We start from the raw sequence: 115343 nt of genomic DNA, 5'->3' as shown, positions 1-115343 counted from the left end.
GCCGCACCGACTCCACGCCCTCACCCACGCTGTCCACAGTGCCCGCGGCCTCATGCCCCAGCAGGAACGGGAACTCGTCGTTGATCCCGCCCTCGCGGTAGGTCAGGTCCGTGTGGCAGACCCCGCACGCCGCGATGTCGACGACGACCTCACCGGGACCCGGATCGGGAATCACGATGTCGGTGAGCTCGACCGGGGCTTGCTGGGAACGGGCGATCACACCGCGCACCTGCTGTGGCATCTGGGCTGGTTCCTTCATCACTCGGCGAAAAGGCATGCGCCGCGACGCATATCTCCCGCGACGCTAACTCCCCGCCAGGGTTCGCCTGACCTGTTCGTCGGGCTAGGAAAACCTGGTCTTCCGGACAGCCGGGCTGGTGGTTAGGCTCACCGGAATGCGCGACACCGAGGCGTTGCGGACCGTGATCGACGGCCCGTTGCACGAGATCGCCGGCCGGTTCTCCAGGTTCCTGGCCGATCGCTGGCCGCACGCCGCACTGGTCATCTTCACGCGGGAATGCACCGGCCGTCCACGCAAGGTCGCCGGGGCCACCGAGATGATCAACAAGGTCACCATCGGCGAACTCGAAGCGCTGAAGGCCTCGCTCGAACCCGGCAGGCCGGTGAGCACGACGGCGACGATCGCCGGGGCCGTCCGGTCGGTCTGGGTGGTACTGGACCGGGCGGGCACCCTGCTCGTGCTGGTTCCGCACGCCGCGCGGAAACGTCTGCCGGACCCCGACGCGCTGGCCGCGTTCTTCGGCATCGTCGCGACCTCGATCCGGCAGCAGGTGGCACAGGCCAGCCCCGACTACCTCGCCGAATCCCGTGCCGCGTCGAGTGAACGCGCCCGCACGATCGCGGAAATGGCCGCGGCGCAGGAAACCGCGCTGGTCACCATACTCACCACGCTGCGCTCCACCGGGCTCGACGACCGCCGCGCCCGGCTCGCCGCGACCGAATCCGCCTCGGCCGCACTCGTGGCCCTGCGTTCGGCGCAGAAGTCCGATCTGGCGCTGTCCGAGGAGCTCCCGGCGGCGGCGTTCGCCCAGTGCCGCAAGGAGATCCGGCAGATGCTTCGGCACCACGACGCGGACATCGAGTTCGTGGCCCCGGCCAAGGACGCGCGAGCGCTCCCGGGCGAAGTCGCCTATGCCGCCCGCGCCATGACCCGGACCGTCGTACTCGCTTTCGCCGCCCAGCCGGAGCTGTCGCGGCTGCGCGTCGGCTGGACCTGCGACGGCGCCTGCCTGCGAGTGGATGTGCGCGACCACGATTCCGGGCGGCTGGACGTGGCCGCGTTGCGCCGGCAGCTCGACGGGCGGGCTCGCACGCTCGGCGCGTCGGTCGACCTCGACGCGGTACGCGACTGGGGCAGTCGCGCGGCCATCGAGCTGCCGCTCGACCCGCCCGAGGACCGCACGGACGAATCGCGCCTGGCCACCCTCAACCGCCGTGAGCTCGAAGTGCTGCGCCTGGTCACGCAGGGCAAACGTAACAAGGCGATCGCGGCCGAACTCGGCGTCACCGAAAGCACCGTCAAGTTCCACGTGGCCGGAGTGCTGAAGAAACTGGACGTCACCTCCCGCGGCGAGGCCGCGGCGCTGGCCCAGGCCGCCGGTGTCTCCCCGGTGGCCTGAGCCGGCCCGCGTGTCCACAGTGGTCATTCTGCCGGGCTGACCAGGATCTTGACGTTCTCCTCCTTGTTGCCGATCAGTTCGTCGAAGCCACGCGTCACGATGTCGTCCAGCCCGATGCGGCCCGTGATGAACTGGTACGGGTCCACCTTGCCGTCGGCGATCATGGCGATCGTGGCCGGGTGATCGCCGGCGTAGGCGAGGCTGCCGAGCACGTTGACCTCGCGGAACACCAGGTCGTTGAGCGCCACCGAGGCCTCGTGACCCCAGATCGCGACGTTGACGCAGGTGCCGCCCGCCCTGGTGGACCGGATCGCGGCCTTGAGCACCGCGTCGATCCCGGCGCATTCGAACGTCACGTCCGCGCCGCGGCCCTTGGTCAGTTCCGCGACCGCCGCCGGAACGTCCACGGTGGACGGATCGAGCACCTCGTCGGCGCCCGCGACGTGTGCCTTGGCCTTGCGCACCTCCGCCGGTTCGACGACGAAGATCTGCTCGACCCCGGCCGCCCGCAGCGCGGCGGTGGTGACCAGTCCGATGGGGCCCGCGCCGAAGACCGTCGCGGTGTGGCCCGGCTCGGCGCCGGACAGCCGGACCGCGTGATAGGCCACGGCCAGCGGTTCGACCAGCGCGCCGATGTCGGTGCCGAGAGCGCCGAGCGGATGGATCCACCGCCGCTGGGCGACCACGAACCGCGAGAAACCGCCGCCACCACCGGAGAGCCCGACGAACCCCAGCGACTGGCACACGTTGTAGCGGCCCTGGTCGCAGGCGTCGCACCGGCCGCACACGATGTAGGGCTCGACGACGACCCGGTCACCGACCCGCAGATCGGTCACGCCCTCGCCCAGTTCTCGCACGACGCCGGCGAATTCGTGGCCCAGCGGGATCGGGATCGATTCGCCGGTCAGCGGATGCGGGGCGTCGGTGGTCGACGCGAAGATCGGGCCTTCGAGGTACTCGTGCAGGTCGGTGCCGCAGATGCCGCACCATTCGACCTCCACCTTGACCGTGCCGGGGCGCGTCGCCGGTTCCGGGATGTCGTCGATCCGGATGTCGCCACGGCCGTGGAAACGAGCTGCCTTCATGGTGAGCCTCCTCGCTCAGGAAAGGTGGTGCACCTCTTGCAGGCCGTAGACCGGAGTGGGAATCCCTTCGTAGCGGGCCTTCAGCTGCAGCGCCAGGTACAGCGAGTAGTGCCGCGACTGGTGGAGGTTGCCGCCGTGGAACCACAAACCGGGCTGTTGCGTGGGTTTCCACATGTTGCGCTGTTCGCCCTCCCACGGCCCGGGATCCTTGGTCGTGTCCGAGCCCAGGCCCCAGCACTTGCCGACCCGGTCGGCCATCTCCTGGCCGCACAGGTCCGCGACCCAGCCGTTCATCGAGCCGTAGCCGGTGGCGTAGACGACGAGATCGGCTGCGAGTTCGGTGCCGTCGGAGAGCATGACGGTGTCGCGGGTGAGATGGCCGACCTGTCCGTGCGCGAGCTTGATCCGGGCGTCGGCGACGAGTTCGGCCGCGCCGACGTCGATGTAGTAGCCCGACCCCCGGCGCAGGTACTTCATGAACAGGCCCGACCCGTCATCGCCCCAGTCGTGCTCGAAACCGGCTTTCTCCAGGCGTTCGTAGAAGTCCGCGTCGCGTTCGCGGATCTTCTCGTAGACCGGGATCTGGAACTCGTGCATGATCCGGTACGGCAGCGAGGCGAACACCATGTCGGCCTTCTCCGTCGTCATGCCGGCCCGCACCGCGCGCTCGGAGTACAGATCACCGAGGCCCAGGTCCATCAGCGAATCTGACTTGACGATGTGCGTCGAGGAGCGCTGCACCATCGTCACGTCGGCGCCGTGCTCCCACAACGCCGCGCAGATGTCGTGTGCGGAGTTGTTCGAACCGACCACGACGGCCTTCTTGCCCGCGTACGCGTCCGGGCCGGGGTGCTGCGAAGAATGGTGCTGCTCGCCCTCGAACTCGTCCATCCCGGGGAACGAGGGCAGATTGGGCTTGCCCGACATGCCGGTCGCGAACACGACATGGCGCGGCGTGAGCACGACCTGCTCGCCGTCCCGGTTCACGCCGACCTGCCAGTGCCCGGTCTTCTCGTCGTAGGAAGCGGAGGTGACCTCGGAGCGGGTCCAGTACGGCACGTCCATCACGCGCGTGTACATCTCCAGCCAGTCCGCGATCTTGTCCTTGGGTGCGAACACCGGCCAGTTGTCCGGGAAGGGCAGGTAGGGCAGGTGGTCGTACCAGACCGGGTCGTGCAGGCACAGGCTCTTGTACCGCTTGCGCCACGAGTCGCCGGCCCGCTCGTTGCGTTCCAGCACCAGTGCGGGCACGCCGAGCTGGCGCAGCCGGGCGCCGAGCGCGATCCCGCCCTGGCCGCCGCCGATGACGACCACGAACGGCTGCCGCTCGTAGCCCAGTTGTGCCTGCTCCAGTTCGCGTTCCTCGGCCCAGGACCTGCGGTCGGTGACCGCGCCGTGCCGTGCGCCCTTCGGCCGCAGGTCGCCCCTCGGTTCCGGGAAGTCCTTGAGCTCGCGCAGGCTGGTCAGCAGCGTCCAGGCGCCCTCGTCCTTCAACCGGAGATGACCCTTGGCCAGGTCGGTCGCGGTCTCGAACTCGATCCACGCCTCGACCACGCCATCGGCCTCGGCCGGCGGCTCGGTGGTGCGGAATCCGGACGCGCCGGTGTGCTCCAGGCATGCGGTGAGCAGGTGCTCGATCCCGTCGCGGCCCTCGACGGTCTTGATGTTCCAGGTGAAGGCGATCAGGTCACGCCAGAAGCTGTCGACGGTGAACAGCGCGGCCGCGCCCGAGGTGTCACGGGCGGCGAGTGCGGACTCGAACCGGGCGAGCCAGTCGTCGACGCGCGATTGTGGCGAGCGCTCCAGTGCAGGCGAATCCAGCGTCTGGGTCATCGAAACTCCTTGCGGACGATCGTGCTGTAGCGCCGATCACACTCCTGGCCGGGGCGTGCGGACAAGGGTTGCAGCGAGTTGCACGCGGCCGTGACCTTGGCCTTCGCTTCGGCGGGCACTTATGCTGGACCGGCTGACGCGACGGTGCGGGAGGTGATGCGGGTGCGCAGTGCTGTGCCGCCCGGCGCGCACCTGCCCGGCTACGCTCGTGAACTGGTCCGGATGCACGAAGCGGTCCTGGGCGGCGGCCGCCCGCCGGTGCGGCCTCGCGCCGTCGTTTCCCAGTCCTGGTCCCGGATGCTGCGGCTCGGCCTGACCGCGGACCGGGTCAACCGCGCGATTCCCTTGCCGAGGACGAGATCGAGCGCCGCAGGCACGAATCGCCACTGCGCGGCGTTGTCGACGACCTCGGCCGGATCATCGGCGCCACCTCCGACGCCGCGCACATGCTGCTCGTGGTGACCGACGCCGACGGGATCATCCTCTGGCGGGCCGGTGCCGCCGCGGTCCGGCGCCACGCCGACGACCTCGGGTTCACCGAGGGCGCGGACTGGGCCGAGACGAAGGTCGGCACGAACGCGATCGGGACGGCACTGGCCGAGGCCGCGCCCGTCGAACTGCTCGCGGGCGAGCACTTCGAACAAGGGCAGCACCCGTGGTACTGCAGCGCGTCACCGGTGCACGACCCGCGCACCGGTGAACTGCTGGGCATCATCGACGTCAGCGGTCCCGCGCTGACGCTGCACCCGGCGATCTGCGCACTGGTCGAGACGGGATGCCGGCTCGCCGAGGCCGAGATCTGGCGCTCGCACCAGCAGCGGCTGGACGCGCTGCGGCAGACCGCCGAACCACTGCTGGCCGGGAACCAGGGCCCGGCTCTCGTCGTCGACGATCACGGCTGGGTCGCCCACGGTTCGGGCGTCGCCGCCGGGAAGCGGATCGCCGCACCGCGACCGGGGCAGGCCATCGCGGTGCCCGGTCTCGGCGCCTGCCTGCCGGAACGGCTGGCGGGCGGCTGGCTGGTGCGCCCGGCCGAGCGCGGCCGCACCCTGCGGCTGGACCTCGAACTGTCCGCGACGCCACTGCTTCGCGTCCGCGCCGGCGAAACAGGCTGGCGCCGCACGATCACCCGGCGGCACGCGGAAATCCTGACGTTGCTGCACACCGCGGGCCCGGCCGGTCTCACCGCGGAAGCCTTGAGCCGCTCCCTGTTCGGCGACGCCGAGCACATCGTCACCGTGCGCGCCGAAGTATCCCGGCTGCGCAAACTACTCGGCGCGATCGTGACGACGAGGCCCTACCGTCTCGCCGAAGGGCTGGAGCTGACAGTCCACTATGGAGGCTGAGCCTCGACCGGCACGTCCGCTGAGGTCGCGGAGCGGGCGATGCCGACGGCAGCGTGCGCGGCCTCGCGTGCATGCGCCGCGGCTTCCCGGAAATGCTCGGCCTTCTCGGGCTGAGCGGCCGCGGCTTTCTCGCACGCGGCGGCTCTGGTCACCTCGGCGTCGGCCAGGCGGGCCGCGGCCTCGGCCAGCCGGGTCCGCAGCCCCGTCAGCTGTATCGGCGTGTCCGGGTCGGTGGTGAGCCCGGCTGCCAGGAACTGTGCCCTCGTCGCCTGGACCTCGCGCTGGATCTCCGCGTCCTGACGATCGTTGCGTGCGCTGGACCGGCGCAGGGCGGCCTCGCTGCGGTCGAGGTTCGCCGCGCTGGCGGCCAGCAGCGCCCTGCCTCGATCGATCGCGGCCATGACTCGTTCCTGTGTGGACGCGGTCTCCATCCCAGCGGAGCGCGCGCGCTGATCCAGGCGCTGCTCCAATTCATTGAGCTGCTGTTCCCGTTGGTCGGCGGCCCGCTCGCGTGCGTCGGCGAGTTCTTCGCGTTGGTCGGCGGCGCGTTCCCGTGCGTCGGCGAGCGTCTCGCGTTGATCGGCGGCGCGCTCGCGTGCGTCGGCGAGTGCTTCGCGCTCGTCGGCGGCCCGCTCGCGCTTCTCCGCCGCGGCTTCCCGCTGTTCCAGCAGCGTCTGCTGCTCGCACAACTGGGTCTCGCGTTCCTCAACGGCCAGTTCGCGCTGGTCGAGCCATTCCAGGTGGTCCTGGCGATTGCCGGAGTGATCGGCCGTCACGACAGCGATGGTGAGCCGGGGCGGCCGCCGGTGGATAGGGAGGAAAGTCCTCACCGCGGCGCGAGGCCCTTTCCCGGGCCTCCAACGTGTGTCCTTCGGCCCTGGTCGCGGCGTGCCGGTGGTCGTACGACGGGGCCATGACTTCTTTCGCACCTGCCGATATCCGTATGACCGTCGAGGGAACCGTGTCGCGTGGCACGGCCGACTATGCCCGGGACAAGATCGGTGCGCTGCTTCATCTCGCGCCTGGCCCGGTGCTGTCGGTGCGGGTCAGGGTGACGCGGCACGGCGACCCGGCGGTCCCGCATCCGGTGGTGGCGCAGGGCAACATCGACGTCAACGGGCGGCTGGTCCGCGCCCAGGCGGAGGGCGAGAACTCGTGGGAGGCTGTCGACCGGCTCGAAGAGCGGTTGCGGCACCGCTTGGAGCGGGTCGCTCTGCATTGGGAGGCCCGCCGCGGCGGAATGCCTTCGGTCCAGCCGCATGAGTGGCGGCACGAGTCCGAGCCCACCCGCCGTCCCCGGTGGTATCCGCGGCCGGAGGACGAGCGTGAGATCGTGCGGCACAAGTCCTACACGCTGCCGAAGTGCACGATCGACGATGCCGCACGCGAAATGGGTTTGCTGGACTACGACTTCCACCTGTTCACCGAGGCCGGCTCGGGGCAGGACAGCGTGCTGTACCGGGCGGGGGAGACCGGGTACCGGCTGGCGCAGCTGAGGCCACCAGGGCCGCACGAGCTCGCTCCGTTCCAGCTTCCGCTGACCATCAGCGCCCAGCCGGCGCCGGTGCTGTCGACCGGCGAGGCCGTGACCCGGCTCAACCTGATGGGACTGCCGTTCCTGTTCTTCCTCGACGGGGACCGCGGCCGGGGCGCGGTGCTCTACCACCGCTACGACGGGCATTACGGGCTCATCGCCCCCGCCGGCGAACGAGCGTGACCGGAGTGCTCGCGATGGCCGACGAAACCGCGATCCGCGTCGACGGACTGACCAAGGCATACGGCACAACCATGGCCCTGCGCGAGGTCGGGTTCGCCATCGAGCTGGGCGAGGTGTTCGGCTACCTCGGACCCAACGGCGCCGGGAAGACGACCACCCTGCGCCTGCTGATGGGGATGATCCGGGCCACGGCCGGGACCGCCGAGGTGCTCGGCATGGATTCCTGGCGCCGGTCCGTGCCGGTGCACCGGGCGGTCGGTTACGTGGCGGGCGACCCGCGGTTGTACGACCGGCTGACCGGTGCCCAGCACGTGGCCTACTTCGGGCACCTCCGGGGCGACCCGGGCGAGAAGCGGGCGGCCGCGCTGGCCGACCGGCTCGACCTCGATCTGGACCGTCCCGCGCGGGCGTTGTCGAAGGGGAACCGGCAGAAGCTCGCCGTGGTGCTGGCACTGATGTCGGCACCACGTGTGCTCGTGCTCGACGAGCCGAGTAGCGGGCTGGATCCGTTGGTGCAGCAGGAATTCCACGCCCTGCTGCGGGAACACACGGCCGCGGGTGGCGCCGTGCTGTTGTCCTCGCACGTCCTCGCCGAGGTGCAGCGGGTGGCCGACCGGATCGGGGTACTGCGGGCGGGAAGGCTCGTCGCGGTCGACCGGGTCGACGAACTGCGGGCGAAATCCTTGCACCACATCCGCGCCCGCTTCGCCGACGACGTCCCGGCCGCCACGTTCGCCGCCATGCCGGGCGTGCGCGACGTCGCCGTCGTCGGCCACGTCCTCACCTGCAGCGCGCCCGAGCCCGCCCTCGACACGCTCGTGAAGGCGATCGCCCAGCACCGGCTGGTGGACTTCGAGTGCGTTGAGGCCGACCTCGAAGAGACGTTTTTGACCTACTACGGACCCGGGGCCGGCGATGCTGCGTAACATCCTGCTCAAGACCCTGCACGACCAGCGACGCGGGCTGCTCGCGTGGTCGGTGAGCCTGATTCTGCTCGTGGCCATGTACGTGGCGCTGTGGCCCAGCATCCGGGACCAGCCGTCGATGGGCCAGTTCCTGCAGAACATGCCCGAGGCGTTGCGCGCGCTGTTCGCCGCGTCCGGCGCCGACATGTCCACGCCGGCCGGTTACGTGCAGGTCGAACTGCTCTCGTTCATGGGGCCGATGCTGTTGCTGATCTACGCGATCACGACGGGCGCGGCCGGTATCGCGGGGGAGGAGGACCGGCACACCCTGGAGTTGCTCATGGCGAACCCGGTCAGCCGGGCCCGGGTCGCGCTGGAGAAGTTCGGAGCGCTCGTCGTGGGTACGGTGCTGCTCGGTCTGGTCACCGGTCTGGCACTGGTGCTCGAAGGCCGCCTGGCCGGTCTCACCCTGCCCGTCGGCAATGTCACGGCCGCGATGCTGCACATGACGTTGCTGGCACTGGTCTTCGGCGCGCTGGCCGCCGCGATCGGCGGCCTGACCGGGCACGGCGGAGCCAGCCGCGCGATCCCGGCGGTGCTCGCCGTCGTCGCGTACGTGCTCAACGGCCTGGCGCCGGCGGTGTCCTGGCTCAAGCCCGCGCAGAAGATCTCGCCGTTCTTCCAGTACATCGGACACGACCCGCTCCGGCACGGCATCTCCGCGAGCGCCGTCCTGGTCGCCGTGCTCACCATCGGAGTACTCGCCGCCGTGGCCGTGATGGGGTTCCGCCGCCGCGATCTGGCCGCCTGACACGATTTTCCATAGTTAAAACGAGTCAGGTAGGCATATAGTCGAGGTGGAGGTGGTCGTCGTGGCCGTCACTGACCCGGCTGAACCGATGCGCGAGATCCTGCATCACCACGCGGTCCTGCGCCGAGGACTCGAACAACGAGTCGGCGCGCTGTGTGCGACCGCGGAGCGAGATGCGCCGTATGACGAGACCCTGACGGCGCTGCGGGGGTATCTGGCGACCGAGATCATGCCGCACGCCGAGGCGGAGGAGCGGACCTTGTACGCGGCCGCGGTCACGCAGGCGCGGGGCAGCGAACTCGTGCGCGGCTTGACTGCCGAGCACCGCGAGCTGGCCGGGCTGGCCGACCGGCTCGGGACGGGCGGCGGTGGCGAGACGGTCGCCGCGGTCGCGGAAAGTATCGCGACCTTGTTCGCGAGCCATGTCGCCAAGGAAAACGACCTGCTGCTGCCCGCGCTCACGGATTCGGGCGCGGACCTCGCATCCCTGCTCGCGGAGATGTCCCGGTGGACGGCAGGTGCGGGAGGAAACCGCGAATGACCTACGTGATCGCGGAGCCGTGCGTGGACGTGATGGACCGGGCCTGCGTGGACGAGTGTCCCGTGGACTGCATCTACGTCGGCGAACGCTCCTTGTACATCCATCCCGACGAATGCGTGGACTGTGGCGCCTGTGAGCCGGTGTGCCCGGTCGAGGCGATCTACTACGAGGACGATCTGCCCGAACGGTGGAGCGTGTACGCGGCCGACAACGACCGGTTCTTCAGCGAGACGCTGCCCGGTCGCGAGGAGCCGTTGGGCAGCCCCGGTGGCGCGGCCAAGGTCGGCGACCTGGGGGTGGACACGCCGTTGGTGGCCGGCCTGCCGCGTTCCGGATAGTTTCTACTAGCTTGTTCGGCTAAAATGGGCGGTATGAGCGAGCAGGCATTGACCGATCCGGAGGCGCGGCCGGTGCTGGGCGAGAGCCGGGCCCGGGTGCTGGACGTGCTGCGCGCGGCGGGTGACCCGGTGGGCGTGCAGGATATCGCCGAACAGGTCGGGCTGCATCCGAACACGGCGCGCTTCCATCTGGACGGGCTCGTGGACGCGGGGCTCGCCGAGCGGCGCACCGAGGAGCGCAGTCAGCCAGGCCGGCCTCGCACGGTCTACGCCGCCACCGCGGCCGACGCGCCGGCGGGACAGCGCAGTTACCGGCTGCTGGCCGAGATGCTCACCAGCCTGGTCGCCGACACCATGCCCGAACCCGGGAAAGCGGCCGAAACGGCGGGCGAGGCGTGGGGCCGCTACCTGGCGGAGCGCCCGGCTCCTTCGCAACGAGTGGATGCCGCGGAGGCGGTGCGCCGGTTGTCGACGGTGCTGGCCGACGCGGGTTTCGCACCGGACGAGGTCGCCGACGCGGACCGGCCGGTGATCCGGTTGCGGCACTGCCCGTTCCGCGAGGTGGCCGAGCAGCACCGGGATGTGGTGTGCTCACTGCATCTGGGGCTGATGCGCGGCGTGCTCGACGAGGTCCGCGCCCCGCTGAAGGCGGACCGGCTGGAACCGTTCGTCGAGCCGTCGCTGTGCTTGGCGCATCTGGCGCCCGCCTCGGCTCGCGCGCGCGGACGCCGCGCCCGGTGAGTCCCGCGTGGTCGCGGGCTACGCGGGAGTTGACGCGGGCATCGGGGACCGGCCGATGCGGATGTGCCACTGTTCGGGCCCGGATTCCAGGTATTCCCAGGTGAACTCGTCCGGGTGGGTGGCGCTGAACTCGCGGCGTAACGGTTTCGGGTCGTGGTTGTTGACCAGAACGAACGACTCTCCCGGGTCCAGGCGCGCGTAGCGGCGGAAGATCCGCGGGTGGCGCTGGCCGTGCGGGATCGGGCGCACGTCCAGCACGTCCGGAGTGGCCGGTTCGTCGCCGGAGAGCAGGGTGTTCAGATCCTCGGCGAGGCCGGGCAGGTCCGCGCCGGGCAACTCGGCCAGTGCGGGTAGCAGCGTGTTCCGGTCGAGGTCGACCACCGCTGCCAGCACGGCGCCCAGTGCGCGTGCCGGGGCGATGGCCTGGTCGGCATTGTCCGCCGCGGCCAGTTCGGCGAGGTGCTGGTGTGCCGCGTCGCGCAGGCGGCGCAACGCGCGGATCAGCAGCCGGGTCGCCGGCGCGCCGGCCGCGGTCGCGTAGAGGACCCGGTCGGTCGCGGCGAAGTACGGCCGCACCCGGCTGGCGGCGAAGTCCACCAGGCCGGTGTGCGCCTCCTGCCGGACGTCGCCTTCGAGCGCCAGATCGGTGACCAGCGCGGCCTTGGCCTGATAAGCCAGCAGCAACCGGTCGGCGTCACCGCGCAGGGCGATGCTCGCCCGGACGGCGGGGTCGGTACTCGTGCCGCTGATGTACACATCGGATGCTGAGTTCACAGGAGTCCCAAACAATCTTGTTATTTACAATGAAGAGTAGTGTTTTCTACCGTGGCCGGTCAAGCCGCAGGGCGCGCTTTCCGGCGCGTAGCCAGCGGCCACCGGCGGCGAGCATGGCCACGAACACGACGACCCACACGGCCAGCGCCACCCATGCCTCGCCGCCGCCCAGCGCCGCCAGCCACCGGATGCCGGTCGCGCGGCCGAGTTGCTCGCCGGCCACGCCGTACATCCCGATCGGAAACACCATGCTCCACAGGCCGGTCTCGTAACGCAGGGACACCCGGCGCACGAGATGCCGCCACACGCCCAGGGCCACCAGCAGCGGAATCAGCCAGCTGCAGAACGACCACAGCACCAGCGAGACGTCCGCGAGCAGAGAATGCGACAGAAGCGTGCCGGGCAGGGCGAGCAGCCGGGCGCCGGCCAGGATCGTGATCGCCGCGGCCCCCATGAACACCCAGTACGGCGGCACGAGTTCGGCCGCCGCGACCGGTCGCACCAGCAGCCGCGCCAACCCGATAGCGGCGAGCAGCAGGTACAGCACCAGCCCGATCGCCCAGCACACCACCGCCGTCGCCGCCAGCACCGTGGCCGGGCCGGCCGGTGCGAGCGTCGCGGCGGCCACGGCGATGGACTGGGTACCGACCACCCAGATGAACCAGGTGCCGTTGACCTGATCGAGGGTCGGATGCCGCCGTGGGTCGGCGATCAGGCCCAGCGGCACGCCGTAGCCGAGCAGCAGCCAGCCGAGCACGCCCGCGGCCAGCAGTGCGATCGCCGGCCAGCGCCATCCGCCCATCGCCAGTCGCGTGGCCAGTACGTTCGACGCCGCCACGAACGTGAGGAACGCGAAGCCCCGGGGGCTGACCACGTCGGCCAGCATGCGCCGCGGCCAGCGCAGCAGCCGCCATCCGGACGCGACCACCAGCCCCGCGTAACCGGCGATCGCGGCCACGAGCAGAACGTCCGACGTGACCGGCAGACGGTCGCCGTGCAGCGCGGTGGACACGATGCCGGTGGCCATGACGAACGCGAAGACCCCGGGATTGAGATCGCGCGTCACCTGCCGCCATCCCGCCCGTCGCGGCCGGGATGTGTGCTCGCTCCGCCGATCCATGGCGGTGGCGCGGACTGTCAGTCCGGCCGGCGCCGTCCGTGGTGCTCATGGGCGTCCAGCCACTCGGCCAGCACGGCCGCCTGGCTGTGCTCGACGTCCCTCGTCGCGGTCAACAGAGTCAGATCCTGGCGGCGGGCGAGCGTGCGCAAGTGCCGGGCCAGCTCCTGGCGCTTCGGATCCCGGAGTTCCGCGAGATACCGGCGCCGGAATTCGGGAAATCGCTCGGGGTCGTGGCCGTACCAGCGACGCAACTCCGTGGACGGCGCCACCTCGCGCAGCCACTCGTCCAGGTGGGCGTCCTCCTTGCGGACCCCACGGGGCCAGACGCGGTCCACCAGCACCCGCATCCCGTCCGAGCGGGCGGGCCGGTCGTAAATCCGGCGACAGGCGATGTGCGTGTCCATGGCGTGCTCCTTCCCAGAGCCGGCAGGGAACTCCTACACCCCGAGTTTATCCAATCTTGCTTGTAGAAAATGGGTCCGAATGGCGCAGCGGCCACTTCCAGTGTCTCTCGGCGGAAGGCGGCAGTCCACGCGGAGTCCTCCGCTTCAGCCGGCCAGCAGCACGCCGAGGAACAGCGCGGCCAATGCGCTGACGCCGGTAAGCGCGCCGAACACCGCCAGCCCGGCGGTGCTGCGGGCGCGGGCGTGCAGGAACGCGGTGAGCCCGGAGATGGCGACGACCGCCAGCTTGGCGATCAGCGTGTCGCGGTAGTGGCCGGTGTCCTTGTCCGCCTCGGCCACGATGTTCCACACGCCGGTGCCGACCAGAACGGCGAAGGCGGGCCAGGCCACCTGGTTGAACCGCCGGGCCGCGGTCGCGGTGACCTGGGCGCCGAGCCCGCGCAGCGCGGGCACCAGGGCGGCCAGGGTGAGCTGCCCGCCGACCCAGATCGTGGCGGCCAGCACGTGCAGGAATAGGCGCACGGTTGTCCAGGACACTGCGAGCATCAGTGTTGATCACCTTTCCAAAGGCTCGGCTGTGCGGGACTTCGGTCCCTGCCGAGATCGCCGGTGGCACCGTACCCTAGTCTTGTTTCTACAAAGTCATTGGTAAAAACTGGGTGGTTGAGCGGGTTGAGTGACGGAGAACCGGCGCCCGGATATCGGCGGCTGCCGCTGACCGAAGTCCCGAGTGCGTCACCCCGGCGCCGGCGGCATGCCGTGGCGGCCGGCCTGATCGCGGGTTACCTCGTGGCCGCCGTGGGTGTGATAGCCGCGCACGGTCTGGTCGCCATGCCGGAATGGCTGGCGTTGCATCTGCTGGTGCTGGGCGCGGCCAGCAGCGCGGTTCTGGTCTATAGCCGGCACTTCGCGCAGGCACTGCTGCATGCCCGGCCCGGACCGGAGTGGCCGGCCGGCGCTCGACTTGCCGTGTTCAACGTGGGCGCGATCGCGGTCCTGACCGGAATGTCGCTGGGGTGGAGCGGGCTCGCGGTGACCGGGGCGGGGCTGGTGGTCGTCGCGGTGCTCGCGCACACCGTGAGCCTGGTGCGCATGGCGCGGGCCGCGAGCCTGTCCGGACGGCTGCGGATCGTGGTCTGGTACTACGTCGCCGCCGGCACCTGCCTGCTCGTCGGCGGCACTCTCGGCGGGCTGCTGGCCGGCCACGCGATGCGGTCGCTCGGCTGGGAGCAAGCGGTGCGGTTGGCGCACGCGCACCTGAACCTGCTGGGCTGGCTCGGCCTGGTCGTGGTCGGCACCCTGTTCATGCTCTGGCCGGCGGTGCTGCGCACCCGCATGGCGGACAGCGCACCGCCTACCGCCCGCCGAGTCCTGGTGATTCTCGTGGCCGGTCTCACCGTCGCGGTCACCGGTGCGGTGCTGACCGGATGGGCACCCGGCTGGCACTGGCTGGCCGCCCTCGGCATGACCGGCTACCTCGGCGGCATCGGCTACGCGTTGGTTCCCGCCGTCGGTGAGATGCGCGTCAAGCCACCCCGCTCGTCCGCGCCGGTGGCGCTGCTGGCCGGCAATGGGTGGCTGCTCGCCGCCGTGACCATCGACATCCTCGGCCTCGCTCTCGGGGGCACCACCGCCGACGATCTGCTCGGCCGGCTGCTGGTGCCGATGCTGGGCATCGGGGTGGTCGCGCAGATCCTGACCGGCGCCCTGACGTTCCTCATCCCGGTCACGGTCGGCGGCGGGCCGGCAGGCAACCGGCGGCTGACCGAGGTGCTGCAGTACGCCTGGCTACCCCGCGCCGTGCTCGGCAATCTCGGCACACTGCTGCTTGCCCTTCCGATCGTGGGCGCCCCGCGGGTCTTGGCCTGGGTGCTGGTGGTGATCGGCTTCGGCTCGTTCCCCGCCCTCGTCGTCGCGGCCCTGGTGACCGCACACCGGCCCGCCGCCAAGAACGATGACCGGGCGCGTCGGCTGGCCGGCCACGAGGTTCTTGCCATCGGGTGCGTGGCCGCCGTGCTGGCGGTGCTGAGCCTGGTCGCCACCGGCACCTGGCCCGGCCGGTCCGCCGACACGCCGCCGGGCACGGCGACGACCGCGGCGTCCGGCGTGCCGGTGCCGGTCAGCCTGGACGAGTTCGCGATCACTCCCGGTGCGATCACCGTCGCCCCCGGCACGGATCTGGTGCTGACCGTGCGCAACACCGGCCGGACGAGCCACGACCTCGAACTCGACGGGCAACACCGCACCGGCCTGCTGGCCCCGGGCCAGCAGCAGACCGTGGATTTCGGCGTCGTCACCCACGACGAGCAGGCGTGGTGCGGCGTGCCTGGCCACCGCGAAGCCGGCATGGTGCTCACCATCCGCACTACCACATCCACGGACGGGTCCGCGACCGGACAGCAAGGCCCGGCCATGGCCGGCATGGGAATGAACGCCGCCCCGGCGCCGGACTGGCGGCCCTACGACCCGGCCCTGCAGCCGGCCCCCGGCGGATCGGCCCACGACGTGACGCTGCGGATCGACCAGACCACCGTCGAGATCGCCCCCGGCGTGCGGCAACAGGTGTGGACCTACAACGGAACGGTGCCCGGCCCGGTGCTGCACGGCCGCGTCGGCGACCTGTTCACCGTGCACGTGATCAACAACGGAGACATGCCGCACTCCATCGACTTCCACGCCAGCCAGGTCGACCCCGGCGCCGCCATGCGCGCCATCCCGCCGGGCGGCGAACTGACCTACTCCTTCCGCGCCGACCACGCCGGAATCTGGCTCTACCACTGCGAAACCGCACCGATGATCCAGCACCTGGCGATGGGCATGTACGGCGCGGTGATCATCGACCCACCCACCCTGGACCCGGTCGCCGCATCCGAAGTGTTGACCCAATCCGAGTTCTATCTCGGTCAGAACGGTGGTGTGCCCGCCATGTCAGCACTGCTCGCCGCGAACCCGGATCTGGTGGTGTTCAACGGATACGCCGACCAGTACCGCGACGCGCCGATCCACGTCCGGGCCGGGCAGCGGATCCGGCTGTGGGTGCTGGACGCCGGTCCCAGCGAGCCCAGTGCCTTCCACGTCGTCGGTGCCCAGTTCGACACCGTGTTCAAAGAGGGCGCCTACCAACTGCTGCCCGGCAACGCCGCGAACGGCGCAGCCCAGGAACTGGATGTGCAACCAGGGGAGGGCGGTTTCGTCGAACTCACCCTCGCCCAGCCCGGCACCTACACCTTCACCACGCACCGGCTGGCCGACGCGCAGCGCGGCGCCATGGGCAGCATCATCGCCGAACCATGAACGCCGGAAGCAGGGCCCGTCGCCGGCAGCTCTGGTTAGCCAGCACGACCGCGGCGCCGCACACTGAGGAGGTGCGCAACGCCGACCAGTACGAGCAGCGGTAAGGAATCGACAACGGTGGGACGTCGGATCGCGTTGGGAGTGCCGGCGGCGGGTAAGCCGCCGGGACCGGCGGCGTTGCCGCTGGGCAGGCATCCGCGTGATCTGGTCGCCGTGGTCGCCGGGATAGCGGTGCTCGTGTTGTGCTCACTCGTGGTGCGGGCGCACGCCGTGAATCCGGTCGAAGCCGCCATCTACCAGCAATTGGAGCGGATCCCGCCGGCTTCGATCGGGGTCTGGCGGGTGCTCGACTGGGTCGGTGGCTGGGCGGGTGTCGTGGCGGTCTCGGCGGTGGCGCTCTACACCAAGCGGATCCGGCTGGGCCTGCACTGTGCCGCCGCCGGTGCGGTCGGCTGGGCGCTGGCCAAGGTCGCCGACCTCCTCATCGGCAGCAGGCAGGTGTCCCCGGCGTTGCTGGGGCCCGGTGTCCGGCCGCCGCCGGGGGACGGCTTCCCGTTTCCCGCGACGCATGCCGTGATGGCCGCCGCGGTGGTGGCGGTGGCCGCGCCGTACATCAAATCCGGCTACCGCCGTGCCGGGTGGGTGATCGTGGTGCTCACCGGTGTCGCGGGCGTGTACCTCGGGCACAACCTCCCGGTCGACGTGTTCGCCGGGGTCTTCCTCGGCTGGGGCATCGGCGGGGCGTTCCATCTGGTGCTGGGCGCGCCGGGCCGCCGGACGTCGGCCACGGTGGTGTTCCAGGCACTCGAACAAGCCGGCCTCGAACCGGCCGCGGTGACGCCGATCCGGGCACACGGACGCGGACCGCTGGAGTTCGTGGTCACCACCACGGATTCGCCCGACAGGCTGCGGGTGGAGGTCGTGCGGCGCCTGCGGCGGCGCGCCGGTCTGTGGTACCGGCTGCGGCGGCTGCTCGCCTCACTGGAGGTGGAGGACGAGCCGCCGCTGTCGAGCACCTATCACGAGGCCGAACACGAAGCTCTGGTGACGATGCTCGCCGAGCGCGGCGGGGTACCGACCCCACCCATGGTCCTGGCCTGCCGGGCACCCGACGGGTCGGCGTTGCTGGTGCGCCGCCACATCGACGGCCGCAGGCTGACCCGGCTGGCGCCGGGGGAGATCTCCGAGCCTTTGCTCGAGGCGTTGTGGGGGCACATCGCGAACCTCGGCGACGCCCGGATCGCCCATCACGACCTGCGAGCCAAGAACGTGCTCGTGGACGGCGACGGCAGGCCGTGGCTGCTGAACCTGACCCTGAGCAAGGCCGGTGCCACGAGGGCCAGGACGGATCAGGACATCGCCGAAGCGCTGGTGTCGATCGCGTCGCTCGTGGGAGTCGAACGGGCGGTGGCCAGCGCCGTCAAGGCACTGCCCCCGGACCGGCTCGAGCCGGCGCTGAACTACCTTCAGACACTCGCGCTGCCGCGGCGGATCCGCCGGCAGTTACGCAGCCAGCGCGAGACACTGACCGATCTTCGCGAGACGCTCGCCGACCAGATCGACCGGCCGCTGCCGACCTTCCGTTCTCCCGTCCGGCCGAGCCGGGTGATCGGCCTGCTGCTGGTCGGCGCGGCGATATACACGCTGCTGCCGCAGGTGGCGACCCTGCGCAGCGTGCTCGACCTGGTCGCGCAGGCCGGTTGGGGCTGGCTGGCCGCGACCGTGGGCACCGGGCTGCTGGCGATCGTGCTGTCCGCCGTGTCGATGGTCGGCGCGAGCGCGACCGCCCTGCCGTTCTGGCGCACCACCGGAGTGCAGTTCGCGGCCGCGTTCACCGGCCGCACCACGCCCGGCGGGGTGGGCTTCTTCGGCATCAACCTCGCCTTCATGGAGCGCCTGGGCATCCGGCGCGCGCAGGCGGTCGGGGTCTCGATGCTCAACGTCGCGGCGACCGGGGTGATCGGCGGGCTCTGGTCGGTGGCCGGGGCGTTCGCGCTCGGCAGCGCGGGAATGCTCACCAAGGTCAGGATCCCGTTCGGCTGGCCGGTCATCGCGAGCGCCGCCGCCGTGATCGTGGCCGGCGCCGCGGTGCTCGGCTCACCGTGGGGGCGGCGCAGGGTCGTCCAGCCCGCGCTGCGGGTGCTGCGCGAGCTCCTGGCGACGATGCGGCAACCCGTCCGCGCCCTGCAGCTGTGGGGCGGGGCCGCCGCCTACCTGGCCGTGTCCGGGCTCGGGCTGGTCACCAGCCTGGCCGCGTTCCACTCCACGGTGCCCGTCTTCGCGGTGGTCACCGCGTTCGTGATCGGCCACACCTTCGGCCACATCATTCCGACCCCCGGCGGCCTCGGCGCGGTCGAGTCGTTGACGGTCGGCAGCCTTGTCGCGGTCGGCGTCGGACCGGCCGGCGCCGTGGCCGCCGTGCTGGTGTCGCGGGTGCTCACCTACTGGCTCCCGGTCCTGCCGGGCATCGCGGTGTTCCGGTATCTCCAGCACCGCCGGATCGTGTGAGCGGCCGATGTCGTCGCGCAGCCGTCTCAGCTGGTGCTGATTCGTGCCCGGAGGGCGCGGACGCGCGCGCGGAACTCCTCCGATCTGACCGACGCGGCCTGCGACGTCACTTCGATCTCGGTGGCTTCGGTGTGGGACATCGCCCCGGCTGTGACGCGCATCGTCGCCTTGGTGGTCTCGACCAGCGGGCGGGGTGCGGAAGCTGCCCGCTCCGCCATGTGCTTCGCCGCCCGCACGAGGTCCTCGTCGTTGTCGTAACGCCGCCAGACGAGTCCGGCGCGCTCGGCGTCGGCCGCGTCGAGGACTTCGCTGAACAGGGTCAGTGCCTTGGCGCCCTGGAGACCCAGTGCGCGCTGCACCATCCAGGTGTAGCCACCACCGGGATGCAGCCCGAGCTGCATGAAGCGGGCGTCGAATCGGGCGCCGGGGCCGGCGAGCCGGAGGTCGCAGGCAAGGGCGAGGTTCAGCCCGGCCCCGACGGCAGCTCCGTTGACAGCGGCGATCGTGGGTAGCGTGCAGTTCGCCACCGCGAGAAAGCCGGCGTAAACGTCGTGCAGCCGCGGGAGATCGGCACCCTCCAGTTCGGACAGATCGCCGCCCGCGCAGAAGGCCGGCGGATCGCCGGTGATCACGACCGCACCGACCCTCGTGTCCGCGGTCACGGCGTCAATGGCCGCGACGAGCTTCGCGGAGAGGTCGAGGTTCATCGCGTTGCGGCGCGCCGGATTCGACACGGTCAGCAGTGCGGCGCCGTTCTCGACGCTCGTGCGTACTTCACTGGTCATGAGCCGGTCCAGACGGGTGCGCGTTTCTCTGCGAACGCCCGGGCGCCCTCGGCGGCGTCGGCCGAGTTGCGCACGAGATCGGTGTGCGGTCGCTGGCGGTCGAAGGCTTCGGCGGCCGTCCAGTCGGCCGAGGCGTTCACCAGCAGCTTGGAAGTCCGCACCGCGAGCGGGGCGTTCGACGCGATTTCGCGGGCCAGTGCGAGTGCCTCGTCCAGTGCCCGCCCCGGCTCGGCCAGCCGGTTGACGAGCCCGAACCGGTGCAGTTCGGCGGCCGGGACGGCAACGCCGCGCAGCACCATTTCCATCGCGACGTTGCGCGGGAGCCGATGGGGCAGGCGCAGCACACCGCCGGCCGCGGCGACGAGCCCGCGCTTGACCTCGGGCAGGCCGAACTCGGCGTTTTCGGCCGCGACGATGACGTCGCACGCCAAGGCGATCTCTAACCCACCGCCCAGGGCACGGCCCTCGACCGCGGCGATCAGCGGCGTGGCCGGGGGACGCTCGACGATGCCGAAGCCGCCCCGGCCGTGCGTGACGGGCCGCTCGCCGGTCGCGCTGAACGCCTTGAGGTCCATGCCCGCACAGAACACGGCACCGGCGCCGGTGAGCACACCGACTCGCGCATCGGGCCGCGCGTCCAGTTCGTCCAGTGCGGCGGCGATGGCTTCGGCGGCCGGTTTGTCGATGGCGTTGCGGACCTGCGGGCGGTTCAGGGTGATGACTCCGACGCCATCGGCCACTTCGAAGCGGACGGCGCTCACCGCGGGGCCATCCGGATCGCGCCGTCGAGACGGACGGTCTCGCCGTTGAGCATGCCGTTGTCGATAATGGACAAGGCGAGTTTGGCGTACTCGTCGGGCTGTCCCAGCCGGCTCGGGTGCGGAACCGTCGCGGCGAGCGAGGAGCGGACGTCCTCGGACAGGCGGGCGAGCAGCGGCGTGTCGAAGGTGCCGGGGGCGATCGTGCACACGCGAATGTTCTTGCCCGCCAGGTCGCGTGCGGCCACGATGGTCATACCGACGATCCCGGCTTTGGCCGAGGCATAAGGAATCTGCCCGATCTGTCCTTCGAACGCCGCCACCGACGCGGTCAGGACGCACACCCCGCGGTCGCCGTCGAGCGGCTCGTTGGCCGCCATCCGGGCCGCGGCGAGCCGCAGTACGTTGAACGTGCCGATGAGGTTGATCCCGACGACCTCGGTGTAGATCTCCAGAGAGCCCGGCTGCCCGTCACGTCCGACGAGCCGTACGGCTCCGCCACGCCCGGCGCAGTGCACCAGCACGCGGAGCGGTGCTGCCTCGCACGCGGCGTCGAACACCGCGTTCATCTCGGCCTCGCTGCGCACGTCGGCGGGGACGAAGCGTGCCCGCTCGCCGAGTTCTGCCGCCACGCCCTCGCCGTTCGACGTCGGCAGGTCGGCGATGACGACCGAGCCCGCTCCGCCGTCGAGCAGCCGGCGGACGGTCGCGAGCCCCAGCCCCGACGCGCCTCCCGTCACCACAGCGGAAACACCGTTGATGTCCACTCAGTACTCCTTCGTATCCGGTCGCGGGCTCAGAGCCGCTCGATGATCGTCGCGTTGGCCATGCCGCCCGCCTCGCACATCGTCTGGAGGCCGTAACGCCCGCCGGTGGCTGCCAGGCCGTTGACCATCGTGGTCAGCAGGCGGGCGCCGGACGCGCCGAGCGGGTGGCCGAGCGCGATGGCGCCGCCGCGGGGGTTGAGCTTGGCGGGATCGGCGCCGAATTCGCGGGCCCAGGCCAGAGGCACGGGCGCGAAGGCTTCGTTGACCTCGTAGTGGTCGATATCGTCCAGCCCAAGACCGGAGCGTTCGAGGACCTTCGCGGTGGCCGGGATGGGGCCGGTCAGCATGGTGATCGGGTCGTCGCCGGCGAGCCCGAAGGAGTGGAAACGGGCGCGGGGTGTCAGGCCCAGCCGCGCGGCCTTGTCCTCGGACATGATCAGGACCGCGGCGGCGCCATCGGTGAGCTGGGAGGAGTTGCCCGGCGTGATGTGCCAGTTCGCCTCGGGGAACCGGGCGGCCATCTCGTCGGTCCGGAACGCGGGCTTGAGCGCGCCGAGCTTCTCCGCCGTGGTCCCCGGGCGGGGCGTTTCGTCCCGCTCCACCAGCGACCCGTCCGGAAGGCTGATCGGCACGATCTCGGAGCCGAAGTCGGCCGACGTGGCCCGGCTGTGCGAAGCGGCGGAGAACTCGTCGAGCACGTCGCGATCGAGTTTCCAGCGTGCGGCGATCAGCTCGGCGGACACGCCCTGCGGGACGAGGCCGGGGGCGTAGCGGGCGGAGACCGACGGGCCGAACGGGTCCTGGCCGATCCGGGCGGTGAACATGGGGATGCGGCTCATCGACTCGACCCCGGCCGCGACGACCACGTCGTACGCCCCGGCGATGATCGCCTGGGCACCGAAGTCGGCTGCTTGCTGGCTGGACCCGCACGCCCGGTGCACCGTTACCGACGGCACGCTCTCCGGGAGACCGGCCGCGAGCCAGGCGAACCGGCCGACCGGGCCGGACTGCTCGCCGACCTGGCTCACACAGCCGGTGATCACGTCGTCCACGATCGCGGGGTCGATCCCGGTCCGGTCCACGAGTTGCGCGAGCACCTGGGCGAGCAGTTCGACCGGGTGCAGCGACGAGAGCGCGCCGCCCGGGTTGCCGTCGCGGGGCGCCTTGCCCTTGGCCATCGGCGAACGCACCGCATCCACGATGACAGCACTACGAGTCATGATCCTCCTTCTCAAGGATGTGGGGCCGGTCAGGCGATCGCGGTGAGGCCAGGCCACAGCCCCTGCGGGCCGGCGAGCGCGGTCCCGAGGACGCGCGACCACGCGAGCTCGCCGCCCGCTTCGTCGCGCCACGCCCACAATCGCCGGGTCAGGTGGTGCAGGCGGTGTTCCTGGGTGAAGCCGATCGCGCCATGCACTTGATGCGCGTACCTGGCCACGATTTCGACAGCCGATCCGGCGCGCACCTTCGCCGCTGCCGCGGCGAGGACGAACGAGGGCGTGCCCAGGGCGTCGACGGCCGCGTCGGTCAGTGCGGTCGAAGCGCTCACCTCGGCGGCCATCCGCGCGATTTCGGTCTGCACCGCCTGGAACTTCCCGATCGGACGTCCGAACTGGACACGCTCTCCCGCGTAGCCGACGGTCCAGGCCAGCACCTGCCGCATAGCGGCCGACAGCTGCACCGCCCGTGCGAGGGCGAATCGTGCCCGGACCACATCCGCCGCGGCGGGCGCGAGGCCTGCCGCGCTCATCTCGACGCCGTCGAACTCGACGAAACCGAGCGGCTCACCGGCGAGGTTCCGCCGCACCGATCGCGGCCGGGGCAGGTCGGCAACGCCGAGGGCGGTGCCGCCGTTCGTCGTGGCCAGCACGACCGCGCGCCGCGCCACCGTCCCCCACGGGACGTCCGCGGCGGTCCCGGTGAGGCGGAGGGTGCCGGAACCGGTTGCGGTAAGCGTGTCACCGCAGACGATGGTCAGCGGTTCCGTCATGTCCGGCAGTGGAACACCGGCGTCCACAAGGGACGGTCCGGCGACGAGCAACGACTCCGCGGCCGGTACCGCGGCGGCTCCCTCGGCCAAGGTCGCGACCACGGCCACGGCGTCCGCCGGTGAGCCCCCGGATCCTCCTTGGGCTTCCGGTAGCCCGACGCCCGTCATCCCCGTCCCGGCCAGGGTCTGCCACAGGGCTGCATTCCAGGGGCGATCCGGGGACAGGTCGAAGGGCTCGTGTGCGGTGAGAATGTCCCGCACGGTGTCGACGACGAGGTCCTGGTCCGTCACGATTTCACTCCTTGCCCCCGCGTGCTCGCCGTCTTCACCGCAGGCCCAGACCCCGGGCGACGATCCCGCGCAGGATCTCCGTCGTGCCGCCGCGCAGGGTATAGCCCGGGGCGTGCAGTTGCGCTCCTGCCAGCGCGCGGCTCAGCGGGTCCGGGCCGTCGAGGGACGGCACGACTTCGGCGACCCGGCGTATCTCGTCGATGACATCGCCTTCGAAGGTCGTGCCCGCATCCTTCACCAGTGCCGCCGGCACGTCCGGCAGCTCGCCGCGGTCCAGCGCCGCGGCGATGCGCAGCGACAGCTGGCGCAGGGCGAGCAGCCGCGAAGACAACCGGCCCAGCGTGGCCAGGTGTGCGGGATCCCCCGTTTCCCTGGCATGGCGTGCGAACTCGGTCAGCACCAGGAAGGTGGACAGCCACCGCTCGGGCCCGGAACGTTCGAACGCGAGCTCCGCCGTGACCTGCCGCCAGCCCTGTCCTTCCGTGCCGAGCAGCCGCCCGGCGGGCACGACGACATTGTCGAACACCACTTCGTTGAAGTGGTGCCCACCGTCGAGGATCCGGATCGGGTTGATCGTCAGTCCCGGGCTGGTGAGGTCGACGACGAGCTGCGAGAGGCCCTCGTGGCGTCCTCGGGGTCCGTCGCCGGGCGGTGAGGTGCGTGCCAGGACGATGGCGTAATGCGCGTGGTGGGCGTTCGAGGTCCAGATCTTCGCCCCGTTGAGCACCCAGTCACCGTCGGCGTCGCGGTCGGCGCGGGTCCGGATCGACGCGAGGTCCGATCCCGAGTCCGGTTCGGACATCCCGATGACGAAGTAGCACTCGCCGGCGGCGATCCGGGGGAGCAGTGTCGCGCGCTGTTCTTCCGTGCCGTAGCGAAGGATCGCGGGAGCGGACTGCCGGTCGGCGATCCAGTGCGCCGCCACCGGTGCGCCCGCGGCCAGCAGTTCCTCGGTCACGGCGTAACGCTCCATGGCGGAGCGCTCCTGACCGCCGTACTTCACGGGCCATGTCATCCCGAGCCAGCCGCGCCGTCCGAGCTCACGGGAGAAGCCGGGGTCGACGCCACTCAGCCACGAGTCCACTCGCGGAGTGAACGAACCAGCGGCGATCTCCGCCTCCAGGAATGCCCGTATCTCGGCGCGAACCGACTCGGCTGCGTGCGAGAGGGTGGCCGGGGGCAGGCTCAGTGAGGTGTTCATCGGCCCCTTCTCCGCGGTCGTCGCCGCTGGGTCAGCGGCACGCGGATGCTAACCGCGGAATTTCTCTCAGCAAAATAAATTTCAACTGAATAAAATTTGTCTTCAGCTCAGTCAAATGATCTTCCACCTGCTAGAAATCCGGGTTAGCGTTCGCTCGCCAACACAGCGAAGTGCAGGAGGCCCTATGAAAGCCCTGCTGTGGACCGGTGCCCGGCTCGACACGGTGGGCGACATCGAGGTGCGTGAGCCGCTCGCCGGCGAGGTGGCGGTCCGCATCGAGGCCGCCGGTCTCTGTCACAGCGACCTCAAAGGCGTCGACGGTGACATCGAGCAGCCGGTGCCCGTCGTCCTCGGTCACGAAGCGGCCGGAGTCATCGTAGCCCGCGGTCCGGGAGTCACCGCCCGAATCGGACAGAAGGTCGTGCTTTCGCCGCTGCGGACCTGCGGGCGGTGCGCGGCATGCCGCGCGGGCCGCCCAACCCTCTGCCGGGGCACGAGCGAGCCGATGCAGACGGTGTTCAGCCGGGCCGGCGAGAAGGTCCACCAGTTCGTTCGCATCGGCGCCTTCGCACGCCGGACCGTCGTGACCGAAGCTCAGGTGATTCCCGTTCCCGACGCTCTCCCGGACACCATCGCGGCGCTGCTCGGCTGCGCCGTGATCACCGGGTTCGGTGCGGTCTGGGAACGGGCCAGGGTGCAGCGCGGCGAGTCGGTACTGGTCATCGGCGCCGGCGGAATCGGGCTGAACGTGATCCAGGCGGCGAAGGTCGCGGGAGCGGATTCGGTCGTGGTCTGCGATACCAACCCCCGCAAGGAATCCATCGCCCGCAGGCTGGGTGCGACGGACTTCCGGGTGGGCGAGGTCGCCGCCATCGCCACCGCGGTGGCGCCGAACGGTTTCGACGCCGTGTTCGAGTGCGTGGGCCGGCCGGAACTGCTGGCGGCGGGTATCGACGCGCTGGCATGGGGCGGCCGGGCGGTGATGGTGGGGCTGCCGCCCGAGGGCACGAACATCACCTTCGCGATGCGGCGGCTGTTCCAGGACAAGGCGGTGCTGGGCTGCCGGATGGGTTCGGTCGACCCGCACCGCTTCATCCCGGATCTCGCTCGCCGGTACCTGGCCGGCGAGATCGATCTCGATCCGCTCGTCACCGACGTGGTCCCGCTGAGCCAGGGCGCGCGGCTGGTGGAGCGACTGCGGGCGGGAGAACTCGATCGCGGTGTATTCGACCTGGCAGCCGGCGAGCCAACGGGAGACGGGTCGTGACCGGCGCGGCGGTCATGTCCGCCACAGCGATGATCGGCGGCGACCCGTACCCGGCGGGCAAGTCCTACGAGGTGCTCGACCCCGCCACCGGCGAGGTACTCGGAACCGCCGCGGACTGCCTCGCCACGGACGCGGACGTCGCGGCCCGCGCGGCGGCCGAGGCATTCCCCGCTTGGTCCGCGCTCGGCCTCGACAAGCGCCGGGCGGTCCTCGCGGCGGCGGCGCGCTCGCTCGCGCAGCGCCGTGCCGAGCTGATCGAGCTCGCGGTACGTGACACCGGCGCGCTCGTCGACGTCGCGACCGCCACACAGGTCGGGGCGGCGATCACCCGGCTCGAGCAGTGGGCCGCGATGCCCGAGAGCTCGCTCGATGTCCCGTCGCCTCCGCCTGGTTCCGGACTGACGAGCACGGTCCGGCGGGTTCCGGTGGGCGTGGTGGCCTGCATCAGCCCGTACAACTTCCCGCTGCTGGCCATGGTCGGCAAGATCGTGCCCGCCCTGTTCGCCGGCAACAGCGTCGTGATGAAACCCGCCCCGCAGGACCCGTTGCTGGTCGTCGCGCTGGCCGAGGCGCTTCGCGACGGCCTCGCCGAGGTCGGCGCGCCCGCCGGGGCGGTCAACCTGCTCACCGGCGAATCGGCCGCGGTCGGCTCCGCACTGGTCAACAACCCCGCCGTCGGCGCGGTCAGCTTCACCGGCAGCACCGCGGTCGGGATCCAGATCCACCGGGACGCCTCCGACGCCATGAAACCGCTCCTGCTCGAGCTCGGCGGTAAGGGAGCCGTGGTGGTGCGGGCCGACGCGGACCCCGGCGTCGTGGCCGCGTCGATCACCCGGACCTGGACTGTCCAATCAGGACAGGTGTGTCTCACGCCGGCCCGGATCATCGCCGACACCGCCGTGCACGACGCGGTCGTCGCACGGCTGCGCGAGCGCCTTGCCGGGCTCCGGATTGGGGATCCGCACGATCCCGCGACGACGGTCGGCCCGGTCATCTCCGCCGTCCAGCGAGCCAAAATCGACGACCTGGTGCGGACGGCCTCGGCCGAGGGATGCACCGTCGAGCGGCGGGAAGACCTGCCCGCCAGGGGTTTCTTCGCGGCGCCGACCCTCGTGACCGGGTGCGACCCGGAAAACACGATCATGCGTGAAGAGGTCTTCGGCCCGGTCCTCAGCGTGATGCGCAGCAACGGTGACGACGAAGCCGTCGCGGCCGCCAACAGCACCCGCTACGCCCTGACCGACTACGTCTTCTCGGCCGATGTCGGCGCGGCCCGCTCGATCGCCCGCCGGCTGCGCGCGGCACAGGTCGGCATCAACACGACGCGGCGCCACGGTGCCGCTCCGTTCGGGGGCAACCACGCGAGCGGTATCGGCCGTTCGGGTGGCGTGTGGTCGCTGGATCACTGCACGACGATCCAAGCCCACACCGAGCCGGAAACGGAGGCGGGAAATGCTTGAGGTTCGCAACCTCACCGTCCACTTCGGAGGCGTCAAGGCCCTCGACGGTGCGATGCTGACCGCGCCCCGCGGCTCGGTCAGCGCGCTGATCGGACCCAACGGCGCGGGCAAGACGACCTTCTTCAACTGCGTCACCGGCCTGTACCGGACGGGGGCGGGATCCGTTGCGTGGGAGGGAAAAGACCTCACCGGCCTGCAGCCGCACCACGTCGCGGCGGAAGGGCTGAGCCGGACGTTCCAGAACCTGGCCCTGTTCACCTCGCTCACCGTGCGGCAGAACGTGCTCGCCGGGACCCACCGGCTCGGCAAGGCCGGTTTCCCGCGCGGTGTGCTGCGTCTTCCCAGCACCCGCCGCGAGGAAAAGGAACTGGGGCACATCGCCGACGCCGCGATCGACGAAGTCGGTCTGTCCGCGTTCCGCGACGAGCCGGTCGGCGGCCTGCCCTACGGCACGCTCAAGCGGGTCGAGCTCGCCCGCGCGCTCGCCTCGGACCCTGTTCTCCTGCTGCTCGACGAACCGGCGGGCGGGTTGTCGCACTCCGAGGTCGATGAGCTGCGCGAGCTGATCCTGGCCATTCGCGAGCGGCGCGAGCTGACGGTGCTGCTGGTGGAGCACCACATGGGGTTCGTCATGAGCATGTGCGACCACATCACGGTGATGAACTTCGGCCGCACCATCGCCGAGGGCAGCCCCGCCGCCGTCCAGAGCGACCCGGCGGTCGTCGAGGCCTACCTGGGAGCGCCGGCATGAGTCTGCTCGAAGTACGCGGCCTGAACGCCGGTTACGGACCGGTCCGGGTGTTGCACGATGTCAGCCTTGAGATCGAACGCGGCTCGGTCGTCACGGTTCTGGGACCCAACGGCACCGGGAAGACGACGCTGCTGCGGGCGCTGTCGGGCATGCTGTCGGGCACCCGGGGCGAAATCGTCTTCGACGGCACGTCCCTGCTCGGCAGGAAGACCGAGCGGATCGCCAGCCTCGGCCTGTCCCACGTGCCGCAGGGCCGGGGCACGTTCCCCGACCTCACGGTCGCCGAAAATCTCGCAGTGGGGGCACTTCTGAGCCCGCGTGGCGGCGCGAGCAAAGCGGACATCGCCCGTATCTACGAGCTGTTCCCGCCGCTCGCCCGGCGCGAGAAATCCCAGGCCGGGCTCCTCTCCGGTGGTGAACAGCAGATGCTCGCACTCGCGCGGGCACTGCTGGGCAAGCCGAAGCTGATGCTGCTCGACGAGCCCTCGATGGGGCTGGCGCCGCTCGTGGTGCGGCAGATCTTCGAGGTGCTGCGGGTCGTCGTGGCCGAAGAAGGACTGACCTGCCTGCTCGTCGAGCAGAACGCCCAGATCGCACTGTCCATGGCGGACTACGCGTACGTGCTGACCGTAGGTGAGATCACCGCCGAAGGGCCGGCGAGCGAACTCGCCGGCGACGAGACCATCCGCAAGTCTTACCTGGCGCTGTAGGAGAACCGCTGATGCAGCAGCTCATCCAGACACTGTTGGACGGCGCGGCCAACGGTTTGATCTACGGCAGCCTCGCGCTCGCCCTGGTACTCATCCACCGCGCCACCCAGATGCCCAACTTCGCCCAGGGCGAGATGGCGATGCTCGCCACCTACGTGGCCTGGCAGCTGATGACTGCCGGCCTGCCGTGGGGGCTGGCGGTGCTCGTGACCCTGGTGTGCTGCCTCGTCGGGGGTTATGGTCTGCAACGCGGCCTGATCCGGTGGGTCGAGCGCTCACCGCATCTGACCCAGATGATGGTCACGCTGGGCCTGCTGATGGTCCTCAACGCCGTCGCGTCCCTGGTCTGGGGCGGCCTCGCGAAGTCCGTCGACAGCCCGCTGCCCGCGCGACCGGTGGCGCTGGGCAGCGTGATCACGTCCTGGCGGGTGATCGGGCTGGTCGGCGCGGTCGCGGTGATGCTCGTCCTGTTGTTCGTGCTGTTCAACCGGACCCGGCTCGGCCTTCGCCTGCGGGCCGCGGCGCAGAATCCCGAATCGGCGCGGCTGGCGGGCATCAACGTCGGCCGGGCCTACGGCATCGGCTGGGGGCTGTCCGCCGTGGTCGGTGGCGTGGTCGGAATCATGGTCGCGCCGCAAACCGGGCTCGAGCCGAACTTCATGTTCCCCGTCCTGCTCTACGCGTTCGCCGCGGCGACGGTCGGCGGATTCGACTCGCCGGTCGGCGCGATCGTCGGCGGCCTGCTGGTCGGCGTCATCGAGGCGGTGACGGCGACGTATGTGTCCTTCATCGGCACCGAACTCTCCCTGACCGTCGCCTTCGTGGTCATCGTCGTGGTCCTGCTGGTGCGCCCGCACGGGCTGTTCGGCAAGAAGGAGGTGGCCCGGGTATGAAGCGCTACCAGTCCCCGCTGCTGAGCACCCTCGTCTTCGTCGTTCTGGCCGTTCTCACGTTCAACGTGCAGGACTACGCGCTGAGCCAGCTGACGCAGGTGGCCCTCACGGTCGTCGCCCTGCTCGGGCTGAACCTGCTGATCGGTTACAACGGCCAGACCTCGCTGGGCCACGGGGCTTTCTACGCGATCGGCGCCTACACCACCGCGATGCTGGTCAGCAAAGCCGGGATGCCACATCTGTGGACGATTCCGATCGCGGCCCTCGTCAGCTTCGGCGTGGGAATCGTGCTGGGGATCCCGGCGGTGCGGCTGCGGGGCTTCAGCCTGGCGCTGGTCACCCTGGCGCTGGCCATCGCGTTGCCCCAGCTGCTCAAGCACTTCCCGGAACTCACCGGCGGGCAGCTGGGCATCGCGGTACCGCGGCCGGACGGGGTCGGTGGGCTGACCACCGACCAGTGGGTCTACCTCGTCACGATCGTCGTCGCGTTCGCGGTGTTCCTCGGCGTCCGTAACCTCACCAAGAGCCGCACGGGTCTGGCCATGATCTCGGCCCGTGACAACGAAGCGGCAGCGAGCGCCATGGGTGTACCGGTCGCGCGGACCCGCGTGATCACGTTCGCGCTCAGCGCCGGGCTGACCGGACTCGCCGGTTCGCTCAGCGTCCTGCTCACCGGCTACGTCAGCCCGGACAGTTTCGGGCTGTTCCTCTCGATCAACCTGGTCGCCGCGATCGTGCTCGGCGGCCTCGGCACGGTGGGCGGCGCCCTGATCGGGGCGGTCTACCTGACCTACATGCCGTTGTACGCCACCACCATTTCGCAGGCGGCGCCCGGCATCGTCAACGGCGTCATCATCGTGCTGTTCATGCTCTTCCTCCCCGACGGCGTGGTCGGGTTCCTCCGCTCGTCCGTCCGCCGGTTCCGGCGGAAACCTTCCCGGGCCCGCACCGCGCCACCTGTGTCCACGTCCGCGTCACCCCGTGCGGCGATTCCCGAGAAGGAGACCACCCCATGAGAAAACTGTTCCAGGGCGCGGCTTTCGCCGTCGCCGCCGCGCTCGTGCTGACCGGATGCGGCCGAGGAGGCTCCGAGGGCGGAGCCACCCCCGGCATCACCGATACGACGGTCAAGCTCGGTGCCTTCACCCCGCTGTCCGGTCCCGGAACCGTGGCCAGCTCCGCGACCAAGGGCAGCGCGGCCTACTTCGCCTACCTGAACGCGGAGAAAGGCGGCGTGACCTTCGGCGACGGCAAGACCCGCAAGATCGACTACACCATGCTCGACAGTCAGAACAGTCCGGCCACGGCGTTGCAGCTGACCCGCCAGCTCGTCGAGCAGGACAAGGTGTTCGCGCTCTACGGCAGCAACGGCACGTCGGCCAACCTCGCGGTCCGGGACTATCTCAACCAGCAGAAGGTCCCGCAGTTGTTCCTCGTCGGCGGTGCGAGCGCGTTCGGTACCGAGCACGCGAAATACCCGTGGACGATGCCATGGCAGCTGGACTACGCCTCGCAGGGCAAGGCGATGGCCAAGTACCTGCTGAGCCAGAAGCCCAACGCGAAGATCGCCGTGCTGTACCAGAACGACGACTACGGCAAGGACTACTACGCCGGGTTCAAGGAGGGGCTCGGGGACAAGGCGTCGCAGGTCGTCGCGGACGCCAGCTATGAGCTGACCGACGCGACGGTGAACCGCCAGGTCTCCATCCTGAAGGACTCCGGGGCCGACACGCTGGCCGACTTCAGCATCGACAAGTTCGCCACCCAGGTCATCGGACAGGTCGCCGCGCTCGGCTGGAACGCCACGCATCTGCTCGGCAGCTCGGGCACCGCGGTCGTGCCGGCCAGCGGCGACGCCGGCAAGGGCATCATCAGCACGGCCTATCTGAAGGTCAACACCGATCCCGCCGAGCGCACCGATCCCGCTGTTCTGTCCTATGAGGACATCATCAAGAAGTACGGCGGCCCCGGTGTCTCGGCCGACGACCAGGGCGTGGTCTACGGCGTCGCCGAAGCGCAGAGCCTGGAGTACGTCCTTCAGCACACCAAGGCACCCACCCGGGAAGCCCTGATGGACGCCGCGCGCAGCCTCGACGGTTTCCAGCCGCCCATGCTGCTCAACGGCATCACCCTGCACACCAGCGCGGACGACTACTTCCCGATCCAGCAAAGCCAGATCCGCCGGTTCGACGGCAAGACCTGGGAGCTGATCGGCGCTGTGCTCGACGGTCAGTAGGAGGAACGGCATGTCACAGGCGGACGAGTGCGCCGGCCGGGTCTGCGTGATCACCGGCGCGGGCCGCGGCCTCGGGCGGGAATACGCGCTCCGGCTCGCGTCCCAGGGAGCCCAGGTGGTGGTCAACGACCTGGGTACGGGAATGGACGGCCGCGGTCGTGACGCCGGGCCCGGCGCGGCGGTCGTGGAGGAAATCCACGCGGCGGGCGGGAAAGCGGCACTGAACACCGACGACGTGTCCGACTTCGCCGGTGCCGAAGCCCTTGTGGCGCAGGCGGTCGGCGAGTTCGGGCGGCTCGACGTCCTTGTCAACAACGCCGGCATCCTCCGCGACCGCACGATCGTGCGGATGAGCGAGGACGAATGGGACTCGGTCGTGCGGGTGCACCTCAAAGGCACGTTCGCCACCTCGCACTGGGCGCTGCGGCACTGGCGCGACCGGGCCCAGGACGGCCCGGTGCACGGACGGCTGATCAACACCACGTCGGTGTCCGGGCTGTTCGGCAACCGGGGACAGGCGAACTACGGAGCGGCGAAGGCGGGCATCGCGGCGTTCACCACGATCGCGTCGTTGGAGGCGGAACCGTACGGGGTCACGGTGAACGCGGTGTCGCCCGGCGCGGCCACCCGGATGACCGACAGCATTCCCGGCCGCACCCCGTCCTCGCAGGCCCCGGACGACTCGCGCTCCCCGCGCTGGGTCGCCGCGGTGGTCAGCTGGCTGGCCTCGCGCCGGTCGGACGGTGTGACGGGCCGGGTGTTCCTCACGTCGGGCAGACGGCTCGCCGTGGCGGAAGGCTGGCACCCCGGGCCGGCCGCCGCGCCTGCCGCCGACCCGGTCGAGGTCGACTCGGTGCTGCGCACATTGCTGGAGAAGGCCCGCCCGGAAGCCGGCCTCTCCGGCGCGGAGCGGGTGCGCTGATGCCACTCGACCTCGGCTCCGTCGGAGCGGTTTCGGCACCGTGGACACGGGAATGGAGTTCGGACGACACGCTGTTGTACGCGCTCGCCCTCGGCGCCGGACCGGACTCGCCGGAACTGACGACCGAGAACAGCGTGGGACTCACGCAGCGGGCGTTTCCCACGTATGCCGCGCTGATCGCCGGTGGCTCTCATGCGGTGCGCGACCGACTGGGCAGCTGGGAGCGCACCGCCCTGGTGCACGCCGGGCAGGAGATCACGTGGTTCCGGGAGCTTCCCGCCGCCGGGTCGGCGACCCTGACCTCAACCGTCGCCGGGATCACCGACAAGGGCACTGGTGCGCTCGTGGAAATCCGCACCACCGCGGCGGAACCCGCCACTGGCGAACCGCTTTTCGAGTCCACCACGCGGCTTTTCATTCGCGGGGCGGGCGGTTTCGGGCGCACCAGCGCGGCTGCTGCCCGGCCCGGCCCGGAAGGCCCGCCGGATGACGTGCTCACCTTCCGGCTGTCGGATTCGCAGGCCCTGCTGTACCGGCTGTGCGGCGACCGCAACCCGCTTCACTCCGATCCCGTGTTCGCCCGGCGTGCGGGGTTCGAACGGCCGATCCTGCACGGGTTGTGCACGTTCGGCATCACCGCCCGGCTGCTGATGAACCACGTGCTGGGCGGCGATCCCGCGCGGATGATCTCCTTCGCGGGACGGTTCCGCGCGCCTGTGCTGCCGGGCGACGAACTCGCGGTGCGCTTGTGGCACACAGCCGCGGGACGGGTGGAGTTCACCACGGCAACGTCCACAGTAGACACGGTCGCTGTGGACGAGGGTGTGCTCACCTACACCGAGGAGGCAGCAGCGTGACATCAACGTTGCCGGCACCTGTGCCGACTCCCGAGACGGAGCACTACTGGCGTGCGGCCGCCGAGGGCGTGCTGGCCTTGCAGCGGTGTACCGCGTGCGGGTGGCTCGGCCATCGCGGACGGCAATTCTGCGCGGCGTGCACCGGCGAGGAGCTCGAGTGGTTCGCCGCGTCGGGCGAGGCCACGCTGTACTCCTACGTGATCGTCGAGCGGGGAGAGGGAGCCTTCGCGGAGCGGACTCCGTACGCGGTCGCGATCGTCGAGCTGGTGGAGGGACCGCGCATGATCACGAACGTGGTGGGCGTCGAGCAAACCCCGGAGGCGCTGGTGCTCGACATGCCCCTCCGGGTCACGTTCGAGCGGCGTGGTGAGCATGCGCTGCCCGTGTTCGAGCCCGCCGCGGGCGGTGCCGGATGAGTTCCCGCAGCGAGATCGCGATCGTCGGCGCGGCCGAAACGGCGCGACTGGGCCGGATTCCCGGCCAGTCGGTGCTGGGCCTGAACACCGAGGCCGGGGCCAGGGCGCTCGCCGACGCCGCCCTCAAGGTGGCTGACGTCGACGGCGTCGCCGGCGCGTTCGATCCGCGCCAGGTCGCCCATCAGCTGGGCATCCGCCCGCGCTGGGTGGACACCACGAACGTGGGCGGGTGCTCGTTCCTGCTGCACGTCCGGCACGCGGCGGCGGCCATCCGGGCCGGTTACGCGTCCACCGTGCTGATCACGCACGGTGAGTCGGGCCGGTCGCGGGTCGGCACGGTGCCACGACCGCGCGACCCCGCCTCGCTGACCGGGCAGTTCGAGGAGCCTTACGGGGCGCGGGCACCGTTCACCCGGTTCACCCTGCCGGCGCTGCGGTACATGAAGACCTTCGGCGTGACGCACGAACAGCTCGCCTGGGTCGCCGTCCGCCAGCGGGAGTGGGCGGCGCTGACCCCGCGGGCGAAACTGCGGGATCCGCTGACCGTGGCCGGCGTGCTGGAGTCGCCGCTGGTGGCCTATCCCTTCCACAAACCGCAGGTCTGCCTGGTGACCGACGGCGGGGGAGCACTGGTGGTCACCGCGGCCGACCGGGTGGAAACCAGCTCCGCGGTGCGTGTCCTCGGTACCGGCGAGAGCGCCGACTCCCCGCTCGTGGCGGAGCTGGACGACCCGCTGGGGTCGGCCGCCGCGAGCCGGGCCGCGGGCGACGCCTTCGCCGAGGCCGGGATCAGGCGCTCCGACGTCGACCACGTGATGTGTTACGACGCCTTCGCGCACCTGCCGATGGTCGGGCTGGAAGCGCTGGGCATCGTCGAGCGCGGCGAGGCCGCGGAGTTCATCGCCGCCGGGCACACGGCCCCGGGCGGGACACTGCCCGTGAACACCAACGGCGGCGGGCTTTCCTACACCCACACCGGGATGTACGGCATGTTCGCGATCCAGGAGGCCGTCCGCCGGCTCCGTGGGGAGGCCTCCGCGCCGGTGCCGGACGCCCGGGTCAGTGCGGTGCTGGGTTTCGGCGGGATGTACACCGCCGCGAGCGTTCTGCTGCTGGGCCGGTGGTGACCGTGGCCGTGACGGGACAAGCTTTTGGCACGACAGAGGAAGACAGGAAAAGACCCATGACAACGACCGAGCACTCGGACATCGCCGTCGAGATCGACGGTCCGGTGGCGGTGATTCACCTGGACCGGCCTGCGCGCCGCAACGCCTACACACCCCGCATGGGCGCGGAACTCACGGCGGAGCTGGTGCGGCTCGACGCCCTTGCGGAGATCCGGGCGATCGTCGTCACGGGGCGCGGCGAGCACTTCAGTGTCGGCGCCGACCTCGACCAGGTCGACTGGCGTGACCGCGAGGCGCACGGTGTCGAGACGCTGAGCGACCCGGCCACCGCGCCGTGGAACCTCAGTACCCCGATCATCGGCGCCATCAACGGTGACGCCATCGGCGTCGCGCTGACCTGGGCGATGCAGTGGGACATCCGGGTCGTGGCCGACACGGCCCGGATCGCGTTCTCCTTCAACCGGATCGGCATCATCCCCGACCGCAACTCGACCTGGCTACTGCCACGGCTGATCGGCTTCTCGGCGGCGATGGACCTGCTGCTGACCGGCCGGACCATCTCCGGAGCCGAAGGCCACCGGCTGGGCATCGCCTCGATCTGCACGACCCCGGACGAGGTCCTGCCGCAGGCGATCTCTCTCGCCCGCGACATCGCGGAGCGCTGCGCGCCGGTGTCGGTGAGCGCCACCAAGAAGCTCATGTACGAGTTCCTGGAGGAGACCGACCGGGTTCGTGCGTACAACTTCGAACGGCGGACCCTGAACTGGGTGCGCACGCTGGGCGAGACCGTGCGCGGCATCGCGGCTTTCAAGTCCAAGAGCGTGCCGAAGTGGGGCACCAGCAAGCACACCGAGATCCCGGCGAACCTGCGATGATCGAACGACTTCTCAGCCCGTCGCGGGTCGCGGTGATCGGCTCGCTGTCGAAGGAGACCGGCCTGGGCGCCCGGACCGTCCGGCATCTGAGCGAAGCCGGCTATCCCGGGGAAATCGTGCCGGCACGTGATCCGCGGGAGATCGACGGCGAGGTCGACGTCGCCGTCGTCGCCGTTCCCGCCGCGGCCGTTCCCGGCGTCGTCAGCGGGCTCGCGGGTCGCGCCGCCTACGTGATCGTCTACTCCTCGGGTTTCGACGAGACCGGGGATACGGCCACGTTGTACGCCGCGGGCAGCCGGATCCTGGGCCCGAACACCGTCGGCCTGCACTACGCGCCCTCGCGGACCATGCTCACGTTCGCGAAGGCGTTCGACGACATGACGGACTGCCGGTCTGGCAGCGGTGTCTTCCTGATCTCCCAGAGTGGGGCCTTCGGCGCACGGCTGCTGCGCGCTGCCCGGCGGCACGGGGTGGACTACGACGGGTTCATCGGAACCGGCAACGAACACGACCACTCCGCGGTCGAGCTGGCCGCCGAACTGGTCGCGAGCGTCACTCATCGCCCCCGCACTCTCGCCCTGTACCTGGAGGGTGTGCGTGACGTGCCGGCGCTGGACCGGATGCTGGGGCAGGCCCGAGCCGCCGGTGTCCGCGTCGTCGTCCTGCTCGGTGGTGAGTCGGAATCGGGGGCGGGTGCCGCGCGCTCGCACACCGCGGCAGTCAGCCCGGACCACGAGGTGCTGACCGAGCTGTGCCTGATGCACGGCGCGCTCGTCGTGCGGTCGGACCGCGAACTGGTCGACGCGACGGTCGCGCTGTCGGTGCTGCCGCCCGCGCGGGGACCGCGCGTCGGTGTGATCACCGGCTCCGGCGGGGCCGGTGTCGTCGCCGCGGACCTGCTTGCCGAGCGCGGCCTCGCGCTCCGCCCGCTGGGCGACGCCACGAAGCGGGCTCTCCAGGATCTGCTGCCCCCCTACGCGTCGGTGACCAACCCGGTCGACGTGACCGCACAGGTCATCGGTGACACCGGCGCCGTCGCACGTGTCCGTGCGGCGCTCGTCGGCTCGGGCGAGGTCGACGCGGTACTGGTGATCGGACGCGCGGAACAGGCGGCCGCCGTCGCCGGGGATCACGGCGTTCCGGTCGTGCTGGCCGTCCTCGACGGTGATGCCTCGTCCGTCGCCGGGTACGTCCGCTCCGGGCAGCCCGTGCTGCCGACGCTGGAGGCGGCGTGCAACGCCGTCCGTGCGCTCACCGTCGGCGGCGCCGACAAGCCCACGACGGCAGATGATCTGGTACCGGACGGCTCGGCGCAGCCCTACCGGACCGAAGACACCGCATCGAGCGTGCGGTTCCTCGACGCCGCGGGCGTTCGGGTCGCGGCCTGGCGCGAATGCCGCGACAGCGACGCCGCTGTCGCAGCCGGCGGAGAACTCGGCTGGCCGGTGGTGGTCAAGGCCAATCTTGCGACGATCGCGCACAAGGCGGCACAGGGCGGGGTCCGGCTCGACGTGGGCCCGGACGACATCGCCGCCGTGGCCCGCGAGCTGCTCGCGATCGCGCCTTCGGTGATCGTGGCCGAGCAGCTGCGCGCCGGTCCCGAGCTGTTCGTCGGAATCCGGCGGGACCCGCAGCTCGGTCTCGTGACCGCGGCCGGGCTCGGCGGCGGTCACATCGAACTCATCGGGCGCACCGTCACCGTGCCCGCGGGAGCCCCGCCGGAGTGGCTCGCCGAACGGCTGCGCGCCGTCGTGTTCGGCAACGCCGGGGCGCGGTACGCACATCTTCCCGAACTGCTCGCGGAAACGGCCGCGACGCTCACAGATCTCGCGGTCCGGCACGGGCTGTCCCTTGTGGAATGCAACCCGCTGGTGGAAGTGGACTCCCGTCTGATCGCGCTCGACGCAAGGGTGGTTTCAGCATGACTATCGACCAGTTCCTCGACGCCGACTATGACGTGTGGGAGCCGGTGACCCCGGACTCCCGGTGGTCCGGTGTGGACGGTGGCTCCTGGGCGGAGCTGACCCCCGAACAGCGGGAGGTGCGGGCGCTGGCCCGCGAAGTGGCGCAACAGGAACTGCGGCCCTGGGCCGCGCACTGGGACGAGTCGGAGGAGTTCCCGCAGCGGTCCATCGACGCCATCCGTGAGTCGGGCCTGCTGGCCACGACGGTGCCCGCCGAATTCGGGGGCCGCGGCCTGGGCCTGTTCGCGGGCTGCATCGTGGTGGAGGAACTCGCGGCCGCGTGCCTGTCCAGCGCCATGGCCGCGCAGCCCTTCCTCAACGGCCCTTGGCGGGCGGTGCACGTGCTGGGCAACGACGAACAACGGCAGCGGATCCTGCCCGGAGTCGCCTCCGGTGAGCGGCATTTCGCCATCGCGATGAGCGAGCCCGGCGCCGGCACCGCGGGCACCGACCTGCGGGCGGAGATGCGGCCGGACGGCGACGGATACCGGCTGCACGGCCTGAAGTGCTGGATCACCGGCGGGCGCGAGGCGGACACGATGATCGTGTTCTGCCGGCTGCCCGGCACCGTCGGGCCGTACGGGATCGGCGCGGTACTGATCGAGGGCAAACCCGCCGGGATGTCCGACCCGATCGTGGAGCCGAAGATGGGCATCCGCGGGGTGGCCGAATGCGCCTACGAGTTCGACGGCGTGCGCATCGAGCCGCGCGACGTGCTGATCGAGCCATCGCCGGATTCCAAGCGCGGCGCGGAAATCCTGGTGAACCAGTTCAACCCCGAACGGTGCGGGAACGCGGCGATGTGCACGGGTCTCGGGCAGGGCGCGCTGGACGCGAGCATCGCGCACCTGAAGGCACGGCGGCAGTTCGGGCGTCCGCTGGCCGATTTCCAGGGGCTGCAGTGGAAGATCGCGGACATGGCGCTGGACGTCGAGATCTCGCGCATGCTGACCTGGCGCGCAGCCCGCGCCGGCGGCGACGGTTTTCCCCCGCAACGCGAGACGATCATGGCCAAGCTGTTCTCGAGCGAGATGGTGCAGCGGGTCACCAACGAGGCGATCCAGATCCACGGCGCCCGGGGGTACTCGCGGCGGTGGCCGGTGGAGCGGCTGTTCCGCGACGGACGCGGATTGTCCATCGGTGGCGGCACGGCCGAGGTGATGCGCAACCTGCTGGCCGGGCAGGTGCTGGACCGCCGGACGAGCCAGCGCGCGCCGGTCGCCACGAACGGCCGGAAGGCGGGTCTGGTGTGAGCGCGCTCGACGACTTCCGCGCCCTGCTGGAAGACCGTCTGCCAGTGGCCTGGACCAAGGCGGCCGCGGCCGACGACACAGAGACCCTCGAGGAACTCGCGGCGTCCCCGGCCGCTGACGAGGTCGTCCGGCTGGTCGCGGGAGCGGGCTGGCTGACCCCTGAATGGCCGGCCGAGTACGGCGGCCGTGGGCTCGGCCCTGATGAGGCGGTGGCGATCCGTACCGAGCTTCGCCGGTGGCGGATCGGCAACGTCACCAGTGCGATCGGCACCTCATGGGTCGGCCCGGCCATCCTGAAGTTCGGCACGGAGGAAGTGCGCCGGCGCCTGCTGCCGCCGATCGCCCGCAACGAAGCGCTGTGGTGCCAGTTGTTCAGCGAACCGGAGGCCGGTTCGGACCTCGCGGGCGTGCGAACGCGCGGCCGCCGGGACGGGGACCGCTGGATCCTCGACGGCACCAAGATGTGGACCAGCCGGGCCAACCTGGCCTCCTACGGTCTCGCGCTCGTCCGCACGGATGCGTCGGTGCCCAAGCACGCCGGCCTGACCACGTTCTGCGTGGACATGTCCACGCCCGGCGTCACCATCCGCCCGATCAAGCAGATGACCGGTGACGCCGAGTTCTACGAGGTGATCCTGGACGGGGTGGTCGTCGACGACTCGCTGCGCCTCGGCGATCCGGGCTCCGGCTGGGAGGTCGTGCGCGGTGTGCTCGCCTTCGAGCGTACGGCGGGCTCGGGCGCGGGCGCGGCACCACCCGGTTCCGTCGTCGGGCGCGGGATCGGCGAGCTGATCGAGCACTTCGCCGCCGGCCTGGGCCCGGTCCAGCGGGACGAGGTCGTCCGGGTCTACATCGAGAGCCGGATCGTGGAGCTGAACAACCTCCGCGGCGCCGTCGAGCGCGTTTCCGGACGCGGACCGATCCGCAATGGCGCGCCGTACAACAAAATCCTGCAGGCCGAGCACACGAAGCGGTTGCAGCAGTTGATGGTCGACCTCGCGGGGATGCCCGCCCTCGCACGGGACCCCGCGGACGCCTGGACCGGGGCCAACGTGTGGGCCTATCTGCGCGTTCAGGCGAAGACCATCGCCGGCGGGACCTCGGAGGTGCTGCGCAACCAGGTCGCCGAGCGAGCGCTGGGACTGCCGCGCGAGCCCGACCCGACCCGGCACACCCCCTGGCAGGAGGTCGTGGGATGAAGCTGTGCGCGAACTGGCTCCCGATCAGTTCCGAGCTGACCCGGCAGGTGGCCCGCCGGGCCGAAAGGGCGGGGCTCTGGGGCCTGGGTATCGGGGACTCACCGCACTACGCCGAGCTCTACAGCGCCTGCACCGAGGCGCTGGCGGCCACGGAGCGGCTGACCGTCCTGACAAGCGTGACCAACCCGGTCACCCGGCACCTGTCGGTGCACGCCAGCGCCGCCCGCACCTTCCGGCATGCAGGCGAGGGAAGGTTCGTCCTCGGGATGGGCCGGGGCGACTCCGCCGTGCGGACCTTCGGCCTCGCTCCGGCGACGGTGGCACAGCTGGAGGCGGCGCTGACGGCGCTTCGCGACGCCGTGCCGGAACAGCGGGTTCTCGTGGCCGCCAGCGGACCCCGCGTGACGGACGTCGCCGGACGCTGTGCCGACGGGATCATCGCCGGCGCGGGCCGCGATGTCGTCGCGTTGACCGGCCTTCGCGACGCCGCCTCGCGTGCGCGTGTCCATAGCGGACCGTTCGAGGTGTGGGGCTCGGTGCGGCTGGCCGTGGCCCGGCACCCGGGTGAGGCCGCCGAACTCCGCCGGCGCATGCTGCCCCGGGCGATCAGCGCGTCACGGTTCAACTTCTCCGGCACCTTCGCCGGTAAGAACGTCCCGCCGGCGATGCACGGAATCCTCGCCGAGCGCTACGCCGGCTACGACTTCGCCTGGCACGGCCGGTCCGGCGCGAATCCGGTGGCGGGCTTGTTCGCCGACCGCCCCGACATCGAGGACTACCTGCTCGACCGGTTCGCCGTCATCGGCACCGCCGACGAGTGCCGGGATCAGCTCGCCGCGCTCGCCCCGGTGGTCGACGGGATCTTCCTCTCCCTCCTGTTCGAGGACGCGCTCGACCAGGTCGACCTGATCGCCGAGCTCGTCGAAGACCTGGCAGGTGCCGCATGATGCTCGAACCCACCGGAGAACAACTCGCCTTCCAGGCGGAGGTGCGCCGCTACCTCCAACGCTCGTGGCCCACAGCGCTCAGCCGGGTCGCCGTCGACGGCGGAGCACCGTTCGACCGCGACGCGTGGGCCGGTCTGGCCGTGATGGGCGCGACCGGGCTGCTGGTTCCGCCGGAGTTCGGCGGAGCCGACGCCGGAGTCACCGAGGCCGCCTTCGTGTGCGAAGAACTGGGCCGGCTGGTCGTGGCCGCGCCCTACCTGTCCACCGCGGTCCTGGCGCCCCGGCTGCTCACCGCGCTGGCGGACGAGGTGGCGATGCGCCGGTATCTCCCCGGCATCGCGGACGGCACCACGATCGCCACCGTCGCCCACCTCGACAGCAAGGGCAGGTGGACGCCGGGCGCCATTACCGTCCGGGCCGGCTGCGACGGGGAGGGCTGGCGGCTGGACGGACGGGTCCCGTACGTGACGGACCTGCCGTCGGCCGATCTCGTACTGGTTCTCGCTACCGCACCCGACGGGCTCGGAGTGTTCGCCGTCCCCGTGCACGGTCAGGGCGTGACCGTGCGGCTGCTCGACTGCCTCGATCGCACTCAGCCCCTGGGCGGTCTCGACTTCGCAGCTGCCGGAGCCGTCCGTCTCGGTGCGGATCGCGGGCACGACGCTGTCGTCGCCGCCGTGAACGACGCCATGGCCGCTGCCCTGGCGTGCCTGGCGGCCGGCCAGGTCGGGGGCGCCGAGCAGTGCCTGGAGCTCAGCGCCGCCTATGCCGGCCAACGCGTCCAGTTCGGCCGGATCATCGGCTCCTACCAGGCGATCAAACACAAGTGCGCCGACATGCTCGCGCGAGTCGAGTCCGCTCGCTCCGCCGCCCACCACCTGATCCACGCGGTCGAGACCCGTTCGCCCGAACTCGCGACGGCGATCAGCCTCGCCTCGGCGTTCTGCTCGGACGCCTACACACAGTGCGCAGCCGACATGCTCCAGATCCACGGCGGCATCGGGTTCACCTGGGAACACGACACGCATCTGTACCTCAGGCGCGCCAAGGCATCCGCCCACCTCTTCGGCGACCCCGTACACCACCGGCAGGTACTGGCCGATCAGGTCATCGGGTCGAGCGGACACCGGTCATGAGAAATTTCAGCGGATACGCCGCCCGCACCCCCGATCGCCCCGCGATCATCGACGGCGACGCACCGCCCGTCACGTTCGCAGAGCTGAAAGCGGACGCGAACCGGCTGTCCTCGGCCCTTCTCGCGCGCGGTGCGCCGCCCGGCGGGTCGGTCGTGGCGCTGCTACCGAACGGACGCCACATCATCCTGGCCGAACGAGCGGTGACCCAGCTCCCGCTGTACTTCACTCCGCTCAACTGGCACCTCACCGCCGCCGAGATGGCCTACGTCGTCCAGGACGCCGGTGCCTCGACGCTGCTTACCGTCCGGGCACTGCTTCCGGCCGCGCTCGCCGCAGCCGACGAAGCCGGGCTGGGTCGCCACCAGATCCTCGTGCTCGATGAGCAGACCGAGCCGGAACTCGACGGCGCGCCGACCTGGGCCGGCGTCGTCGCCGGGCAATCCGCCGAGACACCGCGTGTCCGGTCCGCGGGCCAGCGCATGCTCTACACCTCCGGCACGACAGGACGACCCAAGGGCGTCCGCAGGGCGATCCCCGACCTGACTCCCGAGCAGGCGGCCGAGGCGGTCGTCGCCAGGGCGGCGCTGTACCACGCCGACCACGAGGACGGCCGCTACCTGTCCGTGGCACCGCTGTACCACGCCGCGCCCCTCGCCTACGCCGTTCAGGCCCTCGAAGTGGGGCACACGGTGCGGATCCTGCCGCGCTGGGACGCGCTGGAGGCCTTGCGCATCATCGAGAACGAGCACATCACGTGGACCTACCTGGTCCCGTTGATGTTCACCCAATGGCTGGCCCTGGAGCCGGCGGAACGGCTCGCGCACGACGTGTCCTCGGTGCGGTCGGTCGTGCACACCGCGGCGCCGTGCCCGGTCCCGGTGAAGCGCGCCATGATCGAGTGGCTCGGCCCGGTCGTGCACGAAATCTACGGCGGCACCGAAGGCAGCGCCACGTTCATCTCCGCCGAAGAATGGCTCGCCCATCCCGGAAGTGTCGGCAGGGCGAGGAAGAACGTCGCCCTGCGGATCCTCGACGAGGAAGGCCGGGACCTGCCTCCCGGCGAGATCGGCCGGGTCTTCTTCGCCAACTCCGCCATGGCGTTCGAGTACCACCGTGACCCGGACAAGACCGCGGCCAGCCGCGAAGCGGGGTTCAACACCCTCGGCGACATCGGCTACCTGGACCCGGACGGGTACCTGTTCCTCTGCGACCGCGCGGCCGACACCATCATCTCGGGCGGGGTCAACATCTACCCTGCGGAGATCGAGCAAGCCCTGGCGGCGCATCCGGACGTGCTCGACTCCTGCGTGGTGGGCGCACCGGACGCGGAGTGGGGCGAGCGTGTGCACGCGGTCGTCGTGCCACGGCGGGAAAACGTGGATGCCCAGGCACTGCGCGCATACCTGCGCGGCCAGATCGCCGGGTTCAAGGTGCCGCGCACCGTCGAGTTCCGGTCTGAGGTGCCGCGCTCCGACGTCGGCAAGCTGCTGCGCCGGGTGCTGCGTGCAGAGCTGTGGCGAAACGAGCAGGAGCGCATCTGATGAAGACGGGACCACTCAAGGGAATCCGGATCATCGAGCTGCTCGGTCTCGGACCCGGTCCGTTCTGCGGCATGCTGCTCGCGGACCTCGGCGCGGACGTCATCCGCGTCGAGCGGCCGGGACTCGCCAAGGTGGACGTCCTCGGCCGGGGCCGCCGGTCCATCGCACTCGACCTGAAACAGCCGGGGGCGGCCGATACGGTGCTCGACCTCGTCGCGGGAGCCGACGCGCTCATCGAAGGGTTCCGGCCCGGGGTCACCGAGCGCCTCGGACTGGGCCCCGAGACCTGCCTGGCCCGCAATCCGCGGCTGGTGTACGGCCGGATGACCGGCTGGGGCCAGGACGGTCCCTACGCGTCGATGGCCGGCCACGACGTCAACTACATCTCGGTCGCCGGAGCGCTCGGAGCGATCGGTACCGCGGAGGGCCCACCGGTCCTGCCCCTGAACCTGCTCGGCGACTTCGGCGGCGGAGGCATGCTGCTGGCCGTCGGCGTGCTCGCCGCGCTCCTGCACGCCCGGGCCACCGGGGAGGGACAGGTCGTCGACGCGGCGATCGTGGACGGGACCGCGACGCTGACCGCCCTCATCCACGGCCTGATCGCGGCCGGCCGGTGGAAACCCGTGCGCGGCGGCAACTTCCTCGACGGGTCCGCGCCCTACTACACGACCTACCGGTGCGCGGACGGGGATCACATCTCGGTCGGCGCCCTCGAAGACCAGTTCTACGAAGCCCTGTTGACCGGATTGGGCGCCAGCGGCGACGCGGTCCTCAGCGAGAACCGCACCGATCCCGCCAACTGGCCCGCGATCCGGACGAGACTCGGCGAGTTGTTCGCCGCCCGGTCGCGCCCGGACTGGGTCGAGGTGTTCGCCGGAACCGACGCCTGCGTGAGCCCGGTGTACGGACTCTCGGACGCCATGACCGATCCGCACCTGCGAGCGCGCGACGTCTTCGTCGAAATCGACGGCGTGCGCCAGCCCGCCCCGGCACCGCGTTTCAGCCGGACAGTGCCCGGCACGCCGGCAGCCGCGCCCGAGCCGGGCCGCGACACCGAGACGGTGCTGGCGGAGCTCGCCCGGAACCTGAAAGAAAGGAACTAGCAGACCATGCGCCGTACCCTTTACGGTCCCGAACACGAGGCGTTCGCCAAGTCGTTGCGCACCTTCTTCGCGAACGACGTCGTGCCCCACATGAGCGAGTGGGAAGAGCGTGGCGCGGTCCCGCGCGACCTTTACCGCAAGGCCGGGGAACTGGGCGTGCTCGGCATCCAGGTCCCGGCCGAGTACGGCGGTGCGGGCGAGACGTCGTTCCTGTTCAACTGCGTCGTCACCGAGGAGATCGCATACAGCCGGGCGACGCTGGGCGCACTGCGGGTGCACACCGACGTCGTCATGCCCTACGTCATGAGCTACGCCACGGCGGAGCAGCGCCGGCGCTGGCTGCCGGGCATGGCCGGCGGCGAGCTCATGTCGGCGATCGCGATGACCGAGCCGGGCACGGGATCGGACCTCGCGGGAATGCGCACCACGGCCCGCCGCACCGAGCAGGGCTGGGTCCTCAATGGAGCGAAGAGCTTCATCAGTGGCGGCAGTCAGGCCGAGCTGATCGTGGTGGTCGCGCGCACCTCCCAGTCCGACGACCGGCGCGAAGGCCTGTCCCTGCTGGTGGTCGAGGACGGCATGCCCGGATTCGATCGGGGCAAGATGCTGAAGAAGCTCGGCCTGCTCACCCAGGACACTTCTGAGCTGTTCTTCGACAACGTGCTGGTACCGCACGAAAACCTCCTCGGCGAGGAGGGCCGGGCGTTCGACTACCTGGCGGGCAACCTCGCGCAGGAGCGGCTGTCGATCGCGGTCAACGCGCAGGCCCAGGCCGTCGCGGCGGTGGAGACCACGCTCGCCTATGTGAAAGACCGCGAGGTGTTCGGCAAGCGACTGTCGACGTTCCAGAACACCAAGTTCGTGCTCGCCGACATCGAAACCCAGGTGACCGCGGGCCAGGTACTGGTGGACCGGGCGATCGCCGATCACGACAACGGCGAGCTGTCGGCGGCCGACGCGGCGAAGGTCAAGCTCTTCTGTACCGAGATGCAGGGCCGGGTGGTCGACGCCTGCCTTCAGTTGCACGGCGGCTACGGGTACGTGCGGGAGTACGACATCTGCCGGCTCTACGCTGATGCCCGCGTCACCCGGATCTACGGCGGGACGAGCGAGGTCATGAAGTCGATCATCGCCAAGTCGATGGGGCTCTGACGCCGCCCCGGCCGCGTTTGGCCACGACGGCTGCCAGCGGCGACAGCGGGGCCTGGGCGGGACCGCCCAGCTCCGCTGTCAGCCGCCGGGCGGCGTCGACGACGGCCCTCGCCAGCTCGGGGGCGTCGTCGGGGATCGTCTCCTGTGGCACCGACACACCGACCGCGCCGATGGGCCGGGCACGGTGGTTGAACACCGGCGCCGCGGCGCCCCACACCCCGGGCCAGCGATCGCCGGACCCCAGTGCGTAGCCCTGCTGTGCCACCTCGACCAGCTTCCGGTACAGGGCCTGACGCGGGCCCGCGGGATACGCGCCGGGCGCCTGCCGGTCGATGATGCGGTCGATCTCCTCGCGCGGAAGCCAGGCCAGCACGGCCTGGCCGGTCTGCGTCTCCAGCGGGCCGTAGTTGCCCCCCAGCGGCACGTGGGTGCGCACGGGTTTGTCCGGCTCCGCGTGCCCGGCATAAGTCAGCCATCCGTCTTCGAAAGCCGCGAAGACGACCGACTCGTCGATGCGCTCGCAGAGGTCGCGCAGGACCCGGTCGGTCGTCCGGCGCAAGCCGATCGAATCGTTGACCGCGCAGCCCAGCCGCCACACCAGCATGGTGGCGTGCCATTTCCGGTCCTCGTCCTGCACGGCGAATCCCTCGTCGCGCATGATCCGCAGCGTGCGCAGAAGGGTCGGCGGAGTCAGTCCGGTGGTTCCCGAGAGCACGGACAAGGTCAGCGGGCCGTGCTCGCAGAGCGCGGAGAGCACGCGCAACGTCCGGTTGATCGCACCGTCGGCCGGCGGGCTTCCACTCGGCTCAGTGGAATCAGATTTCATTGAGTAACAATATCGTGTGTGACGCTCCCGTGCGGGCCGGTCATGCCCGCCAGGCGTGCGGTGATGATCTCCTCGGCTTCCCGCACGATCCGGATGATCAGCTCCGCACACGTGGGCACGTCCTGGATCAGGCCCTGCACCATGCCGACCGTCCAGATCCCGTGGTCGAGATCACCGGTCTCGTAGACCTTTGCGCCGCGCGCCCCGGCCACGAGATCGCGGATGTCTTCGAACCGCGCACCGGCCCGCAGCTTCTCCACCACGGTCTGGGAAACCTCGTTGTCCGCCACGCGGGCGGTGTTGCGCAACTCGCGGAAGATCAGCCGCGTGTCACGCTCACCGGCCGCGACGATGCGGTCCTTGACGTTCTGGTGGATGCCGGACTCCTGCGTGCACATGAACCGGGTGCCCATGTTGATGCCGTCCGCGCCCAGCGCGAGGGCCGCGGCCAGCCCGCGGCCGTCGGCGAACCCGCCGGAGGCGATGAACGGGATGTCGAGCGCGTCCGCGGCCGCGGGCAGCAGTACCAGTCCCGGAATGTCGTCTTCCCCCGGATGTCCTGCGCACTCGAACCCGTCGATGGAAAGAGCGTCCACGCCGATCGCCTGCGCCTTCAGGGCGTGGCGCACGGAGGTGCACTTATGGATGACCTTGATGCCATGGTCGTGGAAGTGCCGCAGGTGCTCGACCGGGTTCGACCCAGCGGTCTCCACAAAGGACACTCGCTCGTCGATGATGGCCTGCCGGTACTCGTCGTAGGGCGGCGGGGAGATCGCCGGCAGGATCGTGAGGTTCACGCCGAAGGGCCGGTCGGTCAGTTCCCGGCAACGCCGGATCTCCGCCCGGAGTGCGCCGGGAGTCGGCTGGGTGAGGGCCGTGATGAAGCCCAGTCCGCCCGCGTTGGCGACGGCCGCCACCAGGGGTGCGCGGCCGACCCACTGCATGCCTCCCTGCACCACCGGGTGCTCCACGCCGAACAGTTCGGTGAACCGGGTACGCATACCGACTCCGCTCCTGAAGACCTTGGACTGACCCGCGAGCCGAGCTTAAACGAGTATTTGAGTGGGTCAAATGGTATTTGACTCAATAAAATTTGACTGAGTGGAGTTTGATTCCACTGAGAGAAATGGCGTGATATCTCCTTGACTGCAGTGAAAGTCCAGCCAGGAGTGGGATGCGATGACGGCCGATGTCGGGGACGAGATCAGGGTGGAGCGGGACGGAAGCGGGGTCGTTGTCATCACCCTGAACCGTCCTGAGCGGTTCAACGCGCTTCCGCGCACGCACTGGAAGCCGCTCAAGGCCGTCTTCGACGACGTCGCGGCCTCGATGACGGACCGCGCCGTCGTCGTCACAGGGGCAGGCGGCAACTTCTGCTCCGGAGCGGACCTCTCGGCACGGCCGAAAGACTCCGAACGGCTGCTCCGGCGCGGTTTGCAGCCCGTTCTGGATGCCGCGCTGGCGATCCGCAACCTGCCGCAGCCGACAATCGCGGCGGTGTCCGGCTGGGCGGCCGGTGCGGGTATGAACCTCGCCCTGCTGTGCGACCTCGTCATCGCCGACGAGACGGCGAAGTTCTCGCAGATCTTCGTGGACCGGGGGCTGACGATCGATTTCGGGGGAACGTGGCTTCTGCCCCATTCGGTCGGACTGCACCGCGCCAAGGAGATGGCGCTGTTCGCGCGCAAAATGTCGGGGGAGCAGCTGCGGGAATGGGGTGTGGTCAACCGCATTGTCCCGGCCGGCCAGGCACTGCACGTCGCGCGCTCGTGGGCGGCGGATCTCGCCGCCCGGGCGCCGCATGCGGTCCAGATCACGAAGGAGCAGCTCAACTACTCGCTCGCCCAGTCGTTCGAGGAGAGCCTGATGCGCGAGTCCATGGCGCAGGACTTCGTGGTCCGGCTCGACGACACGAAGGAAGCGATGAGCGCCTTCCTGGAAAAACGCACGCCGGAGTTCCGGGGACGTTAGGCCGGGAACCGGCGGCGGGCCGGGCATGTTGTCGCGACACCGTGGACGCCGCTACTCCGGTGACGGTGCGGCCCCGGCTTGCCAGCGACGCCTCGCGCGAGCCAGGCTCGACCACTCCCGGTAACCCAGCCGCCGGGCGATCTCGTACCGCGGGACGGCCGGGTCGCGGAGCAGGTTCTCCGCGACACCGCGCCGCACCTCGGCCAGGACCGCCCGGAACGTCGTCCCCTCGTGCTCGAGATGCCGGCGCAACGTGCGCGGGGCGTAGTGCAGCCGTTCGGCGATCTCTTCCAGCGTGAGATCCAGCGAGCTCTGGTCGAGCAGGTACGCGCGGACTCTGGCCGCGACACCCGTGCGATGCAGCCGCTCGGCCCGGATCCGCTCGCACTGGGCGACCATCAGCTGCGCGGTGTGCGGATTGGCCATCGGCGGGACCTCGTCGAGATAGGCCTCGTCGAAAACGATCTCCGTGCGCGGCCGGGATGCGGACACGGGAACCCGGAAGTAGTCCCAGTACAGCGCCGGGCGCGGCGTGCCCTCGATGGCGAAGGCCAGCCGCACCTCGCGCAGCGGAACCCGGTTCGGGCCGGGAAAGATCTCGCGCTAGATCTGCACGGTGGCGGCGACATCCCGCTCCACGACGAACCGCCGGACATCGGCGGGGACGTCGTCGGCCTCCATCGCCAGGACGTAGTGCCCATGGTCGCCGACCTGAGCGGCCATCGTGGAGAAGGCGAAGGTCAGCAGCGCGTACTGCAGCCCCTTCTCGGTGATCTCCCGCACCGACGCGCACGCGGCGAGCAGGTAGCCGAAGTAGCCGTAGGCCGTCAGGTGATACAGCTGCCCCAGTTCGACGCCGAGCCCGGGACGGTCGTCGAACGCGGTGACCAGGTTGCGGATCACCGCGATCTCCTGCTGCGCCTCGATGAGCGCGTGCGGGTCGGTCAGGGTTGCCGGGTCGATGTGGGATCCACGCAGCAGCGTCGCCGTGTCGAGCCCCCGGCGCACGGCCCAGTCGCGGATGATCGAGACGCCCACCATCGTGCGCGGGTGGTCCCAGGAATCGGTGATGGCCGCGATCACGCGGTTCGACTTGTCCGTCGCGGAGGTCCGGCCCCCGGCGGTCATCGACGAGCTGTCACAGACACCGGCGCCGGGACCCATCTGGCCAGTTTCGCCGAGCGGCGCGAAAGCGTCAATCGCCTCCGATCCCGGCAGGTCGCGGCGGCTTTCCGGGGCGGGGGAGACGGCTGCGTGACTGGCCGGAACGGCCGGGTTGTGGCCGGGAATGCGCTATGGCGGGTGTGGCCGGTGCTCTTACGTTGGATACCGAGGCACGACGGATTCCCTTACCTGTCCATCGAAGTGCAGGAGGCGACATGAAGGTGAAGGCAGCCATCCTCGAGGAGATCGGCGCTCCCTGGCGGATCTCCGAGATCGAGCTCGGCGACCCGGTGGCCGGCGAACTCCAGGTGCGGCTGGCCGCCTCCGGTCTGTGCCACTCGGACGCGCACCTGGCGTCGGGAGCCAGCCCGGTGCCGTTCCTGCCCGTGGTCGGCGGGCACGAAGGCGCCGGCGTGGTCACGAAGGTGGGCCCCGGTGTGCGGGGCATCGCCGAAGGCGATCACGTGGTGCTCGCCTTCATTCCCGCCTGCGGTACCTGCCCCGCGTGCGCGTCCGGTCTGCAGAACCTCTGTGACGAGGGGGCGGGCCTGCTGACGGGGCAGGCGATCGCGGACGGGAGCTACCGCGTCACCAAGGAGGGCAAGCCGGTCATCCAGATGTGCCTGCTCGGCACGTTCTCGCCGTATGTCACCGTGCACCAGGCCTCGGTGGTCAAGATCGAGCAGGACGTGCCGCTGGACAAGGCCGCCCTGCTCGGCTGCGGCGTGTCCACGGGCTGGGGCTCGGCGACCGAGATCGGCGGCACGCGCCCGGGGGACACCGTGGTCGTGATGGGCGTCGGCGGCGTCGGCATCAACGCCGTCCAGGGCGCGAAGTTCGCGGGCGCGCGGTTCGTCGTCGCCATCGACCCCGTGGAGTTCAAGCGCAAGAAGGCCCTCGAGCTCGGCGCCACCCACGCGTACTCCTCGATGGAGGAGGCCGCCGCCGAGTTGCCGGACCTGACCTGGGGCAGACTCGCGCGCACCGTGATCATCACCGTGGGCGAGATCAAGGGCGAGCACATCCAGCAGGCACTCGGCCTCACCGCCAAGGGCGGCCAGGTGGTGGTCACGGGCATGGGCGACTTCCGCGACATGAACGTCGACCTCAACCTGTTCGAGCTGACGCTGCTGCAGAAACGCGTCCAGGGCGCGGTTTTCGGTGGCGTGGGGCCGCGCACCCAGATCCCGAAGCTGCTGGACCTCTACCGCACGGGCCAGCTGAGGCTGGACGAGCTGGTCACCACGACCTACCGCCTGGAGGACATCAACCAGGGCTACCAGGACATGGCCGACGGCCGGAACCTGCGCGGCGTCGTCGTCTACTCCGACGCCGACTACTGAGCCGGAGGATGTGCGATGCCGTTGGAACCGGTTTCCCAGGCCTTCCTGGCGCAGCTGGCCGAGTCGGGCGACCCGCCGATCCACGAATCGACGCCCGCGATCGCGCGGATGAGCGGGCCCATTTTCGCCGGGATGAGCGGTGCGGGACCCGACGTCGGGTCTGTCCGCGACCTCAAGCTCGACGGCGAGGGCGGGCGGTTTCGCGTCCGGGTCCTTCGCCCCGAAGGTGAACCCACGGCGATCATCGTGTACTTCCACGGTGGCGGCTGGGTCATCGGGGACATCGACCTGCAGTACGACCACCTCGGCCGCATGCTGGCGAACCTGACACGGTCCACGGTCGTGCTCGTCAACTACCGCAAGGCGCCCGAACATCCCTTCCCGGCCGCCGTCGAGGACAGCTACACCGGCCTGAGCTGGGCGGCCGAGCATGCCGCCGAGCTCGCGGCGGAGGGCGCGCCGCTGATCGTCGCCGGGGACAGTGCCGGCGGCAACCTCGCCGCCGTCATGACGTTGCGGGCGCGCGACGAGGCGGGACCGAGGATCGACTACCAGGCACTGGTCTATCCCGTCACCGACTGCGACACCGAGCGTCCCTCGTATGTCGCCGCCGAGAACCAGCTGCTGCTCGCCCGCGACACGATGCTCTGGTTCTGGAACCACTACCTCCCGGACGACAACGCGCGCACGCATCCGGACGCCTCGCCGCTGCGCGCGGCCGACCATACCGGGCTGCCACCCGCTCTGGTCTATGTCGCCGAGTACGACCCGCTGCACGACGAGGGGGTCGCCTACGCGAAGGCGCTGGAGGCAGCGGGAGTTCCGGTCGCGCTGGAGGAGGCCGAGGGACAGATGCACGCCTACTTCCAGATGGTGAACATCCTTCCCGGCGCGCTGGAGGGCATCCGGCTGGTCGCCGAGCATATCGGCAAGTTCGTCGCCGGGTACGGCAAGGAGGTGTGACCGATGCCCGACCACGACGCGATCGTCATCGGTGCCGGATTTTCCGGGCTGTACCAGCTCAAGCGCCTGCGGGAGCTGGGGCTGGACACCTGCGTCGTCGAGGCGGGCGGCGACGTCGGCGGCACGTGGTACTGGAACCGCTACCCGGGCGCGCGCTGTGACATCGAGTCGCTCGAGTACTCCTACTCCTTCGACCAGGAGCTGGAGCAGGAATGGGACTGGAGCGAGCGCTACGCCGCGCAACCGGAGATCCTGGCCTACCTACGGCATGTCGCCGAGCGCTACGACCTGCGCCGGGACATCAGCTTCGATACCCGCGTCGTAAAGCTGGACTGGGACGGGGAGCGGGCACAGTGGACGGTCACCACCGACGACGGCGCGACGCGGAGGGCGCGCTACGTCATCGCGGCGACCGGCTGCCTGTCGAAGCCGTCGCGGCCGGATTTCCCCGGCATGGCGGACTTCGCGGGCGAGGTGTACTGGACTTCCAGCTGGCCACACGAGGGCGTGGAGCTGGCAGGCAAACGCGTCGCCGTCATCGGTACCGGTTCGTCCGGACTGCAGACGATCACCGCCATCGCGCCGGTCGTCGAGCGGCTCACCGTCTTCCAGCGCACGCCGGCCTACGCCGTGCCCGCCCACAACGGACCGATCGCCGAGCGGCTCGCCGCGCTGCGCCCCCGGTACGGCGACTTCCGCGAGGAGAGCCGGATGACGCGGGCCGGTTTCCACTGCGCCGAGGAGAACAGCACCTTCTACGTCGACACCGAACCCGAGCAGGTGCGGGCCGAGTTCGAACGGCGCTGGCTCGACGGGGGACTGTGCTACACACAGGCCTTCCGTGACATTCTGACCGATGTGGACGCCAACGAGGCGGCGGCGGAGCATGTGCGCGAACAGATCCGGCGCAAGGTCTCCGATCCCGATCTCGCCGAACGGCTGACTCCTCGCTCGTATCCGATCGGCGCGAAGCGGATGTGCGTGGACACCGGGTACTTCGAGGTCTACAACCGCGACAACGTGTCCCTTGTGGACATCAACGCCGAGCCGATCCACCGGCTGACCGAACGCGGGATTCTGGCCGGCGAGACCGAGCACGAGGTCGATGTCATCATTCTCGCGACCGGGTTCGACGCGATGACGGGTGCGCTGAACGCGATCGAGATCCGCAACGGCGAGCGGACGCTGCGGGAGAAGTGGGCCGCCGGACCGCGGACGTATCTCGGTCTGATGTCCGAGGGTTTCCCGAACCTGTTCCTGATCACGGGCCCGCAGAGCCCGTCGGTGCTGTCGAACATGCTGACCTCCATCGAGTACCACGTCGACTGGGTCACGCACGCCATCGAGCACCTGCGCGCGAAGGGGCTGCGGTGGATGGAGCCGGACCCCGAGGCCGAGGAGAACTGGGTGAACGCCAACAACGACGTCGCGGATCTCACGGTGATGCCGCGCGCGGCGTCGTGGTACATGGGCGCGAACATCCCCGGCAAGCGGCGGGTGTTCCTGCCCTTCGTCGGCGGCGTCGGCACGTACCGGCAGATCGGTGACGGAGTGGCGATCGCCCGCTACCACGGCTTCGAACTGGCCTGAAATCGTCGCGAAAACCCGTTGGCGGAGCAGGACGGCCACTGCTAGCTTTGCGGGGCCGTGCGAGAGAACGAGGAGGTGGTACCCGTGAACGTAGCGACGTGGGTGCTCCCCTCCGGGGTCACGGTCGGACGATAGGTCGTCCGGGAGCGCCGTAGAAGAGCACTCCCGAAAGGCACGACCATGCGATTCATTTCCGAACTGCGCCTCGACGACGGCGTTGTCGAACGCGGATTCACCCTCGGCGACATCCCCGGCATTCTGTGGACGGCACCCGGATCCGCACCGGCCCCGCTGATCCTGCTCGGCCACCCCGGCGGACTGCGCACGATGTACCCCCGGCTGGCGGCCCGGGCCCGGCAGGCCGTGGGGGAGGGTTTCGCCGCGGCCACCATCGAACTCCCCGGCAGCGGTGACCGGCCTCGTTCCGCCGCCGCCGAACAGGCTCGCGCCGACCTGCACCGGGTGCTGGGGGCCGGTGAGCCGGTCGACGACGAGATCGTCGACCGGCTCGTCCTCCCGCTGGTCGAGAAGGCGGTGCCGGAATGGCGGTCCGCCCTGGACGCGCTGCTGTCACTGCCCGAGATCGGCGGCCCGGTCGGGTACGCGGGAGGGGTGATCGCCATCGGCATCCGGCTGGCGGTGGTCGAGCCGCGCATCTCGGCCGCCGTCCTGTTCGCCGGGAGCTACGTGCCGCGCACCATGCTCGACCAGGCCCGGCAGGTCACCATTCCGCTGCAGGTGCTGCTGCAGTGGGACGACGAAGGAAACGACCGGCAGCGTGCCCTGGAGGTGTTCGACGCCTTCGGCTCCCAGGAGAAGACGCTGCACGCCAACATGGGCGGGCACACCGGCGTCCCGCAGTTCGAGGGGGAGGCCGGGAACCGGTTCTTCGCCCGGCACCTGAAGTGACGCTACGCGCCCGCCTCTGCCCGCGGTCAGGTGTCGATCCTCGCGATGAGTGCGCCCTGCGCGAGCACGTCGCCCTCCTTCGCCACCAGGCGCACCACCCCGGAGGCGGGCGCGGTCACCTCCAGGTCCACCTTGTCGACGGCGACCTCGGCCAGCAGGTCTCCCTCTTTCACCTGCTGGCCGTCCACCGCGAACCAGGTGGAGAGCACCCCCTCGGCATCAGGGTCCTTTTCGGACACTTGCGGGAATGGGACGTCGGTCATGCCTGGACCGCCTCGCGGACGGCCTGCCGGATCCGGTCGGCCGTGGGCAGGACCGTGTACTCCAGCGAACGGGCGTACGGGATCGGCACGTCCGGCACGCACACGCGGCGCGCCCGCGCGCGCAGCAGTCCCGGGTCGTGTTCGGCGATCGTGGCGATGATCTCCCCGGACACGCCGAAGGACTGGTAGTCCTCGTCGACCACGACCAGCCGGCCGGTGCGGCCGACCGAGTCGAGCACCGTGGCGGTGTCCAGCGGTACCAGGCTGCGCAGGTCGACGACCTCGCAGTCGATGCCCTCCGCGGCGAGGTCGTCGGCGACGTCGAGGGCGTGATGCACCGACAGCGACAACGTGACGATCGTGACGTCCCGCCCGGGCCGCACGATGTTGGCCTTGCCGATCGGCGTCTCGTAGGCCTCCTCGGGCACCGGCGCGATCGAGCGCGGGTTCTTGGCCATCCACGGCAGGCCCATGACTCCCTTGTGGAACAGATAGACCACGGGGTTGTCGTCACGGATCGCCGAGATCATCAGTCCCTTGGCGTCGGCCGGGTTGCTCGGCACGACGACCTTCATCCCGGGTAGGTGCGCGAAGGTTCCCCACAGGCACTGGGAATGCTGCGCGCCGTCGGAGTAGCCGCCGCCGACCGCGGTGGTCAGCACCATCGGCACCCGGACGTTGCCGCCGGACTCGAAGTGGATCTTGGCCATGTGGTTGTAGATCTGGTCCATGCACACGCCGAAGAAGTCGACGAACATCAGCTCCACGATCGGCCGCATGCCTTCCACGGCGGCGCCGATCGCGGTGCCGATGAACGCGGTCTCCGAGATCGGGGTGTCCATCACCCGCGTCGGCCCGAAGCGATCGAGCAGCCCGGTGGTGGAGCTGAAGATGCCGCCATAGGCGCCGACATCCTCGCCCATCACGAAGACGTCGGCGTCGCGCTCCATCTCCTGGGTGATCCCTTCGACCATCGCCTTGGCGGTCGTGAGCCGCCGCGTGGAGACCGGCGAGGTTTCGGTGACGGTCATTGGAAACTCCTTAGGCGAAGACGTGGTCGAGTGCGGTGTCCGGGGTGGGCTCGGCGCTGGCGCGGGCGAAGGCGATGGCGTCCTCGACCCGCTGCACCGCCTCTTCCTTGGCGTCCTTGACACCGGCGTCGTCGAGCACGCCGGCTTCGCGCAGGTGCTCTTCATAGGTCGGAATCGGGTCATGCCCGGCGACGCTCTCGAGGTCGGTGCGGTAGGCCTGGGCGTCGCCCTCGAAATGCCCCCACAACCGCAGCGTGTGCACCTCGATGAGGCTGGGTCCCTCGCCCGCCCTGGCCCTGGCGATCGCCGCACGTGCGCACTCGTGGACGGCTTCGACGGAGTTGTCCTCGACGCGTTCGCCGGGCATGTCGTAGCCGGTGGCGCGCACCGCGTTCGACGTCACGCAGGTGGACGCGCTGCGCGGGACGGAGATGCCCCAGTCGTTGTCCTCCACGACGAAGACCACCGGCAGCCGCCACAGCGACGCCAGGTTCAGCGATTCGTGGAAGGCACCCTGGTTGGCCGCGCCCTCACCGGTCACGGCGACCGCGACCTGGTTGGTGCCGCGGCGCTGGAACGCCAGCGCCTGGCCGAGCGCGGGCGGGTAGCCCTCGGCGATGATGCCGGAGCACGAGAAGTGCACCGCGGGATCGAACAGATGCATGTGCCCGCCGCGGCCCCGGCCGAGCCCGTCGGTGCGGCCGAAGATCTCGGCGGTCATCCGGCGCAGGTCCACGCCGTGCGCGATGGCGAAATGGTGTGGGCGGTGGGTCGCGGTGACGGCGTCGTCGCTCGTCAGGTGCGCGCACACGCCCGCGGCGACCGGTTCCTGGCCCGCCGACAGGTGCATCTCCCCGGGGATCGCACCGGCGCCGATGTCGAAGACCGGCTTCTTGTCCGCGTGGTACTCACGCAAGATCGCTTCCTCGAACGTGCGGCTCAACACCATCGTCCGGTACAGGGACAACCTGGTTCGTGGTTCCATACGATCACTGTCGAACGGAGACCGGCGTGCGGCAACGGGCTGGTTTTCAAATGGTGATAGCGCGCGCGACCCGGCCCGCGGTCCGGCTTATCGCGCTCGCGCCGGCCAGCGCCTTGCCGTAGCGGCGGGCCGGCAGCGAGACCGCGACGGCGCCCAGCAGCCCTGGCCCGCGCACCGGGACCGCGAGGCAGGCGGTGCCGAGCTGGTACTCCTCGCGGTCGTCGATCACCGGCCGGCCGGTGCACAGCCGCTGTTCGAGCAGGCGGCGATCGGTGACCGTGTGCGGGGTGAGATTGGCGAGCTGGTGGCGGCTGAGGTAGTCCTCGCGTCCCGGCCGGTCCAGCCCGGACAGGATGCACTTGCCGAAGGCGGTCGCGTGGCCGGACTCGTGCACGCCGACCCACAGGTCCACCCGTTCCATGTGCGGGCCGTCGGCGATGTCGACCAGCTTGATCTCGCCGTCGGTGTACAGGGCCAGGTACACCGCGCACCGCAGCTCGTCCCGCAGTGCCCGCAGAGCGGGCCGGGTACGGCTGAGGATGGCCTGCGCGCTGTCGCGCCGCCCGAGCATCTCCATGCGGGAGCCCAGCACGTACCCGTCGGCGAGTTTGCGCAGGTAGCCTTCGTGAACAAGAGTGCGCAACAGGTGATACGTGGTGGGCAGCGGAAGGGCCACCGCGTGCGCCAGCTGCTTCGCCGGCATCGGCCGGTCCGCCGAACCGACCGCGTCGAGCAGGTGCAGGGCGCGCTGCACGGAACCAATGAGCGTGGGGCCACTCGTCGTCATCGTGGCGACACCTCCGGCGCTGGAGACCTCCCAAGGACAGGATGCTGCGCGACATGGGGCGCCGCAAGATGTCCATGGGCCCCTTCCGCCGGATCACCCGGCCGGCTGGCCCGCGCTCACGCGCCGACCGTCGTCACGACACCGGAAACCAGGATCAGCCCGGCGATCGCCCGGTCGAACACGGCACGCGGCATCCGGCCGACGAGGCGGGAGCCGACGGCGTTGCCCACCACGGCGGCGGCGACGAGAACGGGAAGCCGGCTCCACAGATCCCCGACGGCGACCTCGCCGGCCGTCGTCAGCAGGATCAGTGACAGCCCGTTCGTCACCACGAAGTAGCCCGCCAGATCGGCGATGTAGGTCCGCGGTGGGACCTTCGCGGCCGCGAGCAGCACCGCCGGCGGCGCACCGTTGAGTGACGTCGTCGTGGACAGGTAACCGCCGAGCAGCCCGGCCACCGCCTGTTTGGCTGCGGTCGCGGGCCGCGCCCGGTTCGCCGGGCGGGTCAGCAGCCGTACGCCGGAAAGCACGACCACGACGCCGGCCATGATGCGCAGGCCGTGCGGCGGGACCAGATGGACCGTGAGCGCGCCGACCACGGCACCCGGGAGGCTCGCCGCACCCAGCACCGCCACCCGGTGCCACGTGACGTGGTCACGCTCGCGGTGCAGCACCGCGACTCTGGTGATCATCGTCGTGACCAGATTGATCACCACCACCTCCGGCAGCGGAAAGCCGCTGAGCAGGAGCAGCGGGGTGCCGACCAGCGAGGCACCGAACCCGGTCAACCCGCCGAGCAGGCCGGCGAGGGCGACGGCGAGCGCGCCCAGGACCATCGTGATCGTCACGCGACCAGCGCCTCGTCCGCCGGTGCGAGCAGGACTGTCGTGGGGCTCCGGTGATCCTCGCCGGCTTGCCGCGGGCGGACGGGTCCGGTCATCGGATGGCGAACGGGCCGGCGGCGCGCTCGCCGCGATCGGACACGCGGCGCGGGGACGGATGGGGCATCGGACCTCCAGGGTGGGCGGGTCCCACCACCCTGAACCGTCTCTGGTCACCCTGGTAGGTCCAGAATCAGCGCATCGGGTGGTGCCAGACGGTGGTCACAGTGCCAGGGACACCCGGTAGTGGGGGTGGTCCGGTGGCGTGTGCGCGAGGCCGTGCAGCGCGCCCCGGCAGGCCAGGAGAGGATCGGCGCCCGGGCGCACCGCACCGAGGCCGCGCACCCTGCCGACGACCACCACCCGGCCGCCCACGGGGGTGCTCGCCAGGACGTCGCAGTGCAGGACGGCCACGGCACCCCGCAGGCGCGGCTGCCCAACCGGCTCCCAGCCGGCCTGATCGAACTCCGCCGAGGTGCCGCGCCGGAACCGGTCGTAGGTTCCGGCTTGGTCGGCGGCGAGCACGTTCACCGTGAACCGGCCGGACTCCCGCACCGCCGCCAGGACCGGCGACGTGTCCGCGGCGAAGAACGCCACCAGGGGCGGGTCCAGCGAGATCGGCGTGACCGAGTTGCTCGCCGACCCGACCGGCCCCTCCGGCGTCATCGTGGCCACCACGACGACGCCCGAGGGAATGTATCCGAGGGCATGGCTCGGATTCGCCTGCACGCGGCCGTCCACATCGGACTCGCCATGCCACTCTCGCTCGAACGTCTCCATCATGCCTGCGCGATTTCCGCCGACCCGCGGGAGGCCTGCTCTTCGCCGGAGTGCACCGGTCCGGACGGTCGCCGCTTGCGGATCTGGTAGGCGCCGAGGATGAGCGCGAGGGTGACGGCGCTGAGCCAGAACTGCGACCTGGTGGAGGGCAGGAACGCCATCGCCAGGATGACCGCCGCCATCAGCGCGATCGTCGCGTAGCTCAACCACGGGAACAGCCACATCTTCAGGCCGAGCGCGGACGGATCGGTCTGCTGCAGGCGCTTACGCAGCCGCACCTGCGCCAGCGCGATCGACAGGTACACGAACAACGCGACCGCGCCGTAGGAGTTCACCAGGAACTGGAAGATCAGCCCCGGCGAGGTGTAGGCCGCGATGACCGAGACATACCCCACGGCGGTGCCGGCGACGATGGCCCGGCGGGGCACCCCGCTGCGGGAGAGCTTGGTGAACAGCTTCGGCGCGTCGCCGCTGCGTGTCAGGGCGAACAGCATCCGCGACGAGGTGTAGAGCGCGGAGTTCAGGCAGGACAGCACCGCGGTCAGCACGATTCCGTTCATGATGGTCGCCACCGCGGGGATACCGAGCACGTCCAGGACCGCGGCGTACGGGCTGACCGCCGCATCCGGCGAGTTCCAGGCCTTGACCGCGACCACGACGAACACCGAGCCGACGTAGAACAGCACCACGCGGAACACGATCGAGCGCATCGCCTTGGCGATCGCGCGCCGGGGCTCGGTGGACTCGGCCGCCGCGATGGTGACGATCTCCGCGCCCGTGTAGAAGCCGACGCACGGCACCACGGCCGCGAGAACCGCGCCGATACCGAGGGGTGCGAACCCGCCGTGGGAGACCAGATTGGACACCCCGCCATGCGCACCCGGCCAGATACCGAACAGGTACAGCGCGCCGAGCACGAGGAACACGATGATCGCGACGACCTTGATCGAGGAGAACCAGTACTCGAACTCCCCGTAGGAGCGTGCCGAGACGAGGTTGGTCGCGGTGAGCAGGAGAAGCAGTCCGAGGCTGAGTACCCACAGCGGCACGCCCGGCAGCCACAGGCGCAGGATCCGCCCGCCGGCCACCGCCTCCACGGCCACCACGATCACGAAGAAGTACCAGTACATCCAGCCCACCGCGAAGCCGGCCCGGTTGCCCAGCGCCTCGCGGGCGTAGACGTAGAACGAGCCGAGCGCGGGGCGGGCCACCGTCATTTCGGCCAGCATCCGCATGATGAGCACGGTGATCAGGCCCGCGATCAGGAACGAGATCACGGCGGCGGGCCCGGCGGACTGGATGACCACGCCGCTGCCGACGAACAGCCCGGCGCCGATGACACCACCCAGTGCGATCAGGTTCATGTGGCGCTGTTTGAGGCCAGGTTTGAGACCGCTCGAGGCGGCCGTCTCCGGTGCAGAACCCACGTCTCCTCCTTCCGGCGGTGCCGGGGGACCTCAGTGTCCCCGCGCTGTCCACCGCCGTGATGTAGCTGAGCTGCTGTGGTTCCCGTCACGGTAGAAAGGAACCAGGCCCGGGCGCGAGAGCCAGATCCGGTGCATGCCCAGGGACCAGATGGGCACGGCCGCGGACAGCACGACGGGCGCCGGGTGCCCGGACTTCCCGGGTGCCCGGCGCCCGCGAGGCGCCGTCGATCAGGGCTGGACGGCCTTTTCCACGTCGGTCAGCATGCCGTCGACCCCGTGCAGCAGTTCGGACAGGACGTCCTGGTCGGCCACGAGCGGAGGCGAGATCATGATCATCGTGGCGCCCCGGTCGTCGCCGCGCAGGATCACACCGGTGCGCCGGAACGCCTCCGGCAGCACCTGCCGCAACACGGTCAGCGACTCGTCCCCGGTCAGCTCCCGGCCGCTGTCCCGGTCGGCCGTCAGCTCGATCGCGTAGAAGAACCCGGTGCCGCGCACGTCCTTGACGCAGCGGTGCGCGTCTTTGAGTGACCGCAGTGCGGCGAAGAGCTTCGGTCCCTCGGCGAGCACATGCTCGGGCACCTTCTCGTCACGCATGGCGCTGATGTTGGCGAGCGCGACCGCCGTGGCCACCGGATGCCCGCCCCAGGTCGCGCCGTGGGTGAACACGCCGCCGAGCGGCGAGTCGTAGAGCTCGCCGACCAGCTGCTCGCGCACGATGACGCCGCCGAGCGGGGCGTAGCCCGAGGTGGAGCCCTTGGCGAAGGTGATCAGGTCCGGTACGACGCCGGTCAGGCCGTGGCCGAAGAAGTGTCCCAGCCGTCCGAAGGAGCAGATGACCTCGTCGGAGACGAGCAGAATGCCGTACTTGTCGCACAGCGCCCGCAGTGCGGGCCAGTAGCCCTGCGGCGGGACCAGTGCGCCGCGCCCGTTCTGCACCGGTTCGGCGAACACCGCCGCGATCGTTTCCGGGCCTTCCTCCAGGATCACCGCCTCGATGGCCCGCACGCAGTCGAGCTCGTTCGCGGGCCCGCAGTCACCGGTGAACCCGAGGGTGTTGGGCACGTGCCGGACACCCGGCAGGAGCGGGCCGAACGGCTTCTTGATGGCGGGCAGCCCGGTGACGGACAGGGCGCCCATCGTGGTGCCGTGGTAGGCCATCTCGCGGCTGATGATCTTCGTCCGCTCCGGGGCGCCCTGGCTGCGGTGGTACTGCCGGGCGAACTTCAGGGCGGTCTCCACCGCCTCCGAGCCGGAGTTGACGAAGAACGTGGTGCCCAGGTCGCCGGGGGCGAGCCGGGCGATGAGCTCGGCCGCTTCGATCGCGGGCGGGTGGGCCGAGCCCCAGTTGCTGGCGTAGGCGAGGGTGCCGACCTGCTTGGCGGCGGCCCGCGCGATGTCTTCGCGGCCGTGGCCCATGTTGACGCAGAAGAGCCCGGCCAGGCCGTCGAGGTGGCGGCGGCCCTCGGTGTCGATCAGGTAGCTGCCCTCACCGCGGACGAACACCGGGAAGTCGCCGGCCCAGGTGTCCTTGCGTGTGAAGTGCGGCCCGAGGTGTCGGCGAGCAGTGGCCCGCAGCTCCGTGACGTTCACCTGGCGACCTCCTGTGGTTGCGCGTTCGGGGACGACTCGACGATCGCAACAACTCTGGTCCCGGCACAGAGCCAGAAAGCGCCCGATCACTGGAACCAGAAGGGGCCGGATGTGATGGGCCTCAGCCGCCGAGCAAGTCGGTGCACAGGCGTCCGAGCAGCCGGATCCCCGGCTCGATCGCCGATCGCGGGGTGGCGGCGAACCCGATGCGGAAATGGTTGCGTGGCTGGTCTTCGCCGAGGAAGAAGATGTCGCCCGGCTCGATGAGAATGCCCATCCGCTCGGCGCGCTCGACCAGGACGCGGCAGTCCAGTTCCGGTGGCCCGGTCATCCACAGGCTCACGCCGCCGGGCGGGTAGGGCGTCTGCGGCCACGGCAGGTGTTCGGTGACCGCGGCGCAGGTGTCCGTCCACTTGCGCAGGAGTTTCGTGCGGTACCGGCGCAGCGAGGCGTGGTACTCGCCGCTTTCGATGAGCAGGGCCAGCGCGCGTTGCAGGTGGCCGGGCGGGTGGCGCAGGACGTAGCGGCGCGCTTCGCGCAGGGCGCGCACCAGCTCGCGCGGCCCGACCAGATATCCCAGGCGCAGCCCGGGGGAGAGGAACTTCGAGAACGTGCCGAGGTAGACCGCGTCCCCGGTGTTGTCGAGAGCCTTCAGCGCGGGGGTGGGGCTGCCCTGGTACCGGAACTCGCTGTCGTAGTCGTCCTCGACGACCACCGTGCCGGAGGCGGCCGCCTGCGCCAGCAGCTGGCGGCGCCGCCCGATGCTCAAGGTGGCGTTCGTCGGATGCTGGTGGCTCGGGGTGAGGTAGAGCAGGTCGATCCCGTCCAGCGATCGAGGCGGCAGCAGGCCTCGCGCGTCGACGTCGAAGCCGGCGACCCGGGCGCCGGTGCGCAGGAAGATGTGCCGCGCGTCGAGGTAGCCGGGGTTTTCGATCGCCACGACCTGCTCCGGGCCGAGCAGCACCCGGCCGAGCAGGTCCAGACCCTGCTGTGAGCCGACGGTGATGAGGACCTCGTCGTGGTTCGCCTCGATGCCGCGCGTGGTCAGCAGGTGCCGGCACACCATGTCCACCAGCATCGGGTCGTCGGAGCCCACGCTGTCCTGCAGGCTGTGGAACACGTGAGGCCGGTAGAGCGCGTCGCGCAGGCACCGCGTCCAGGACCGTGCGGGGAACGCGGTGATGTCGACCTGCCCGGCCAGGAACGGATAGGGATAGCTCGGCCAGTCGGCGCGCTTTTCGATGTGGGCGACCTCGGCGTCGGGGAACCGGCGCACGCGGCGGGCCCAGTCGATGCGGGACTCGGTGTCGTGTTCCTGCACCGCGCAGTGCGGGCGCATCTCGCTGTTGATGAACAGGCCGCTGCGCTCGCGGCTTTCCACATAGCCCTCGGCCACCAGCTCCTGGTAGGCGAGGTTGATCGTGTTGCGGGAGACGCCGAGCTCGATGGCCAGTTCACGAGAGCTGGGCAGCCGCCGCGCGGGATCGAACGTGCCGATCGCGATACCGTGCTCGATCGCCCGCCGTACCTGGCGGTACAGCGGTTCGTCCGAGGACCGGTCGATCTCGATCAAGGTGCGTGGCAAGGGGCACTCTCCTGGCGTGGCCGCGCCGGAGCGGGGTGAGCAGAAACCTAACCCGTGGTGGCTGTTTTTCCCACCCCGCGCCGTCGCGATCGTTACCTCAGGCCAGCGCCTCGTCCACGTCGACCGCGGCAAGACCGTGCGCCCGGGCCACAGGTTCGGAGGTCACCGCCCCGGCGACCGTGGTGACCCCGGGACGCAGTTCCGGCGTGTCCCGCACCGCGCTGCGCAGTCCCTTGTCCGCGATCTCCAGCGCGTAGGGCAGTGTCACGTTGGTCAGCGCGTGCGTGGAGGTGTGCGGGACCGCGCCGGGCATGTTGGCCACGCAGTAGAACACCGACTCGTGGACCCGGAAGGTCGGGTCGGCGTGCGTGGTCGGCCGCGAGTCTTCGAAGCAGCCGCCCTGGTCGATGGAGATGTCCACGAGCACGCTGCCCGGCTTCATCCGGGACACGGTCTCGTTGGACACCAGGCTCGGCGCCTTGGCGCCCGGCACGAGCACGGCGCCGATCACCAGATCGGCCTCCAGGACCGCCTGTTCGATCGCGTAGGCGTTCGCGGCGGCGGTGCGGATGCGCCCCTGATACATCCGGTCCGCGGCGCGCAGCTTGTCGACGTTCTTGTCGAACAGCACCACGTCGCCCCAGGTGCCGGCGGCGACCGCCACCGCGTTCATCCCGGCGACGCCACCGCCCAGCACGACCACCCGGGCGGGGGACACCCCGGACACGCCGCCGATGAGCACACCCCGGCCCCCGTTGACCCGCATGAGCGTCTGCGCACCGACCAGCGGCGCCAGGCGGCCCGCCACCTCGCTCATCGGGAACAGCAGCGGCAGTGAGCCACCGGGCAGTTGCACCGTCTCGTAGGCGACGGCGGTCGTGCCCGCGTCGAGCAGCGCCTTGGTGCACGCCTCGCTCGCCGCGAGGTGCAGGTAGGTGAACAGCAGCTGGCCGGACCGCAGGCGGTGGTATTCCTCCGCCACCGGCTCCTTCACCTTCAGCACCATCTCCGCGGTGCCCCACACGTCATCCGCGTGGTCGAGCAGCTTCGCGCCGGCGGCCACGTAGTCCTCGTCGCGGATCGACGAGCCCTCTCCCGCGCCGCGTTCGACGAACACCTCGTGGCCGGCCGAGGTGAACTCGTGCACGCCGGCCGGCGTCGCGGCCACCCGGTACTCGTGGTTCTTGACCTCACGAGGCACACCGATCCTCATTGTTCGCTCCTGTCTGTCGTGTGTGGATCCGAGAGTGGGGGATGACTGGGTGGGGTAGAAGTGCCAGAAAGTGCCCTGTCGATGGGGCCAGATCCGCCGGGGCGCGCGCGGGTTCACAGCGTCCCGGTGAGCGCCTGCAGGCCGAGGCTCGATCCCGCGACGGCCACCCACAACAGCCCGCCGAGCAGTAGCGGCCGGTGGCCTGCTTCGCGCATGTCGGCCATCCGCAGCGAAAGGCCGATACCCGCGAGCGCCGTCGTGATGAGGAACGTGCCCGTTTCCGACAGCGGGACGTGCCACGAAGGCGGAATCACGCCGATCGTGTCCAGCGACGCGGCGGCCAGGAATCCGATCAGGAACAGGGGCACGATCCGTTTCCACGGCATGTCCCGCAGCCGCGGACGGCCGTGCCCGCCCGGATCCGCACGGCGAGCTTCCCGCCGGGCGGTGAGGAAGGCCAGCACGATCACGATGGGGATCAGCGTCAGCGTGCGGGTCAGCTTGACGACGATTCCGTACGCGCCGGCGTCGCCGCCGTAGGCGAACGATGCCGCGACGACCGACGAGGTGTCGTTGATCGCGGTTCCGGCCCACAGCCCGAACGAGTGCGTGGTCATGCCGAGCAGGTGTCCCAGCGGCGGGAAGATCAGCACAGCCGCGATGTTGAAGGTGAAGATCGTGCCGACGGCGTAGGCGATGTCGGCCTGCTTCGGTTTGATCACCGCGCTGGTCGCCGCGATGGCCGAGGCGCCACAGATCCCGGTTCCAACGCCGATCAGCGTCCGGGTGTCACCTTCGATGCCGAGCATCCGGCCGAGCAACCAGGCGCCGGCGACGGCGACGGCGAGTGTGCCGAGCATGACCGGCAGCGAGCTGCTGCCCACCTCGAACACCTGCTGCAGCGACAGACCGGTGCCGAGTACGACGATCGACAGCTGCAGCACGGGTTTCGACGCCACCGCGTAGCCGGGGGCGCACCGGTGACCACGCAGGCGGGGAACCAGCGCGGCGGCGAGCGCGCCGAGCACGATCCCGAAGACCGGGCCTCCGACGATCGGGACGAACGTGCCCGCGACGGTCGCCGCGGCGGCCACGGCGACCGCGACCATCAAGCCGGGCAGAACCCGCGAGACACGGTTCTGCGGTATCGGAGCCAAAGGGATGGCCGCGGTCCGTTCGTAGGCCTTCACCCTGATATCTCCACACTGATCAGTCCTTTCACGTTCGTGGGGAAGTCGTGCGCTCCGGCGCCGGCGCGAGGGAGCGCGGCAGTCCGCGACGGCGAGGTTCGGCGTCGCGCCGCGCCCGGGCATGCGCCTGCACGGCGGTCAGCAGCGCGGTCCAGCGGATGTCCTCGGCGGTGCAGCCGCGGGACAGGTCGTTCACCGGGGCGGCGAGCCCCTGCAGGACGGGACCGAAGGCGAGCGCGCCCCCGAGGCGCTCGGCGATCTTGTAGCCGATGTTGCCGGCGTCGAGATTGGGGAAGACGAAGACGTTGGCCCTGCCCGCGACAGCGGAACCGGGAGCCTTGCGCCGTCCGATCGCCTCGACCAGCGCCGCGTCGAACTGCATTTCGCCGTCCACACGCGACCCGGGCGAGCGCTCGCGCACCAGGGCGGTGGCCGCACGCACGCGCTCGACGCGATCGTGGGCGGCGCTGCCGAGCGTGGAGAACGACAGCATCGCGATGACCGGCTGCTGACCGGTCAGCGCTTGGTGCGTGCGGGCGGAGGCGATCGCGATGTCGGCCAGCTCGTCCGGCGAGGGCTCGGGAACCACCGCGCAGTCGGCGAATGTCATGCGGCGCCCGTCCCGGAGCACCAGGACGAAACAACTGCTCATCGTCGCCACATCCGCTTCCAGGCCCACATAACGAAGACCGGCGCGCAACACGTCGGCGGTGGGCCGGTTCGCCCCGGCCACGCACGCGTCGAACCTGCCGGTGGCGACCCCGGCGACGGCTGTGGACAGGGGATCGGCCACCGCGTCCCGGATCCGGCCGGGATGTTTCGCGAGCCGGGCCGCGATGAGCGCTTCGATGTCGCGGTCCCCCGCGAGCTCGCGCACGTCCACAATGGACTCCGCGGGCAGGGCGACGCCGGCGTCGGCCGCGGCGCGCTGGATCGCCGCGCGGCAACCGACCAGGCGGGGCACGAGCACGCCTTCGGTGACGAGTGCGGCCGCTGCTCGCACTGCTCGCGGGTCTTCGCCGTCAGGGAGCGCGACGGTCGGCCGGGCGCCTCCCAGCGCGTCGATCCACTGGCGGCGTAGGGAAAGCCCGTCGGCGCGGGTCGAGGATGAGGTCACGGAAGACCGCTTTCTCTCCGGAATCGGAGGCGGGGTGACCCGGTGGCCGGGCCGCCCCGCCGGGGGCGATCACACGTAGTCGCGGTACTTCTCGAGCAAGCGCACCGGCTTGCGCAGGGCGTCGCGGCGGAACGGGTCGCCCAGCTCGCGGGTGCACATGATCTCGATGACGGTGGTCCGGCCCGCGTTCATCTGCGCGTCGACCGCCTTGCGCAGCGCGGGACCCACCTGGTCGAGCTGATCCACGACGATGCCGTCGGCGCCCATCGCCTGCGCGATGCCGGCGAAGCTTTCGCTCTCCAGCTCACCGGCGACGAAGCGGCGGTCGTAGAAGTCGACCTGGTTCTTCTTCTCCGCGCCCCACTGCCGGTTGTGGAACACGACGGCCGTCACCGGGATGTCGTGGCGGACGGCGGTCATGATCTCGCCCATGCTCATGCCCCACGCGCCGTCGCCGGCGTAGGCGATCGCGGGCCGCTCGGGCGCCGCGACCTTCGCGCCGATGATCGTGGGCAGGGCGTAGCCGCAGTTGCCGAAACTCATCGGGGCCAGGAAGGAGCGCGGTTCCTCGAACCGCAGGTAGCTGTGCGCGACAGAGTTGATGTTGCCGATGTCGGTGGAGACCATCACATGCTCGGGCATCGCCTTCTCGAGCTCGCGCAGGACCTGCCGGGGGTGCAGCCAGTCGCCGTCCTCGCCTTCCTGCTCGGCGATCATGTCGAGGCTGTAGGGGTCCTGCTCGTGCATCCACTCGTCGAGTTCGCGCTCCCAGGCGGCCTTCTCCTCGCGGATCCGCTCGGCCCGGGCGTCGCGAGTGGAGTCACCGGCGAGCGTCCGCTTGCGCAGCCGTTCGGTGAGTGCCGCCGCGGATTCGCGGGCGTCACCGCAGATGCCGACGTCGATCTTCTTGACCAGGCCCAGCATCTTGTGGTCGGCGTCGACCTGGATGATCTTCGCGTTCTTGGGCCAGTAGTCCAGACCGTGCTGCGGCAGCGTGCCGAACGGGCCCAGGCGGGTGCCCAGCGCGAGTACGACATCGGCCTTGGAGAGGAGCCGCATCGCGGCCTTGGAACCCTGGTAGCCGAGCGGGCCGCACCACTGGGGGTGACTCGCCGGGAAGGAGTCGTTGTGCTGGTAGCTGTTCACGACCGGCGCGCCGAGCCGTTCGGCCAGCTCGCGGCATTCCTCGACGCCGTCGGCGAACACCACGCCACCACCGGCGACGATCACCGGGAACTCCGCCGCGGCAAGCAGGTCGGCGGCCTCGTCGAGGCTGCGCGTACCTCCGGGGCCGCGGTCGAGGCGCTGCGGTTCGGGGATCGCGGTCTCGATCTCGCCGTAGAAGTGGTCGCGCGGGATGTTGAGCTGCGTCGGGCCCATCTCCGACATCGCGCGGTCGAAGGCCCGCGCGGTCAGCTCGGCCATCCGAGCCGGGTTGTTCACGTGCGCCTGGTACTTGGTGAACTCCTGGAACATGGGCAGCTGGTTGGCTTCCTGGAAGCCGCCCAGCCCGATGCCCATGGTCCCCGCCTCGGGAGTGACGATGACGACGGGGCTGTGCGCCCAGAACGCGGCGGCGATCGCGGTGACGCAGTTGCTGATTCCCGGCCCGTTCTGGCCGATCACCACGCCGTGGCGGCCGCTGACTCGCGCATATCCGTCGGCCATGTGGGCGGCGCCCTGCTCGTGCACGACCGGGATCAGCTTGATCCCCGCCGGCGCGAAGATGTCCATGGCGTCCATGAAGGCCGAGCCCATGATGCCGAAGATCTCCGTGACGCCGTTGGCCGCCAGCGTCTCGACGAACGCCTCCGACGGCGTCATTTTCTGCGGCTGCGCTGTTCGCTCGCTCATTGCCACTCCCTGTTGCGAAATTTGGAACGAACTGTTCCGGAAAGTTGAGTCGCAAGGGACTGTAAGTGGCTCGGCTCGTCCGCGTCAACGGGTTGTCTTCAGGATCGGAACGCGGTGTACTGTTTTCTGAGACGGAGAGGGGATGAGGTGGAACTGATTCAGGAGCCCGAGGGACCGCTGTCCGGCGACACCCCGGCGCTGCGGCTGTTCGCGCTGCTCGAGCTCATCGCGACGAGCGACCATCAGGTGTCGCTCCCGTCGCTGGTGGCCGAGACCGGCCTGCCCAAGCCCACGTTGCACCGGATGCTCCAGCAGCTCGAGTCGGCGGATCTGCTCATGCGGGTCGGCGACGGCCGCGGCTACACGACCGGAGTCCGCCTGCACCGGCTGGCGGAGAACGTGCTGCTCAACGATTCGCGCAACGCGGGCCGGCACGTGATCCTGCAGCACCTGGTCGAGGAATTGCGCGAGAGCTGCAACCTCACCGCCCTCTCGCGCGGCGAGGTGGTCTACCTCGACCGTGTCGAGACACCGGAACCGCTGCGGTTCTACCTGCGCCCGGGCTCCCGTGTGCCGGTGCACTGCTCGGCCAGCGGGAAGCTGTTCCTCGCGCGGATGCCCCGGAAGCAACGCCGCAAGCTGATCGAGCACACGCCCCTCAAGCGGTACACCGCGAAGACGATCACCGATCCAGACGCGCTGGAAGCGGAGTTCGAGCGCATCGCCGAGCTGGGCTACGCGGTCGATGACGAGGAGTACCTGCCCGGCCTGGTCTGCGTCGCGGTCGCGGTGCCGCGTCCGGACGGCAGCCCGCCGGTGCTCGGAGTGGCCGTCCAGGCGCCGGTGATGCGCCTGTCGCTCGACGACGTCAGCGCCGCACTGCCGGCGTTGCGGCGAGCGGCCGAGGCCATCGGCGAGCACGAGACCGGGGCCGGGACCCCGGAGGAGTCATCGTGAGCGCGCGGAAGCCGGACACGGTCGCCGACGCGCGGAAGGTGTTCGGGCTCGACATCGACCTGGAGGTTCCGGCATTCACCGAGCCCGACGAGCACGTGCCCGACCGTGACGACGCGTACTGCTTCGACCCGGAGGTGACGCTCGCGCTGTTGCTGGGTTTCGCGCACAACCGGCGGGTGCTCGTGCACGGCAGGCACGGATCGGGAAAGTCCACGCACGTCGAGCAGATCGCCGCCCGCCTCAACTGGGGCTGCGTACGGGTGAACCTCGACGGGCACCTCGGGCGCCTGGAACTCGTCGGCCGTGACGCGGTCACCGTACGGGACGGCAAACAGGTCACCGAGTTTCACGAGGGGATGCTGCCCTGGGCTGTGCGCCGCCCGGTCGCGCTGGTCCTCGACGAGTACGACGCGGGACGTCCCGACGTCATGTTCGTCATCCAGCGCCTGCTGGAGAAGGAAGGGCGCTTCACCCTGCTCGAACGCAACGAGGTGCTGCGGGCGCACCCCGCGTTCCGCCTCTTCGCCACGGCGAACACGGCCGGTCTCGGCAACCACGACGGGCTCTACCACGGGGTGCAGCGGGTCAACCACGCCCAGCTGGACCGGTGGAACGTCGTGGCCCGGCTGGACTACCTGCCTGCCGAGACCGAGATCGGCATCGTGCGGGGCCAGGTGCCCGGCGTGGACGAGCGAACGGCGCAGGCGATGGTGTCGCTCGCCCAGCTCACCCGCCAGGGCCTCGAATCCGGTGATCTCACCAGCCTGATGTCCACCCGCACGGTCGTGACGTGGGCGGAGAACACCCGCTATCTCGGCGATCCCGCACTCGCGTTGCGCGTCACGTTCACCAACAGGTGCGGCGACTTCGAGCGGGAGATCGTCGACGAGTACTTCCAGCGTTGCTTCGGCCACGACGCGGCCCCGTACCAGCCACGCATGAGCGCCTGATGACCGCGGGGGACGCGCTGGCCGATCGCGGAACCGCGCGTGCCACGCACCGAGTCGATGCGGTGCGCGCCACCACCGTCCGCGCGCTCGGCCGTGATCGCGAGGTGTGTTTCCGCGGCGGACGGCCTTACCGGGGCGCGGTGCCGATGACGATGCTGGCACCCCACGTCCGGGTCGAGGCGGAGCAGCGGTGTTGCCTGCGCGGTGCCGCCGATGGCTTGGCGTTGCGGATCCGGTTGTCGGACACCGCTGTGCACCTGCGGCACCGGCCGGACGGTGACGTCGCGCGACTGGTTTTCGACCAACTGGAGCAGTTTCGTGTCGAATCGCTGGTGCCGCGCGGATTTGCCGGAGTGGCCGGGAATGTGCGGCATCGCGTCGAGCACTGGCTCCTGGGCATGGACGGCGGCGGGCTCACCCACACCGAGGCCGGGCTGCTCCTGCACAGTGTCGCCGCGATGACGTGGTCACACCTCACCGGCTGCCCCCTGCCGGGACCGGTGGAGGAGTCGATCGAGCCGGTGCGGGCGGCGCTGGCGGCCGAGTTCGGTCCCCGGACCGCGCACCTGCGACGATTGCGCTCGGAACAGGGGCGGTTCGCGATCAAGGCCGCCGAGTTCGCGACCGGCATCGCGTGCCTGCTGGGCGATCCCGGGAAGCCGTCCGGGCGGGCTCGTTCCGCCGGGCAGCGCGCACTCAGCGATCTCCTGGGCGGCGCGGATGCGGAGGGTACCGGGGTCCCGGCGGCGGTCGGCGGCGGGCACGGCGCTGCGGCGAACGCGTACCGGATTTTCACCACCGTCCACGATCGCGAGCGTGCTGTCGTGGATTTGGTGCGGCCGGCTCAGCAACGGGAGTTCCGGCGCCGCCTCGACGAGCTCGGCCGCAGGGCACGGATCAACCGTCCGAAGCTGTTGCGGGAGCTGGCCGGGGCGCTGCTGTCGCCCACCGAGGACGGCTGGACGCACGGGCTCGACAGCGGCCACGTCGACGGCCGGCGTCTGGCGACGCTGATCGCCTCGCCGGGGGAGACCAGGATCTTCCGCGACGCGGCCGTCTCGAGGACCGCCGACGTTTCGGTGACCTTTCTCCTGGACTGTTCCGGCTCGATGAAGCGGCATATCCCGCTGACCGCGGTCCTCGTGGACGCTCTGGCCCGTGCACTCGACGAAATCGGTGCCACGACGGAGGTTCTGGGATTCTCCACCGCCGGATGGGACGGCGGTCGTTCGCGTCGCGAATGGACGCGTGCGGGACGGCCCGGCAATCCTGGCCGGCTCAACGACAGGCTCCACCTGATCTTCAAGTCCGCGGACGCGTCCTGGCGCCACGCTCGGCGCGGCATCGCCGGTCTGTTCAAGCAAGATCTCTTCCGGGAAGGCCTGGGCGGCGAGGCGCTCAGGTGGGCCACCCGGCGAGCCCGTGCGCACGGAACGGGCCGGTCGGTGGTCGTGTTCATCTCCGACGGCAGTCCGTCCGACAGCGCGTCCGCGGCGCTGAACCCCGACGGCTTCCTGGACGCCGATCTCGTGCGCGCCGTGGCAGACGCCGAGGCGCACCGAGTCGAGGTCCGCGCCTGGAGCCTGGGCGTGGACCTCAGCCATTTCTTCCCGCGATCGCTGGTGCTTCCGGCCCAGGACTTCGTCGACCAGCCCATGCTCGACGAGGCGGTCGCGTCATTGAAGGCGACCGGAGACTGAGCCGGTGCGCCGCTAGGAATGCACGCGGCTCGCGCGGGATTCGAGGTAGCGGCGCTCGGCGAGGCTGGCCGTCGCTTTCGCGGCGCGACGGTAGTGCTCGTACGCGCCGGTGGTGTCGCCGGTCTTTTCCAGCAGGTGGGCCCGCACGGACAGCAGCCGGTGGTGCCCGGCCATGCGCTCGTCGCCGTCCAGTGTGGACAGTAAATCGAGCCCTGCCGCCGGGCCCTCGATTTCGGCGAGCGCGATCGCGCGGTTGAGCGTGACCATCGGGTTGGGCGCGATCCGTTCCAGGATCAGGTACAGCGCGTGCACCTGGCGCCAGTTGGTCTCCGGCGCGGTCGCCGCGTCGGCGTGAGTGGCGGCGATGGACGCCTGCAGCTGGTAGGGCCCCAGCGCCGGCCCCGCCAGCGACGCCTTGACCAGCGCCATGCCCTCGTCGATCAGCGCCCGGTCCCACTTCGCCCGGTCCTGCTCGTCCAGCGGCACCAGATCGCCGCCGGCCGTCGTGCGTGTCTCCCGGCGGGCGTGTGTGAGCACCATCAGGGCGAGCAGGCCGGTCACCTCGCTGTCCCCGGGCAGCTGCGCGTGGACCATCCTGGTCAGCCGGATCGCCTCGCGCGCGAGGTCGGCGCGGTGCAGGTCGCTGCCCGAGGAGGCGGTGTAACCCTCATTGAAGATCAAGTACAGCACATGCAGGACGACCCGCAGCCGCTCCGCGTGCTCGGCGCCGCCGGGCATGGCGAACGAGCTGCCCTCGGCTTTGATGCGCTGCTTGGCCCGGCTGATCCTGGCGGCCATCGTGGCTTCCGGAACCAGGAACGCGCGCGCGATCTCCGCCGTGGTCAGGCCGCCGACGGCCCGCAACGTCAGTGCGGTCTGGGAGGCCGCGGTCAGCGCCGGGTGACAGCACAGGAACAACAGCACCAGTGAGTCGTCGGTGCCCTGCGGTTCCTCGGGCACCGCCTCGGTCGCCGTGGCCAGCTCGCGCTCGCGGCGCGCGTGGTCGCTGCGCATCTGGTCGACGAGCCGGCGCGACGCGACGGTGAGCAACCAGCCGCGCGGGTTGGCGGGCACGCCCTCGGCGGGCCACTGCACGGTGGCGGCGAGGACGGCCTCCTGCACCGCGTCCTCGCACCCGTCGAACCGGCCGTACCGCCGCACGAGTGCCCCGAGGACCTGCGGCGTGAGCTCGCGCAGCAGGTCCCCGGCTCCCATGGTCACGCCTCCAGGTTCCCGTCGGCGAACATCACCTGCCGCACCTCGACGCCCAGTCCCGTGATCGCGGTGTCCGGAATGCGCGCCGCCAGCTCGATCGCGCGTTCCTTGTTCTCGCAGTCGACCAGGTAGAAGCCGCCCAGGTACTCCTTGGACTCCAGGAACGGGCCGTCGGTCACCACCGGCGCCCCGTCGCGGACGGAGACCACGACGGCCTGGGACGGGTCGGCCAGGGCCTGGGTGGTGATCAGCTCGCCGGACTCCTTGATGGCCTCGATGAACGTGGCGTGCCCCTCGCCGATCGCCGCCTTCTCCTCGTCGGTCAGCGCGTCCAGCACGGCCGGGTTGATGTGCATGCTGATCAAGAACTGCATCTCGTACTCCTCAGCTTCGCGGGACCCGCCTGGCCCCTTCGACCGTTGGTCGTAGCCGCCGGCGCCGTCTTGACATCCCCGGCCCAACTTTCCCACGAACTTTTTCCCCAGGGCCCGAGCGGGCCGGCAACCGCGACAAGATCCTCTGCGGCATACGGGCTGCCGCCGAACATTCATCAAGTAGGGTTCGCCGGCGTGAACGACCGGAGATGGGGTTTCGAGGCAGCCGAGGGCCGGCGACAGGTGGTCGAGCCCCGGGCATCGCAGACGGGTGCCACCGGCCGGGACGTGGAGGGGCTGCTGGATGCGGAACTGGCGAATCAGATTCCGGTGACCAGAGGACCAAGCCCGAGATCGCAGCCGCGCAGGCCAAAGTCCGGCTGGCGCATGATTCGGTGACGCGCACCAATTCCGCCGCACCGACCGACACGCACCCGCTGTTCTACTTTGGACTGATCTTTCCGGGAGGTGGGGCGGTAGCCTTGTTGTCCTCCGGGGTCGACGCGGCCGCTGCCGGCTCGCGTACCCTCACCAGTCCGGCATTCGATCTTCAGTTCTTCCAGGGGATCCGCAGGTTGGCACTGGCCATGTGGCTGTGCGCCATCGTGTCGGACGCTCTCGGTGTCTTGGTAGTGCTCGCGGTCGCGGGAGGCCGGGGGAGCACGCCGGTCGGCACCGGCGTTGTGACCGTCGCCTCCGCCGCTGCGGTCCTCACCGTGGTCTGTGCCGGTATCGTGTCGGTCGTCATGCGCCGCCGCGCAGGTCAGGCCGCGCTGCTGTCCGATACTTTCATCGAGCGTCACCCTCGCTGAACCCCAACCGGCCATGCGCGCCACGGGCGGCGTGACGAGTCGGGTCGTGCACCCGCCCCCTTGCGGATCTTCGTTCGTCCCGGGGCTAACGTTGACACTCAGTTGAGTCCTCGACTCGGGAGTCGGGAAGGGTGAGGTTCGTCGTGACGGGTAGTGCCTCGCGCCGGCAGTTGATGGAGAACGAGCTCCTCGACCGTGCCGCGGCGCTCTTCGCCGAGCGGGGCTTCGAGGGTACGACGCTCAAGGACATCGCCGAGGCCGTCGGTATCACACGTCCTTCGCTGTATCACTACATCAAGAGCAAGGACGAGCTGCTCGGCATGCTCGTCTCGGGTCTGACCGAAACCGCGGCCGCGGAGCTGGCCGAGATGGAGGCCAGCGAACTGAGCTGGTCCGAGCGGCTGACCCGGGCCGTGCGATCGGTGACCCTGCGGATCTGCGCGCACCCGTCCCGGTTCCGGTTGCTCGACCGCAGCGAGCACATCCTGTCCGAGTCCTTCCGGCGGAGGCATCAGGCGGGCAAGCGGGCGATCCTCGCCCATCTGAGCGCGATCATCGACGGCGGTATCAAAAGCGGCGAGTTCTGGCCCACCGACGGACGTGTCGCGGCGTTTTCGATCCTCGGTTCCTGCAACTGGGTGGCATGGTGGTTCCGCCCCGACGCTCCTGGGGCGGCCCCGGAGGCGGTGGCGGACCAGCTGGCCCTGATGGCGCTGCGCTCGGTCGCGCGCACCGACCGGGCGTCCGTTCCGGTCGGCCCGAGGGCGGCACTCGCGGCCATTCGCGCCGACCTGGAGTACGTCGAGCGGCATCTGCCCGCCGAAGGTTCCTGACCACGACTGAATTTCTGGTGACCCCCGGTCTTTGACCGGGGGTCACGTCTTTGTGTGCCCCGTCTTGACAGTGGCGGTGAGCCCTGTCTACAGTCTCGACTCAAAAGTTGATTATACGACTCAAGAGTCGGAGGCGCGATGGACAAGGTTGTCCCGCTCGGGGAGATGGTGTCCGCCGTCGAACCGCACTCCCTGGTCTCCTTCGGGGGCGGGGGAATGATGCGCAAGCCGATGGCGGCGGTCGCGGCGCTCGCGCTGCGCCGGACGCCGGTGCGGCTCGCGGTTTTCCTCGGCGGTCCCGACGTGGATCTCATGCTGGGCGCGGGTGTGGTCGAGCAGCTGCAGTCCGCCTACGTCGGACTCGACGCGCTCGGCCTGTCGCCGAATTTTCGCCGGGCACGCGAGTCCGGGGACTTGCCCGTCGTCGAATGGACCGAGGCGATGTTCATCGCCGGGGTCGAGGCCGCGACCCGGCGGGTTCCGTTCATGCCGACGGTGACCGGTCCCGGAGTGGACCTGATGGACGTGCCCGGCACCCCGTTCCGGCGATTCAACTGCCCGCTCACCGGCGAGGAGCTGACCGCCGTCCCGGCGATCCGGCCGGACGTGCTCTTCCTGCACGCGGGCGAAGCCGACCGCGAAGGCAACGTCCGCATCACCGGTGACGGTTTCCTCGATCCGCAGCTCGTCCGCGCCGCGTCCACGGTTTTCGTGACCGCCGACCGGATCGTCGACCGGCTCGGCGGAGCCATCAGCGAGCACGAGACCACCATTTCCCGCCTGTGGGTCTCCGGCGTCGCCGAGGTTCCGCGCGGATGCGGCTTCACGGCGTCCTTTCCGGACTGGCCACTCGACTACTCCGCCGCCACCGACTACGTAAGCCATTGCCGAGACCGCGACTGGCTGCGTGAGCACGCCGGCACCCTCGCCGAGGGAGCGACACGATGACCGGGTTCACCGTCGAGGAGCAAGTGATCAGCGTGCTGGCACAGATCTACCGCGGCGAGGTCATCGCCGCCGCCGCGACGGTTTCGGCCGACATCGCCTCCCGGCTCGCGAAAGCCCTGTACGCGCCCGAAATCGTGCTGATGGCCGGGGGCAGCATGGCCGGATACGACTGCGCGCCCACCGCGAAAGGACTCAACGACGAGTGGATCTCGTCCACCAGCGCGGTCCGCGGGTCGGACTGGATCGAGACGTTCGACCTGATCTCGGCGGGCAAGTATGCGATCTGCATGGGACCGGTGCAGGTCGACCGCACGGGGTCCTGCAACATCTCCGTGCTCGGCGACTGGGAGCGGCCGAAGGTCGCGATGATCGGTTCGCGCGGCATTCCCGATGACATGGTCCGGCTCGCCGAACTGACCTTCCACGTGCGCAAGCACACGCCGCGCGCACTGGTCGAACGCGTCGACTTCCGCTGTGGTCTCGGTTTCGGGCCCGAGCGCGACCGGCTCGGGCTCACCCTGGGCGAACCGCGGATGCTGGTGACCGACCTCGGCGTGTTCGACTTCGACCGGGACGGGGCCGGGATGCGGGTGCGCTCGCTGCACCACGGGGTGAGTTACGACGACGTCGTCAAGGCGACCGGTTTCGAACTGCTTCCGCCGCAGGGCGCCATTCCCGTTACCCCGGCGCCCACCGAGGAGGAGCTGTACTGGATCCGTGAGCGGCTCGACCCGCTGGGCGTTCGCCGGCTCGACAGCCCCGCACCGCCGCCAGGACTGCTCGCCGAACTGGCCGAACGCGAGCGGTCACTGTGGACAACGCCCGCCGGAGGTGCGCAGTGAGCTGGGACTTCAGCACCGATCCCGATCTCGCCGACGAACTGGCCTGGATCAGGGAGTTCATCGACACCAAGGCCGTCCCGCTGGAGGCACTCGATCTTCCCGTCGCCGAATTCGACCAGGTCGCCGCGCCGCTGATCAAGGAGGTCAAGGAGCGGGGCCTGTGGGCCGCCCACCTCGGGCCCGAGCATGGCGGCACCGGCCGCGGCCAGCTGCGGCTCGCGCTGATGAACGAGATCGTCGGACGGTCCCGCGTCGGGCCGACACTGTTCGGCACGGCGCCGCCGGACTCCGGCAACCTCGAACTGCTCGCCGCCCACGCGACCCCCGCGCAGCGCGCCCGGTATTTCGTCCCGCTGCTGGAAGGCATCCTCCGCTCGTCGGTCGCGATGACCGAACCCGGTGCCGGGGCCGACCCGACCCTGTTGAGCACCCGGCTGGAGCGCAAGGGGAGCGGCTGGGTCCTCAATGGACACAAATGGTTCGCGACCAACGCGTCACTGGCCGACTTCCTGCTCGTGATGGCGGTGTCCGATCCGGACGCACCGCCACGCGACCGGGCGACGGTGGTGATCGTGGACCGCGGCACCCCGGGTGTCGACATCCGCCGCGATATCCCGTCGATGGAGGACCCCGAGCCGCGGCCGGCGCAGATCGAGAACCATTGCGAGATCACGTTCACCGACGTGCGGCTGCCTGCCAACGCCGTGCTGGGTGAACCCGGGCGGGGATTCGCGATGATGCAGGAACGCCTCGGCCCGGCCCGCGTGCACCACTGCATGCGCTGGATCGGGCAGGCGCGCCGAGCGCTGGACATGCTCTGCGAACGCGCCACTTACCGCTACTCACACGGATCCACCCTCGCCGAGAAGCAGACCGTGCAGAACTGGATCGCCGACTCCGCCGCCGAGATCGCGGCCGCGCGCCTGCTCACGCTGCACGCCGCGTGGCGCATCGACACGGTCGGGTCGAAGGAGGCGCGCGAGGACATCGCGTTGATCAAGTTCTACGGCGCGAAGGTCCTGCACGACGTCATCGACCGGGCGGTGCAGGCCCACGGCTCGCTGGGCTTCTCGGCCGACCTGCCGCTGGAAGGGATGTACCGCCGTGCCCGTGCCGCCCGCATCTACGACGGTCCGGACGAGGTGCACCGCCAGAGCGCCGCGCGGCTGATCCTGCGCGGGTACACCCCGCCCGCGGACGGGATCCCCACCGAGCATCTGCCCACCCGGCGACGCGCCGCCTACGAACAGTTCACCGAATTCCTATCAGATCGAAAGGTTGCCGATGACGTCATCCGTTCGCTATGAGATCCCCGAACCCGGGATCTGCGTGATCACGTTGAGCAGGCCGGACAAACGCAACGCGCAGGACGTCCGGATGACCTACGAGCTCAACGACGCGTTCGACCGTGCCGCCCACGACGACGCCGTCAAGGTGATCGTGCTGACCGGGGACGGCCCGCATTTCTCAGCTGGCCATGACCTGAAAGACGTTGTGTGGCACGAGGAATTCGGCCAGGTCGGTACCTGGGGCGGGTTCGGCGAGCCCGGGGCGGAGGGCTGGGTCGCCCGCGAGGAGGAGATCTACCTCGAGATGTGCCGCCGGTGGCGCTCGATCCCGAAGCCGACGATCGCGGCGGTGCACGGCAGGACGCTCGGCGGCGGGCTGATGCTGGCCTGGGTGTGCGACCTCATCATCGCCGCGGACGACGCGACCTTCGCCGATCCGGTGGTGGACATGGGTGTCTGCGGTGTCGAATGGTTCGCGCACCCGTGGGAGCTCGGGCCGCGCAAGGCCAAGGAACTGTTGTACACGGCGGATTCGTGGACGGCCCAGGAGGCGCACGGCTTCGGCATGGTCAACCACGTCGTGCCCCTCGGCGAGCTGACCACGTTCACGCTCGGCCTCGCCCGCAAGATCGCGGCGAAGCCCATGTTCGCGCTGCGGCTGACCAAGGAAGCCGTCAACCAGGCGGTCGACGCGCAGGGCCAGACGACCGCGATCCAGGCGGCGTTCGCGCTGCACCAGCTGGCACACACGCACAACCTGGAGCGGTACGGCATCTGCCTCGACCCGGCGGGTATCCCGTCCGCGTTGCAGGAGTCGTTCCCGTCCACCGACCCGGATGACGAGCTACGGGTGAAACGGCGCAACGCCCGCGCCGCGACCTCGGGCGGAAAGGCACACTAATGGCTTACGTGATCGGTATCGACGTCGGCGGCACGTTCACCGACGCGGTCGCGTCCCGCGACGACGGCACGATGATCTCGACGAAGACCCCCTCGACACCCCCGAACTATGCGGACGGGGTGGTGCGGGTACTCGAAGGACTGGCCGAGCGCGCCGGTGTCGGCCTGCGCGAGCTGCTGGCGGACACCTCCTACATCGCGCACGGCACGACCTCGACGCTCAACGCGCTCGTGATCGGCGACGTCGGCAAGGTCGGGTGGCTGACCACGGTCGGCCACCGCGACTCCATCTACATCATGAACGTCATCGGCCGCTACGCCGGCAACAGCCCGGAGCAGGTCCAGGACATTCTCGCCACCCGCAAACCGGCGCCGCTGGTGCCCAAACGCCGGGCGAAGGAGGTCATCGAGCGCGTCGACTACAAGGGCAGCGTCGTGGTGCCGCTCGATGAGGACCAGGCGCGCGAAGCGATCCGGGAGCTGCTCGCGGAGGACGTCGAGGCGATCGCGGTGTCGCTGCTGTGGTCGTTCCGCAACTCCGCGCACGAGCGGCGGCTGCGGGAACTCATCCACGAGCAGGCAGCCGAGATGTACGTGACGCTGTCCAGCGAACTTTCGCCGCGAATGCGCGAGTTCTCCCGCAACGCGACCACGATCATGAGCACTCAGGTCGGCCCGACACTCGCCCGCTACCTGGAGCCGCTCACGGATCGCCTGCGCGACAACGGTTTGCGCGGCCCGTTGCTGATCATGCAGGGGACCGGCGGCACGCTCGCGGCGCGCGAGGCACCCAAGACCGCGATCACGACGGTGGGGTCCGTGCTCACCGGCGGCGTGACCGGGGCGGCCCGGCTGGCCGGGCAGCTCGGGCACCGCAACGTGATCTGCACCGACGTCGGCGGGACCACGTTCCTCGTCGGGCTCATCGTCGACGGCGAACCACTGCAGACGACCACGACGGTCATCAACCAGCACGTGATCGACGTCCCGATGCTGAAGGTGCAGGCGATCGGCAGCGGCGGCGGCGCGATCGCGTGGCTCGATCCCGGCGGGAACCTGCGGATCGGCCCGCGCAGCGCGCAGGCGGTGCCCGGGCCCGCCTGCTACGACCAGGGCGGCACGGAACCCACCGTCACCGACGCCGATCTCGTGCTCGGCATCCTCAACCCGGACAACTTCCTCGGCGGCCGGACGAAACTCAGCGTGGCACGCGCTCGCGAGGCCATCGACAAGCACATCGCGACGCCGCTCGGGCTGAGCGTCGAGGACGCGGCCGCCGCGATCTTCGCCGTGCAGAACGCCCAGACCGCGGACCTGGTGCGCAAGGTCGTGGTCGAATCGGGTGAGGACCCGCGCCACTTCGTCGCCTACGCGTTCGGCGGAGCCGGTCCGGTGCACTGCTTCGCCTACGGCGCCGAACTGGGCGTGAAGTCCACCGTCGTGCCGCTCGGCCCGTCGGCGGCGGCGTTCTCCGCCTACGGACTGGCCGCCAGCAACGTCGCCGTCGTCAAGGAAGTCTCGAAGCCCTCGACCTTCCCGGTGCCCGCCGACGAGGTCACGAAGACCTTCGAGGAGCTCGAAGCGGAGGCACGCACGGCATTGAAGCAGCAGGGCGTCGAGCTCGTCGACGTCGTGCTGCGGCGCGAGGTCGATGTCCGCTACACCATGCAGCTGGCCGAACTGCCGACCCCGGTGCCGTCCGGGACGCTGAGCGAGGGCGACCTCAAGGAGGTACTGGCCGCGTTCGAGACCCGCTACGCCCGCGCGTTCGGCACGGGAACCGGCTACGGCGACGCCGGTTTCCAGTTCATCACCTACCGCGTCCACGCGACCGGCGTGCTCCCGTCCCAGGTGGTCCTGCCGGCGGCCGAGCCCGCGGCGGGACGATCCGTCGAGGACGCGCTCACCGGACGGCGTCCGGTGCTGCTCGACCCGCGCCGCGGGTTCGAGGACACCCCCATCTACGACTATCTCCGGCTCGCGCCGGGGCACCGCATCACCGGACCGGCGATCGTCGAAGTGCCGACGACCACCGTCACGATCTCGCGCCACGACACCGCCGAGATCGACCGGTTCGGCAACCTCGTTCTGCACCACACCGCCGAGGAGCGCTCATGAGCAGCCCGATTCCCGGAGCCGAGGTCTTCAACAGCCGCCCCGTCGACCCAGCGGCGCTCCGCGCGAGCGTGCCCGCCAGCCTGCGGCTGCACACCGTCGGCCAGGACGTCATCGACGACCTTGACCCGCTCACCTACGAGGTGATCCGGCACCGGCTGTGGTCGATCACCGACGAGATGGGCGAGACGCTCAAGAAAATGTCCGGCTCGACCGTCGTCACCGAGGCCAACGACTTCGACTTCGCGCTCTGCGACGAGGTCGGCCGGGAGGTGCAGATCGGGCTGTACAACACCTTCCTGTCCGCGTCGCTGGATCTGGCCGTCTACTGGACCCTGCAGCATCGCGCCGACAACCCCGGCATCAACGAGGGCGATATGTTCCTCTGCAACGATCCCTGGGTCGGCGGCGGGCTGCACCAGAACGACGCCACGGTGTACGCGCCGTTCTTCTTCGACGGCGAGCTGTTCGGCTGGTCCTCGGCGGTGGCACACCAGCTCGACGTCGGTGGCGTCGCGCCAGGGTCCTGGACCCCGCGCGCCCAGGACGTGTTCTGGGAGTCGCTGCCGACGCCGCCCATCAAAGTGGTGCGGGACAACGTGTTGCAGCGCGATGTCGCGGACATGTGGACCCGCCGCTCCCGCACGCCGATGCTGCTTTCGCTCGACCTGCGCGCGAAGATCGGCGCGAACAACACCGCGCAGACCCGGTTGCGGCGGCTGCTGGAAACCTACGGGCCCGACACGGTCAAAGCCGTCATGAAGCGGATCATGGACGACGCCGAACAGCGGCTGCGCGCGAAGCTGCGGGAGCTGCCCGACGGCACCTGGCACGCCACCGGCTATCAGGAGCACTCCGGCCAGGACGACCGCGGGCTCTACAAGATCGTGCTCGCGATGACCAAAAAGGACGACCGGCTGACGTTCGATTTCCGTGGCACCGCGGCACAAACTGGCATGATCAACTGTCCGTACTCCGGGGTGCGGGCCGGGATCATGTCCGCGCTGCTGCCGGTACTGGCGGGTGACATCCCGTGGGCGGGTGGCGGCCTGATGCGCTGCTTCGACATCATCGCCGACGAGGGCACCATGATCAACGCGTCGTTCCCCGCCGCGGTCGGCAAGGGCCCGGTCGGGCCGGCGTGGGCGGCGGGCAACCTCGTCAACGAGTGCCTGGCGAAGATGCTCGACTCGCGGCCGCACTCCCGTAAATCCGTCCAGTCGGTGTGCGGCGGCACGTTCGACATGGTCGCCCTCGCCGGTCTCGACCAGCGCCAGTACCCGTTCGTGTCCCTCGTGATGGACGCGATGGCCGGCGGTTACGGCGCCGGCGTGGACCGGGACGGCGTCGACACCGGTGGCATGTTCGTCATCCCGATGGGGCGGGCGCCCGACGCCGAGATGACCGAGTTCACCTCGCCGGTGCTGCTGCTGTGGCGACGCGAGGAGACCGACTCCGGCGGGCCCGGCGCCCAGCGGGGCGGCGTGAGCGGCTCGGTCTGCCTCGTCCCGCACGACACGCCGGCACCGCTGGCCGGGGTGTTCTCCGGATCGGGCAAGGCCACGACGCAGAACGCGGGCCTCGCCGGTGGCTATCCCGGCAACACCCAGCTCGACATCGTGCTGCGCGACAGCGACGTGCTCGGCGCGCTCGCCGCGGGCCGGGTTCCCCACAGCCTCGACGAGATCACCGCGACCCGCGACGTCATGGGCGGCGAGGTCGAGACCTTCATCGGCCTCGAAGACGCCGTCTACGTCCACTGGCAGAGCGGTGGCGGATACGGCGACCCGCTCTACCGGGACCCGGCCGCCGTGGCCGAGGATGTGCGCGAAGCCAAGGTGTCCGCGCAGGCCGCCCGCGATGTCTACGGCGTGGTGCTGGACGGCGACGGCGCGGTGGACGAGGAGGCGACCCGTCTGCGCCGGGAGGAGGCGCGGTCCGCGCGCCGCGGTGCCGCGGGCATCACCGCCGACGCGAGCAGGCAACGCGCGGACGTCACGCAAGCGGAGGCACTGGACGCGAACCAGGCGCTGCTCGACGGCCGGACGGTCGTGTGTCGCCACTGCGCCACGGTGCTGGGTGAGCTGGGCGAACCGTATCTGGCCGCGTTGCCCCGCATCGAGACCGGACCGTCGGCCGCCGGGCCGCACGTGTGGGCGGACTCGGCGACCTACGTCGACGAGACCGTCGTGTTCCGGCAAGCGGTCTGCCCCGGCTGCGCGACCGCGTTGCTCAGCCAGGTCGTGCCCGCCGGGCACCCGATGCCCGCCGACAGTCTCGGGAGCCGGGATGAGGGCTGACCGGCGGCTGCCACGCCGGCCGGAGGCACTGGCCGAGCACTACCGCGCGGCCGGTGCCTGGGGCGAGACCACGATCGGCGCGGAGCTGAGCGCCACCGCCGCGCGTTGCCCCGGGCGCGTGGCGGTGGTGGACGCCGAGCGCCGGCTCACCTACGCCGAGCTCGACCGGCAGACCACGGCTGTCGCGCTCGGTCTGCTGGATCGCGGGCTGCGCCCGGGCGATGCCGTGGTCGTGCAGTCGGGCAACGTCGTGGAAACGCTCGTCGGGTTCTACGGTCTGCTCAAGGCCGGGCTGGTGCCGGTGTGCTCGCTGCCCCAGCACGGCAGGCGTGAGGTCTCCGACCTGATCACGCTCACCGGCGCCCGCGCCCACCTGATCCAGGCCGACTGGCCACGGGCCGACCTTCCCGCGCTGGCGGCCAGCCTCGCCGCCGACGAGCACATCCAGTTCACGATCACGGTGCAAGGCAGTACGAGCGGTGGCGTCGCACTCGCGGATCTGATCACGCATCCGCCGGGGCCGCTGCCCGAGGTGGACGCCGAGGACCTCGCCGTACTGCAGCTGTCCGGCGGCACGACCGGCACCCCGAAACTCATTCCCCGGTTGCACTGCGACTACCTGTGCAACGCCCGGGCCTGGGCGCGGCGGTGGGGCTGGGACGAGCACAACGTGGCCATGCACGCCCTGCCCGTCATGCACAACGCCGGCCTCGCCCTGTGCGTCCTGCCCGCACTGCTCACCGGCGCGACCGTCGTACTGGCGCCGAGGGCCGACGCGGAGGTCATCGCGGGACTCATCGAGCGCGAACGTGTCACCGACATGGTCGCCAACGCGACCGTCGCCTACCGGCTGCTCGAATCGGACGCGGCACGCTCGGCCGATCTCGGTTCGCTCGCCCGGCTCACCGTCGGCCCGCAGACCCCCGAATACGCGCACCGCCTGGAATCCGAGCTCGGCATCCGCGCACTGGGCGTGTTCGGCATGGGCGAGGGGATGATCATGTGCACCCCCTGGGACGCGCCCGCGGACGTCCGCCGCACCACTGTCGGTACCCCGATCCACCCGCTCGATGAGGTCCGGATCCTCGACGACGACCTGGCCGACGTCGCGCCAGGCGAGATCGGCGAACTGGCCTGCCGCGGCCCGTACACGATTCCCGGGTACTACGCGGCCGCCGAGCACAACGCGGTGGCGTTCACCCCGGACGGATTCTTCCGCACGGGAGACCTCGCACGCGCCCAGCACATCGACGGCACGACGTTCTACTCCATCGAGGGCCGCATCAAGGACAACGTCAACCGCGGCGGTGAGAAGATCCACGCCGACGAGCTGGAGCGGCTGCTGGTGACCCACCCCGGTGTCGCCGAGGTCGCCGTCGTCGGCATGCCCGACCCGGAACTCGGCGAGCGCGTGTGCGCCTACATCGTGCCCCGCGAGGACGGTCCGGCCCCGACCGTGGCCGACCTTGCCGAGTTCCTCCTCGGCAAGGGGATCGCGAAGTTCAAACTGCCCGAACGGGTCGAGGTGCGCTGGGAGCTTCCGGTCACGAGCATCCGGAAGGTCGCGAAAAAGCGGCTGCGCGAAGACATCGCGGCGAAACTCGCCCAGGAACGGCAAGCCAGGGTGACGCCACGATGAGCGCGACGCTGCCCGCCGACCGGCTCGGTCCCTGGCTCGAAGCACGCGTTCCCGGCCTGACACCACCGCTCACGTCGACCTTGATCGCGGGCGGGCGGTCCAACCTGACCTACCGGGTCACCGACGCGCAAGGACGGTCCGTCGCGGTGCGGCGCCCACCCGCGCGCATCGACGTCAAGGGCGCGCACGACGTCGCCAGGGAGGTCCGGATCCAGCAGGCGCTGTCCCGGCGGTCGAACGTCCGCGTCGCCGCACAGCTCGCGTTCTGCGACGACGAAAGCGTGCTCGGGACGCCGTTCTCGGTGATGGAGTTCGTTGACGGCACCATCGTGCGCGACACCGCGAGCGCGGCGGCACTGGACGAACCCGCCCGGGTACGCGCGGGGCGCGCGCTCGTGGATGAACTCGTCGAGCTGCATCGCCCGTCGCCAGCCGAACTGGGCCTCGCGGATCTGGGGCGCCCCGAGGGCTACCTCGCCCGGCAGTTACGCCGGTGGTCGGCCCAGATCCACGGCGAGCAGGACAGCGCCACGCCGCTGAGAGAGGGACACGAACAGCTCACCCGCCGGATGCCACGCCAGCAGCGCACCGCCTTGCTGCACGGCGATTTCCGGCTCGACAACGTGATCCTCTCCGGTACCGGTGACGTTCGTGCGGTGCTGGACTGGGAACTGTCCACTCAGGGCGATCCGCTCGCCGACCTCGGCTCGCTGCTCCTGTACTGGCAGCCGGAAGACCGGCTGGCGAAGGTCCTGCCGAGGGGCAGCGAACTTCCCGGCTTCCCCGCGGCGGCGGAACTCACCGCCCGCTACGGCACCGAAACCGGGCTCGATCTCGGCGAATTGCCTTATTACATCGCGTTCGCGGCCTGGCGGCTGGCGATCATCACGCTCGGCGTCGCGGCCCGCTACCGCGGCGGCGGGCGAGCCGGGTCCGACCTCGGCGTCGACGATCTGGCCGTCGACGCGGGTGTGCTGGCCGAGTTCGCCCTGTCCCGGCTGGACACCTGAACCACTCACCACACGACTTCCCCGGAGGCCCATCACATGCCCGACGCAGTCATCGTGTCGACCGCGCGTTCGCCCATCGGCCGTGCGGTCAAGGGATCGCTCGCCGCGATGCGCCCGGACGACCTCGCCGCCGCGATGGTCGCCGCCGCGCTGGACAAAGTCCCGGCACTCGACCCCGCACAGATCGACGACCTGCTGCTCGGCTGCGGCTGTCCCGGCGGCGAACAGGGCCACAACGTGGCGCGCGCCGTGTCCGTCCTGTTAGGACTAGACTCGGTGCCCGGCGCCACCGTCACCCGCTACTGCGCCTCCAGCCTGCAGACCCTGCGCATGGCGAGTCACGCCATCAAAGCCGGCGAAGGCTCGGCGTTCGTGGCCGCCGGCGTCGAAACCGTCAGCCGCTTCGCCAAGGGAAACAGCGATTCCCTACCGGACACCATGAATCCGAAGTTCGACGACGCCAGCGCCCGCACCGCGCGCGCAGCCGACGGTGGCGTCGAATGGCGGGATCCCCGCGACGCGTCGGAACTCCCCGACATCTATATCGCGATGGGGCAGACGGCGGAGAACGTCGCGCAGCGCAACGGGGTGAGCCGGGAGGACCAGGACGAGTTCGCCTGCCGCAGCCAGCACCGTGCCCAGGACGCGATCGCGAACGGCTTCTGGGAGCGGGAGATCACCCCGGTTCGCACCCCGGACGGTCAGCTGGTGTCCCGTGACGACGGACCGCGGCAGGGCGTCACCATTGACGGACTCGCCGGGCTCAAGCCGGTCTTCCGGCCGGACGGCACCGTGACCGCGGGAAACTGCTGCCCGCTCAACGACGGCGCCGCGGCACTCGTGGTCCTGAGCGACACGAGAGCCCGCGAACTCGGGCTGACGCCGCTGGCGCGTGTGCTCGCCACCGGCGTCTCCGGACTGAGCCCTGAGATCATGGGCCTCGGCCCGGTGCGGGCGTCGGCGAACGCGCTCACCCTTGCCGGGATGACCATGGCGGAGATCGACCTCGTGGAGATCAACGAAGCGTTCGCCGCGCAGGTCCTCGCGTCACAACGGGAACTCGGGATCGACATGGACCGGCTCAATGTGAACGGCGGGGCGATCGCGATCGGGCATCCGTTCGGGATGACCGGCGCGCGCCTGGTCACCACGATGATCAACTCGTTGCGGTGGCACGACAAGCAGACCGGGCTGGTCACCATGTGCGTCGGCGGCGGGCAGGGGATGGCCGTCGTGCTGGAGCGGCTGTCGTGACGCGACTGTTCTCGCCGCTGCGGCTGCGCGGTGTCGAGTTCGGGAACCGGGTGTGGCTGGCGCCGATGTGTCAGTACAGCGTCGAATCGCGCGACGGTGTCCCGTCCGAATGGCACCTCGTGCATCTCGGCGCCCGCGCCGCCGGCGGGTTCGGGCTGGTCATGACGGAAGCCACGGCCGTACTCCCGGAAGGGCGGATCAGCCCGCAGGACACCGGTCTGTGGAACGAAACCCAGCAGGAAGCCTGGGCGCGGATCATCGCCTTCGCCCACAGCCAGAGCACGGCAATCGGCGTGCAGCTCGCGCACGCCGGACGCAAGGCATCCGCCTGGGCGCTGGCGTCGCGGCGGGACGGAACGATCCCCGCCGACGAGGGTGGCTGGCAAACCGTGGGCCCGTCGCCCGTGGCGCTCGATGGTCTCGACACACCGCGCGAGATGACGCGGGACGATATCGATGCCACCGTGCGGGCGTTCGCCGCCGCCGCGGCGCGCGCCGACCATGCGGGCTTCGACGTCGTCGAACTGCATGCCGCGCACGGCTACCTGATCCACCAGTTCCTCTCACCGCTGTCGAACTTCCGCATCGACGACTACGGCGGATCGTTCGACAACCGGACCCGGCTGCTCGTCGAGATCGTGGACGCCGTCCGGCGCGAATGGCCCGCTCACAAACCACTTTTCGTGCGGTTCTCGGCAAGCGAATGGGTCGAGGGCGGGTGGACGCTCGAGGACACCGCCGAACTCGCCACCCGGATCCAGCCCCGCGGCGTCGATCTGATCGACGTCTCATCCGGGGGAGTGGTCCCACCGGGAAAGATCAAACTTGGCCCGGGTTACCAGGTTCCGTTCGCGCGGCAAATCCGTGCCACCGCGGGGATTCCCACCGGTGCGGTCGGCCTGATCACCGACCCGGAGCAGGCCGAGCACATCCTCGCCGAGGGCTCCGCGGATGCGGTTCTGCTGGCGCGCGCGGCGTTGCGCGAACCCGCATGGCCGTTGCGAGCCGCCCACGTCCTTGGCATCACGCGCGACGAGGCGCCCTATCCGACCCAGTACCTGAAGGGCGCATGGCCCCGGCATCACTAGCGGCGCCCGCGCTTCCAGAACGGAGGAAGCCAGTCATGGCAGGAAAAATCGTCTCGATCATCGGCGGCGGACCCGCCGGCCTTTACGCGGCGCGGTTGCTGAAGGCCCGCCGGCCCGGGTGGTCGGTGACCGTGTACGAACGCGCCGAACGCGACGAGCCGTTCGGTTTCGGCGTGAGCCTCACCGGCAGCGCGCTGGCCTCGTTCGAGGCAGCCGACCCGGAAACGCACGCCGCGATCGCCGCGCTCGGCGTCGCCGCTCCGAGCGCGGAGTTCCGGCTCGACGGCAGGACGGTGCGCATCCCCGAGTTCAGCCGAGGCGTCGCGGTGGCCCGCCGCGACCTGCTCCGCGTGCTGGCCTCCGCATGCCGGTCGGCCGGCGTCGAGCTGCTTTCGGGCACCAGGGCGGATGTGGGTGAACTGCGACGGCGATCCGATGTCGTGATCGTCGCCGACGGCGCGAACAGCCCCAGCCGTGCGGCGTTGCGCGACGAACTCGGGGCCCACGAGAGCTTCGCCAGGGATACCTTCATCTGGTGTGCTGCCGACGTTCCGCTCGACTGCGCGGTCTTCATTCCGGTCGCCACCGAGCACGGTGTCTACGCGACGCACTCCTACCCGTTCACCGGATCCCGATCGGGTCATGTGATCGAAGCTTCACCCGAGACGGTCGCCGCGGCCGGCATGTCCATCGGGCCACGCCCCGACGGGAGCTCCGACGAGGTGGGGCTGGAGTACCTGGCCGAGGTGTTCAAGGACCTGCTCGGCGGAGCCCCGCTGATCGGAAACCGGTCCGTGTGGGGGAAATTCCGGTGGGTGCGGTGCGACCGGTGGCACCACGAGAACGTCGTGCTGATCGGTGACGCCGTGGCGACCGCGCACTTCTCGCTGGGATCGGGCACGAAGCACGCCATGGAAAGCGCGATCTCGCTCGCGGACGCGCTCACCACAACCGAATCGGTGCCCGGGGCGTTCGCGAACTACGAGGCGACCCAGCGGCCGGCGACGGCGCAGTTGCAGGACCGGGCGTGGCGCAGCAACCTGTGGTGGCAGTCGATCGATCAGCGCCTGCATCTCACCCCGGCGGAAATGGCTGTCTCGTACCTGACCCGCGCCGGGGCGATGTCGCTCGGCAAACTCCTCGGCTCGGCTTCGGGGCTCATCGCCGAAACCTCACGGAGCTTCGGCGAAAACCCGCCCTCGGAGGCAGATGCCTTCGGGGAATGGCTGACCCACCGGCCGCTGCGCGTGCGCGAGGACGTCGTGCTCGAGCACCGCGTGCTCGGCCAGGACGGCGGTGCGGTGGCCGTGGTCCCGCCAGGCGGGGTCGCCGCGGCGCGAGCGCGCCAGGCCGCACCGGTGGTGCTGGCCGAAATCATCGTGGACACCGATGATCCGTGGAGCGCCAATGCGACCGCGCTGGTGAAGCGCGCCGACGCCGCGATCGCGGCCGGTGCGGACGGTGTGCTGCTGGCCGGCAGGCCCGAGCGCGCTCCGGTACTGGACCGCATCGCGCTCGCCGAACGCATTCGCCTGTCCGCACACGTACCCGTGGCCGCCCGCGCTCGCGCCGAGTTTCGTAGCGAACTACTGGAAGGTCTGCTGGCCGGACGCATCGACCTGATCGCCTTCGAAACGTGACCGAGGACACCGGCCCGCGTGCCCGAGCGCGGGCCCGGCCCGGAGACGACAGCCGGGCCGTTCGCGCGGGATTGAGCGACAATACGGCGTGTACGTAACCGTGGGCATGGCTGGCGGCGCGCCGGTCGGCGCGGTCAGCTGGTCGACGTGCTTGCGGATCCGCCCGAGGTCCGGTCGCGTGGCGGGTGCTTCGTCCGGGCAGGCTGTCCAGCGCGCGAACAGTCCGCTCAGTGACGCGGTCGGTGAGCGCGCCGAGCCTGCCGAACGACGTGCTCGCCGCGGCTCCAGCGAGTTCCACAATGGACGGATATGCTGCGGGAGCCGCCGCGGTGGGCGGCGGGGCGCTGCTTCTGATCACCGGGACGAGCGGCTTGTCGAGGAGCCTCCGGTTCCCGTGGCGTCGCGATGCGGATCGCGATGCGGATCGCGATGCGGTACGCGGACCGTGTCGATCGCCTCGTGCTCATGGCGCCGGGCGGAGTCCTCCCGGTGAACCCGCCGTCGTGGCCTGTCGGGCTCGAACACCTTTTCGCCTACATGGCGGCGGAAAAGCCTTCTCGCGAAGCCATGGCCGAGTTCGTGCGCCTGATGGTGTACGACGAGTCCCTGGCGACCGAGACGCTCATCGACGAGCGTTACGAAGCGAGTCTCAGGGTGCAAGGGCGTTACCAGCAACTGCGTTTGCCCCGGGTACGTGCGAACCCCGTTGGTCGAGAGGCAGCTGGCCGACCAAGCCGAGGTGCACGGCCTGAGTACCGACCAGGTGGTGTCGGACGTGCTGCTGGCGCGATCAGCGGTCAAGCGCCTGATCGAGCGGGACGAGGTCGCCGGCGCGGTGGGGTTCTTGTGCTCGCCGGAGGCGACGTCCATCTCCGGCACCGAGTTGACCCTCGACGGCGGTTGGAGCGTCTCGTGAGGGCGCGGAGGCGGCACGAGGCTCGGGTGCGTCCACGATGGTGAGCACAGCCGAGCTTGTGCTGGGTGGTGACTCGCATGACTCTCCTGGCTTGGAAAGAGGAACAGAATCCAGGCCATGTTTTGCGATGGGAACCTCCAGGTCGCGCACCCCGCTCGGCGCGGCGCTGATCGATCCCGTCCACCGGGTGTCGACGCAGTGGCCCGTGGCCGCCGAAGTCGCCGAAGCGGACGCAACGTGGGATACCATGGGGTGTATCCAAGTCACTGGACCGGTCGGGAAGGTGCAACGGTATGTCGCTACCGGACGGCCACCGGGACAGCCCCGCGCCTGGACCGGCCCAGGCCGTCCCCGCGCCCGAGGCGCGGTCGCAGTTCGAGCGGCTGTCAACGCGCGTGCCGGAGATCGGCGCACTCGAGTTGCTGCTCTCGGTCGCACGGTGTGGCAGCCTCGGCCAAGCCGCCCGTGAACACGGCATCTCACAGCCGGCGGCGGGCTCGCGCATCCGCAATCTGGAACGGCTGCTGGGGCTCGCGCTGATCGAACGTTCCGCGGCCGGTTCGCGGCTGACGCCCGAGGGAGCGATGGTCGAGCAGTGGGCACGCGAGGTGGTTCGCGCGGCCGCCGGCCTGGACGCCGCGGTCGCGGCGCTGCGCGCCCACCACGAGCGCCGGCTGCGGATCGCGGCCAGCATGACGGTCGCCGAATACCTGATCCCGGGATGGCTGACCGAATTGCACGCCCGGCGGCCACGGGCCACCGTCGCGTTGCGGGTCGTCAACTCGACCGAGGTCGCCCAGCTCGTCGCCGCCGACGCGGCCGACATCGGGTTCATCGAGGGACCCGAGATGCCGGAGGGGCTGCAGTGCCAGGTCGTGGGCCGGGACCGGTTGCGGCTCGTGGTCGCACCCACTCACCCCTGGGCGCGCCGGCGGTACCCGGTGAGCGCCGCGGATCTCGCCGCCACGCCCATGGTCGTCCGCGAGCCGGGGTCCGGCACGCGCGACACGGTTGAAGCGGTGCTCGCCGAGCACGGCCCGCTCGCCGCGCCGCTGGTCGAGCTGTCCTCGACGACCGCGATCAAGGCGGCGGTGGAGGCCGGGCTGGGACCGGCGGTCCTCAGTTCGCTCGCGGTGGCAGCCGAGTTGGCCGACGGGCGGCTCGTGGCCGTCGAGATGGCGGGGGTGGAGCTGGGCCGCGTGCTTCGCGCGGTCTGGCCGGCGGGGCGGCGTCTGACCGGGATACTCCGCGACGTGGTCGCGGTCGCGAGGCAGCAGACGGCGGCCCGGGTCCAAAGCTCGGCTTAGGGGGCCCAAAGCCTGCTATGGGCCTCCAAGGGTGGCCGCGCGACCTACGGTTGCCACATGCGATATGGCTTCGCGATCGACCAGCGGACCTGCATCGGCTGCCATGCCTGCACAGTGGCGTGCAAGACCGAGCACGAGGTACCCGTCGGACAGTTCCGGACCTGGGTCAAATACGTGGACTCCGGGGTGTTCCCGGCGACCACTCGCGACTTCGGCGTGATGCGGTGCAACCACTGCACCGACGCCCCGTGCGTCCGGATCTGCCCGACGAAGGCGCTTTTCACCCGAGAAGACGGCATCGTCGATTTCGACCGCGACCGGTGTATCGGCTGCAAGAGCTGCATGCAGGGGTGCCCCTACGACGCGATCTACATCGACGAGGACACCCACACGGCGGCGAAGTGCAACTTCTGTGCGCACCGTGTGGACGCCGACCTGGAACCGGCATGTGTGGTGGTCTGCCCCACGCACTCCATCTGGGTCGGCGATCTCGACGACCCGGAATCGGGCATCGCCAACCTGGTCCGGACCAATCCGGTGAGTGTCCGCGCTCCCGAGCAGGGCACCGGGCCGAACGTCTTCTACCTCGGCGCCGACCGCGCGGTACTCGACCCGCTCGCGGCACCCGCCGCCGACGGTTACATCTTCTCCACGCCCGACCCGCACCGGGCTGAGGTCGCCGCGGACCTGCCCACCGACCCGGTGACCCTTGCCAGGACCACGCTGAACACCGCGCATCCCCGCCCGTGGGGCTGGCGCGTGACGACGTACCTGTGGACCAAGGCGGTGGGCGCCGGCGCGATGATGCTGGCGGCGCTGGCCCAGTTGCTCGGCATCGATCTCGGCTGGATCGGGGCCGTGGTCGCGCCGGCCGTCGGCGTGGCGGGGGTGGCGATCACCGGCCTGCTCCTCGTGACCGACCTCAAGCGGCCGGAGCGCTTCTTCTACATCCTGCTCAAGCCGAACCCGAGATCGTGGTTGTTCTGGGGCGCGGTGGTGCTCGCCGCCGGCGCCGCGGTGTTCTCGGCGTGGCTGGTGCTCGGTGTACTAGCCACGATGGGAATCGCCACCGGAAACGCGCTGACGTGGCTCGCGGTGCCCGCGCTCGTGGCCGCGGCGATGGTCACCGGATACACGGCGTTCCTCTTCGGTCAGGCAGAAGGCCGCGATCTGTGGCAGTCGCCGTTGCTGTTCTGGCACCTGCAGGCGCAGGCCGTGATGGTCGGCGGCGGGGTGCTCGTGCTCGCCGCGCTCGCCGGTGACGTGACCGGCGCGGCGCGCACGCTGCTGGTCGCCGCGTTCACCGTGGCCGGCGCCGTGCACGTCGGGATGACGCTGCTGGAATACCTCGGCCGTCATCCGACCACGAACGCGGCCGCGGCGGCGGAGATGGCGGTGCGCGGCCGGTACGCCCGGACGTTCTGGGGCGGCGGTATCGCGCTGGCACTGGTGGGCGTGGTGCTCGCCGGGATCGGCTGGGCGGGACCGCTGCTCGTCGCCGCTGTCGGCGGGCTCGTGGCGCAGGCGGCGCTGCTGGCCTACGAGAGCGTCTTCGTCCGAGCCGCGCAGGACGTTCCTCTGTCCTAAATAGAGAATCTTCTCCAGGAGGCAGTGCCCGTGACCCGCATCGTTCCCGATCGTCCGGCCGTGGCCGATTCGCAACCCACCGAGCTGCCGGGTGAGCGCACCCACGAGCGGCTGCGCAACTACCCGCCGGTCGAGCAGTGGGACGACGTCGTCGCCTACGACGCGAAGGCGCACCCGCGCAAGGTGCCGCGCCACTACATGCTCGTCCCCACCACGTGCTTCAACTGCGAGAGTGCGTGCGGGCTGCTGGCGTACGTGGACAAGGAGGACTTCTCGGTCAAGAAGGTCGAGGGCAACCCGGCGCATCCGGGATCCCGGGGCCGCAACTGCGCCAAGGGGCCGGCGACCATCAACCAGGTCAACGATCCCGAGCGGCTGCTGTACCCGTTGCGCCGTACCGGATCCCGCGGCGGGGGCGAGTGGGAGCGGGTCAGCTGGGACGACGCGCTCGACGACATCGCCGCCCGGATCCGCACGTCTATTGTGGAAGGACGCCACGAGGAGGTCATGTACCACGTCGGCCGTCCCGGCGAGGACGGCTTCGCGGAGCGCTTCCTGCAGGCATGGGGCGTGGACGGGCACAACAGCCATACCAACGTGTGCTCCTCGGGTGCGAGGCTCGGGCAGACGCTGTGGGGCGGTTATGACCGGCCCTCGCCCGATCACGCCAACGCCAAGGTGATCCTGCTGCTGTCGAGCCATCTCGAGACCGGGCACTATTTCAACCCGCACGCGCAGCGGATCATGGAGGGCAAGCAGGGCGGGGCGAAGCTGGTCGTGATCGACCCCCGGATGTCGAACACCGCGTCCCACGCCGACGTGTGGCTGGCACCGTGGCCGGGAAGCGAGGCGGCGATCCTGCTCGCCGTGGCTTCCCACCTGCTGCGCACGCGGCAGATCGACGAGGCGTATCTGCGGCGCTGGTTCAACTGGCAGACCTACCTCGACCGCCGCCACCCTGACCGTCCCGCCACGTTCGAGTCCTTCCTGGACGCGCTGGAGTCGGACTACGCCGAGTACACGTTCGAGTTCGCGGCGGCCGAGGCCCAGGTACCCGCGGCCCGGATCGAGGAGATCGCGAAGCTGGTCGCCTCGTGTGATCACCGCCTGGCCGCGCACATCTGGCGCTCGGCGGCCGCGGGCAACCTCGGCGGCTGGCAGGTGGCCCGGGCACTGTGGTTCGTGCTCGCGCTGACCGGTTCCATCGGCACCGTCGGCGGCACGAGCCCGAACGGCTGGGACAAGTTCATCCCGCACGGCCCGGACATGCCCCCGGCCCACGATCACTGGAACGAGCTGGCCTGGCCGGCCGAATACCCGTTGTCGTGCAACGAAATGTCCATCCTGCTGCCGCACTTCCTGCAGGAGGGCCGCGGCCGGCTGTCGGTGTACTTCTCGCGCGTGTTCAATCCGGTGTGGACCTATCCGGACGGGTTCAGCTGGATGAAGGCGTTGCGTGACACGGACAAGATCGGGTTGCACGTGGCCCTGACGCCGACCTGGTCGGAGACCGCAGAGTTCGCCGACTACGTGCTGCCGACGGGGCACGCGACCGAACGCCACGACACCCACTCCTACGAGACCCACGCCGGCAAATGGCTCGGGTTCCGGCAGCCGGTGCGACGGGTCGCGCTGGAACGCTCGGGACATCCGGTCGCCGACAGCCGCGAGGTCAATCCCGGCGAGGTGTGGGAGGAGAACGAGTTCTGGTTCGAGCTGTCCTGGCGGATCGACCCGGACGGTTCCCTGGGCATCCGCCGCTACTTCGAATCGCCCTACCGGCCGGGAGAGAAGATCACGGTCGACGAGTACTACCGGTGGATCTTCGAGAACCAGGTGCCCGGTCTGCCCGACAAGGCCGCCGCGCAGGACATGACGCCCCTGCAGTACATGCGCCGCTACGGCGTCATCGAGGTGCAGCGCGACGTCTACCGTGCCGACGAACGGCCGCTCACCGAGACCGAACTCGAGGGCGCGGAGCCCGACGCCGAGGGCGTGCTGCGCAAGCCGACCGACCTCGACTCGACGCCACCGCTGGTCGGCGAGGCCGGGGCGGTCGGTGTCCGGCACGAGGACGGCACCACGACGGCCGGATGGCTCACCCCGTCACGCAAGCTCGAGGTCTACTCCACCTCGATGGCGGACTGGGGCTGGGAGGACCAGGCGACGCCGGGCTACATCCGGTCGCACGTGGCCCGGTCGGAGATCGACCTCGACAAGGGTGAACTGGTCCTGGTGCCGACCTTCCGGCTACCGACCCTGATCCACACCCGGTCGGGGAATGCCAAGTACCTCAACGAGATCGCCAACTCACACCCGCTCTGGCTCAACTCGCACGACGCCGCCCGGCTCGCGGTGCGTACCGACGACCTGGTGCGCGTGTCCACCTCGATCGGCTATTTCGTCGCCCGCGTCTGGGTCACCGAGGGCATCAGGCCGGGCGTCTGCGCGCTGTCGCACCACATGGGCCGGTGGCGGTTGCAGGACCAGGAAGGCAGCCGCTGGGTGTCCGGGCTCGTCGACATCACGCATCCCGACGGCGACGAGTCGTGGCTGCTGCGCTACAAGGGCGGGGTCGCCCCGTTCGAGTCCGACGACCCCGACTCTTCGCGGATCTGGTGGTCCGACCCGGGCGTGCACCAGAACCTGGCGTTCGGTGTCCAGCCGGATCCGTGGTCGGGCATGCACTGCTGGTTGCAGAAGGTCCGCATGGAGGCGGCGCATCCCGGCGACCAGTACGGCGACGTGTTCGTCGACACCCGTCGTTCGCGGGAGGTCTACCGGGAGTGGCTGGCCATGGCCAAGGCCACCCTCGGCCCGGACGGCCAGCGGCGGCCGGAGTTCCTCATGCGCCCGGTCAAACCGCGGCGCCGTGCGTTCCGGGTGGGCGAATGAGCGTGCTCGCCACCTGGTCCCTGGATGAAGAACGGGTCCGTGCCGTCGCGGGCGCCGTGCTCGAACCCGAGGCCGGTGTGTCCCTCGCCGACCTCGGTCTCGTCGACGATGTCTCGGTCCACGCGGGTGGCCGGGTCCGGGTGCGGGTGCACCTGCTCGCCCGCGAGCATCCATCGGCCGACGCCCTGGCAGAAGCGGTGCGCGGCGCTGTGTCGTGCGTCCCCGGGGTACGCCGGGTGTCGGTGGATCTGGCGCCGCTGCCCGAGCGCGCGCGGGCCGAGCTGGGGGACCGGCTCCGCGCGGATTCGCCGCCCGTGGGCCGCACGCCGCGCGTGTACGCGGTCGCCAGTGGCAAGGGCGGGGTCGGCAAGTCCACCGTCACCGCCAACCTGGCCGCGGCGCTCGCGGCCCAGGGACAGCGGGTGGGCCTGCTGGACGCGGATGTCTGGGGCTATTCCGTGCCACAGCTGTTCGGGGTGCGGCGCAGCCCCATCGCGATCGGCGGGCTCATGCTGCCGGTGCTCGCGCACGGCGTGCGCCTGATGTCCACCGGGTTCTTCGTCGCCGAGGACCAGCCCGTGATGTGGCGTGGCCCGATGCTGCACAAGGCACTCGAGCAGTTCCTGGCCGACGTGTGCTGGGGCGAGCTCGACGTGCTGCTGCTCGATCTGCCACCCGGCACCGGCGACATCACGCTGTCGTTGCTGGAGCTGGTGCCCGACGCCGCGCTGCTCGCGGTGACCACTCCGCAGATCGCGGCCAGGACGGTGGCCGCGCGTGTGGTCCGGATGGCGCGCGACACGCGCATGCCGATCGCCGGCGTCGTGGAGAACATGGCGGGCGCGGTGTGCGCGCACTGCGGAGACAGCACCTCGCTGTTCGGCCACGGCGGGGGAGACGCACTGGCCGAACAGGCGGGCACCGAGGTCCTCGGCAGGGTGCCGCTCGACCTGCCGCTGCGGGAAGCGGGGGACGCGGGCGTGCCGGTGGTGGTGCGCTCGCCCGAGGCACCCTCCGCGATGGAACTCTTCCGGATCGGGGCCGGACTGCCCGCCGTCCGCCGCAGCCTGCTCGGCCGCTCGCTACCGCTGATGGTGAAGTAGGACTTTCGCGCGACGGCGTCGAATCCGGCCACGTGTGCGCCACACCCCCGTGGGTATGTCCCATGCGGCGAATTCCGTTCGCGCAGGACCGGTTTCCGTGGTCGCCCCGGCCGGCTCGATCACTCCTTTTTTCCTGGCAGGAAGGGCGTTTGACGGTTCGCGAGAGCCGGGCTAACCTGGACTGCCAGATACCCCCATGGGTATGGAACACGATGTGGAGGTTCCATGTTTTTCGCCCAGTACTACCTCGAATGCCTGTCCCAGGCTTCCTACCTGATCGCGGACGAGACCACCGGCAAAGCGGTCGTCGTCGATCCGCGCCGTGATGTCTCCGAATACCTGGCCGACGCGGAGTCGCGTGGCTTCACGATCGAGGCCGTCATCAACACCCACTTCCACGCCGACTTCCTGGCCGGTCACCTGGAGCTGGCGGCGCAGACGGGCGCGTGGATCGGCTATGGCCGGCGCGCCGAGGCCGAGTACCCGATCCGCAAGCTCACCAACGGTGAACGCATCAGCCTGGGGGAGGTGACCCTCGAGATCATCGAGACTCCCGGTCACACCCCGGAGTCGATCAGCGTGCTGGTCTACGAGCACGCCGACGACGAGGTCGCCTACGGGGTGCTGACCGGCGATGCCCTGTTCATCGGCGATGTGGGCAGGCCCGACCTGCTGGCGTCGGTCGGTGTCACGGCCGACGAGCTGGCCCGCATGCTCTACGACAGCGTCCAGCGGAAACTGATGTCGTTGCCGGACGCGGTGCGGGTGTTCCCCGCGCACGGGGCCGGATCCGCGTGCGGCAAGAACCTGTCCACCGAACGATCGTCGACGATCGGGATGCAGCGCCTCACCAACTACGCCTGCGCGCCGATGGCCGAAGACGAGTTCGTTGCGGCGGTGACCGCCGATCAGGCGGCCGCGCCCGCATACTTCGCCTACGACGCCACACTCAACCGCCAGGACCACGAGCTGTTCGATGCGGGGACGGCGGGACCGCTGACCGCGGCGGACGTGCTGGCCCTGCGGGACGGCGGTGCGGTGCTCGTCGACGGCCGCGATCCGCAGGAGTTCGCCACCGGTCATCTGCGCGGTTCGGTGAACGTCCCCGCCAATGGGCGTTTCGCCGAGCAGACGGGCACAGTGGTGCGCCCCGGGCAGGAGGTCGTCGTCATCGCGCCCGAAGGCCGGGAGCGCGAGCTCGTGACGAGGCTGGCCCGGATCGGGTTCGACCGCGTCGCCGGGTACCTCGCTGAAGCCGAGTCCGTCTTCCCGGCACTGGAGGATGAACTGACCCGGTCCAGCCGCGTCACCGCCGAGCAGCTCCGAGAGGCTCTTCAGCAGGAGCAGCCACCGGTCGTCGTCGACGTCCGCAACCCCGGCGAACGGCAGGAGGGGCACATCGAAGGCTCGCTGCACATCCCGCTCGCGCAGCTGCGCGACCGGGTCGAGGAGATCCCGCTCGAGCGGCCCGTGGTGTTCCACTGCGCAGGAGGCCTGCGCTCGTCCATCGCGGCCAGCCTGCTGCGGCACGTGGGCCGGGACGACGTGTCCGACCTGCTCGGCGGGTACGGCGCCTGGCTCCTGCTATCCGAAACCGTCGTCCAGCACTGACCCCCTTTCTCTCTCCCCAATCCCCACGTTCTCTGCGAGGCAGTCATTTCCACCACGAAACCTTCGACCAGTAACACCGGCAAGCTGAATTCGGCCGTCCTGCATGGGCTACTGCGTGGCGACGGCGCCCCGCGGCTGCTCGATGTGCGGACCCCGGGCGAGTTTCAGACGGCCCATATTCCCGGTGCCTACAACGTCCCGCTCGACACCCTGCGCGAGCACCGCGCCGAGTTGCGGGAGCACCTCGACGAGCAGGTCCTGTTGATCTGCCGTGCCGGTGACCGGGCAAGCCAGGCGCAGGAGGCTCTCGCGGAAGCGGGCCTGCCGAACCTGCGCGTGCTCGACGGCGGCATGCTCGCCTGGGAAGCCGCGGACTACCCGGTTGTCCGCGGAAAGCCCCGCTGGGACCTCGAGCGCCAGGTTCGTCTGGCGGCCGGGTCCATCGTGCTCGTCAGCGGTCTGGCCGGATTCGTGCTTCCCGGTGCGCATCTGCTCGGCACGGCGGTCGGTGCCGGGCTCGCCGCGGCGGCGGTCACCAACACGTGTGCGATGGGCATGGTTTTGTCCAAGCTTCCCTACAACCGAGGTCCCAAAACGGATGTCAAGACCGTGATCGGCGCCCTGGCGGCCGACAGATCCGACGCCGCCGCGACCTGAGCAGCGGGGAAGGACGAAAGGCCCCGGAAGCGGTGCGCAGGTGCCCTATCTCGCGGGTGCGGTCGCGCGGTCGGATCGGACACGCCGTCGCGCTGTCGCACAGGGAGGCCGAGCCCATGCCGGAGTACGTGATTCACGACCGAACCCAGGCCGCGCAGCACGCCGCGGCCGTCGAGGCCACGTTGGCGGTGCCGGAGATCGGGCCATGGCTGGGCAAGACCTACGCGGCCATCGCCCAAACCCTGGGCGAGCAGGGCATCGCACCGGCCGGTCCGCCGTTCGCGCGCTACCACCAGCTCGACGGCGGCCGGTTCCGGGTCGAAGCGGGCTTCCCGGTCGACGCGGCGATCACACCCGCCGGTGAGGTGCGGCCTTCGGCGCTGCCGGCGGGGACGATCGCGGTCACGGTGCACATCGGGCCCTACGATGCGATGGCACCGGCCTACGCCGCCATCACCTCCTGGATCCAGGCACGAGGTGGTGAACCGGCAGGCGACCCGTGGGAGACCTACTTCAGCGACCCGGGCGAACAACCCGATCCCGCGACCTGGCGTACCGAGATCGCGCAACCCTACCGCTCGGCCGGGCGCTGATGCGCGGCGTCGAAGTCGACCGTCGCCCCGGGCGACGAGCGGGTTTGGCAGGTCAGTATCGGCTGCGGCCCGGGGCCGGCCGTGACGGCCAGGCAGGTTCCGCACACGCCGGCCCGGCAGGAATACGGCAGGTCCAGTCCCGCGCGCAGGCCTGAGTCGAGGACGGTGTCGCCGGGCCGTGCGACGACCGTGCTGGAAAGTCCGTTGTGGACGATCGTGACGTGCCGGCCGTGCTCGTGAGTCGTGGTCTCGGGAGGCGCTTTCGCGGACGGGGCGGTGAAGTGTTCACTGTGGACACGATCGTCGCGCAGTCCCCGGCGCAGGAGGGCTTCCCGGATTTCGCCGGTCATCGCGGTCGGCCCGCACAGGTACGCGTCGACGGGATCGGGCCCGGGTGGCGGGAGCAGGGCCGACAGGGTGTCGGCGCTGATGCGTCCGTGGTGGAGCGGCGCGGCGGGATGCTCCCGGCTGAGCAGATGGACGATCCGGAGCCTGCCGGGATACTGGTGTTCGAGGCGGGCCAGGCGATCGGCGAACAGGATGTCGCCGGTGGTGCGGTTGCCGTAGACCAGGGTGCAGCGGCTGCGGGGTTCGCGGGCCAGCACGGCGCCGATGATGGTGATCACCGGGGTGATGGCGCTGCCCGCGGCGACCGCGAGAACGTGCCGGCTGCGGCTGGGGTCCGGTTCGGTGGTGAACACGCCGGTCGGCGTCATGACGTCGAGCACGTCGCCCACACGCAGCCGGGTGTGTATCCAGGTGGACAGACGGCCGCCGGGGATGTGCCCGACCGCGATCCGCACGCCGGTCTCGTCGCTGTCGGTGCAGATCGAGTAGGGGCGGCAGACGACGCCGCGGTCGACGCGGGTCCGCACCGTGACGTGTTGCCCCGGTTGGTGGCGGTAGGCCGTGGCCAGCCACGGTGGCACGGCGAACAGGACCGACACCACGGCGGGCGTCTCCCGGCGGACCTGCAGGACGCGTAGTGGGTGAAAGGCCGGCGCCGACGGGGCGCGGGGCGGTGTGGCGCCGGGGGCGAACACCCGCACCAGCGTGAGGAACAAGACCGCGGCGATCGCACCCGCGACGAGCAGGCGCAGCGCGGGCTGGCGGCTGTCCGTGCCTGCGGTCAGCAAGTGCATGGTGGCCAGCCAGAACAGCAGGTAAGCAGCCAGATGCACCCGGTGCCACCACTTCCGGCCGAGGCGGCGCATCAACACCGACGTCACGGTGACGGCGATCAGCAGGTACAGCGCGAGCACCCCGAACGCCACCGGCACGGGACGCCACGACGCGGCGAAGGGCACGAGCAGGTCGACGACGCCGAACCGGAGGTAGGTGTCCAGCAGCAGGCCGAGTGTGTGCAGCGCGGTGAACGCGACGGCGAGCCCGGCGAGAAAACGGTGCAGCCCCAACAAGGATCGCGGTGGCGTGCGCGGCAGCAGGCGGGTGCGCAGCAGCAACCCCCAGACCACGGTGGCGGTCAGCAGCGCCCACGCGACGAGGCCGCCTGCCCGTGCCGCGAACCACCAGAATTGCGGGTTCATCGCAGTGCCGGCCGCAGTCGGTCGGTCACACGGTGCCGCCCGCCGGCGGTGACCGCCGCGACCTCGGCCGGAGGTGGTGCGATCGTGGTGGTGCCGGCGAGCAGGACGGCCTTGGTGAGGACCTCGGCCCACCAGGCGCTGCGTGTGACGACGGTGGCCGACACCAGATCGCCGGCCGAGGGACGACCTGATCGCGGGTCCATGATGTGGTGGACCGGCCGGCCCGCGGACATCCAGCGGCGGTGCAGGGTGGTGCTGGTCGCGACGGCACCAGCCGGTAGCCCGAGCCGCAGCAGTTCCCCGTCCGCGGAGAAGGGGTCGGCGACCGAGACGACCCAGCCCTCGCCGGTGGCTGCCCGTCCGCGCACCCGCACGTCGCCGCCGATGTTGACCAGCACGCCGGTCGCGCCGTGCTGCCGCAGTTGCGCGGAGACCAGGTCGGCGGCCAGGCCCTTGCCGATCCCGCCCGGGTCCAGTGCGGTGCGGGGCGGGATCACCACCCGGGATGCCGCGAGGTCGAGCGTGATGCCGGTGCATCCCGGGGCGGGCTGGTGACGCGCGGCCTCCGGGCGCGGTAAGGCTTCTCGGGAGTGCAGGAGCGCGAAGTCACGGTCGTAGCCGTGCGCGAGCATCGCCGCGTGAACGGTCGGGTCGAACAGCCCGCCGGTGCGTCGCCACCCGGCCACCGCACGCGCGATCAGGATGAGTGTGTCGGCGGAGACAAAGGTGGGGGTGCCCGCCTGCGCGTTGACGCGACTGATCTCGCTGTCTTCGCGGAACCGGCTCCACCGGCTCCCCAGCTCGGCGATCCGTGCGCGGGCCAGGTCCACCAGCGCGCCCGCGCCGGGTCCGTGGACGAGCACGTGTGCGGTGCTGCCCATCGCCGGGAACCGGGCTTCAGCTCGCACGGCTGGTGGTGGCCGGTGGCGCGGTGGAGGGGGCGAGCGACAGGCCGGTCTGGGGAGCGACGAGTTCTGGGGTGGTGGCGGGCGCTGAGCGGCCGGCCGCAGCCATGCCCGCCATCAGCGTGATCGCGGCGCTGACCGCGATCCCGGCCACGAGCACGCGTGCGGGGTCGGTGGATCGGGATCGTGATGCGCCGGCATCGGCACGCGGTGGGGTAGGGGGCTGCCCGCTCATCGCGTCAGTCGTCCTCGGAGTGGCCCGGGAGAGCTCCCGGCGGAGTTTGCCCGCTCTCGGGATGCCCGCCCTCAGCGGCGCGCTCGTCCCGCTGAGGCTGTGCCGAGCCCGACGTGCCGACGGTGCTCTGTGTGTTGACCACCGGAGGGAGCGCGCCGGGGCCGCCGGCGGCGCGGGCGCCGAACAGATCGGTGCCGAACGCGACTGCCGAGCTCCCGCCGACCAGCGCCAGGCTGACACCCGCGGCCGCCAGGATCGCCGTCCTGCGTTTCATGGTGGCCTCCATGTCCGTGTGTGTGGGGGGCCCGGACAGCCCGGGGGAGGGTGAGCTGTCTGGGCTTGCTGCCACGCTATGGGGGGCTCGGCCAGTCGCAGGCCTGGACGGGGTTAGCCAGAGGTAAAGGACGGCGCCGGGCTGCCCTTCGGCGCGTGCGCGGGCTGCGCCGGCAGCCGCACCACGGCTTGCACGCCGGTTTCGCCGGGAACGTCGGTGAAGCGGACCGAGCCGCCGGAGGCTTCGGCCAGCCGCCGCGCGATCGCCAATCCCAGGCCGAAACCGCTGCCGGGCGGGGCATCGGGCGCGCGCCAGAACGGTTCGAACGCGCGCTCGCGTTGCTCCTGGCTCAAGCCTGGACCGCGATCACTGACCCGCACCTCGATCGCATCCCGCCCAGCTGGTCCGATGTGGACGGTCACGGCGGTGCCCGGCGGGGTGGCGGCGATCGCGTTGGACAGCAGGTTGTCCAGAATCTGTTCCAGCGATCCCGGAACGACCAGGACGGGCGGGCACGGTTCGGTGTGCTGGTCCAGCCGGACATCGCGTTGCGTGGCGGCCGGGCGCCAGGTGGTGACCCGGTCGGCGGCCACCTCGGCCGCATCCACCGCGACGGGTTCGATGCCCGCGTCGGCGCGGGCGAGCGCCAGCAACGAGTCGACCAGCCGGCCGAGCCGCACTGTTTCCCGCAGCGCCGCGTCCAGTTTGGGGCGCTGGTCGGCCGGCAGGTACGGGTCGAGGGTTTCCAGCCGCAGCCGCAGTGCGGTCAAGGGGGTGCGCAGCTGGTGGGAGGCGTCGGCGACGAACAGGCGTTGCGAAGCCATCAGGTGCTGCAGCCGGTCGGCCATCGTGTTGACGGTGGTGGCCAGGGAGCGCAACTCCGGCGCCCCGACCCGGGTGTCGGCCCGGGCCTGCAACTGGCCCTGGCTGAGCCGGCCGGCGACAGTGCGCAGGCCGCGCACCGGCCGCGTCACACCCCTCGCCAGCACGAACCCGACCGCGGTGACCGTGGCGAGCACCGTGGCCGACAACGCGCCCAGGCGCAGCCAGTTCTGTTGGACGCGCGCGTCCAGTTCGGTGGTGGGGTAACTGATGCGCACCGCGCCGTGGACCACCCCGCCGGAGGTGGCCGGGATCGCGACGTACATCAGGTTGTGGCCGAGCGTCTGCGACCAGCGGATGCCCTCGGCCCGCCGGCCCTCGAGCGCGGCGCTGATTTCCGGGCGGGTGGAGAAGTCCTCCGCTGCTCCGCCGATGGCGTCGGAGTCCGCGACGCCGGCACCTCGGGTGTTCACCACGACGATCCGGCCCCCGCCCGCCCGGTATTGCGCCAGCAACGCGTCGATGCGTGGCGGGTTTCCCATTTCGAGGTCGTCCTCGACCAGCGCGGCGACCGCGTGGGCGTCGCGCTCGATCCCGGCCAGCAGCACATCGCTTTCGTGGTTGGCGAAGGTCAATCCGAGCGGCAGCACCAGCACCGCCAGCACGAGGACGGTGATGCTCAGATACGACAGCAGGAGCCTGCGGGTCATGCCGGCTCGTTCAGCCGGTAGCCGACGCCGCGCAGCGTGGTGATCCAGCGGGCGTCGCCGAGTTTCTTGCGCAGCGCGGCGATATGCACGTCGAGCGTCTTGGTGGATCCCCACCAGTTCTCGTCCCACACCTGGGCGATGATGTCTTCGCGGCGGCGCACCGTGCCCGGTTGTCCGGCCAGGAACGCCAGCAGATCGAACTCCTTGGCCGTCAGGTCGAGTTCGCGGTCGGCCAAGTGCACGCGGCGGGCAGCCGGGTCGATCACCAAGGGGCCGATCGTCAGTGTGGGCGGCTGCCCGGCCGGGGCGGAGCGGCGCAACACGGCCCTGATGCGCGCTACCAGCTCACGAAAGCCGAACGGTTTGACCACATAGTCGTCGGCGCCCATCTCCAGCAACAGCACCCGGTCGAATTCGTCCCCGCGGGCGGTGACCACGATGATCGGCGCCGCCGACCGGGACCGCAACCGCCGGCACACCTCGCCACCGTCCACATCGGGCAATCCCAGATCCAGCAGGACCAGGTCGGCCTCCGGCTCGGTCAGCGCCTCACGTCCCGTTCGCACGCGACGGACCTGAAAGCCGGCGTAGGCCAGCCCATCACCGAGGGGGTCGGCGATGCTGTCGTCGTCCTCGACCACCAGCACCACGGCCGGCCTCGTCGTACCCCCGGGTCCGCGGACGGGTGCGAAGTCCGGGCTGTCCGCCGCGGCCCCGGTCGGTCGACCGCCTGTCATCGTCACCGCCCCGCCTGCCAGCTGTACCAGGCCGTCCACGGTGCCCAGCGGGCGGCCGGCGGCCAAGAGCACAACGTCCCCCGGTGCGGCTATCTTCGGATTCGCCATTGGAGCGCGGCCCTGATGGCGCCCGGCGGTAGCGCGTGGTTTTGTGGTGCGGTGCGCATTCCCGATGGCTTGCTGACCCGTCTCGCGGTGCAGCTCGGCCGACCACACGGCGTCGCAGGACGCGCGGTGGGCCGCATGCTCAACCGCGGCAACCGGGCGGTGATCACCGCAGCCGTGGCCGCCGCCACGGACGGCGCCGGCGGCGGCGCGTTCGCCGACATCGGGTTCGGCGGTGGTGCCGGGCTCGCGTTGCTGCTCGAACGCGCCGGGAGAGAAGGCCGGGTGGTAGGTGTGGAAATCGCCCGGACCATGCTCGACGCGGCGCGGAGCCGCTTTCGCGCCGACATCGCGGCGGGCCGCCTGGAGCTGCACGAGGCGCCGATGGACGCCCTGCCCTTGCCCGACGACTCACTCGACGCCCTGATCAGCACGAACACGATCTACTTCATCGAGGACCTGGCCCCGGCGTTCGGTCAGCTCGTCCGCGTGGTGCGCCCGTCCGGGCGCGTGGTTCTCGGCGTCGGCGACCCGGTGGCGATGGCGAAGATGCCCGTCACCCGGCACCGGTTCCGGCTCCGGCCCATGGCCGAGGTCATCGCGGCGCTCGACGAGGCAGGTCTGTCGCTGCTCGAGGACCGCCGGGTCGGTAACCGCGACGCCTTCCACCTACTGATCTGTCGGCGCCGGGCATGACGTTCGGCATGCCCGGCGGGGACGTAGGCCACTGACGCGCTGCGCGCCGCCCGCCGCACCATCGAGACAGTGCGACGAGAAGAGGTGCGGGAAGATGCCTCCACACTGTGATTCGTGGGACGGCCCGGTGGTGTCGGCTGCCCGGCAGGCACTGGACGCCGACGATGTGGCGCTGGTCCTGCCGTATGTGCGCGCGGAGAGCGAAGCCGAGGTCCGTGCGGCGTTCGACCGGGCCATGAAGGTGCGGCCTCTTGGTTCGGAGGCGCGCGAGGTCGCCGATCGTTGGTTCTTCGAAACCGTGGTTCGAGTCCATCGTGCCGGTGAGGGTGCCGGATTCACCGGGCTCAAGCCGGCGGGACTTGACGTCGGACCGGCGATCCCGGCCGCGGAACGTGCCCTCGCGACGGGGACGGTCGCCGATTTGGTCGAGATGCTGTGCGGGACGATCGCGCGCCAGGCCGGACAACGCCACGCGCACGCCATGACGCTGAAAGCTCACGCCGGTGACGGCGTCCCGGCGGCCAGGGCGTATGTCGAAGCCATGCTGGGTCTGGAGGTGTGGGCGCACACCGTGTACCGGCAGGCGATGGCCGACCCGCATGCCCACACAGGCGGACACGACCACGATTGAGAAGGCTCAGCCGGGACGGTGACCGTCGATCATGACGCGGGCGGCGGCCACCGACTTCGCGACCACCAGGCCGGGTGTGTAGCCGTGTTTGACGAACACGCCGTCCAGCCAGAACATGCCGTAGCCGTGCGCCTGCGTGAACAGCTGCTCCATCAGCTCCAGCCCGTCCTGCGGTTCGTCGCACAGGCGCAGGCAGAGCATGAGGAACTGGTCGGTGAGGGCCCGTGTGTTCTCGACCAGTTCGGTGTGCCCGGGGCCGTGCAGTCCGTCGGCGTAGATCAGGTTCATGCCGGCGCGCCGCTCGATCAGGTAGCCGGTGTAGGCGCCCGCGGCCGCGGCCAGGGCATCGGCCGGATCGGCCGCGCTGTCGATCGCGGCCCGCACGCGCTCGGTGAGCTGGCGGGCCGCCGTGGCCGCCACGGCGGCGAGGAGGCTCTCGCGCTCGGGGAAGTGCCGGTACGGCGCGCCGGGGCTGACCTTGGCCCGCCGTGCCACCTCGGCGACGGAGAACCCGGCCACACCCCGCTCCGCGATCAGGTCGAGGGAGACCCGCACGAGCTCGTCGCGGAGGTTGCCGTGGTGGTACTTGTCGCCCATGGCGTGGATCACGTCTCCCGGCGGAAATATGTAAGAGACCTCTTACGTAGCTTATGTATGAGGGCTCTTACAGTACGCCCTGCGACGTCGTTTCCTGGAGGATTGATGACCACGACCACGCACGCTATCGCCGTTCCGTCGCCGGGCGCGCCCCTGGTGCCCACGACGATCGAACGGCGTGACCTGCGGCCGGACGACGTGCTGATCGACATCCGCTACGCCGGTATCTGCCACAGCGACATCCACCAGGCCCAGGAGGACTGGGGCGAGGCCATCTTCCCGATGGTGCCTGGCCACGAGATCGCCGGCGTCGTCGCCGCGGCCGGCCCGGAGGTGACGAAATACCGGCTCGGCGACCGCGTCGGCGTCGGCTGCATGGTCGACTCCTGTGGTGAGTGCGAGTACTGCCGGGCGGGTACCGAGCAGTTCTGCGTGAAGGGCAATGTCCAGACCTACAACGGGGTCGGTTTCGACGGGGAGAACACCTATGGCGGCTACAGCCGTCAGATCGTCGTCAAGGAAGGCTTCGTGTGCCGGATTCCGGCGGGGATCGACCTCGATGTCGCCGCGCCGCTGCTGTGCGCGGGCATCACGACCTACTCGCCGCTGCGGAAGTGGGGTGCCGGCCCCGGCAAGAAGGTCGCGGTGATCGGCCTGGGCGGGCTCGGACACATGGCGGTGAAGCTCGCTGTCGCGATGGGAGCGGAGGTCACCGTGCTCAGCCAGAGCCTGAAGAAGCAGGAGGATGGCCTCCGCCTGGGGGCGAAGGACTACTTCGCCACCAGCGACGAGAGCACGTTCGAGGCGCTGCGGGGCCGCTTCGATCTCATCCTCAACACCGTGTCCGCCAAGCTGCCCGTGGACTCCTACCTGGGCCTGCTGCGTGTCGGCGGCGCGATGGTCAACGTCGGCGCGCCCGGCGAGCCGTTGGCCTACAACGCCTTCTCGCTCCTGGGCGGTAACAAGGTGCTGGCCGGTTCGATGATCGGCGGCATCGCCGAAACCCAGGAGATGCTCGACTTCTGTGCCGAGCACGGCATCGGAGCCGAGATCGAGACGATCTCCGCGGGCCAGGTGAACGAAGCGTACGAGCGCGTCTCGAACAGCGACGTGCGGTACCGCTTCGTCATCGACACGGCCACGATCGAGGCCTGAGTGCGGTAGCTCGCCTCAGAGTCCCGAGCCGTCGGCGGGGTGCCAGCGCCGGTTTTTCGGTAGTGGTGGGGGAAACGCGGCGCGGCTGGTGGTGAGGCCGAGTGCGACCAGCGATTCGGCCAGTCGCACCGCGGCGGCCACCCCGTCCACGACCGGAAGGCCGACGGCCGATTGGATGCGCCGGTCCAGCCCGGTCATTCCGGCGCAGCCGAGGACGATCACCTCCGCGCCGCGGTCGCGGACGTCCTCGGCGGCGGCGATGAGGGTGGCCGCGGTGCGTTCCTTGTCGCCGAGTTCCAAGACCGCGAGGCCTGCACCGGCGACCGCGACGCAGTTCTGCGCGACGCCCGCCGTGTGCAGGCTGTCCTCGATGAGCCCACGGCCTCTGTCCAAAGTGGTCACGATCCCATAGCGGCGGCCGAGCAGACAGGCGAGGTGCGCGGCTGCTTCGGTGATGTCGACGACGGGCACGTCGAGCAGTTCACGCGCGCCTTCGCGGCCGTGTTCGCCGAAACCGGCGAGTACGACCGCGTCGAACGGTTCCGGACAGGTCCGTAGCAGGTCGAGTACTGCGGTCGCGGACAGGAAGCTGTCCAGCCAGCCCTCGGCCGAGTCCGGGCCCCACGTGGGTGTCAGTGCGAGGATGTCGGTGCCGGGGCTGGCGGCGGCGCGGGCCCCGGCCGCGATCTCGTCGGTCATCGCCCGCGTGGTGTTGCAGTTGGTGACGGCGATCCTCACGTCAGCCTCGCTTCTGGACGGTGGTGGTCGATCAGTGACATGGGGCCGCGAGGTCCTGGCTGTTCACCTCCTCCAGCGAGCGGCGGTAGGTCTCGGGCGCGAAGGCTGCCGAGACACCGAGCACGACGTACATGACGGCGAGCATCACGAAGATGCCCGCGACACCGGCGGCGGCGAACAGGGCGACCGCCACCAGCGGCATGACGGCGCCGGAGACGTTGCCGATGCCGTTGACGAGCGAAGTGCCCAGCGCGCGCACCCGTGTCGGGTAGAGCTCCGGCGACCAGGCGGCCAGGGTCGTATTGAGCAGCAGGGCGAAGAACTGGAATATCGCGCCGAGGATCAAGATCAAGACGACCCCGTGCGCGAGCAGCGCGAACGCGACAGCGGCGAGGCAGCCGAGCACTGCGGCGACGAGGACGACCGCCTTGCGTGGTGCTCGTCCGGCGAGATACGCGGATGCACAGGCGCCGAGCAGACTGCCGACGTTCATGACCATGGTGAAGGCGAGGCTGTTGGTCACGCTGTACCCCTCTGCGACCAGGATCGAGGGCATCAGCACCAGCAGAGTGACCTGTGCGCCGAACGACATCCACGACGCGAGCCCGATGGACGCGGTCCGCCTGAGCGACACCCTGGTGGCCAGTTCGGACAGCGGTACCTGCCGCCCCGCCGTGGCCGGGATGTCGGCGGCCGAGAGGTAGCGGCTCACCTCGGATCGGGCGGACACTTGCCGGAGCCGGCCGGTGGCGAGGACGGTGAGCGTGCGGTTGGCCTCGTCCACCCGGCCCTGGGCGAGCAGGAACCGGGGTGACTCGGGTAGGTAGCGCCGGAAGAGGACCACGAGCAGCGCGGGCACGGCCAGCAGGACGAACAGCCAGCGCCAGCTGAGCGACGTACCGCCGAGAAACGTGTTGAGTGGCCCGAGAACCACGAGGAACAGTCCGAAGGCGACGAAGTTGCCCACCCCGCCGGAACCGATGTTGAGGGATGCCGCGACGGTGCCGCGGTAGCGGGTCGCGACCATCTCGGCGATGAGGGCCAGACCGACGGTGAACTCGCCGCCGAGACCGACGCCGACGAGAAACCGGCTCAGGTTGAGGATCTCCACGTTGGGCGCGACGGCGCTCACGAGGCCGCCCAGCGTGTACAGCAACAGGTTCAGGCTCAGCGCGAATCGCCGTCCTTTGCGGTCGGCGACATAGCCGGTGATCAGCCTGCCGACGAGGCCGCCGACCGTTGTGACGGTGTTGAGCAGGGCGAGGCCGCCTGTGTCCAGGCCGAAACTGGCCTTGAGCCCCTCGCCGATGGCGCCGGTGACGTCCTGTTCGAGGGCGTCGAAGAACATGCCGGCCAGTACGAGCGCGATGATGCCCACGTGGGCACGGGTGAAGCCGATCCGGTCCAATGCCGCGGCGAGCGCACCGCCCGGCGCTGCGGGTTCTGTTGTCAGGCGTTCGGTGTGGTCCATGATGTCCTCTTCAGGGCGAGTGCGGCGAAAGCGAGGTCCTGCAGCGCGATGCCGACCGAGTTGAACAGGGTGATCTGCTCGAGCCCGGCCCTGCCCGGCACGAGGCCTGCCAGCACCGCGCCGAGTTCGCACCGGAAGTCGTCCTCGGTGGTCGCCCCGTCTTTCAGCGACAGCAGGACTTCTCCCGATTTCTGGAGCTGGATGTCGGCACTGTCGACGAACACGCTTGCTCGCGCCATGCCGTGGGAATCGATTTCGCGGTGGTCGGGCCGGGGTGGCGCGCCGACGGCGTTGACGTGCTGGCCCGGCCGGAACCACGCGCCCTCGACGACGGGGGAACGGGACGGGGTCAGGGTGCAGAGCACGTCGGCGGCCTCGACCACCTGACGTGGCCCCGGGGCGGCGATCACCTCGAGTGCCGGGACGCCGTCGGCACGTTCGCGCTGTCGCAGCGCATCGCGGAACGCGGTGACCCGTGACGCCGAGCGGGACCAGACGACGACCGTGTCGATCGGGCGTACCCGGCGGACGGCGGCCGCGTGCTCGACGGCGAGCGGTCCGGCACCGACGAGCCCGAGAACCCGGGAATCGTGACGAGCCAAGGCATCCGTGGCGACGCCGCTGGCCGCGGCTGTCCGCATCCTGGTGCAGGTCCCGCCGTTCATGACGGCCAGGCGGGCGCCCGTGCGGGAGTCGAGTACCACCACGGTGGATTGCTGGACGGGACCGTCGCCCTCCCGGTTGCCTGGCGCGTCGGTGAGGACCTTGACCACGGTCAGCCCGAGGCGGTGGGACGTGGCCACCATCGGCAGCACGATGGTGCCCGCGTCCGTGCCACTGATGGCCGGCACCGGCTGCTCGGCCCGCCCGAGAGCCAAGTCGCTGTGCGCGGTCCGGACGGCGTCGATCAGGTCGCCGAGGTCGACGAGCCCGCCAAGGGCGTCGTCCGGCGGGACAGCGGTCACCGGTAGGCCTTCATGAAGCTGTCGTCAGCCAGTTCGTCGTAGGCCGGGATGCGGGTGAGCATCGCGCTTTCGGCGAGCATCCGCATCCAGCGGTCGCTGGCCGCGGGGTCGATCGCGACCGTGTCCCAGACCGAGCTCGCGGCCATCTGGCGGGTGGCTTCGCGCAGGATTGCGAGATCCTTGCCCGGCCAGCGGGTCGTCAGGATCTCGTCGATCGTCTCGGCCGGTGCCGTGGTAAGGCGTTTCATCGCTGCGTCGATGCAGGCGACGAAGCGAGTGAACGGCTCCCGCAGCGCCTCGACGCGGTCGGTGCGGCAGTAGTAGACGCTGTTGGGCATGAGCCCGCCCTGGTCGAGGTTGCGGAACACGATCCGCCCCTGACCGGTGGCCTCCAGTTCGAGTGCGGTGACGAGGTCAAGGATGATCGCGTCGCCGAGCCCGGCGCCGAACAGCTCGACCAGCATCGGTGTCGACAGGTCCCGGACGAAGGTCATGCTGTCCGGGTCGGCCCCCGCCTCCCGGATCAGACCCGCGGTGACGGCATAGGGAGCGCTGCCGCCGATGCCGGGGGCGAGGACGACCTTGCCGGCGAGATCGGCGAACGTGAAGTTCTCGGGTGCGCCACGGTGCACGATGGCCTTGGGCGCCTGGTGGTTGAGCTGGCAGACGACCGTCAGGGCGCGGCTGCTGCCCGCGTACATGCCCGGAACCCAGAGTCCGCCGAGTGCGAGGTCGGCCTCCCCGGAGGCCAGATCGTCCAGCACGCCTGTCCACGGATCGCAGGCACGGGCGGTCACCGACAGGCCCGCGTCTTGGAACAGGCCGGTCGCGTCGGCGAGGTATTCGGGCAGGTAGTTCAGACCGTTGGCGGTCGCGGAGATGCGAATGCTGTCCACGGGTCGTGCTCCGTTTCGTGTGTCAGGCGACAGGGGCGGGTGCCGCGGAGTCCTCGTTGATCTGCTCCAGCGTCCGGGCGCGCGTCTCGGGCGCGAACCGCGAGGCCAGCACGAGCAGGGCGTACATCACCGCGACCATGCCGAAGACTCCGGCGAGGCCGAACGCGCCGAAGAGGGCGACGGCGAGGAACGGC

General features: G+C 70.4%; 106 protein-coding genes and 1 pseudogene (2 of these 107 running past the window's edge). 62 read left to right on the top strand and 45 right to left on the bottom strand.

Going from position 1 to position 115343, the window contains the following annotated elements:
• A protein-coding gene (locus tag HFP15_RS06125; RefSeq protein ID WP_168512279.1) for an S-(hydroxymethyl)mycothiol dehydrogenase crosses the window boundary here: on the bottom strand, positions 1 to 241 show its 5' portion. It extends 845 nt beyond the left edge of the window; 241 of the gene's 1086 nt are visible here — the first part of the coding sequence; it begins with the start codon at positions 239 to 241; the stop codon falls past the left edge of the window.
• Between the two features lie 154 nt (positions 242 to 395).
• On the opposite strand from HFP15_RS06125, the gene HFP15_RS06120 reads away from it, so the two are divergent.
• Positions 396 to 1640, top strand: a complete 1245-nt coding sequence (locus HFP15_RS06120) for a helix-turn-helix transcriptional regulator (RefSeq protein WP_168512277.1) — start codon at positions 396 to 398, stop codon at positions 1638 to 1640.
• 23 nt (positions 1641 to 1663) lie between these two features.
• On the opposite strand, the gene HFP15_RS06115 is transcribed toward HFP15_RS06120, so the two are convergent.
• Both HFP15_RS06115 and HFP15_RS06110 read right to left on the bottom strand, forming a co-directional pair.
• Positions 1664 to 2725 (bottom strand): 2,3-butanediol dehydrogenase, encoded by a 1062-nt coding sequence (locus HFP15_RS06115; RefSeq protein WP_168512275.1) that lies wholly within the window; start codon positions 2723 to 2725, stop codon positions 1664 to 1666.
• 15 nt (positions 2726 to 2740) lie between these two features.
• Positions 2741 to 4558 (bottom strand): flavin-containing monooxygenase, encoded by a 1818-nt coding sequence (locus tag HFP15_RS06110; RefSeq protein ID WP_168512274.1) that lies wholly within the window; start codon positions 4556 to 4558, stop codon positions 2741 to 2743.
• 156 nt (positions 4559 to 4714) lie between these two features.
• Here HFP15_RS06110 and HFP15_RS06105 point away from each other — a divergent pair.
• Positions 4715 to 5904: pseudogene (locus HFP15_RS06105) on the top strand (GAF domain-containing protein).
• Here the strand turns inward: HFP15_RS06105 and HFP15_RS06100 are convergent.
• Positions 5892 to 6680 (bottom strand): hypothetical protein, encoded by a 789-nt coding sequence (locus HFP15_RS06100; protein WP_168512273.1) that lies wholly within the window; start codon positions 6678 to 6680, stop codon positions 5892 to 5894. The pseudogene HFP15_RS06105 and the gene HFP15_RS06100 sit on opposite strands and share 13 nt — an antisense overlap.
• 137 nt (positions 6681 to 6817) lie before the next feature.
• Here HFP15_RS06100 and HFP15_RS06095 point away from each other — a divergent pair, with 137 nt between their 5' ends.
• The 6 genes from HFP15_RS06095 to HFP15_RS06070 all read left to right on the top strand — a co-directional run bounded on the left by HFP15_RS06095 (position 6818) and on the right by HFP15_RS06070 (position 10957).
• Positions 6818 to 7621, top strand: a complete 804-nt coding sequence (locus tag HFP15_RS06095) for a ribosome hibernation promotion factor (RefSeq protein ID WP_168512272.1) — start codon at positions 6818 to 6820, stop codon at positions 7619 to 7621.
• The gene (locus tag HFP15_RS06090) at positions 7618 to 8547 is read left to right on the top strand and encodes an ABC transporter ATP-binding protein (protein ID WP_312871483.1); all 930 of its coding nucleotides are present in this window, start codon (positions 7618 to 7620) and stop codon (positions 8545 to 8547) included. Before HFP15_RS06095 ends, HFP15_RS06090 begins: the two co-directional genes overlap by 4 nt.
• A complete protein-coding gene (locus HFP15_RS06085) occupies positions 8537 to 9337 on the top strand; it encodes an ABC transporter permease subunit (RefSeq protein ID WP_168512271.1) in 801 nt (266 codons plus the stop codon). The genes HFP15_RS06090 and HFP15_RS06085 overlap by 11 nt, the downstream gene beginning before the upstream one ends.
• Positions 9338 to 9398: 61 nt before the next feature.
• A complete protein-coding gene (locus HFP15_RS06080; protein WP_168512270.1) occupies positions 9399 to 9878 on the top strand; it encodes a hemerythrin domain-containing protein in 480 nt (159 codons plus the stop codon).
• Positions 9875 to 10216 (top strand): ferredoxin, encoded by a 342-nt coding sequence (gene fdxA / locus HFP15_RS06075; RefSeq protein ID WP_168512269.1) that lies wholly within the window; start codon positions 9875 to 9877, stop codon positions 10214 to 10216. Before HFP15_RS06080 ends, fdxA begins: the two co-directional genes overlap by 4 nt.
• Positions 10217 to 10249: 33 nt before the next feature.
• Entirely contained in the window at positions 10250 to 10957 is a 708-nt protein-coding gene (locus HFP15_RS06070; protein ID WP_168512267.1) for a helix-turn-helix transcriptional regulator, read from the top strand.
• Between the two features lie 18 nt (positions 10958 to 10975).
• Here HFP15_RS06070 and HFP15_RS06065 read toward each other — a convergent pair whose 3' ends face one another.
• From HFP15_RS06065 to HFP15_RS06050, 4 genes are all read right to left on the bottom strand, one after another.
• Positions 10976 to 11731, bottom strand: a complete 756-nt coding sequence (locus HFP15_RS06065) for a DUF2249 domain-containing protein (protein ID WP_168512265.1) — start codon at positions 11729 to 11731, stop codon at positions 10976 to 10978.
• 46 nt (positions 11732 to 11777) lie between these two features.
• On the bottom strand, positions 11778 to 12797 hold the full coding sequence (locus tag HFP15_RS06060; protein ID WP_210716736.1) for a tellurite resistance/C4-dicarboxylate transporter family protein: 1020 nt from the start codon (positions 12795 to 12797) through the stop codon (positions 11778 to 11780).
• Between the two features lie 71 nt (positions 12798 to 12868).
• The gene (locus tag HFP15_RS06055; RefSeq protein ID WP_168512261.1) at positions 12869 to 13255 is read right to left on the bottom strand and encodes a DUF488 domain-containing protein; all 387 of its coding nucleotides are present in this window, start codon (positions 13253 to 13255) and stop codon (positions 12869 to 12871) included.
• A gap of 144 nt (positions 13256 to 13399) precedes the next feature.
• Complete coding sequence (locus tag HFP15_RS06050; RefSeq protein WP_168512259.1) at positions 13400 to 13801, bottom strand: hypothetical protein; 402 nt, start codon at positions 13799 to 13801, stop codon at positions 13400 to 13402.
• 126 nt (positions 13802 to 13927) lie between these two features.
• Between HFP15_RS06050 and HFP15_RS06045 the strand changes: the two genes are divergently transcribed.
• Positions 13928 to 16549: a multicopper oxidase domain-containing protein gene (locus tag HFP15_RS06045; RefSeq protein ID WP_168512257.1), complete on the top strand. Its 2622-nt coding sequence runs from the start codon at positions 13928 to 13930 to the stop codon at positions 16547 to 16549.
• Between the two features lie 117 nt (positions 16550 to 16666).
• Positions 16667 to 19057, top strand: a complete 2391-nt coding sequence (locus HFP15_RS06040) for a lysylphosphatidylglycerol synthase domain-containing protein (protein WP_168512255.1) — start codon at positions 16667 to 16669, stop codon at positions 19055 to 19057.
• A 26-nt stretch (positions 19058 to 19083) separates the two neighbouring features.
• Here HFP15_RS06040 and HFP15_RS06035 read toward each other — a convergent pair whose 3' ends face one another.
• From HFP15_RS06035 to HFP15_RS06010, 6 genes are read right to left on the bottom strand one after another with little or no spacing between them, the layout of a single operon-like run.
• Positions 19084 to 19842 carry an enoyl-CoA hydratase gene (locus HFP15_RS06035; RefSeq protein ID WP_168512253.1) on the bottom strand — a complete coding sequence of 253 codons (759 nt, stop codon included), beginning with the start codon at positions 19840 to 19842 and terminating at the stop codon, positions 19084 to 19086.
• Complete coding sequence (locus HFP15_RS06030) at positions 19839 to 20603, bottom strand: crotonase/enoyl-CoA hydratase family protein (protein ID WP_168512252.1); 765 nt, start codon at positions 20601 to 20603, stop codon at positions 19839 to 19841. Before HFP15_RS06030 ends, HFP15_RS06035 begins: the two co-directional genes overlap by 4 nt.
• Positions 20600 to 21367, bottom strand: coding sequence for an SDR family NAD(P)-dependent oxidoreductase (locus HFP15_RS06025; protein ID WP_168512251.1), 768 nt, complete (start codon positions 21365 to 21367; stop codon positions 20600 to 20602). The genes HFP15_RS06030 and HFP15_RS06025 overlap by 4 nt, the downstream gene beginning before the upstream one ends.
• Before the next feature lie 29 nt (positions 21368 to 21396).
• The gene (locus HFP15_RS06020; protein WP_168512250.1) at positions 21397 to 22587 is read right to left on the bottom strand and encodes a thiolase family protein; all 1191 of its coding nucleotides are present in this window, start codon (positions 22585 to 22587) and stop codon (positions 21397 to 21399) included.
• 29 nt (positions 22588 to 22616) lie between these two features.
• Positions 22617 to 23648, bottom strand: a complete 1032-nt coding sequence (locus HFP15_RS43800; protein ID WP_168512249.1) for an acyl-CoA dehydrogenase family protein — start codon at positions 23646 to 23648, stop codon at positions 22617 to 22619.
• A 34-nt stretch (positions 23649 to 23682) separates the two neighbouring features.
• Positions 23683 to 24849, bottom strand: coding sequence for an acyl-CoA dehydrogenase family protein (locus HFP15_RS06010; RefSeq protein WP_168512248.1), 1167 nt, complete (start codon positions 24847 to 24849; stop codon positions 23683 to 23685).
• 184 nt (positions 24850 to 25033) lie between these two features.
• Between HFP15_RS06010 and HFP15_RS06005 the strand changes: the two genes are divergently transcribed.
• Genes HFP15_RS06005 through HFP15_RS05910 form a run of 20 tightly spaced genes read left to right on the top strand, consistent with a single transcriptional unit; the run spans position 25034 to position 46658 of the window.
• The gene (locus tag HFP15_RS06005; RefSeq protein ID WP_168512247.1) at positions 25034 to 26116 is read left to right on the top strand and encodes an alcohol dehydrogenase catalytic domain-containing protein; all 1083 of its coding nucleotides are present in this window, start codon (positions 25034 to 25036) and stop codon (positions 26114 to 26116) included.
• Positions 26113 to 27576 (top strand): aldehyde dehydrogenase family protein, encoded by a 1464-nt coding sequence (locus HFP15_RS06000; protein WP_168512246.1) that lies wholly within the window; start codon positions 26113 to 26115, stop codon positions 27574 to 27576. Before HFP15_RS06005 ends, HFP15_RS06000 begins: the two co-directional genes overlap by 4 nt.
• Entirely contained in the window at positions 27569 to 28327 is a 759-nt protein-coding gene (locus HFP15_RS05995; RefSeq protein ID WP_168512245.1) for an ABC transporter ATP-binding protein, read from the top strand. The genes HFP15_RS06000 and HFP15_RS05995 overlap by 8 nt, the downstream gene beginning before the upstream one ends.
• Positions 28324 to 29037: an ABC transporter ATP-binding protein gene (locus HFP15_RS05990; protein ID WP_168512244.1), complete on the top strand. Its 714-nt coding sequence runs from the start codon at positions 28324 to 28326 to the stop codon at positions 29035 to 29037. The genes HFP15_RS05995 and HFP15_RS05990 overlap by 4 nt, the downstream gene beginning before the upstream one ends.
• A gap of 11 nt (positions 29038 to 29048) precedes the next feature.
• Positions 29049 to 29930: a branched-chain amino acid ABC transporter permease gene (locus HFP15_RS05985; RefSeq protein ID WP_168512243.1), complete on the top strand. Its 882-nt coding sequence runs from the start codon at positions 29049 to 29051 to the stop codon at positions 29928 to 29930.
• Entirely contained in the window at positions 29927 to 30946 is a 1020-nt protein-coding gene (locus HFP15_RS05980) for a branched-chain amino acid ABC transporter permease (RefSeq protein WP_168512242.1), read from the top strand. Before HFP15_RS05985 ends, HFP15_RS05980 begins: the two co-directional genes overlap by 4 nt.
• Positions 30943 to 32166, top strand: a complete 1224-nt coding sequence (locus HFP15_RS05975; protein ID WP_168512241.1) for an ABC transporter substrate-binding protein — start codon at positions 30943 to 30945, stop codon at positions 32164 to 32166. Before HFP15_RS05980 ends, HFP15_RS05975 begins: the two co-directional genes overlap by 4 nt.
• Positions 32167 to 32176: 10 nt before the next feature.
• Positions 32177 to 33088, top strand: a complete 912-nt coding sequence (locus HFP15_RS05970) for an SDR family NAD(P)-dependent oxidoreductase (protein ID WP_168512240.1) — start codon at positions 32177 to 32179, stop codon at positions 33086 to 33088.
• Positions 33088 to 33945, top strand: coding sequence for a MaoC/PaaZ C-terminal domain-containing protein (locus HFP15_RS05965; RefSeq protein ID WP_168512239.1), 858 nt, complete (start codon positions 33088 to 33090; stop codon positions 33943 to 33945). The genes HFP15_RS05970 and HFP15_RS05965 overlap by 1 nt, the downstream gene beginning before the upstream one ends.
• Positions 33942 to 34361 carry a Zn-ribbon domain-containing OB-fold protein gene (locus tag HFP15_RS05960; RefSeq protein ID WP_168512237.1) on the top strand — a complete coding sequence of 140 codons (420 nt, stop codon included), beginning with the start codon at positions 33942 to 33944 and terminating at the stop codon, positions 34359 to 34361. The genes HFP15_RS05965 and HFP15_RS05960 overlap by 4 nt, the downstream gene beginning before the upstream one ends.
• Complete coding sequence (locus tag HFP15_RS05955) at positions 34358 to 35488, top strand: thiolase C-terminal domain-containing protein (RefSeq protein ID WP_168512235.1); 1131 nt, start codon at positions 34358 to 34360, stop codon at positions 35486 to 35488. Before HFP15_RS05960 ends, HFP15_RS05955 begins: the two co-directional genes overlap by 4 nt.
• A gap of 56 nt (positions 35489 to 35544) precedes the next feature.
• Positions 35545 to 36363, top strand: a complete 819-nt coding sequence (locus HFP15_RS05950) for an enoyl-CoA hydratase/isomerase family protein (RefSeq protein ID WP_168512233.1) — start codon at positions 35545 to 35547, stop codon at positions 36361 to 36363.
• Positions 36360 to 38288 carry an acetate--CoA ligase family protein gene (locus tag HFP15_RS05945; RefSeq protein ID WP_168512231.1) on the top strand — a complete coding sequence of 643 codons (1929 nt, stop codon included), beginning with the start codon at positions 36360 to 36362 and terminating at the stop codon, positions 38286 to 38288. The genes HFP15_RS05950 and HFP15_RS05945 overlap by 4 nt, the downstream gene beginning before the upstream one ends.
• Positions 38285 to 39580: an acyl-CoA dehydrogenase family protein gene (locus tag HFP15_RS05940; RefSeq protein ID WP_168512229.1), complete on the top strand. Its 1296-nt coding sequence runs from the start codon at positions 38285 to 38287 to the stop codon at positions 39578 to 39580. The genes HFP15_RS05945 and HFP15_RS05940 overlap by 4 nt, the downstream gene beginning before the upstream one ends.
• Positions 39577 to 40779, top strand: coding sequence for an acyl-CoA dehydrogenase family protein (locus HFP15_RS05935; RefSeq protein ID WP_168512227.1), 1203 nt, complete (start codon positions 39577 to 39579; stop codon positions 40777 to 40779). The genes HFP15_RS05940 and HFP15_RS05935 overlap by 4 nt, the downstream gene beginning before the upstream one ends.
• The gene (locus HFP15_RS05930; RefSeq protein WP_168512225.1) at positions 40776 to 41726 is read left to right on the top strand and encodes an LLM class flavin-dependent oxidoreductase; all 951 of its coding nucleotides are present in this window, start codon (positions 40776 to 40778) and stop codon (positions 41724 to 41726) included. Before HFP15_RS05935 ends, HFP15_RS05930 begins: the two co-directional genes overlap by 4 nt.
• Entirely contained in the window at positions 41723 to 42862 is a 1140-nt protein-coding gene (locus HFP15_RS05925) for an acyl-CoA dehydrogenase family protein (protein WP_168512223.1), read from the top strand. Before HFP15_RS05930 ends, HFP15_RS05925 begins: the two co-directional genes overlap by 4 nt.
• Positions 42859 to 44403: an AMP-binding protein gene (locus tag HFP15_RS05920; RefSeq protein WP_168512221.1), complete on the top strand. Its 1545-nt coding sequence runs from the start codon at positions 42859 to 42861 to the stop codon at positions 44401 to 44403. Before HFP15_RS05925 ends, HFP15_RS05920 begins: the two co-directional genes overlap by 4 nt.
• Positions 44403 to 45506 carry a CaiB/BaiF CoA transferase family protein gene (locus tag HFP15_RS05915; protein ID WP_168512219.1) on the top strand — a complete coding sequence of 368 codons (1104 nt, stop codon included), beginning with the start codon at positions 44403 to 44405 and terminating at the stop codon, positions 45504 to 45506. The genes HFP15_RS05920 and HFP15_RS05915 overlap by 1 nt, the downstream gene beginning before the upstream one ends.
• 6 nt (positions 45507 to 45512) lie before the next feature.
• Positions 45513 to 46658: an acyl-CoA dehydrogenase family protein gene (locus HFP15_RS05910; RefSeq protein WP_168512217.1), complete on the top strand. Its 1146-nt coding sequence runs from the start codon at positions 45513 to 45515 to the stop codon at positions 46656 to 46658.
• Here the strand turns inward: HFP15_RS05910 and HFP15_RS05905 are convergent.
• Together HFP15_RS05905 and HFP15_RS05900 are read right to left on the bottom strand one after the other, a co-directional pair.
• Positions 46633 to 47484, bottom strand: a complete 852-nt coding sequence (locus HFP15_RS05905) for an IclR family transcriptional regulator (protein WP_168512215.1) — start codon at positions 47482 to 47484, stop codon at positions 46633 to 46635. The two genes, HFP15_RS05910 and HFP15_RS05905, sit on opposite strands and share 26 nt — an antisense overlap.
• Positions 47481 to 48485, bottom strand: coding sequence for an NAD(P)H-dependent flavin oxidoreductase (locus HFP15_RS05900; protein WP_168512213.1), 1005 nt, complete (start codon positions 48483 to 48485; stop codon positions 47481 to 47483). The genes HFP15_RS05905 and HFP15_RS05900 overlap by 4 nt, the downstream gene beginning before the upstream one ends.
• Before the next feature lie 178 nt (positions 48486 to 48663).
• On the opposite strand from HFP15_RS05900, the gene HFP15_RS05895 reads away from it, so the two are divergent.
• Positions 48664 to 49455, top strand: coding sequence for an enoyl-CoA hydratase/isomerase family protein (locus HFP15_RS05895; protein WP_168512211.1), 792 nt, complete (start codon positions 48664 to 48666; stop codon positions 49453 to 49455).
• 51 nt (positions 49456 to 49506) lie between these two features.
• Here HFP15_RS05895 and HFP15_RS42145 read toward each other — a convergent pair whose 3' ends face one another.
• Complete coding sequence (locus tag HFP15_RS42145; RefSeq protein WP_210716735.1) at positions 49507 to 50016, bottom strand: helix-turn-helix transcriptional regulator; 510 nt, start codon at positions 50014 to 50016, stop codon at positions 49507 to 49509.
• 42 nt (positions 50017 to 50058) lie between these two features.
• A complete protein-coding gene (locus HFP15_RS42140; RefSeq protein WP_210716734.1) occupies positions 50059 to 50619 on the bottom strand; it encodes an AraC family transcriptional regulator ligand-binding domain-containing protein in 561 nt (186 codons plus the stop codon).
• Between the two features lie 215 nt (positions 50620 to 50834).
• Here HFP15_RS42140 and HFP15_RS05885 point away from each other — a divergent pair, with 215 nt between their 5' ends.
• The 4 genes from HFP15_RS05885 (at position 50835) to HFP15_RS05870 (ending at position 55424) form a co-directional block, all read left to right on the top strand.
• Positions 50835 to 51962, top strand: coding sequence for an NDMA-dependent alcohol dehydrogenase (locus HFP15_RS05885; protein WP_168512209.1), 1128 nt, complete (start codon positions 50835 to 50837; stop codon positions 51960 to 51962).
• Between the two features lie 15 nt (positions 51963 to 51977).
• Positions 51978 to 52925, top strand: coding sequence for an alpha/beta hydrolase (locus tag HFP15_RS05880; protein WP_168512207.1), 948 nt, complete (start codon positions 51978 to 51980; stop codon positions 52923 to 52925).
• A 3-nt stretch (positions 52926 to 52928) separates the two neighbouring features.
• Positions 52929 to 54515 carry a flavin-containing monooxygenase gene (locus HFP15_RS05875; RefSeq protein WP_168512205.1) on the top strand — a complete coding sequence of 529 codons (1587 nt, stop codon included), beginning with the start codon at positions 52929 to 52931 and terminating at the stop codon, positions 54513 to 54515.
• Positions 54516 to 54695: 180 nt separating this feature from the next.
• Positions 54696 to 55424, top strand: a complete 729-nt coding sequence (locus HFP15_RS05870) for a dienelactone hydrolase family protein (protein WP_168512203.1) — start codon at positions 54696 to 54698, stop codon at positions 55422 to 55424.
• A gap of 26 nt (positions 55425 to 55450) precedes the next feature.
• On the opposite strand, the gene HFP15_RS05865 is transcribed toward HFP15_RS05870, so the two are convergent.
• The 13 genes from HFP15_RS05865 to xsc all read right to left on the bottom strand — a co-directional run bounded on the left by HFP15_RS05865 (position 55451) and on the right by xsc (position 70130).
• Positions 55451 to 55687 (bottom strand): biotin/lipoyl-containing protein, encoded by a 237-nt coding sequence (locus HFP15_RS05865; protein WP_168512201.1) that lies wholly within the window; start codon positions 55685 to 55687, stop codon positions 55451 to 55453.
• On the bottom strand, positions 55684 to 56718 hold the full coding sequence (locus HFP15_RS05860; protein ID WP_168512199.1) for an alpha-ketoacid dehydrogenase subunit beta: 1035 nt from the start codon (positions 56716 to 56718) through the stop codon (positions 55684 to 55686). The genes HFP15_RS05865 and HFP15_RS05860 overlap by 4 nt, the downstream gene beginning before the upstream one ends.
• A 10-nt stretch (positions 56719 to 56728) precedes the next feature.
• Positions 56729 to 57703: a thiamine pyrophosphate-dependent dehydrogenase E1 component subunit alpha gene (locus tag HFP15_RS05855; protein ID WP_168512197.1), complete on the bottom strand. Its 975-nt coding sequence runs from the start codon at positions 57701 to 57703 to the stop codon at positions 56729 to 56731.
• Between the two features lie 46 nt (positions 57704 to 57749).
• A complete protein-coding gene (locus HFP15_RS05850) occupies positions 57750 to 58490 on the bottom strand; it encodes an IclR family transcriptional regulator (protein WP_168512195.1) in 741 nt (246 codons plus the stop codon).
• A gap of 116 nt (positions 58491 to 58606) precedes the next feature.
• Positions 58607 to 59338 carry a sulfite exporter TauE/SafE family protein gene (locus HFP15_RS05845; RefSeq protein WP_312871482.1) on the bottom strand — a complete coding sequence of 244 codons (732 nt, stop codon included), beginning with the start codon at positions 59336 to 59338 and terminating at the stop codon, positions 58607 to 58609.
• A 255-nt stretch (positions 59339 to 59593) separates the two neighbouring features.
• On the bottom strand, positions 59594 to 60154 hold the full coding sequence (locus HFP15_RS05840) for a flavin reductase family protein (protein WP_168512193.1): 561 nt from the start codon (positions 60152 to 60154) through the stop codon (positions 59594 to 59596).
• Positions 60151 to 61515 carry an amino acid permease gene (locus tag HFP15_RS05835; protein ID WP_168512536.1) on the bottom strand — a complete coding sequence of 455 codons (1365 nt, stop codon included), beginning with the start codon at positions 61513 to 61515 and terminating at the stop codon, positions 60151 to 60153. Before HFP15_RS05835 ends, HFP15_RS05840 begins: the two co-directional genes overlap by 4 nt.
• A 291-nt stretch (positions 61516 to 61806) precedes the next feature.
• Positions 61807 to 63171, bottom strand: coding sequence for an aspartate aminotransferase family protein (locus HFP15_RS05830; protein WP_168512191.1), 1365 nt, complete (start codon positions 63169 to 63171; stop codon positions 61807 to 61809).
• Positions 63172 to 63292: 121 nt separating this feature from the next.
• The gene (pdxR, locus tag HFP15_RS05825; RefSeq protein WP_168512189.1) at positions 63293 to 64756 is read right to left on the bottom strand and encodes a MocR-like pyridoxine biosynthesis transcription factor PdxR; all 1464 of its coding nucleotides are present in this window, start codon (positions 64754 to 64756) and stop codon (positions 63293 to 63295) included.
• A 97-nt stretch (positions 64757 to 64853) separates the two neighbouring features.
• Positions 64854 to 65969, bottom strand: a complete 1116-nt coding sequence (gene ald / locus HFP15_RS05820; protein ID WP_168512187.1) for an alanine dehydrogenase — start codon at positions 65967 to 65969, stop codon at positions 64854 to 64856.
• Positions 65970 to 66082: 113 nt separating this feature from the next.
• On the bottom strand, positions 66083 to 67159 hold the full coding sequence (locus HFP15_RS05815; protein ID WP_312871481.1) for a YeiH family protein: 1077 nt from the start codon (positions 67157 to 67159) through the stop codon (positions 66083 to 66085).
• Positions 67160 to 67187: 28 nt separating this feature from the next.
• Positions 67188 to 68276 carry a phosphotransacetylase gene (locus HFP15_RS05810; protein ID WP_312871480.1) on the bottom strand — a complete coding sequence of 363 codons (1089 nt, stop codon included), beginning with the start codon at positions 68274 to 68276 and terminating at the stop codon, positions 67188 to 67190.
• Between the two features lie 69 nt (positions 68277 to 68345).
• Positions 68346 to 70130 (bottom strand): sulfoacetaldehyde acetyltransferase, encoded by a 1785-nt coding sequence (xsc, locus tag HFP15_RS05805; protein ID WP_210716733.1) that lies wholly within the window; start codon positions 70128 to 70130, stop codon positions 68346 to 68348.
• 147 nt (positions 70131 to 70277) lie between these two features.
• Between xsc and HFP15_RS05800 the strand changes: the two genes are divergently transcribed.
• Genes HFP15_RS05800 through HFP15_RS05790 form a run of 3 tightly spaced genes read left to right on the top strand, consistent with a single transcriptional unit; the run spans position 70278 to position 73737 of the window.
• Positions 70278 to 71087, top strand: coding sequence for an IclR family transcriptional regulator (locus HFP15_RS05800; protein ID WP_168512185.1), 810 nt, complete (start codon positions 70278 to 70280; stop codon positions 71085 to 71087).
• Positions 71084 to 72037, top strand: a complete 954-nt coding sequence (locus tag HFP15_RS43390) for an AAA family ATPase (RefSeq protein WP_312871479.1) — start codon at positions 71084 to 71086, stop codon at positions 72035 to 72037. The genes HFP15_RS05800 and HFP15_RS43390 overlap by 4 nt, the downstream gene beginning before the upstream one ends.
• Positions 72037 to 73737 carry a cobaltochelatase CobT-related protein gene (locus HFP15_RS05790; protein WP_168512183.1) on the top strand — a complete coding sequence of 567 codons (1701 nt, stop codon included), beginning with the start codon at positions 72037 to 72039 and terminating at the stop codon, positions 73735 to 73737. Before HFP15_RS43390 ends, HFP15_RS05790 begins: the two co-directional genes overlap by 1 nt.
• Before the next feature lie 12 nt (positions 73738 to 73749).
• On the opposite strand, the gene HFP15_RS05785 is transcribed toward HFP15_RS05790, so the two are convergent.
• Together HFP15_RS05785 and HFP15_RS05780 are read right to left on the bottom strand one after the other, a co-directional pair.
• Positions 73750 to 74952, bottom strand: a complete 1203-nt coding sequence (locus HFP15_RS05785) for an RNA polymerase sigma factor (protein ID WP_168512526.1) — start codon at positions 74950 to 74952, stop codon at positions 73750 to 73752.
• Positions 74953 to 74954: 2 nt separating this feature from the next.
• A complete protein-coding gene (locus HFP15_RS05780) occupies positions 74955 to 75326 on the bottom strand; it encodes a YciI family protein (protein ID WP_168512181.1) in 372 nt (123 codons plus the stop codon).
• A gap of 395 nt (positions 75327 to 75721) precedes the next feature.
• Here HFP15_RS05780 and HFP15_RS05775 point away from each other — a divergent pair, with 395 nt between their 5' ends.
• The 21 genes from HFP15_RS05775 (at position 75722) to HFP15_RS05675 (ending at position 102665) form a co-directional block, all read left to right on the top strand.
• Complete coding sequence (locus HFP15_RS05775; RefSeq protein WP_168512179.1) at positions 75722 to 76138, top strand: hypothetical protein; 417 nt, start codon at positions 75722 to 75724, stop codon at positions 76136 to 76138.
• A 143-nt stretch (positions 76139 to 76281) separates the two neighbouring features.
• Positions 76282 to 76971 (top strand): TetR/AcrR family transcriptional regulator, encoded by a 690-nt coding sequence (locus HFP15_RS05770; protein WP_168512177.1) that lies wholly within the window; start codon positions 76282 to 76284, stop codon positions 76969 to 76971.
• Positions 76972 to 77109: 138 nt separating this feature from the next.
• Entirely contained in the window at positions 77110 to 77919 is an 810-nt protein-coding gene (locus tag HFP15_RS05765) for a CoA transferase subunit A (protein ID WP_168512175.1), read from the top strand.
• Positions 77916 to 78761, top strand: coding sequence for a CoA-transferase (locus HFP15_RS05760; protein ID WP_168512173.1), 846 nt, complete (start codon positions 77916 to 77918; stop codon positions 78759 to 78761). The genes HFP15_RS05765 and HFP15_RS05760 overlap by 4 nt, the downstream gene beginning before the upstream one ends.
• Positions 78758 to 80068 (top strand): acyl-CoA dehydrogenase family protein, encoded by a 1311-nt coding sequence (locus HFP15_RS05755; RefSeq protein WP_168512170.1) that lies wholly within the window; start codon positions 78758 to 78760, stop codon positions 80066 to 80068. The genes HFP15_RS05760 and HFP15_RS05755 overlap by 4 nt, the downstream gene beginning before the upstream one ends.
• Positions 80046 to 80951, top strand: coding sequence for an enoyl-CoA hydratase (locus HFP15_RS05750; RefSeq protein ID WP_168512168.1), 906 nt, complete (start codon positions 80046 to 80048; stop codon positions 80949 to 80951). The genes HFP15_RS05755 and HFP15_RS05750 overlap by 23 nt, the downstream gene beginning before the upstream one ends.
• Complete coding sequence (locus HFP15_RS05745) at positions 80951 to 83068, top strand: hydantoinase/oxoprolinase family protein (protein WP_168512166.1); 2118 nt, start codon at positions 80951 to 80953, stop codon at positions 83066 to 83068. Before HFP15_RS05750 ends, HFP15_RS05745 begins: the two co-directional genes overlap by 1 nt.
• Positions 83065 to 85365 carry a hydantoinase B/oxoprolinase family protein gene (locus HFP15_RS05740; RefSeq protein ID WP_168512164.1) on the top strand — a complete coding sequence of 767 codons (2301 nt, stop codon included), beginning with the start codon at positions 83065 to 83067 and terminating at the stop codon, positions 85363 to 85365. The genes HFP15_RS05745 and HFP15_RS05740 overlap by 4 nt, the downstream gene beginning before the upstream one ends.
• Positions 85355 to 87004: a (2,3-dihydroxybenzoyl)adenylate synthase gene (locus tag HFP15_RS05735; protein ID WP_168512162.1), complete on the top strand. Its 1650-nt coding sequence runs from the start codon at positions 85355 to 85357 to the stop codon at positions 87002 to 87004. The genes HFP15_RS05740 and HFP15_RS05735 overlap by 11 nt, the downstream gene beginning before the upstream one ends.
• Positions 87001 to 88014 carry a phosphotransferase family protein gene (locus tag HFP15_RS05730; RefSeq protein WP_168512160.1) on the top strand — a complete coding sequence of 338 codons (1014 nt, stop codon included), beginning with the start codon at positions 87001 to 87003 and terminating at the stop codon, positions 88012 to 88014. The genes HFP15_RS05735 and HFP15_RS05730 overlap by 4 nt, the downstream gene beginning before the upstream one ends.
• Before the next feature lie 36 nt (positions 88015 to 88050).
• Positions 88051 to 89268 (top strand): acetyl-CoA C-acetyltransferase, encoded by a 1218-nt coding sequence (locus HFP15_RS05725; RefSeq protein ID WP_168512158.1) that lies wholly within the window; start codon positions 88051 to 88053, stop codon positions 89266 to 89268.
• Complete coding sequence (locus HFP15_RS05720) at positions 89265 to 90356, top strand: NADH:flavin oxidoreductase/NADH oxidase (RefSeq protein WP_168512156.1); 1092 nt, start codon at positions 89265 to 89267, stop codon at positions 90354 to 90356. The genes HFP15_RS05725 and HFP15_RS05720 overlap by 4 nt, the downstream gene beginning before the upstream one ends.
• A 35-nt stretch (positions 90357 to 90391) precedes the next feature.
• A complete protein-coding gene (locus tag HFP15_RS05715; RefSeq protein ID WP_168512154.1) occupies positions 90392 to 91996 on the top strand; it encodes an FAD-dependent monooxygenase in 1605 nt (534 codons plus the stop codon).
• 694 nt (positions 91997 to 92690) lie between these two features.
• Positions 92691 to 92912, top strand: a complete 222-nt coding sequence (locus HFP15_RS05710) for an SDR family oxidoreductase (protein WP_312871478.1) — start codon at positions 92691 to 92693, stop codon at positions 92910 to 92912.
• 293 nt (positions 92913 to 93205) lie between these two features.
• Positions 93206 to 94219 carry a LysR family transcriptional regulator gene (locus HFP15_RS05705; RefSeq protein ID WP_168512152.1) on the top strand — a complete coding sequence of 338 codons (1014 nt, stop codon included), beginning with the start codon at positions 93206 to 93208 and terminating at the stop codon, positions 94217 to 94219.
• 57 nt (positions 94220 to 94276) lie between these two features.
• Positions 94277 to 95806, top strand: coding sequence for a 4Fe-4S dicluster domain-containing protein (locus tag HFP15_RS05700; protein WP_168512150.1), 1530 nt, complete (start codon positions 94277 to 94279; stop codon positions 95804 to 95806).
• A gap of 30 nt (positions 95807 to 95836) precedes the next feature.
• Entirely contained in the window at positions 95837 to 98701 is a 2865-nt protein-coding gene (locus HFP15_RS05695) for a molybdopterin-dependent oxidoreductase (RefSeq protein WP_312871477.1), read from the top strand.
• Positions 98698 to 99804, top strand: a complete 1107-nt coding sequence (locus HFP15_RS05690; protein ID WP_168512148.1) for an Mrp/NBP35 family ATP-binding protein — start codon at positions 98698 to 98700, stop codon at positions 99802 to 99804. Before HFP15_RS05695 ends, HFP15_RS05690 begins: the two co-directional genes overlap by 4 nt.
• Before the next feature lie 225 nt (positions 99805 to 100029).
• Positions 100030 to 101415 carry an MBL fold metallo-hydrolase gene (locus HFP15_RS05685; RefSeq protein WP_168512146.1) on the top strand — a complete coding sequence of 462 codons (1386 nt, stop codon included), beginning with the start codon at positions 100030 to 100032 and terminating at the stop codon, positions 101413 to 101415.
• Positions 101416 to 101460: 45 nt separating this feature from the next.
• Positions 101461 to 102072: a rhodanese-like domain-containing protein gene (locus HFP15_RS05680; RefSeq protein ID WP_168512522.1), complete on the top strand. Its 612-nt coding sequence runs from the start codon at positions 101461 to 101463 to the stop codon at positions 102070 to 102072.
• A 116-nt stretch (positions 102073 to 102188) separates the two neighbouring features.
• A complete protein-coding gene (locus tag HFP15_RS05675; protein ID WP_168512144.1) occupies positions 102189 to 102665 on the top strand; it encodes a GyrI-like domain-containing protein in 477 nt (158 codons plus the stop codon).
• On the opposite strand, the gene HFP15_RS05670 is transcribed toward HFP15_RS05675, so the two are convergent.
• The 6 genes from HFP15_RS05670 to HFP15_RS05645 all read right to left on the bottom strand — a co-directional run bounded on the left by HFP15_RS05670 (position 102644) and on the right by HFP15_RS05645 (position 107961).
• Positions 102644 to 104212, bottom strand: coding sequence for a 2Fe-2S iron-sulfur cluster-binding protein (locus HFP15_RS05670; protein WP_168512142.1), 1569 nt, complete (start codon positions 104210 to 104212; stop codon positions 102644 to 102646). The two genes, HFP15_RS05675 and HFP15_RS05670, sit on opposite strands and share 22 nt — an antisense overlap.
• Positions 104209 to 105093 (bottom strand): FAD:protein FMN transferase, encoded by an 885-nt coding sequence (locus HFP15_RS05665; RefSeq protein WP_168512140.1) that lies wholly within the window; start codon positions 105091 to 105093, stop codon positions 104209 to 104211. The genes HFP15_RS05670 and HFP15_RS05665 overlap by 4 nt, the downstream gene beginning before the upstream one ends.
• 16 nt (positions 105094 to 105109) lie before the next feature.
• A complete protein-coding gene (locus tag HFP15_RS05660) occupies positions 105110 to 105352 on the bottom strand; it encodes a hypothetical protein (RefSeq protein ID WP_168512137.1) in 243 nt (80 codons plus the stop codon).
• A 4-nt stretch (positions 105353 to 105356) separates the two neighbouring features.
• Positions 105357 to 105626 (bottom strand): hypothetical protein, encoded by a 270-nt coding sequence (locus tag HFP15_RS05655; RefSeq protein ID WP_168512135.1) that lies wholly within the window; start codon positions 105624 to 105626, stop codon positions 105357 to 105359.
• A 113-nt stretch (positions 105627 to 105739) separates the two neighbouring features.
• Positions 105740 to 107158: a sensor histidine kinase gene (locus HFP15_RS05650; RefSeq protein WP_168512133.1), complete on the bottom strand. Its 1419-nt coding sequence runs from the start codon at positions 107156 to 107158 to the stop codon at positions 105740 to 105742.
• Positions 107155 to 107961: a response regulator transcription factor gene (locus tag HFP15_RS05645; protein ID WP_246271388.1), complete on the bottom strand. Its 807-nt coding sequence runs from the start codon at positions 107959 to 107961 to the stop codon at positions 107155 to 107157. Before HFP15_RS05645 ends, HFP15_RS05650 begins: the two co-directional genes overlap by 4 nt.
• 93 nt (positions 107962 to 108054) lie before the next feature.
• Between HFP15_RS05645 and HFP15_RS05640 the strand changes: the two genes are divergently transcribed.
• Together HFP15_RS05640 and HFP15_RS05635 are read left to right on the top strand one after the other, a co-directional pair.
• Positions 108055 to 108696, top strand: a complete 642-nt coding sequence (locus HFP15_RS05640; protein ID WP_312871476.1) for a class I SAM-dependent methyltransferase — start codon at positions 108055 to 108057, stop codon at positions 108694 to 108696.
• A gap of 94 nt (positions 108697 to 108790) precedes the next feature.
• Positions 108791 to 109327, top strand: coding sequence for a DUF6448 family protein (locus HFP15_RS05635; protein ID WP_168512129.1), 537 nt, complete (start codon positions 108791 to 108793; stop codon positions 109325 to 109327).
• A gap of 6 nt (positions 109328 to 109333) precedes the next feature.
• Here HFP15_RS05635 and HFP15_RS05630 read toward each other — a convergent pair whose 3' ends face one another.
• Positions 109334 to 109936: a TetR/AcrR family transcriptional regulator gene (locus HFP15_RS05630; protein ID WP_168512127.1), complete on the bottom strand. Its 603-nt coding sequence runs from the start codon at positions 109934 to 109936 to the stop codon at positions 109334 to 109336.
• 93 nt (positions 109937 to 110029) lie between these two features.
• Between HFP15_RS05630 and HFP15_RS05625 the strand changes: the two genes are divergently transcribed.
• Positions 110030 to 111079, top strand: a complete 1050-nt coding sequence (locus HFP15_RS05625) for an NAD(P)-dependent alcohol dehydrogenase (protein ID WP_168512125.1) — start codon at positions 110030 to 110032, stop codon at positions 111077 to 111079.
• 15 nt (positions 111080 to 111094) lie between these two features.
• On the opposite strand, the gene HFP15_RS05620 is transcribed toward HFP15_RS05625, so the two are convergent.
• The 5 genes in view from HFP15_RS05620 to HFP15_RS05600 are tightly spaced (at most 31 nt apart) and all read right to left on the bottom strand, a layout consistent with a single transcriptional unit that may run on beyond the window.
• A complete protein-coding gene (locus tag HFP15_RS05620) occupies positions 111095 to 111817 on the bottom strand; it encodes an aspartate/glutamate racemase family protein (RefSeq protein ID WP_168512123.1) in 723 nt (240 codons plus the stop codon).
• Between the two features lie 31 nt (positions 111818 to 111848).
• The gene (locus HFP15_RS05615; protein ID WP_210716732.1) at positions 111849 to 113288 is read right to left on the bottom strand and encodes an MFS transporter; all 1440 of its coding nucleotides are present in this window, start codon (positions 113286 to 113288) and stop codon (positions 111849 to 111851) included.
• Positions 113267 to 114253, bottom strand: a complete 987-nt coding sequence (locus HFP15_RS05610) for an ornithine cyclodeaminase family protein (protein ID WP_168512121.1) — start codon at positions 114251 to 114253, stop codon at positions 113267 to 113269. The genes HFP15_RS05615 and HFP15_RS05610 overlap by 22 nt, the downstream gene beginning before the upstream one ends.
• Positions 114250 to 115149: an ABC transporter substrate-binding protein gene (locus HFP15_RS05605; RefSeq protein ID WP_168512119.1), complete on the bottom strand. Its 900-nt coding sequence runs from the start codon at positions 115147 to 115149 to the stop codon at positions 114250 to 114252. The genes HFP15_RS05610 and HFP15_RS05605 overlap by 4 nt, the downstream gene beginning before the upstream one ends.
• 22 nt (positions 115150 to 115171) lie before the next feature.
• Positions 115172 to 115343, bottom strand: partial view of an MFS transporter gene (locus tag HFP15_RS05600; protein WP_210716731.1) — the end only. Its footprint extends 1256 nt past the window's final position; 172 of the gene's 1428 nt are visible here — the last part of the coding sequence; the start codon falls outside the window, past its right edge — the gene reads right to left on this strand; the stop codon is at positions 115172 to 115174.

It is taken from the genome of Amycolatopsis acididurans, from assembly GCF_012328925.1.
GTDB lineage: Bacteria > Actinomycetota > Actinomycetes > Mycobacteriales > Pseudonocardiaceae > Amycolatopsis_E > Amycolatopsis_E acididurans.
The sequence above is the reverse complement of the archived record's forward strand: the minus strand, read 5'-3'. Positions and strand labels throughout refer to the sequence as shown.

Coding starts and splice junctions, on each gene's coding strand:
- HFP15_RS06120 (WP_168512277.1), top strand. CDS start 396: ATGCGCGACACCGAGGCGTTGCGGACCGTGATCGACGGCCCGTTGCAC.
- HFP15_RS06115 (WP_168512275.1), bottom strand. CDS start 2,725: ATGAAGGCAGCTCGTTTCCACGGCCGTGGCGACATCCGGATCGACGAC.
- HFP15_RS06110 (WP_168512274.1), bottom strand. CDS start 4,558: ATGACCCAGACGCTGGATTCGCCTGCACTGGAGCGCTCGCCACAATCG.
- HFP15_RS06095 (WP_168512272.1), top strand. CDS start 6,818: ATGACTTCTTTCGCACCTGCCGATATCCGTATGACCGTCGAGGGAACC.
- HFP15_RS06085 (WP_168512271.1), top strand. CDS start 8,537: ATGCTGCGTAACATCCTGCTCAAGACCCTGCACGACCAGCGACGCGGG.
- fdxA (WP_168512269.1), top strand. CDS start 9,875: ATGACCTACGTGATCGCGGAGCCGTGCGTGGACGTGATGGACCGGGCC.
- HFP15_RS06070 (WP_168512267.1), top strand. CDS start 10,250: ATGAGCGAGCAGGCATTGACCGATCCGGAGGCGCGGCCGGTGCTGGGC.
- HFP15_RS06055 (WP_168512261.1), bottom strand. CDS start 13,255: ATGGACACGCACATCGCCTGTCGCCGGATTTACGACCGGCCCGCCCGC.
- HFP15_RS06050 (WP_168512259.1), bottom strand. CDS start 13,801: ATGCTCGCAGTGTCCTGGACAACCGTGCGCCTATTCCTGCACGTGCTG.
- HFP15_RS06035 (WP_168512253.1), bottom strand. CDS start 19,842: ATGACCAGTGAAGTACGCACGAGCGTCGAGAACGGCGCCGCACTGCTG.
- HFP15_RS06020 (WP_168512250.1), bottom strand. CDS start 22,587: ATGACTCGTAGTGCTGTCATCGTGGATGCGGTGCGTTCGCCGATGGCC.
- HFP15_RS06010 (WP_168512248.1), bottom strand. CDS start 24,849: ATGAACACCTCACTGAGCCTGCCCCCGGCCACCCTCTCGCACGCAGCC.
- HFP15_RS06005 (WP_168512247.1), top strand. CDS start 25,034: ATGAAAGCCCTGCTGTGGACCGGTGCCCGGCTCGACACGGTGGGCGAC.
- HFP15_RS05995 (WP_168512245.1), top strand. CDS start 27,569: ATGCTTGAGGTTCGCAACCTCACCGTCCACTTCGGAGGCGTCAAGGCC.
- HFP15_RS05990 (WP_168512244.1), top strand. CDS start 28,324: ATGAGTCTGCTCGAAGTACGCGGCCTGAACGCCGGTTACGGACCGGTC.
- HFP15_RS05985 (WP_168512243.1), top strand. CDS start 29,049: ATGCAGCAGCTCATCCAGACACTGTTGGACGGCGCGGCCAACGGTTTG.
- HFP15_RS05980 (WP_168512242.1), top strand. CDS start 29,927: ATGAAGCGCTACCAGTCCCCGCTGCTGAGCACCCTCGTCTTCGTCGTT.
- HFP15_RS05975 (WP_168512241.1), top strand. CDS start 30,943: ATGAGAAAACTGTTCCAGGGCGCGGCTTTCGCCGTCGCCGCCGCGCTC.
- HFP15_RS05970 (WP_168512240.1), top strand. CDS start 32,177: ATGTCACAGGCGGACGAGTGCGCCGGCCGGGTCTGCGTGATCACCGGC.
- HFP15_RS05965 (WP_168512239.1), top strand. CDS start 33,088: ATGCCACTCGACCTCGGCTCCGTCGGAGCGGTTTCGGCACCGTGGACA.
- HFP15_RS05955 (WP_168512235.1), top strand. CDS start 34,358: ATGAGTTCCCGCAGCGAGATCGCGATCGTCGGCGCGGCCGAAACGGCG.
- HFP15_RS05950 (WP_168512233.1), top strand. CDS start 35,545: ATGACAACGACCGAGCACTCGGACATCGCCGTCGAGATCGACGGTCCG.
- HFP15_RS05945 (WP_168512231.1), top strand. CDS start 36,360: ATGATCGAACGACTTCTCAGCCCGTCGCGGGTCGCGGTGATCGGCTCG.
- HFP15_RS05940 (WP_168512229.1), top strand. CDS start 38,285: ATGACTATCGACCAGTTCCTCGACGCCGACTATGACGTGTGGGAGCCG.
- HFP15_RS05930 (WP_168512225.1), top strand. CDS start 40,776: ATGAAGCTGTGCGCGAACTGGCTCCCGATCAGTTCCGAGCTGACCCGG.
- HFP15_RS05925 (WP_168512223.1), top strand. CDS start 41,723: ATGATGCTCGAACCCACCGGAGAACAACTCGCCTTCCAGGCGGAGGTG.
- HFP15_RS05920 (WP_168512221.1), top strand. CDS start 42,859: ATGAGAAATTTCAGCGGATACGCCGCCCGCACCCCCGATCGCCCCGCG.
- HFP15_RS05915 (WP_168512219.1), top strand. CDS start 44,403: ATGAAGACGGGACCACTCAAGGGAATCCGGATCATCGAGCTGCTCGGT.
- HFP15_RS05910 (WP_168512217.1), top strand. CDS start 45,513: ATGCGCCGTACCCTTTACGGTCCCGAACACGAGGCGTTCGCCAAGTCG.
- HFP15_RS05905 (WP_168512215.1), bottom strand. CDS start 47,484: ATGAAATCTGATTCCACTGAGCCGAGTGGAAGCCCGCCGGCCGACGGT.
- HFP15_RS05900 (WP_168512213.1), bottom strand. CDS start 48,485: ATGCGTACCCGGTTCACCGAACTGTTCGGCGTGGAGCACCCGGTGGTG.
- HFP15_RS05895 (WP_168512211.1), top strand. CDS start 48,664: ATGACGGCCGATGTCGGGGACGAGATCAGGGTGGAGCGGGACGGAAGC.
- HFP15_RS42140 (WP_210716734.1), bottom strand. CDS start 50,619: ATGGGTCCCGGCGCCGGTGTCTGTGACAGCTCGTCGATGACCGCCGGG.
- HFP15_RS05885 (WP_168512209.1), top strand. CDS start 50,835: ATGAAGGTGAAGGCAGCCATCCTCGAGGAGATCGGCGCTCCCTGGCGG.
- HFP15_RS05880 (WP_168512207.1), top strand. CDS start 51,978: ATGCCGTTGGAACCGGTTTCCCAGGCCTTCCTGGCGCAGCTGGCCGAG.
- HFP15_RS05875 (WP_168512205.1), top strand. CDS start 52,929: ATGCCCGACCACGACGCGATCGTCATCGGTGCCGGATTTTCCGGGCTG.
- HFP15_RS05870 (WP_168512203.1), top strand. CDS start 54,696: ATGCGATTCATTTCCGAACTGCGCCTCGACGACGGCGTTGTCGAACGC.
- HFP15_RS05865 (WP_168512201.1), bottom strand. CDS start 55,687: ATGACCGACGTCCCATTCCCGCAAGTGTCCGAAAAGGACCCTGATGCC.
- HFP15_RS05860 (WP_168512199.1), bottom strand. CDS start 56,718: ATGACCGTCACCGAAACCTCGCCGGTCTCCACGCGGCGGCTCACGACC.
- HFP15_RS05855 (WP_168512197.1), bottom strand. CDS start 57,703: ATGGAACCACGAACCAGGTTGTCCCTGTACCGGACGATGGTGTTGAGC.
- HFP15_RS05850 (WP_168512195.1), bottom strand. CDS start 58,490: ATGACGACGAGTGGCCCCACGCTCATTGGTTCCGTGCAGCGCGCCCTG.
- HFP15_RS05840 (WP_168512193.1), bottom strand. CDS start 60,154: ATGATGGAGACGTTCGAGCGAGAGTGGCATGGCGAGTCCGATGTGGAC.
- HFP15_RS05835 (WP_168512536.1), bottom strand. CDS start 61,515: ATGAACCTGATCGCACTGGGTGGTGTCATCGGCGCCGGGCTGTTCGTC.
- ald (WP_168512187.1), bottom strand. CDS start 65,969: ATGAGGATCGGTGTGCCTCGTGAGGTCAAGAACCACGAGTACCGGGTG.
- xsc (WP_210716733.1), bottom strand. CDS start 70,130: ATGAGCGAGCGAACAGCGCAGCCGCAGAAAATGACGCCGTCGGAGGCG.
- HFP15_RS05790 (WP_168512183.1), top strand. CDS start 72,037: ATGACCGCGGGGGACGCGCTGGCCGATCGCGGAACCGCGCGTGCCACG.
- HFP15_RS05785 (WP_168512526.1), bottom strand. CDS start 74,952: ATGGGAGCCGGGGACCTGCTGCGCGAGCTCACGCCGCAGGTCCTCGGG.
- HFP15_RS05780 (WP_168512181.1), bottom strand. CDS start 75,326: ATGCAGTTCTTGATCAGCATGCACATCAACCCGGCCGTGCTGGACGCG.
- HFP15_RS05765 (WP_168512175.1), top strand. CDS start 77,110: ATGGACAAGGTTGTCCCGCTCGGGGAGATGGTGTCCGCCGTCGAACCG.
- HFP15_RS05760 (WP_168512173.1), top strand. CDS start 77,916: ATGACCGGGTTCACCGTCGAGGAGCAAGTGATCAGCGTGCTGGCACAG.
- HFP15_RS05750 (WP_168512168.1), top strand. CDS start 80,046: ATGACGTCATCCGTTCGCTATGAGATCCCCGAACCCGGGATCTGCGTG.
- HFP15_RS05745 (WP_168512166.1), top strand. CDS start 80,951: ATGGCTTACGTGATCGGTATCGACGTCGGCGGCACGTTCACCGACGCG.
- HFP15_RS05740 (WP_168512164.1), top strand. CDS start 83,065: ATGAGCAGCCCGATTCCCGGAGCCGAGGTCTTCAACAGCCGCCCCGTC.
- HFP15_RS05735 (WP_168512162.1), top strand. CDS start 85,355: ATGAGGGCTGACCGGCGGCTGCCACGCCGGCCGGAGGCACTGGCCGAG.
- HFP15_RS05730 (WP_168512160.1), top strand. CDS start 87,001: ATGAGCGCGACGCTGCCCGCCGACCGGCTCGGTCCCTGGCTCGAAGCA.
- HFP15_RS05725 (WP_168512158.1), top strand. CDS start 88,051: ATGCCCGACGCAGTCATCGTGTCGACCGCGCGTTCGCCCATCGGCCGT.
- HFP15_RS05715 (WP_168512154.1), top strand. CDS start 90,392: ATGGCAGGAAAAATCGTCTCGATCATCGGCGGCGGACCCGCCGGCCTT.
- HFP15_RS05705 (WP_168512152.1), top strand. CDS start 93,206: ATGTCGCTACCGGACGGCCACCGGGACAGCCCCGCGCCTGGACCGGCC.
- HFP15_RS05700 (WP_168512150.1), top strand. CDS start 94,277: ATGCGATATGGCTTCGCGATCGACCAGCGGACCTGCATCGGCTGCCAT.
- HFP15_RS05690 (WP_168512148.1), top strand. CDS start 98,698: ATGAGCGTGCTCGCCACCTGGTCCCTGGATGAAGAACGGGTCCGTGCC.
- HFP15_RS05685 (WP_168512146.1), top strand. CDS start 100,030: ATGTTTTTCGCCCAGTACTACCTCGAATGCCTGTCCCAGGCTTCCTAC.
- HFP15_RS05675 (WP_168512144.1), top strand. CDS start 102,189: ATGCCGGAGTACGTGATTCACGACCGAACCCAGGCCGCGCAGCACGCC.
- HFP15_RS05670 (WP_168512142.1), bottom strand. CDS start 104,212: ATGAACCCGCAATTCTGGTGGTTCGCGGCACGGGCAGGCGGCCTCGTC.
- HFP15_RS05665 (WP_168512140.1), bottom strand. CDS start 105,093: ATGGGCAGCACCGCACACGTGCTCGTCCACGGACCCGGCGCGGGCGCG.
- HFP15_RS05660 (WP_168512137.1), bottom strand. CDS start 105,352: ATGAGCGGGCAGCCCCCTACCCCACCGCGTGCCGATGCCGGCGCATCA.
- HFP15_RS05655 (WP_168512135.1), bottom strand. CDS start 105,626: ATGAAACGCAGGACGGCGATCCTGGCGGCCGCGGGTGTCAGCCTGGCG.
- HFP15_RS05650 (WP_168512133.1), bottom strand. CDS start 107,158: ATGACCCGCAGGCTCCTGCTGTCGTATCTGAGCATCACCGTCCTCGTG.
- HFP15_RS05635 (WP_168512129.1), top strand. CDS start 108,791: ATGCCTCCACACTGTGATTCGTGGGACGGCCCGGTGGTGTCGGCTGCC.
- HFP15_RS05625 (WP_168512125.1), top strand. CDS start 110,030: ATGACCACGACCACGCACGCTATCGCCGTTCCGTCGCCGGGCGCGCCC.
- HFP15_RS05615 (WP_210716732.1), bottom strand. CDS start 113,288: ATGGACCACACCGAACGCCTGACAACAGAACCCGCAGCGCCGGGCGGT.